This is a genomic window from Solibacillus isronensis (assembly GCF_023715405.1).
GTDB lineage: Bacteria > Bacillota > Bacilli > Bacillales_A > Planococcaceae > Solibacillus > Solibacillus isronensis_B.
Genome location: NZ_JAMBOC010000001.1, coordinates 519,042 through 634,384, shown reverse-complemented (window position 1 = coordinate 634,384; position 115,343 = coordinate 519,042). Strand labels below are relative to the sequence as shown.

At 38.1% G+C, this 115,343-nt stretch carries 134 protein-coding genes, 2 pseudogenes and 1 other annotated feature (2 of these 137 cut by a window edge); of the genes and pseudogenes, 28 read left to right on the top strand and 108 right to left on the bottom strand.

Annotated elements, in window-relative coordinates:
• The 3 genes from M3166_RS03225 to M3166_RS03215 form a co-directional block, all read left to right on the top strand.
• Positions 1–165 carry the end of a MerR family transcriptional regulator gene (locus M3166_RS03225; RefSeq protein ID WP_251687296.1) on the top strand. 573 nt of this gene lie to the left of the window's left edge, so 165 of the gene's 738 nt are visible here — the last part of the coding sequence; its start codon lies beyond the left edge, outside the window; the stop codon is at positions 163–165.
• Between the two features lie 232 nt (positions 166–397).
• Positions 398–607 (top strand) — a binding site (T-box leader).
• 38 nt (positions 608–645) lie between these two features.
• Positions 646–1,551 carry an EamA family transporter gene (locus M3166_RS03220; RefSeq protein WP_251687294.1) on the top strand — a complete coding sequence of 302 codons (906 nt, stop codon included), beginning with the start codon at positions 646–648 and terminating at the stop codon, positions 1,549–1,551.
• 580 nt (positions 1,552–2,131) lie between these two features.
• Positions 2,132–2,689 (top strand): hypothetical protein, encoded by a 558-nt coding sequence (locus tag M3166_RS03215; protein WP_251687292.1) that lies wholly within the window; start codon positions 2,132–2,134, stop codon positions 2,687–2,689.
• Between the two features lie 259 nt (positions 2,690–2,948).
• Here the strand turns inward: M3166_RS03215 and M3166_RS03210 are convergent, their stop codons facing one another.
• Positions 2,949–3,389, bottom strand: a complete 441-nt coding sequence (locus M3166_RS03210) for a hypothetical protein (RefSeq protein ID WP_251687290.1) — start codon at positions 3,387–3,389, stop codon at positions 2,949–2,951.
• Positions 3,390–3,993: 604 nt separating this feature from the next.
• Here M3166_RS03210 and M3166_RS03205 point away from each other — a divergent pair.
• On the top strand, positions 3,994–4,194 hold the full coding sequence (locus M3166_RS03205) for a cold-shock protein (protein ID WP_191703434.1): 201 nt from the start codon (positions 3,994–3,996) through the stop codon (positions 4,192–4,194).
• Between the two features lie 403 nt (positions 4,195–4,597).
• Here the strand turns inward: M3166_RS03205 and M3166_RS03200 are convergent, their stop codons facing one another.
• The 4 genes from M3166_RS03200 to M3166_RS03185 are packed head-to-tail and all read right to left on the bottom strand — an operon-like array spanning position 4,598 to position 7,244.
• Positions 4,598–5,464, bottom strand: a complete 867-nt coding sequence (locus M3166_RS03200; RefSeq protein ID WP_251687288.1) for an ABC transporter permease — start codon at positions 5,462–5,464, stop codon at positions 4,598–4,600.
• A 1-nt stretch (position 5,465) separates the two neighbouring features.
• Positions 5,466–6,386, bottom strand: a complete 921-nt coding sequence (locus M3166_RS03195) for an ABC transporter ATP-binding protein (protein ID WP_251687286.1) — start codon at positions 6,384–6,386, stop codon at positions 5,466–5,468.
• A 1-nt stretch (position 6,387) separates the two neighbouring features.
• Entirely contained in the window at positions 6,388–6,792 is a 405-nt protein-coding gene (locus tag M3166_RS03190) for a DUF3021 domain-containing protein (RefSeq protein WP_251687284.1), read from the bottom strand.
• Entirely contained in the window at positions 6,789–7,244 is a 456-nt protein-coding gene (locus M3166_RS03185; RefSeq protein WP_251687282.1) for a LytTR family DNA-binding domain-containing protein, read from the bottom strand. The genes M3166_RS03190 and M3166_RS03185 overlap by 4 nt, the downstream gene beginning before the upstream one ends.
• Positions 7,245–8,057: 813 nt before the next feature.
• Between M3166_RS03185 and M3166_RS03180 the strand changes: the two genes are divergently transcribed.
• On the top strand, positions 8,058–8,402 hold the full coding sequence (locus tag M3166_RS03180) for a multidrug DMT transporter permease (protein WP_251687280.1): 345 nt from the start codon (positions 8,058–8,060) through the stop codon (positions 8,400–8,402).
• A gap of 137 nt (positions 8,403–8,539) precedes the next feature.
• Here M3166_RS03180 and M3166_RS03175 read toward each other — a convergent pair whose 3' ends face one another.
• On the bottom strand, positions 8,540–9,433 hold the full coding sequence (locus M3166_RS03175; RefSeq protein WP_251687278.1) for an SDR family oxidoreductase: 894 nt from the start codon (positions 9,431–9,433) through the stop codon (positions 8,540–8,542).
• 174 nt (positions 9,434–9,607) lie between these two features.
• Positions 9,608–11,224, bottom strand: a complete 1,617-nt coding sequence (locus M3166_RS03170; RefSeq protein ID WP_251687275.1) for a thiamine pyrophosphate-binding protein — start codon at positions 11,222–11,224, stop codon at positions 9,608–9,610.
• Positions 11,225–11,436: 212 nt separating this feature from the next.
• Here M3166_RS03170 and M3166_RS03165 point away from each other — a divergent pair, with 212 nt between their 5' ends.
• Together M3166_RS03165 and M3166_RS03160 are read left to right on the top strand one after the other, a co-directional pair.
• A complete protein-coding gene (locus M3166_RS03165) occupies positions 11,437–11,988 on the top strand; it encodes a hypothetical protein (RefSeq protein ID WP_251687272.1) in 552 nt (183 codons plus the stop codon).
• Between the two features lie 118 nt (positions 11,989–12,106).
• Positions 12,107–12,532 carry a hypothetical protein gene (locus M3166_RS03160; protein WP_251687270.1) on the top strand — a complete coding sequence of 142 codons (426 nt, stop codon included), beginning with the start codon at positions 12,107–12,109 and terminating at the stop codon, positions 12,530–12,532.
• 100 nt (positions 12,533–12,632) lie between these two features.
• Here M3166_RS03160 and M3166_RS03155 read toward each other — a convergent pair whose 3' ends face one another.
• The 20 genes from M3166_RS03155 to M3166_RS03060 form a co-directional block, all read right to left on the bottom strand.
• The gene (locus M3166_RS03155; RefSeq protein ID WP_251687268.1) at positions 12,633–13,112 is read right to left on the bottom strand and encodes a GNAT family N-acetyltransferase; all 480 of its coding nucleotides are present in this window, start codon (positions 13,110–13,112) and stop codon (positions 12,633–12,635) included.
• Positions 13,113–13,296: 184 nt separating this feature from the next.
• Positions 13,297–13,440, bottom strand: coding sequence for a hypothetical protein (locus tag M3166_RS03150; protein ID WP_251687266.1), 144 nt, complete (start codon positions 13,438–13,440; stop codon positions 13,297–13,299).
• 133 nt (positions 13,441–13,573) lie between these two features.
• Positions 13,574–13,984 (bottom strand): hypothetical protein, encoded by a 411-nt coding sequence (locus M3166_RS03145; RefSeq protein ID WP_251687264.1) that lies wholly within the window; start codon positions 13,982–13,984, stop codon positions 13,574–13,576.
• 79 nt (positions 13,985–14,063) lie between these two features.
• Positions 14,064–14,633 carry a dihydrofolate reductase family protein gene (locus M3166_RS03140; protein WP_251687262.1) on the bottom strand — a complete coding sequence of 190 codons (570 nt, stop codon included), beginning with the start codon at positions 14,631–14,633 and terminating at the stop codon, positions 14,064–14,066.
• A gap of 26 nt (positions 14,634–14,659) precedes the next feature.
• Positions 14,660–15,172 (bottom strand): GNAT family N-acetyltransferase, encoded by a 513-nt coding sequence (locus tag M3166_RS03135; RefSeq protein WP_251687260.1) that lies wholly within the window; start codon positions 15,170–15,172, stop codon positions 14,660–14,662.
• A 132-nt stretch (positions 15,173–15,304) separates the two neighbouring features.
• Positions 15,305–16,960, bottom strand: coding sequence for an alkaline phosphatase (locus tag M3166_RS03130; protein WP_251687258.1), 1,656 nt, complete (start codon positions 16,958–16,960; stop codon positions 15,305–15,307).
• A gap of 162 nt (positions 16,961–17,122) precedes the next feature.
• Entirely contained in the window at positions 17,123–17,908 is a 786-nt protein-coding gene (locus M3166_RS03125) for a sulfite exporter TauE/SafE family protein (RefSeq protein ID WP_251687256.1), read from the bottom strand.
• Between the two features lie 143 nt (positions 17,909–18,051).
• Positions 18,052–18,279 carry a sulfurtransferase TusA family protein gene (locus tag M3166_RS03120; RefSeq protein ID WP_251687253.1) on the bottom strand — a complete coding sequence of 76 codons (228 nt, stop codon included), beginning with the start codon at positions 18,277–18,279 and terminating at the stop codon, positions 18,052–18,054.
• Between the two features lie 125 nt (positions 18,280–18,404).
• The gene (locus M3166_RS03115; protein WP_251687251.1) at positions 18,405–19,532 is read right to left on the bottom strand and encodes an MBL fold metallo-hydrolase; all 1,128 of its coding nucleotides are present in this window, start codon (positions 19,530–19,532) and stop codon (positions 18,405–18,407) included.
• Between the two features lie 44 nt (positions 19,533–19,576).
• Positions 19,577–19,972, bottom strand: coding sequence for a DsrE/DsrF/DrsH-like family protein (locus M3166_RS03110; RefSeq protein ID WP_251687249.1), 396 nt, complete (start codon positions 19,970–19,972; stop codon positions 19,577–19,579).
• A gap of 1 nt (position 19,973) precedes the next feature.
• On the bottom strand, positions 19,974–20,534 hold the full coding sequence (locus M3166_RS03105) for a sulfurtransferase TusA family protein (RefSeq protein ID WP_251687247.1): 561 nt from the start codon (positions 20,532–20,534) through the stop codon (positions 19,974–19,976).
• 49 nt (positions 20,535–20,583) lie between these two features.
• On the bottom strand, positions 20,584–20,880 hold the full coding sequence (locus tag M3166_RS03100; protein WP_079527489.1) for a rhodanese-like domain-containing protein: 297 nt from the start codon (positions 20,878–20,880) through the stop codon (positions 20,584–20,586).
• A gap of 13 nt (positions 20,881–20,893) precedes the next feature.
• Positions 20,894–21,235: a rhodanese-like domain-containing protein gene (locus tag M3166_RS03095; RefSeq protein ID WP_251687245.1), complete on the bottom strand. Its 342-nt coding sequence runs from the start codon at positions 21,233–21,235 to the stop codon at positions 20,894–20,896.
• A 10-nt stretch (positions 21,236–21,245) separates the two neighbouring features.
• Entirely contained in the window at positions 21,246–21,722 is a 477-nt protein-coding gene (locus M3166_RS03090) for a DsrE/DsrF/DrsH-like family protein (protein ID WP_285848706.1), read from the bottom strand.
• Between the two features lie 51 nt (positions 21,723–21,773).
• The gene (locus M3166_RS03085; RefSeq protein WP_008404135.1) at positions 21,774–22,034 is read right to left on the bottom strand and encodes a metal-sensitive transcriptional regulator; all 261 of its coding nucleotides are present in this window, start codon (positions 22,032–22,034) and stop codon (positions 21,774–21,776) included.
• A gap of 474 nt (positions 22,035–22,508) precedes the next feature.
• Positions 22,509–22,700 (bottom strand): hypothetical protein, encoded by a 192-nt coding sequence (locus M3166_RS03080; protein ID WP_251687244.1) that lies wholly within the window; start codon positions 22,698–22,700, stop codon positions 22,509–22,511.
• A gap of 127 nt (positions 22,701–22,827) precedes the next feature.
• Entirely contained in the window at positions 22,828–23,601 is a 774-nt protein-coding gene (locus tag M3166_RS03075) for a GNAT family N-acetyltransferase (protein ID WP_251687242.1), read from the bottom strand.
• A 119-nt stretch (positions 23,602–23,720) separates the two neighbouring features.
• Positions 23,721–24,695: a hypothetical protein gene (locus tag M3166_RS03070; protein ID WP_251687240.1), complete on the bottom strand. Its 975-nt coding sequence runs from the start codon at positions 24,693–24,695 to the stop codon at positions 23,721–23,723.
• Positions 24,696–24,709: 14 nt separating this feature from the next.
• Positions 24,710–25,675 carry a quinone oxidoreductase family protein gene (locus M3166_RS03065; protein ID WP_251687238.1) on the bottom strand — a complete coding sequence of 322 codons (966 nt, stop codon included), beginning with the start codon at positions 25,673–25,675 and terminating at the stop codon, positions 24,710–24,712.
• A gap of 226 nt (positions 25,676–25,901) precedes the next feature.
• Positions 25,902–26,342, bottom strand: a complete 441-nt coding sequence (locus tag M3166_RS03060) for an NUDIX hydrolase (RefSeq protein WP_251687235.1) — start codon at positions 26,340–26,342, stop codon at positions 25,902–25,904.
• 632 nt (positions 26,343–26,974) lie between these two features.
• Here M3166_RS03060 and M3166_RS03055 point away from each other — a divergent pair.
• From M3166_RS03055 to M3166_RS03045, 3 genes are all read left to right on the top strand, one after another.
• Positions 26,975–27,937, top strand: a complete 963-nt coding sequence (locus M3166_RS03055; protein ID WP_251687233.1) for a S8 family peptidase — start codon at positions 26,975–26,977, stop codon at positions 27,935–27,937.
• The gene (locus M3166_RS03050) at positions 27,937–28,146 is read left to right on the top strand and encodes a hypothetical protein (RefSeq protein ID WP_251687231.1); all 210 of its coding nucleotides are present in this window, start codon (positions 27,937–27,939) and stop codon (positions 28,144–28,146) included. The genes M3166_RS03055 and M3166_RS03050 overlap by 1 nt, the downstream gene beginning before the upstream one ends.
• A gap of 247 nt (positions 28,147–28,393) precedes the next feature.
• Entirely contained in the window at positions 28,394–28,891 is a 498-nt protein-coding gene (locus M3166_RS03045) for a hypothetical protein (RefSeq protein ID WP_251687230.1), read from the top strand.
• Between the two features lie 379 nt (positions 28,892–29,270).
• On the opposite strand, the gene M3166_RS03040 is transcribed toward M3166_RS03045, so the two are convergent.
• The 4 genes from M3166_RS03040 to M3166_RS03025 all read right to left on the bottom strand — a co-directional run bounded on the left by M3166_RS03040 (position 29,271) and on the right by M3166_RS03025 (position 32,510).
• Complete coding sequence (locus M3166_RS03040) at positions 29,271–29,879, bottom strand: transglutaminase-like domain-containing protein (RefSeq protein ID WP_251689997.1); 609 nt, start codon at positions 29,877–29,879, stop codon at positions 29,271–29,273.
• A gap of 230 nt (positions 29,880–30,109) precedes the next feature.
• Entirely contained in the window at positions 30,110–31,168 is a 1,059-nt protein-coding gene (locus M3166_RS03035) for an S-layer homology domain-containing protein (protein ID WP_251687227.1), read from the bottom strand.
• A gap of 471 nt (positions 31,169–31,639) precedes the next feature.
• Positions 31,640–32,206 (bottom strand): DUF2812 domain-containing protein, encoded by a 567-nt coding sequence (locus M3166_RS03030; protein WP_251687225.1) that lies wholly within the window; start codon positions 32,204–32,206, stop codon positions 31,640–31,642.
• On the bottom strand, positions 32,193–32,510 hold the full coding sequence (locus tag M3166_RS03025) for a PadR family transcriptional regulator (protein ID WP_251687223.1): 318 nt from the start codon (positions 32,508–32,510) through the stop codon (positions 32,193–32,195). The genes M3166_RS03030 and M3166_RS03025 overlap by 14 nt, the downstream gene beginning before the upstream one ends.
• 394 nt (positions 32,511–32,904) lie before the next feature.
• Between M3166_RS03025 and M3166_RS03020 the strand changes: the two genes are divergently transcribed.
• Positions 32,905–33,435, top strand: coding sequence for a GNAT family N-acetyltransferase (locus M3166_RS03020; RefSeq protein WP_251687221.1), 531 nt, complete (start codon positions 32,905–32,907; stop codon positions 33,433–33,435).
• Positions 33,436–33,635: 200 nt separating this feature from the next.
• On the opposite strand, the gene M3166_RS03015 is transcribed toward M3166_RS03020, so the two are convergent.
• From M3166_RS03015 to M3166_RS02975, 9 genes and pseudogenes are all read right to left on the bottom strand, one after another.
• A complete protein-coding gene (locus tag M3166_RS03015; protein WP_251687219.1) occupies positions 33,636–34,076 on the bottom strand; it encodes a DUF3997 domain-containing protein in 441 nt (146 codons plus the stop codon).
• A gap of 184 nt (positions 34,077–34,260) precedes the next feature.
• Positions 34,261–34,374, bottom strand: a pseudogene (locus tag M3166_RS03010) (integrase); the annotation flags it as partial.
• A 200-nt stretch (positions 34,375–34,574) separates the two neighbouring features.
• Positions 34,575–35,129, bottom strand: a complete 555-nt coding sequence (locus tag M3166_RS03005; RefSeq protein ID WP_251687217.1) for an HPP family protein — start codon at positions 35,127–35,129, stop codon at positions 34,575–34,577.
• 119 nt (positions 35,130–35,248) lie between these two features.
• Positions 35,249–35,833, bottom strand: coding sequence for a CGNR zinc finger domain-containing protein (locus M3166_RS03000; protein ID WP_251687215.1), 585 nt, complete (start codon positions 35,831–35,833; stop codon positions 35,249–35,251).
• 218 nt (positions 35,834–36,051) lie between these two features.
• Positions 36,052–36,480, bottom strand: a complete 429-nt coding sequence (locus M3166_RS02995) for an NUDIX hydrolase (RefSeq protein WP_251687213.1) — start codon at positions 36,478–36,480, stop codon at positions 36,052–36,054.
• Positions 36,481–36,740: 260 nt separating this feature from the next.
• Positions 36,741–37,082, bottom strand: a complete 342-nt coding sequence (locus M3166_RS02990; protein WP_251687211.1) for a DUF3147 family protein — start codon at positions 37,080–37,082, stop codon at positions 36,741–36,743.
• Positions 37,083–37,481: a MarR family winged helix-turn-helix transcriptional regulator gene (locus M3166_RS02985; protein ID WP_251687209.1), complete on the bottom strand. Its 399-nt coding sequence runs from the start codon at positions 37,479–37,481 to the stop codon at positions 37,083–37,085.
• Positions 37,482–37,746: 265 nt separating this feature from the next.
• Positions 37,747–38,796 carry a DUF4030 domain-containing protein gene (locus M3166_RS19475; protein WP_251687207.1) on the bottom strand — a complete coding sequence of 350 codons (1,050 nt, stop codon included), beginning with the start codon at positions 38,794–38,796 and terminating at the stop codon, positions 37,747–37,749.
• Entirely contained in the window at positions 38,780–39,298 is a 519-nt protein-coding gene (locus M3166_RS02975; RefSeq protein WP_251687205.1) for an RNA polymerase sigma factor, read from the bottom strand. Before M3166_RS02975 ends, M3166_RS19475 begins: the two co-directional genes overlap by 17 nt.
• A gap of 315 nt (positions 39,299–39,613) precedes the next feature.
• On the opposite strand from M3166_RS02975, the gene M3166_RS02970 reads away from it, so the two are divergent.
• The 4 genes from M3166_RS02970 (at position 39,614) to M3166_RS02955 (ending at position 41,368) form a co-directional block, all read left to right on the top strand.
• Positions 39,614–40,075, top strand: coding sequence for a hypothetical protein (locus M3166_RS02970; protein WP_251687203.1), 462 nt, complete (start codon positions 39,614–39,616; stop codon positions 40,073–40,075).
• A gap of 55 nt (positions 40,076–40,130) precedes the next feature.
• Entirely contained in the window at positions 40,131–40,346 is a 216-nt protein-coding gene (locus tag M3166_RS02965) for a hypothetical protein (RefSeq protein WP_251687201.1), read from the top strand.
• A gap of 90 nt (positions 40,347–40,436) precedes the next feature.
• Positions 40,437–40,730, top strand: coding sequence for a hypothetical protein (locus M3166_RS02960; protein WP_251687199.1), 294 nt, complete (start codon positions 40,437–40,439; stop codon positions 40,728–40,730).
• Positions 40,731–41,179: 449 nt separating this feature from the next.
• Positions 41,180–41,368: a hypothetical protein gene (locus M3166_RS02955; protein ID WP_251687197.1), complete on the top strand. Its 189-nt coding sequence runs from the start codon at positions 41,180–41,182 to the stop codon at positions 41,366–41,368.
• Between the two features lie 466 nt (positions 41,369–41,834).
• On the opposite strand, the gene M3166_RS19470 is transcribed toward M3166_RS02955, so the two are convergent.
• On the bottom strand, positions 41,835–42,179 hold the full coding sequence (locus M3166_RS19470; protein ID WP_353056550.1) for an alpha/beta fold hydrolase: 345 nt from the start codon (positions 42,177–42,179) through the stop codon (positions 41,835–41,837).
• Positions 42,180–42,572: 393 nt separating this feature from the next.
• Between M3166_RS19470 and M3166_RS02945 the strand changes: the two genes are divergently transcribed.
• The 3 genes from M3166_RS02945 to M3166_RS02935 all read left to right on the top strand — a co-directional run bounded on the left by M3166_RS02945 (position 42,573) and on the right by M3166_RS02935 (position 44,756).
• Positions 42,573–43,049, top strand: a complete 477-nt coding sequence (locus M3166_RS02945; protein WP_251687195.1) for an RNA polymerase sigma factor — start codon at positions 42,573–42,575, stop codon at positions 43,047–43,049.
• The gene (locus M3166_RS02940) at positions 43,042–43,878 is read left to right on the top strand and encodes a zf-HC2 domain-containing protein (protein WP_251687194.1); all 837 of its coding nucleotides are present in this window, start codon (positions 43,042–43,044) and stop codon (positions 43,876–43,878) included. Before M3166_RS02945 ends, M3166_RS02940 begins: the two co-directional genes overlap by 8 nt.
• A 443-nt stretch (positions 43,879–44,321) precedes the next feature.
• The gene (locus M3166_RS02935; RefSeq protein ID WP_251687191.1) at positions 44,322–44,756 is read left to right on the top strand and encodes an NUDIX hydrolase; all 435 of its coding nucleotides are present in this window, start codon (positions 44,322–44,324) and stop codon (positions 44,754–44,756) included.
• A gap of 181 nt (positions 44,757–44,937) precedes the next feature.
• Here the strand turns inward: M3166_RS02935 and M3166_RS02930 are convergent, their stop codons facing one another.
• The 3 genes from M3166_RS02930 to M3166_RS02920 form a co-directional block, all read right to left on the bottom strand.
• Positions 44,938–45,306, bottom strand: coding sequence for a hypothetical protein (locus tag M3166_RS02930; protein WP_251687189.1), 369 nt, complete (start codon positions 45,304–45,306; stop codon positions 44,938–44,940).
• Positions 45,307–45,711: 405 nt separating this feature from the next.
• Positions 45,712–46,548 (bottom strand): hypothetical protein, encoded by an 837-nt coding sequence (locus tag M3166_RS02925; protein ID WP_251687187.1) that lies wholly within the window; start codon positions 46,546–46,548, stop codon positions 45,712–45,714.
• Positions 46,549–46,869: 321 nt separating this feature from the next.
• Positions 46,870–47,043, bottom strand: coding sequence for a Fe3+ hydroxamate ABC transporter substrate-binding protein (locus M3166_RS02920; protein WP_251687185.1), 174 nt, complete (start codon positions 47,041–47,043; stop codon positions 46,870–46,872).
• Between the two features lie 272 nt (positions 47,044–47,315).
• Between M3166_RS02920 and M3166_RS02915 the strand changes: the two genes are divergently transcribed.
• The 3 genes from M3166_RS02915 to M3166_RS02905 all read left to right on the top strand — a co-directional run bounded on the left by M3166_RS02915 (position 47,316) and on the right by M3166_RS02905 (position 49,222).
• A complete protein-coding gene (locus M3166_RS02915; protein WP_251687183.1) occupies positions 47,316–48,002 on the top strand; it encodes an HAD family hydrolase in 687 nt (228 codons plus the stop codon).
• Between the two features lie 474 nt (positions 48,003–48,476).
• Positions 48,477–48,695 carry a metallophosphoesterase family protein gene (locus tag M3166_RS02910; protein WP_251687181.1) on the top strand — a complete coding sequence of 73 codons (219 nt, stop codon included), beginning with the start codon at positions 48,477–48,479 and terminating at the stop codon, positions 48,693–48,695.
• A complete protein-coding gene (locus M3166_RS02905; RefSeq protein ID WP_251687179.1) occupies positions 48,683–49,222 on the top strand; it encodes a metallophosphoesterase family protein in 540 nt (179 codons plus the stop codon). Before M3166_RS02910 ends, M3166_RS02905 begins: the two co-directional genes overlap by 13 nt.
• 148 nt (positions 49,223–49,370) lie before the next feature.
• On the opposite strand, the gene M3166_RS02900 is transcribed toward M3166_RS02905, so the two are convergent.
• Positions 49,371–49,697 carry a nucleoside triphosphate pyrophosphohydrolase gene (locus M3166_RS02900; RefSeq protein WP_251687177.1) on the bottom strand — a complete coding sequence of 109 codons (327 nt, stop codon included), beginning with the start codon at positions 49,695–49,697 and terminating at the stop codon, positions 49,371–49,373.
• 218 nt (positions 49,698–49,915) lie between these two features.
• Complete coding sequence (locus M3166_RS02895; RefSeq protein WP_251687175.1) at positions 49,916–50,431, bottom strand: DNA topology modulation protein FlaR; 516 nt, start codon at positions 50,429–50,431, stop codon at positions 49,916–49,918.
• A gap of 425 nt (positions 50,432–50,856) precedes the next feature.
• Between M3166_RS02895 and M3166_RS02890 the strand changes: the two genes are divergently transcribed.
• Positions 50,857–51,345: a hypothetical protein gene (locus M3166_RS02890; RefSeq protein ID WP_251687173.1), complete on the top strand. Its 489-nt coding sequence runs from the start codon at positions 50,857–50,859 to the stop codon at positions 51,343–51,345.
• 182 nt (positions 51,346–51,527) lie between these two features.
• Here the strand turns inward: M3166_RS02890 and M3166_RS02885 are convergent, their stop codons facing one another.
• The 25 genes and pseudogenes from M3166_RS02885 to M3166_RS02765 all read right to left on the bottom strand — a co-directional run bounded on the left by M3166_RS02885 (position 51,528) and on the right by M3166_RS02765 (position 71,801).
• Positions 51,528–51,818: a hypothetical protein gene (locus M3166_RS02885; protein WP_251687171.1), complete on the bottom strand. Its 291-nt coding sequence runs from the start codon at positions 51,816–51,818 to the stop codon at positions 51,528–51,530.
• Positions 51,815–52,129 (bottom strand): annotated as a pseudogene (locus M3166_RS02880) (tyrosine-type recombinase/integrase); the annotation flags it as partial. The gene M3166_RS02885 and the pseudogene M3166_RS02880, both read right to left, overlap by 4 nt.
• A gap of 67 nt (positions 52,130–52,196) precedes the next feature.
• The gene (locus M3166_RS02875; protein ID WP_251687167.1) at positions 52,197–52,712 is read right to left on the bottom strand and encodes an amino acid oxidase; all 516 of its coding nucleotides are present in this window, start codon (positions 52,710–52,712) and stop codon (positions 52,197–52,199) included.
• Between the two features lie 282 nt (positions 52,713–52,994).
• A complete protein-coding gene (locus M3166_RS02870; protein WP_251687165.1) occupies positions 52,995–53,327 on the bottom strand; it encodes a hypothetical protein in 333 nt (110 codons plus the stop codon).
• Positions 53,328–53,456: 129 nt separating this feature from the next.
• Entirely contained in the window at positions 53,457–53,900 is a 444-nt protein-coding gene (locus tag M3166_RS02865) for an HIT domain-containing protein (RefSeq protein WP_251687162.1), read from the bottom strand.
• A 118-nt stretch (positions 53,901–54,018) separates the two neighbouring features.
• The gene (locus tag M3166_RS02860) at positions 54,019–55,008 is read right to left on the bottom strand and encodes an NADPH:quinone oxidoreductase family protein (protein ID WP_251687160.1); all 990 of its coding nucleotides are present in this window, start codon (positions 55,006–55,008) and stop codon (positions 54,019–54,021) included.
• 142 nt (positions 55,009–55,150) lie between these two features.
• On the bottom strand, positions 55,151–55,972 hold the full coding sequence (locus M3166_RS02855) for a MetQ/NlpA family ABC transporter substrate-binding protein (protein ID WP_251687158.1): 822 nt from the start codon (positions 55,970–55,972) through the stop codon (positions 55,151–55,153).
• 10 nt (positions 55,973–55,982) lie between these two features.
• Entirely contained in the window at positions 55,983–56,645 is a 663-nt protein-coding gene (locus M3166_RS02850; RefSeq protein ID WP_251687156.1) for a methionine ABC transporter permease, read from the bottom strand.
• Positions 56,638–57,384: a methionine ABC transporter ATP-binding protein gene (locus tag M3166_RS02845; RefSeq protein ID WP_251687154.1), complete on the bottom strand. Its 747-nt coding sequence runs from the start codon at positions 57,382–57,384 to the stop codon at positions 56,638–56,640. The genes M3166_RS02850 and M3166_RS02845 overlap by 8 nt, the downstream gene beginning before the upstream one ends.
• Positions 57,385–57,613: 229 nt before the next feature.
• On the bottom strand, positions 57,614–58,147 hold the full coding sequence (locus M3166_RS02840) for a GNAT family N-acetyltransferase (protein WP_353056549.1): 534 nt from the start codon (positions 58,145–58,147) through the stop codon (positions 57,614–57,616).
• Between the two features lie 86 nt (positions 58,148–58,233).
• Entirely contained in the window at positions 58,234–59,388 is a 1,155-nt protein-coding gene (locus M3166_RS02835; RefSeq protein ID WP_251687150.1) for a toxic anion resistance protein, read from the bottom strand.
• Between the two features lie 55 nt (positions 59,389–59,443).
• Complete coding sequence (locus tag M3166_RS02830; protein WP_251687148.1) at positions 59,444–60,247, bottom strand: HAD family hydrolase; 804 nt, start codon at positions 60,245–60,247, stop codon at positions 59,444–59,446.
• Entirely contained in the window at positions 60,248–61,357 is a 1,110-nt protein-coding gene (locus M3166_RS02825) for a cysteine protease StiP family protein (RefSeq protein WP_251687145.1), read from the bottom strand. It abuts the gene before it with no gap.
• Complete coding sequence (locus tag M3166_RS02820; protein WP_251687143.1) at positions 61,335–62,690, bottom strand: phosphoribosyltransferase family protein; 1,356 nt, start codon at positions 62,688–62,690, stop codon at positions 61,335–61,337. The genes M3166_RS02825 and M3166_RS02820 overlap by 23 nt, the downstream gene beginning before the upstream one ends.
• Positions 62,680–63,780 (bottom strand): HpcH/HpaI aldolase/citrate lyase family protein, encoded by a 1,101-nt coding sequence (locus M3166_RS02815; protein ID WP_353056548.1) that lies wholly within the window; start codon positions 63,778–63,780, stop codon positions 62,680–62,682. The genes M3166_RS02820 and M3166_RS02815 overlap by 11 nt, the downstream gene beginning before the upstream one ends.
• 207 nt (positions 63,781–63,987) lie before the next feature.
• A complete protein-coding gene (locus M3166_RS02810; protein ID WP_251687141.1) occupies positions 63,988–64,566 on the bottom strand; it encodes a TerD family protein in 579 nt (192 codons plus the stop codon).
• Between the two features lie 30 nt (positions 64,567–64,596).
• Complete coding sequence (locus tag M3166_RS02805; protein ID WP_251687139.1) at positions 64,597–65,172, bottom strand: TerD family protein; 576 nt, start codon at positions 65,170–65,172, stop codon at positions 64,597–64,599.
• A gap of 36 nt (positions 65,173–65,208) precedes the next feature.
• Positions 65,209–65,826 carry a TerD family protein gene (locus M3166_RS02800; RefSeq protein ID WP_251687137.1) on the bottom strand — a complete coding sequence of 206 codons (618 nt, stop codon included), beginning with the start codon at positions 65,824–65,826 and terminating at the stop codon, positions 65,209–65,211.
• Positions 65,827–65,900: 74 nt separating this feature from the next.
• A complete protein-coding gene (locus M3166_RS02795) occupies positions 65,901–67,535 on the bottom strand; it encodes a YceG family protein (protein WP_251687135.1) in 1,635 nt (544 codons plus the stop codon).
• A gap of 352 nt (positions 67,536–67,887) precedes the next feature.
• Complete coding sequence (locus tag M3166_RS02790; protein WP_251687133.1) at positions 67,888–68,436, bottom strand: GrpB family protein; 549 nt, start codon at positions 68,434–68,436, stop codon at positions 67,888–67,890.
• A gap of 141 nt (positions 68,437–68,577) precedes the next feature.
• On the bottom strand, positions 68,578–69,447 hold the full coding sequence (locus M3166_RS02785; protein WP_251687131.1) for a M23 family metallopeptidase: 870 nt from the start codon (positions 69,445–69,447) through the stop codon (positions 68,578–68,580).
• A 139-nt stretch (positions 69,448–69,586) separates the two neighbouring features.
• Complete coding sequence (locus M3166_RS02780; RefSeq protein ID WP_251687129.1) at positions 69,587–70,462, bottom strand: dehydrogenase; 876 nt, start codon at positions 70,460–70,462, stop codon at positions 69,587–69,589.
• Positions 70,452–70,946 (bottom strand): RNA polymerase sigma factor, encoded by a 495-nt coding sequence (locus tag M3166_RS02775; protein WP_251687127.1) that lies wholly within the window; start codon positions 70,944–70,946, stop codon positions 70,452–70,454. The genes M3166_RS02780 and M3166_RS02775 overlap by 11 nt, the downstream gene beginning before the upstream one ends.
• A gap of 107 nt (positions 70,947–71,053) precedes the next feature.
• Positions 71,054–71,278, bottom strand: coding sequence for a hypothetical protein (locus tag M3166_RS02770; RefSeq protein ID WP_251687125.1), 225 nt, complete (start codon positions 71,276–71,278; stop codon positions 71,054–71,056).
• A gap of 22 nt (positions 71,279–71,300) precedes the next feature.
• The gene (locus M3166_RS02765; protein ID WP_251687122.1) at positions 71,301–71,801 is read right to left on the bottom strand and encodes a DUF1648 domain-containing protein; all 501 of its coding nucleotides are present in this window, start codon (positions 71,799–71,801) and stop codon (positions 71,301–71,303) included.
• 105 nt (positions 71,802–71,906) lie between these two features.
• Here M3166_RS02765 and M3166_RS02760 point away from each other — a divergent pair, with 105 nt between their 5' ends.
• Positions 71,907–72,560 (top strand): DedA family protein, encoded by a 654-nt coding sequence (locus tag M3166_RS02760; protein ID WP_251687120.1) that lies wholly within the window; start codon positions 71,907–71,909, stop codon positions 72,558–72,560.
• A 41-nt stretch (positions 72,561–72,601) separates the two neighbouring features.
• Here M3166_RS02760 and M3166_RS02755 read toward each other — a convergent pair whose 3' ends face one another.
• From M3166_RS02755 to M3166_RS02735, 5 genes are read right to left on the bottom strand one after another with little or no spacing between them, the layout of a single operon-like run.
• Positions 72,602–73,084 (bottom strand): chemotaxis protein CheW, encoded by a 483-nt coding sequence (locus M3166_RS02755; RefSeq protein WP_251687118.1) that lies wholly within the window; start codon positions 73,082–73,084, stop codon positions 72,602–72,604.
• A gap of 11 nt (positions 73,085–73,095) precedes the next feature.
• Positions 73,096–74,205 carry a M20/M25/M40 family metallo-hydrolase gene (locus M3166_RS02750; protein WP_251687116.1) on the bottom strand — a complete coding sequence of 370 codons (1,110 nt, stop codon included), beginning with the start codon at positions 74,203–74,205 and terminating at the stop codon, positions 73,096–73,098.
• Positions 74,206–74,252: 47 nt separating this feature from the next.
• Positions 74,253–75,233, bottom strand: coding sequence for a hypothetical protein (locus M3166_RS02745; protein ID WP_251687114.1), 981 nt, complete (start codon positions 75,231–75,233; stop codon positions 74,253–74,255).
• A 53-nt stretch (positions 75,234–75,286) separates the two neighbouring features.
• Positions 75,287–76,030 (bottom strand): AAA family ATPase, encoded by a 744-nt coding sequence (locus tag M3166_RS02740; RefSeq protein ID WP_251687112.1) that lies wholly within the window; start codon positions 76,028–76,030, stop codon positions 75,287–75,289.
• Between the two features lie 30 nt (positions 76,031–76,060).
• Positions 76,061–76,753: an AIM24 family protein gene (locus tag M3166_RS02735; RefSeq protein WP_251687110.1), complete on the bottom strand. Its 693-nt coding sequence runs from the start codon at positions 76,751–76,753 to the stop codon at positions 76,061–76,063.
• A gap of 148 nt (positions 76,754–76,901) precedes the next feature.
• Between M3166_RS02735 and M3166_RS02730 the strand changes: the two genes are divergently transcribed.
• Positions 76,902–77,288, top strand: coding sequence for a general stress protein (locus tag M3166_RS02730; protein ID WP_251687107.1), 387 nt, complete (start codon positions 76,902–76,904; stop codon positions 77,286–77,288).
• Positions 77,289–77,296: 8 nt separating this feature from the next.
• On the opposite strand, the gene M3166_RS02725 is transcribed toward M3166_RS02730, so the two are convergent.
• The 4 genes from M3166_RS02725 to mce all read right to left on the bottom strand — a co-directional run bounded on the left by M3166_RS02725 (position 77,297) and on the right by mce (position 80,406).
• The gene (locus tag M3166_RS02725; protein ID WP_251687105.1) at positions 77,297–77,647 is read right to left on the bottom strand and encodes a hypothetical protein; all 351 of its coding nucleotides are present in this window, start codon (positions 77,645–77,647) and stop codon (positions 77,297–77,299) included.
• Positions 77,648–77,693: 46 nt separating this feature from the next.
• The gene (locus M3166_RS02720; protein WP_251687103.1) at positions 77,694–78,185 is read right to left on the bottom strand and encodes a tetratricopeptide repeat protein; all 492 of its coding nucleotides are present in this window, start codon (positions 78,183–78,185) and stop codon (positions 77,694–77,696) included.
• Positions 78,186–78,421: 236 nt separating this feature from the next.
• Positions 78,422–79,990 carry an acyl-CoA carboxylase subunit beta gene (locus tag M3166_RS02715; protein WP_251687101.1) on the bottom strand — a complete coding sequence of 523 codons (1,569 nt, stop codon included), beginning with the start codon at positions 79,988–79,990 and terminating at the stop codon, positions 78,422–78,424.
• 2 nt (positions 79,991–79,992) lie between these two features.
• Positions 79,993–80,406 (bottom strand): methylmalonyl-CoA epimerase, encoded by a 414-nt coding sequence (gene mce, locus M3166_RS02710; protein ID WP_251687099.1) that lies wholly within the window; start codon positions 80,404–80,406, stop codon positions 79,993–79,995.
• 203 nt (positions 80,407–80,609) lie between these two features.
• On the opposite strand from mce, the gene prli42 reads away from it, so the two are divergent.
• Positions 80,610–80,705, top strand: coding sequence for a stressosome-associated protein Prli42 (prli42, locus tag M3166_RS02705; protein WP_008404197.1), 96 nt, complete (start codon positions 80,610–80,612; stop codon positions 80,703–80,705).
• A gap of 247 nt (positions 80,706–80,952) precedes the next feature.
• On the opposite strand, the gene M3166_RS02700 is transcribed toward prli42, so the two are convergent.
• From M3166_RS02700 to M3166_RS02655, 10 genes are all read right to left on the bottom strand, one after another.
• Positions 80,953–81,909, bottom strand: a complete 957-nt coding sequence (locus M3166_RS02700) for an aromatic acid exporter family protein (protein WP_251687096.1) — start codon at positions 81,907–81,909, stop codon at positions 80,953–80,955.
• 77 nt (positions 81,910–81,986) lie between these two features.
• Entirely contained in the window at positions 81,987–82,427 is a 441-nt protein-coding gene (locus tag M3166_RS02695) for a BrxA/BrxB family bacilliredoxin (RefSeq protein WP_251687094.1), read from the bottom strand.
• A 78-nt stretch (positions 82,428–82,505) separates the two neighbouring features.
• Positions 82,506–83,594 (bottom strand): methylmalonyl Co-A mutase-associated GTPase MeaB, encoded by a 1,089-nt coding sequence (meaB, locus tag M3166_RS02690; protein ID WP_251689995.1) that lies wholly within the window; start codon positions 83,592–83,594, stop codon positions 82,506–82,508.
• A gap of 2 nt (positions 83,595–83,596) precedes the next feature.
• Positions 83,597–85,747 (bottom strand): methylmalonyl-CoA mutase, encoded by a 2,151-nt coding sequence (gene scpA / locus M3166_RS02685; RefSeq protein WP_251687092.1) that lies wholly within the window; start codon positions 85,745–85,747, stop codon positions 83,597–83,599.
• The gene (locus M3166_RS02680; protein WP_353056547.1) at positions 85,744–87,426 is read right to left on the bottom strand and encodes a methylmalonyl-CoA mutase family protein; all 1,683 of its coding nucleotides are present in this window, start codon (positions 87,424–87,426) and stop codon (positions 85,744–85,746) included. Before M3166_RS02680 ends, scpA begins: the two co-directional genes overlap by 4 nt.
• Before the next feature lie 126 nt (positions 87,427–87,552).
• Positions 87,553–88,911 (bottom strand): dihydrolipoamide acetyltransferase family protein, encoded by a 1,359-nt coding sequence (locus M3166_RS02675; RefSeq protein WP_251687088.1) that lies wholly within the window; start codon positions 88,909–88,911, stop codon positions 87,553–87,555.
• A gap of 369 nt (positions 88,912–89,280) precedes the next feature.
• The gene (locus M3166_RS02670) at positions 89,281–90,264 is read right to left on the bottom strand and encodes an alpha-ketoacid dehydrogenase subunit beta (protein ID WP_251687086.1); all 984 of its coding nucleotides are present in this window, start codon (positions 90,262–90,264) and stop codon (positions 89,281–89,283) included.
• Positions 90,264–91,274, bottom strand: a complete 1,011-nt coding sequence (locus tag M3166_RS02665) for a thiamine pyrophosphate-dependent dehydrogenase E1 component subunit alpha (protein ID WP_079527564.1) — start codon at positions 91,272–91,274, stop codon at positions 90,264–90,266. Before M3166_RS02665 ends, M3166_RS02670 begins: the two co-directional genes overlap by 1 nt.
• A 20-nt stretch (positions 91,275–91,294) precedes the next feature.
• Positions 91,295–92,704, bottom strand: coding sequence for a dihydrolipoyl dehydrogenase (lpdA, locus tag M3166_RS02660; protein WP_251687084.1), 1,410 nt, complete (start codon positions 92,702–92,704; stop codon positions 91,295–91,297).
• A 55-nt stretch (positions 92,705–92,759) separates the two neighbouring features.
• Positions 92,760–93,854 carry a Leu/Phe/Val dehydrogenase gene (locus tag M3166_RS02655; RefSeq protein ID WP_251687082.1) on the bottom strand — a complete coding sequence of 365 codons (1,095 nt, stop codon included), beginning with the start codon at positions 93,852–93,854 and terminating at the stop codon, positions 92,760–92,762.
• Positions 93,855–94,257: 403 nt separating this feature from the next.
• On the opposite strand from M3166_RS02655, the gene M3166_RS02650 reads away from it, so the two are divergent.
• Complete coding sequence (locus M3166_RS02650; RefSeq protein ID WP_251687080.1) at positions 94,258–94,491, top strand: DUF2627 domain-containing protein; 234 nt, start codon at positions 94,258–94,260, stop codon at positions 94,489–94,491.
• Between the two features lie 162 nt (positions 94,492–94,653).
• Here the strand turns inward: M3166_RS02650 and M3166_RS02645 are convergent, their stop codons facing one another.
• The 3 genes from M3166_RS02645 to M3166_RS02635 form a co-directional block, all read right to left on the bottom strand.
• Positions 94,654–95,379 carry a glycerophosphodiester phosphodiesterase gene (locus tag M3166_RS02645; protein ID WP_251687078.1) on the bottom strand — a complete coding sequence of 242 codons (726 nt, stop codon included), beginning with the start codon at positions 95,377–95,379 and terminating at the stop codon, positions 94,654–94,656.
• A complete protein-coding gene (locus tag M3166_RS02640; protein WP_251687076.1) occupies positions 95,379–96,893 on the bottom strand; it encodes a DUF342 domain-containing protein in 1,515 nt (504 codons plus the stop codon). The genes M3166_RS02645 and M3166_RS02640 overlap by 1 nt, the downstream gene beginning before the upstream one ends.
• 206 nt (positions 96,894–97,099) lie before the next feature.
• Positions 97,100–97,534, bottom strand: coding sequence for a hypothetical protein (locus tag M3166_RS02635; protein ID WP_251687074.1), 435 nt, complete (start codon positions 97,532–97,534; stop codon positions 97,100–97,102).
• 363 nt (positions 97,535–97,897) lie between these two features.
• Between M3166_RS02635 and M3166_RS02630 the strand changes: the two genes are divergently transcribed.
• Both M3166_RS02630 and M3166_RS02625 read left to right on the top strand, forming a co-directional pair.
• Complete coding sequence (locus tag M3166_RS02630) at positions 97,898–98,371, top strand: DNA polymerase III subunit alpha (RefSeq protein WP_251687072.1); 474 nt, start codon at positions 97,898–97,900, stop codon at positions 98,369–98,371.
• Between the two features lie 369 nt (positions 98,372–98,740).
• Positions 98,741–98,935 carry a hypothetical protein gene (locus M3166_RS02625; RefSeq protein ID WP_251687070.1) on the top strand — a complete coding sequence of 65 codons (195 nt, stop codon included), beginning with the start codon at positions 98,741–98,743 and terminating at the stop codon, positions 98,933–98,935.
• Between the two features lie 412 nt (positions 98,936–99,347).
• Here M3166_RS02625 and spo0A read toward each other — a convergent pair whose 3' ends face one another.
• The 15 genes from spo0A to M3166_RS02550 form a co-directional block, all read right to left on the bottom strand.
• Positions 99,348–100,139: a sporulation transcription factor Spo0A gene (spo0A, locus tag M3166_RS02620; RefSeq protein WP_251687068.1), complete on the bottom strand. Its 792-nt coding sequence runs from the start codon at positions 100,137–100,139 to the stop codon at positions 99,348–99,350.
• 347 nt (positions 100,140–100,486) lie between these two features.
• Positions 100,487–101,413, bottom strand: coding sequence for a SpoIVB peptidase S55 domain-containing protein (locus M3166_RS02615; protein WP_251687066.1), 927 nt, complete (start codon positions 101,411–101,413; stop codon positions 100,487–100,489).
• A gap of 191 nt (positions 101,414–101,604) precedes the next feature.
• Positions 101,605–103,296, bottom strand: coding sequence for a DNA repair protein RecN (gene recN / locus M3166_RS02610; RefSeq protein ID WP_251687064.1), 1,692 nt, complete (start codon positions 103,294–103,296; stop codon positions 101,605–101,607).
• Between the two features lie 16 nt (positions 103,297–103,312).
• A complete protein-coding gene (ahrC, locus tag M3166_RS02605; RefSeq protein WP_079527588.1) occupies positions 103,313–103,762 on the bottom strand; it encodes a transcriptional regulator AhrC/ArgR in 450 nt (149 codons plus the stop codon).
• 408 nt (positions 103,763–104,170) lie between these two features.
• The gene (locus M3166_RS02600) at positions 104,171–104,989 is read right to left on the bottom strand and encodes a TlyA family RNA methyltransferase (RefSeq protein WP_251687062.1); all 819 of its coding nucleotides are present in this window, start codon (positions 104,987–104,989) and stop codon (positions 104,171–104,173) included.
• Positions 104,990–104,995: 6 nt separating this feature from the next.
• Positions 104,996–106,891, bottom strand: a complete 1,896-nt coding sequence (gene dxs / locus M3166_RS02595; protein WP_251687060.1) for a 1-deoxy-D-xylulose-5-phosphate synthase — start codon at positions 106,889–106,891, stop codon at positions 104,996–104,998.
• Between the two features lie 89 nt (positions 106,892–106,980).
• Complete coding sequence (locus M3166_RS02590) at positions 106,981–107,865, bottom strand: polyprenyl synthetase family protein (protein ID WP_251687058.1); 885 nt, start codon at positions 107,863–107,865, stop codon at positions 106,981–106,983.
• A gap of 3 nt (positions 107,866–107,868) precedes the next feature.
• On the bottom strand, positions 107,869–108,096 hold the full coding sequence (gene xseB, locus M3166_RS02585; protein WP_008404237.1) for an exodeoxyribonuclease VII small subunit: 228 nt from the start codon (positions 108,094–108,096) through the stop codon (positions 107,869–107,871).
• On the bottom strand, positions 108,093–109,451 hold the full coding sequence (gene xseA / locus M3166_RS02580; protein WP_251687056.1) for an exodeoxyribonuclease VII large subunit: 1,359 nt from the start codon (positions 109,449–109,451) through the stop codon (positions 108,093–108,095). The genes xseB and xseA overlap by 4 nt, the downstream gene beginning before the upstream one ends.
• 193 nt (positions 109,452–109,644) lie before the next feature.
• Entirely contained in the window at positions 109,645–110,508 is an 864-nt protein-coding gene (gene folD / locus M3166_RS02575; RefSeq protein ID WP_251687054.1) for a bifunctional methylenetetrahydrofolate dehydrogenase/methenyltetrahydrofolate cyclohydrolase FolD, read from the bottom strand.
• A 142-nt stretch (positions 110,509–110,650) separates the two neighbouring features.
• Positions 110,651–111,037 carry a transcription antitermination factor NusB gene (gene nusB, locus M3166_RS02570; protein ID WP_251687052.1) on the bottom strand — a complete coding sequence of 129 codons (387 nt, stop codon included), beginning with the start codon at positions 111,035–111,037 and terminating at the stop codon, positions 110,651–110,653.
• Positions 111,038–111,383: 346 nt separating this feature from the next.
• A complete protein-coding gene (locus M3166_RS02565; RefSeq protein ID WP_251687050.1) occupies positions 111,384–111,650 on the bottom strand; it encodes an aminopeptidase in 267 nt (88 codons plus the stop codon).
• A gap of 110 nt (positions 111,651–111,760) precedes the next feature.
• Complete coding sequence (glpK, locus tag M3166_RS02560) at positions 111,761–113,251, bottom strand: glycerol kinase GlpK (RefSeq protein ID WP_251687048.1); 1,491 nt, start codon at positions 113,249–113,251, stop codon at positions 111,761–111,763.
• Positions 113,251–114,060: an MIP/aquaporin family protein gene (locus M3166_RS02555; protein WP_079527606.1), complete on the bottom strand. Its 810-nt coding sequence runs from the start codon at positions 114,058–114,060 to the stop codon at positions 113,251–113,253. Before M3166_RS02555 ends, glpK begins: the two co-directional genes overlap by 1 nt.
• A gap of 18 nt (positions 114,061–114,078) precedes the next feature.
• Positions 114,079–115,343, bottom strand: partial view of a glycerol-3-phosphate dehydrogenase/oxidase gene (locus tag M3166_RS02550; RefSeq protein ID WP_251687046.1) — the 3' portion only. Its footprint extends 376 nt past the window's final position; only the last 1,265 of its 1,641 coding nucleotides appear in the window; the start codon falls outside the window, past its right edge — the gene reads right to left on this strand; the stop codon is at positions 114,079–114,081.

Here is a 115,343-nt window from a genome sequence, read left to right as displayed (position 1 = left end):
CAACAACCTAGCCCTGATATTATCGCAATTTTAAATACACCAACGGATGAAGAAGATATCGTGTCAGTTACGGATCAATTAGGTAAATCATTACTAGATGCCATAGCAGATGCTAAAGATACATTAGATTTGCTTCATGAAAAAACCACTTTCCAAAAACGATAACGGAAAGTGGTTTTTTTTATGGGGGTTGTAATTGAAAAAAAGACAAGCCATTATTTGGGCTGTAATCGCTATTGTTATTTGTATTAATTTGGTTTTTTACAAGATAGGTTTATTGAAGTAACGGAAGGCTTTAGTGTAACAACCATTTCGAAATGTGCCCAAAAACCGCTTTGGGAAATTAAAATAGGTCTTTACAATAACAAACAATAAATGTAATATCTGGATAATTATAAAATAAACGTTGATTGGAAGTAGTAAGGAATAATTAGTGTTTAGAGAGCTGTTGGTTGGTGGAAAACAGTCAGTAAATTCCCGAACTCGTCCAGGAGGATTTATGCTGAAATTAAGTAGGGATAAACGGCAGCTACCGTTATAGCTTAAGTGGGTTAATTTAAACATTAACTAATTAGAGTGGTACCGCGAATTGAACTTCGTCTCTTTTTTGAGACGGAGTTTTTTATTTTTTAGGAGGGGAAATCTATGGAATTAAAAATTGATAAATCTATTTACATGATTGGTATTTACGCCTTGCTTGGCTCGGCAATATTAACATCTGTTAGCCAAGTCTTTTATGCAAATCAAGTTCAATCCGTACACCCTTTTATATTTACTGGAATAAGTTTCTTTATTACAGCTCTTTATTTTCAAACATTTGCATTTAAACAAAAAACAAAGGTCAATTGGACAGAAGACAAAAAGCCATTATTAAAATTAAATATAGCTTCTGCTATAACATTTATGGGCTTCTATTTTGCATTAAAGTATGTTGAGCCAGCAATAGTTAGCTCATTAGAAATGGGGATAGCTCCATTATTTATCTTGATTTTAATGATGCTTCAAGGAAAAATAATCTCAATAAAAAAATGGGTTATATCGATTGGAACATTAGCAGCGTGCTTAATTTTGATTTGGGCAGTCATAAGCGGTGAATCAGGAATTTCTTCTCAAATTTCATCTGAAATGTTTATAGGGATTATTGCTAGTATTCTTTGTGGGATAGGAGCTGTTTTTTGTTCGGAATATTCGAAAGAGTTAAGTAATAGAGGGTGGTCAAGTTCCATGATTTTATCTAAGCGATACATCGCGATTATTTTGATTTCATTTATTTTTACATATGATTTAATAATACCCTACTTCATAGATAATATCATTTGGATTCTAATTGTCACAGTAGGCGGTGTTCTCATTCCCAATTATTTATTACAAAGAGGCATTCAATATACAAACACTTTTTTAGTCATGATGTCACTTAGCTTTATACCCGTATTCACGTTTTTGTTTCAACTATTCGACACACGTATTCAATTTTCACTCGTTACATGCATAGGCGTATTTTTTTTATTTATTTGTGGATTTAGTAGTTTAAAAGATGACGGAAAGAACTAATTCAAATTTGCATGCATTATACGTATTCTAAGAAATAACGTTCCCAAATGAAATTTTGGGGTCAACAAAAAAACCGGTAAACGTTGTTGTAGCAACGTTTACCGGTTTTTTATTGGAACATTGTTTAAATGAGCATTTATTCAAGTCAATGAAACTTTACTAAAGCAGATTTTATACTGGTTGGTCCATGATCTTTAATTTGCATAAAAACTTGGATAGCCATTCTTTCATCAATATAAATCTGCATCTTCTCAGGACTCCCCCAAGAAAAAATGTTGCTTCACAATCTGGCCCTATAATTGAATAAATCACGTTCTTATTCAAGAAAAGCGCACGCTGTGGAATAAGCGATTGCTTTTCGTACTTATTTTCCTTTCTTTTTCATGCCCTTTTCTCAAAATTAATCCGAGTGTAGTAAATTTAACAAATAAATGTTTCCCAATAAATTTTTATGTCTTTATGACAAATGGTGACCAAACGATGTTTGATGTATGTTAGAGAATATTACAGCAGCGTTTTACTTAAATAAGAATTGTTATATCTAAACTGGACAAAATAAAACTAAATAAAATTTAGGGTGATGAAGTTGAAAAAAGTTTTCCCTCTTTTCTTATATTTATTAGGTTTCTTAATTTTGGGAATAAATGATGATGGACATGTTTCTGGGAATACAAACGATACTCCTCCACCTTTTGAGGAAATACTTCTTGAAATAGGGTACAAATCGGTAGATGTTGCAGTAGACGATTTTGAACAACATTTTAATCAAGAACTTATATTGCCACTTAGAGTACCACCAATTAGCTTTACGCATTACCTTGGCAGGTTTAATGATCTAGAAGGCGAAGTAAATGATACCCTTGAAGTTAAATTTATAAGTGAACATTCTCTTGATAATCACTTTAAAATTGATGTACGACCTCTTCAACACAAAATTTCATTTGAAAAGTATAAATCTAAAGTCTTTAAACTAAAAAATGGAAATGATGCAATCTATATTGAAAATCAAAGATTTCCTGTTAATTTTTTAGTCTTTGAAACAGTTCATTGGCAATATGCGTTTGGTGTTGATAAAAATATCTCTGATGTAGTAACTCCTGAAATACTCGTTCAGATAGCGGATTCTATTGATTTCTAAAAAAAACCTTAGTTTATAAATCCTACAAAATAAACCTTATAAATGTTCTCAAATGCAAGTTTGGAGTTAATAGAAAAATCGGTAAACTTTGTTATAGCAGCTTTTACCGTTTTTTATTGGAACATTGTTTAAATGAGTTTTTATTCAAGTCAATGAAACTTTACTAAAGCAGCTTTTTTTATAAAAGAAAAACGCGATCTTCTTATTGAGGAATCGCGCCCGATTGTTGAATAAAGAGGGACATACGTTAATATATTTTTTATGCGGATACTGTAACATTCTTATTAAAATAATTTGTTATTCCGAAAACAATTGCATAGAACAATGATAACAATAGTGAATATGACCCGTAATCAAAATTGAATAGTAGATTGCCTCCAAATAAGGGTGTAGTAAAGATTAGGTAAAAAGGATACTGTATTGAAACTATAACATCTAAAATACCATTACCAATCATAGCGGATTTAAAGGTTGAGATTACAAATACAATTACCCCTGATATTACACCGAATACAGAGAAAATCTTTAAAAACTTACTATCTTTTTTAGAGTACATTAGTAAAAATGACATAAACAATATAGTCACACTAATATTGAAAATACCCATATTTATATCTGGATGTTTTAAGGCAGGCATAAAATTTATTGAAAAGGCCAAAAAATATGTTCCTATTAAAATTATTAAGAGTTTATTTTTCATAGTAACTCTCCTCCTTTTTTATGATGAATAATGGTTTAATCATCTCCAAAAGATTGTCTGACTGAAACACTCTCAAAATGACTTAATAGAGTAATTTTGCATCATTTAGTGTAATTATACACTAAAGATTTAATTTGTAAATATATAATAGATACTTCATGGAATTAAGTACCTAATTGAATAAAGCATTTTTTTGATTAAATTAGTTAAATTGAATATATCTTTGGGTAAACGAATTTACACGAAATATGAAAGGCTTGGTTAGCGTATATGCTTCAATCCACGACGAACGTACTCAAATGTAAAACCTTTTTTAATAAAGCTGGGATTGAACCTCTTTCATTAGCAAAATGTTACTGGATTTTTAGAAATTGCTCATAAGAAAAAGCAAGAAACATGATTCACCGTATTTAATGTTTTTGCAGGATTGGACAAATGTAATTTTTTGTTATATACTATATTTAATAAGATGGTTCAAGCAACAATAAATTCACCTATTACAAAATGTATTCGTGTTTTATTTAGTACTTTTTGTAATATGTGAATTTTTTTCTTTATGAAGAATTGTGATCTTATTAAATTTAATTAAATGGAGGTCATTTAAATGACACAAGGTACAGTAAAATGGTTTAACGCAGAAAAAGGTTTTGGCTTTATCGAAGTTGAAGGCGGAAACGACGTATTCGCTCACTTCTCAGCAATCCAAGGTGACGGTTTCAAATCTTTAGACGAAGGTCAAAAAGTTGAATTCGGAATCGAAGACGGTCAACGTGGCCCACAAGCTACAAACATCGTAAAACTTTAATTTTAATGATGTAACCATAAAAAAGAGGTATCCTTTTATTAGGATAGCTCTTTTTTCTTATGTACTGTTAACGCCTAATTAAGTTAGGTAAATGTATGATTCAATTGTTATCTTTGCTCATAAAAAGAAGCAACCATCATTCCACAATAAGCTGCCTTTCCTTCATGTATTTTTATTGAAATCTTATTCTATTTTTCTTTCTCGTATAGAATCTGATTTTGCTTAAGAATTCTAGATTTTTATTCTCCTACAATACTATCATTATCTCTATCAACCATACGTAAGTGTAACCAACAAAACTCGCCATAGTATTGGCGAGTCCTCTTTTACCTCAGATTCGTTTTATTCCAACTTTCATACGTCATGTGGAACCGTTAAATTAACTAGTTCCTATTTCAAGAACTCACTTATGCTTTAGGCGGAATAGAACAGCTGCAAAAATGGCTATACCAACAATCGAACTGCAAATATACAACACACTTGATTGCGTCCCTAAAATACTGCCACCTATTTCGTAAACAACTCCGTAAGTTAACATATAGGAATCCATTGCCTCTTCCGCGTTTCCAAACACCGTTCGCAAAGAATCTTCCATCAAAAGCTGACGTAATAATACAGCGACGTGACTGACAGGAAATAATTGAATGACCGTTTGAATTGCTTTCGGTAGTACCCCCATCGGAACATAGACTGCGCATAAGAAGCCAATTAGTGTACCAACCAGGGAATTTAACGTTGAAAATGCTTTTGCTGATTTCGCCAAAAGTACAATCACTAAATTAATCATTGCACTCAGCAACACGCCAAGCATAATCACACCGATTAGTTGTATGAGCTTCCATACACTCGGCAGCTCTGCACCGAGCGTCAATAAATATATTTCACATACAATAAAAGCGATAGTCGTCATAATGAACCCGATCATGACTGAGCTAATGACATAGCTTAGCTGAATTGAAAACCGGGATGCGGAGGTAACAAGAAAATCAGCTGTACGCCTTGATTCCTGATCACTTACGAATATAGCAAATACTGCTAGTGTAGATGTCATGGCTGTCATTGTTAAAATCCCAGCAATCATCCATTGACTTACAAATATTTCAACTGCTGGCGTCATTTTAATTACCTGACTAATTGCATCTATTTGCAGTTTCTGTAAAAAGACAATAAATAACCCGATTGAAATCAATACAGACAGCACCGAGAAAAAGACGAGCATTCTGTCTCGAAAGAAGATTTTATTATTGCGAACGATTAAGCTCGTCAGCATATTAGTTTTCCTCCCCCGCTTCATTTGTTTCGATAAATACTTGGTCAAGCGATCCTTTAATTACTTCAAATGATGCAATATATGGCTCGAGTTGTGCTAAAACCGGAATCGTAGAAATTGTAGAAGCCACTTCCACCTTCCACCCGTCTTGCTGCTTTTCAGGCGCACCAGGTAAAATGGCTGATACTTCATCAATTGCAACAGTCTGCTTTAATACAAATTGCAAATAGTCCTTCGCATACAGCGCTTTTAACTCATTCGGAGATCCCTGTGCAATAATTTCACCATTTTTCATGATGACAATATCATCTGCATGGGCTGCCTCTTCCATATAATGTGTTGTCAAAAATATGGTCATGCCTATTTCCTTGCGCAACCGCTCAATAGTTGCCCAAACAAATTGACGTGTAAATGGATCGAGTCCGGTCGTCGGCTCATCTAAAAATAACAGCTTGGGCTTATGAATTATTGCCCGCGCAATATCTGCCCGACGACGCTGCCCGCCTGAAAGCGAACCGTATTTTTTATGCTCGATATCTGCAAGCTGTAAATACAGCTGCACAAAATTATAATTTTCCTGTAATATTGGCTTCGGTAAACGATAAAAACGACCGCGATGCAGAATATTTTCCTTCACCGTCAATTGATGATCTAAAACACTTTCCTGAAATACAATACCAATTGTTCGGCGAATCGCCTCATTGCCTTTCAGTGTACCAAGTGCATGCCCATCGATTGAAACCTTTCCGCTCGTTTTCTCCAAAAGCGTACATAACATTTCAATTGTCGTAGATTTACCTGCACCGTTACTCCCAAGAAAAGCAAATAGCGCACCCTTTTGCACTGAAAAGCTGATTCCTTTTACGGCTTCTAATTCTCCGTACCGCTTTGTTAACTGTTGGACATCTATCAATACTTGCATGTTACTCACCTCGATGTTGAAGTTGACTGTTCATTTTTCGAATTGTACGCTTTTCACCGGTATAATAATACAGCCAAACGATGAGATAAATAACCGAAGCGCGAGCGTATAATAAAAAGATGGATTTCCCGTTATCAAGTTCAAACCAGCTGCCATAATACCCTATGATAAAAACTGCGGTTACAGTTATTGCATAATGAATTAAAAGTACAACGAACATTGACCAATCCAATTTATACAGTTGATTTGCTACTGCAATGACAATTCCTAAAATGACTGCATAGAAAAACTGATGTACAATCGTTTCACTCATCCAGTAATCTTTTGGAGACTTTAATGAGATGAGCATGATGATGAAATAGGACGAACATAAACTTATCAAAATGCTTTGTATTAAATTTTTCATTTGCCGTTCCCCCCTAATCCAAACGCCTCTTTTAACGCTTTGAAATAAGTGCGGCTGACTGGAATTGTAACGCCATTTTCTAGCGTAAGCTGCGGATTTCCTAGCACCTTCGACTGAATGGATGCAATCTTATCAAAATGTACAAGTGTCGCTTTATTGACACGTAGCAGCTGTGTTGAAAAACGTGCCTCAAGCTCATACAGCTTTTGTTTCACTTCCAGTTCCTGCTCTTCTGTTTGGATATAAACTTTCCCTTGCTCGCTGTATATACTGTAAACATCCTGCATTTTAATCAAATGAATATCCCCATCAATGTAGCCCGCGATTGTATCATTTTTCGTTGCTTGATTGAGCTTTTTCATCAGCTGCGCCACTTGTTCATCGTATTCCGGCGCATGCACATGAACTTCGATTTCCGAAAGTTGCTGCTCAATATGTAAATGAATTTTCATAAGTCCTCCCTCTTGATTTGTAGTATAGCACCGCTTTTTTTACGGATTTTGTATTTTGCGCTAACACGTATAAAGCTGTATGTATGGTGTAAAATTTGATTTGTAACATGCATTTTTATTATAAGTATTATTTCCCAACAATTGTTAAGGAAATTTTAATTTTCATTTAAAACAATTATCCAAATAAGATAAAAGTAGCAACCTCCCATATGATCAAGAGATTGCTGTTCTTATAAAGATATTAAACTTTGTTCAAACGAAATTTTCCGGAAATTCTTTTATTAAGCTTCTACAGCGCTTTGAAATTCTTCCGTTAATTCCAAGCTTCTATAGTATTCTTGAACCACTAAAGTTCTTCGGAATTCAGCAGTGGAATCCAATTCTTCAACAAGGTTTTGAAGTTCATCAATATTCTGCGAGGAACAGCGCAATTGTAGGAGCGATTGAAGCGTTCCCTTCCGCAGTGATAGAGAATAATAGCAACGACCTATGTTATTCCGTAAGTCGCAAAAGAAAAAACTTCCATCAAAATAAAGAAGGTGTATCGTACTTCTACAAAAACATCAAACAACAACGATATAGTCATTCTACTTTATGATAATATTACTCTGTTTATGGTTAAAAATTATTGAAGCCGTTTCTTACTTTAAGGTAAAAAGTGTTGTTTCAACGAATACAATAAATTACTTAAACGTCTAAAAATTTTGACTCCTAAAAAATTTTTTATATTCTAGGTTCGATTAGAAAATTCCAGATTAGATGAAAAGGGGAAACATACTGAAAACAAAATGGCTTTTAAGTAGTAGTGCAGGGATGATGGGTTTGTTAGGGTTGGCAGGAACTTTTATACCCGAAGAAATTTCAATAATATTAGGAATTGCCCCCACACCCATTACTCTCATTCTTCTGCAGATTATCGGAGGATTATATTTAGGGTTCGCAATGTTGAACTGGTTTACACGTTCTGCTCTGATGGGCGGCATCTATAATAAACCGGTCGTCCTAGGAAATCTGATGCATTGCGTTGTCGTCTTTTTTGCCCTATTGCGGCAGTTGGCTGAGCACTTTCATTTCTTTTTGGCTATTGTGACAATCATTTATCTTGGATATGCCGTGTGGTTTACAAAGGTTATGCGCTCGAATCCTTTAGACAATTAACTATGCTTTCACATGAAATTCCCAACTTGTTATTATGTAATGAATAAAACAGCAACCTCCCATATGATCAGGAGATTGCTGTTCTTATTAAGATAGTTCACTTTGTTCAAACGAAATTTTTCGGATGATTCTTAAGATTACAAGTCAATCGGCTCCCCGCCTGTTACCCCGTAAATCTGTCCGGTAATGTAGCTTCCTTCATCGGATGCTAGAAGGACATATACTGGGGCAAGCTCTACCGGCTGTCCTGCACGACCAAGTGGTGCATTTTGGCCAAATTCAGGGATTTTGCCGTCCGGTTGTCCATTATCCAACTGCAGCGGTGTCCAGATCGGGCCAGGCGCAACTCCGTTCACACGTACACCTTTAGAAGCAAAGTACGCAGAAAGGTTTACTGTAAAGTTGCTAATTGCACCTTTTGTAGAAGCATAGTCCATTAAAAATGTGGATGGATTGTACGATTGAACCGATGTCGTCGTAATAATCGCACTTCCTGGTTCCAAATGCTCTTCTGCTGCTTTAACGGCTTCGAACATGCTGATAATATTTACTTTGAATGTATCTTCAACTTGTTTGATTGTTAAATCACTTAGTGTTGTCTGTGCAATCTGCTGCCCTGCATTCAGGACGAGTGTATCCAATCCGCCAAATGCTTCCACAGCTTTTTTTACCATTTCTGTCGCCGCGCCATCTTCACGCAAGTCAAACGGCAGCAACAATGCTTTTGTTCCGGCTTCTTCAATTAATGCTTTTACTTCATTTGCATCTTCTTCTTCACCAGGGAAGAACTGAATTGCGACATTTGCGCCTTCACGTGCATAGGCAATCGCGGCAGCACGACCAATTCCGGAATCGCCACCGGTAATTAATGCATTTCGCCCTTCCAGACGACTATGCCCTTTATATGATTTTTCTCCACAATCAGGTTTTGGACTCATTTCATTTTGTAGCGCTGGAGTACTCTGTTCTTGATCCGGGAATTTCTCCGTATGAAATTTTTTTCGTGGATCGTTTAAATTTGGGTTTCCCATCAAAAATCATCTCCTATATAGTTAGTACAAAATTGCAAGGATAAATTCTGAAAAGTTTATAACTGCTTAACAGATTTCCCTACACAAAAACTGTTACATTTTTTAAGTACCCTGTCTGATTTACTTTAAACAGGTACAGATTTTATTCTTCGATTAAATCCATTGTGCTCATTTTTATTGTGTTTCCGGGAAAAATACTTGGGCTGTGCTGATATCCACCAGTGTAGGTCCCTTTGTATTAAGTGCTTCTTCCATTATGGACTCCAGCTCGGTATCTGAAGCAGGTCGTAATCCTTTCCAACCGCAAGCTTCTGCCAATTTCACAAAATCAGGGTTCGTTAAATCCACTCCTACTTCTTCCTTTTTCGCAACTTTCAGCTTATCCCTTTCCATTTGCAGACTTTCATTATTTAAGACAACGACTGTAATATCCAGTTCATAGCGGGTTGCTGTCAATAGATCTGCAAGCACCATTTGAAGACCTCCGTCGCCTACAATCGCAACTACTTGTTTTTCTGGCTTGATGAGCTTGGCGGCCATCGCTGCCGGAAGACCGAAGCCCATTGTCCGCCAGTAACCGGAAAATAATACAGATTGATCTTTTTGTTTGAAGTTACGATTCGTCCATACCGTATTATCCCCCGTATCCAGTGCGAGAATAGCATCCGGCGCTACTGTTCGGTCGATGGCGCGGATAATTCGGGAAGGATGAACAGGATAACCTTGAGTATTGCCCTCTTCCTCATTTTGCGCTGCCCATTTTTCTTTTGCTTGCTGTAAATGGGCTACCCAATCCTCAGAGCGGATAAATTCTTGCAGACTCTCCGTTAATATTGGAATAACTTCTTCTGTTTTTCCCATAATTCCAAGTTCTGTAGGAATTTCTTTTACAAACTTATCAAATTGGCGGTCAATCTGAATAATTCGAGCATCCGTTGGCACAAACCCTTCCGGCCACCAAGTCGTGCCCGCAAGAAGTACTACATCTGCCTGTTTAAATACATCAGCAGCATAAGGATTCCCGCCTTCACCAATCCCTTGTAAAACAAGTGGAGAAGACTCATCAAACAAACCTTTTCCGCCTAAACTTGTAAGAATCCCGGCTCCCCATAAATCCGCCAGTTTTTCCAAATCTGCTGAGACAGAAGTGGCACCTAAACCAGCCAGAATCATCGGTCGCTTGGCCGTTCTCATAATGTCTGCTGCGTGTTTCAGACTTTCATTAGTAAAGCTGGAAGTACCTTCTATTACGTCAGGTAATCGACGTGGTTCCCCTTTAGCAGGCATCATTAAAATATCCTTTGGTATCGAGATATGAGTAACAACCCTCTGTCCGAGAGATGTCCGTGCTGCTTTTTGCAGAACTTCAATCGTCGCATCTGGGTGTGCCAGATTTGCAGAATATGCAGCAAAAGGCTTCACAAGCTCCTGCTGGTCAATATATTGCGGATATTCCGTACCGATTTTACTACTTTCGGCCTGACCAGTGATTGCAAGTACAGGCGCTCTGTCTGCATGCGCATCACCAAGTCCATTTATAAGATTTGCTGCACCAGGTCCCATTGTGGCGGTACAAACACCAAGGCCACCAGTGAGTTTAGCTTCTGCTGAAGCCATAAAAGCAGCTGTCGACTCATGTTTGACAGCAACGTACTTAATTTTATCCTGCTTTGCCAGTGCATCGATGAGTCCGAATGTCGCATCACCTACTACCCCATATATCCGTCGTACACCGAACATATACAATTGATCGAGCATTAATTCTGAAACTGTTCGCTCTGTTTTCCCCATGACATATGAACCTCCTTGATAGACCTTCCTAACCTGCCAGTTATAAAGTCTAATTTATATTTTTTGTTCATCTTTTTTAACTTTCCCTAAATCATTCGAGTTAATCTTCCTTTTTTTTAAATACAGGTTATGTACTATCGCGTTGGGAAATTTTATCAAGTAATATATAATGAGTGAACATTTAGAAAAGACATCTTGAGGAGGAAGTAATTGTGGCAAATCATATTATCGAGCAAGCGAAACGTGGCTTGAAAGGTTTTGAAATAGGCTATTATCATACTAGCGGTTGTTATGGCGAGTATGAGGAAGAGTTTTATAAATATTTTGCAGACGAAGATTTTGAAACTAGAAAATATTCGATTACCGCCTTTACTTGTATGCTGGGAACTTGGGAAACAAAATTTTGTCAGGTTTTTATGCCCGTAAAGGAGTGGGAGGAAAATATAAATCAGCGTTACCCTCTAAATAAAAGTCAGTTTTATTACTTTGAAGATTATCTTCAAGCCCTTTTAGAGCATCACGAGCAGATAGAAAAAGAATTTCCTTATATGTTTGAAGAAATAGTAGACTGTTTAATTAAAATTGAACAAGATAGAGGGATTAGTTATGAAGATTGGTTTCCTGAAATCAACTCCACTACTATTAATCGAGTAAGACAAGAAATATTAATTCCTAAAAAACATTTAGCAGGTAAAAATAGCCCTATGAAATACTTATTAAAAGAAATAGGTATTGAACCTTTTTTTGAAACAGATAAATATTAAATACTTATTCCTTAAATAAATACATAGATAAAAACCTTACCTAAACAAACAATAGAAACATTTTTCCTTCGTGATTTTTTAGAGGTTGTGCTATATTCAAATTGTCAGGAGTGATTCGATGAAGAAATTTTTAACTATTACTGTAATTATTCTTATTTTACTTGGAGCAGCCGGTTATGCTGTGTGGCATTTTGGGACAAATATCGCTTCCGAAAAAATCGTCGAACAAGTAGAAGCTAATTTAAATGATGAAGATAAAGAAGAAGTGAAATCCTATATTGCAAAAGATCCGAAGCTTCAGGAAATCGTAAACGAAGCAGCAACTACGAATCCCGATTCTCTTCCCTTCCAAACGAAGGAAGAAGCAACTCGTCTGTTAATCAAAAAAGTTGGCATTAATCGTTTACTAACGATTCAGGAGCAGGCGCAAAACGGTTCAATTAGTATCGATGAAGTAGTTTCTGAAATGGAAGGTACGCTGTCAGAAGATGAAATTTCTGCGCTAAAATATGTTCTATATAAGGAATTGTATAACCAGAATTAGTCAACCTTGTCAGTCTATAGCGACAGCTTCATATCGGTAATGCAAAATAAAACTCGATTTCGAATAAACGGAATCGAGTTCTTTTTTTATTAAATTATCTTTACATTATATTATGTATTTGGAGATTCTTTTGCATAGTTACAGCTGGAATTTCATCACCATTTTTATTAATGATGATTTCTTCCTTCACGATTTTATATCCCATTTTTGAATAAAGCGCGATATTATTCTTTTCACTTTTTCGAACTTTGCATTTTGAAACAAATATATTATTTTGCACAGCGTAGCTTTCTAAATATTTCACCAAGTTAGTTGCTACGCCCTTCCCTTGGTTCTTAGGTAACACAGACAATCTTGAAAAATAAATAAACTCATCATTTAAAATGCATTTCACGAGTGCTATTAATTCATCGTTATCGTATACCCCGAACATTTCCGTCCCTTGTTTTACCTCAGTAATAATGGAATCTGCTGTTTCATTTAAAGCACTGGAAGGTTGAGGATCTGTTTCGTAACGCTTGAACGCTTGATGGATCACTTTCACCGCTTTTGCTGGTTCAATATTCATTTCAACTTTCAAATTAACACCCCCTCTAATAAATATAAATCTATAATTATAATTATACATATATTGTAAAATAAAGTAAATTCAAAAAAGAACACTTTCCATATATCAGAAAAATGTTCTTTCAAGTCATATTTATTTAATCTCAAAATCACTTAGCAGATGCCTTGTATAGTAATGCTTGGTGAATGACGAGAATTCAATTCTTATAAAGAAATTCAGCGATCGAATAAACTATAGAAATAAAGGGTAGCGCAACAAAAAAGAAAAACCAGAAGAAATCCGCATTGTTAATTTTAAGCCTAGGTTTAACTTCTTTTTTTGCTTTTACACCAATCTCCATTACTACACTCCTTTACTACATAATTTTGAAGAAGATTCACTTCTTATTTATCCAAAACTGTAGTAAATCATATACCCTTTCTTTTAGGAAAGCAACCTATTTATCAACATAATTTTAAATGCATTTTTTGGGATTATCTTTCAATATAGATTACATCATCTGAAGGCTCAAGGTACTCTTTATCGCCTAAAGAAAAAGTGGTATGTAAACGTTCAATTTCTGCATACTGAACAGCTTTATCCTCCTTGACAAAAACCAATAGATAAATATCATCTCTTGAACCAATGTTGCTTGGATCAGTGAATTTAACGCCGGTCTGTTCTTCTATACCTGCCTGTGTCGTATATGGCTGAACTAAAAACGCCTTGTCCCATTCAAAATCTTCAAATGTGTTTAGATAGGTTTTGCTGGTACTATTATCGGATACCATAATAATCGATGAATGCAGTCTTTTTTCAATTTCTGTATTTCGTATCATATCGCTATTATTACAACCGGTTATCATTAGTAAAGTCAACAATATAACTGCAATTTGTTTGATCAATAGTAAATCTCCTTTTGGACCATTTCAGAACCTCTTCAGCTTACTGATTCAAGTCTGTCACCTGTAATTTACGATGCGATTAGTTCCCCTCATAATGATAAATGATTTGTACAACACCGGAAGAGAATGTTTTTGTATTCACGACTTTTAAATTTAACCTCTCTTGAATATCGATAAACAGCGGTTTGCCTTCTCCCAGTACGACTGGATGAATGGATAATCTAAATTCGTCAACAAGCCCTAAATTGATAAAAGTTGTAATGAGGCTTGCTCCGCCATATAGCCAAATATCTTTACCAGGTTTGTTCTTTAATTTAATCACTTCTTCACGGATGTTATCATTTATAAATATTGCTTTTTGTTCGGTCCCGTTTTGAGTTCTGGAAAACACATATTTCTCTTTACTATGAACCAAATCCCACATCTCTTTGTCAGTTTCGGAGCCCCCTTCTTCAGGAATAAATTGTCCCCATAAGTCGTAGCTTTTTCTGCCGTAAAAAATTGTATCTACTTGATTCAAAAAATCGTTAAAGTTCATTTCCGGATCCATAATGCACCAATCTATTTCACCGTTCTTTCCTTCAATCAATCCATCTAAAGTAATTGCCAAATCTAAAATTACTTTTCTCTTAGTTGTATGATCTGCCATAATCTTTTCTCCTTTTTTAATGCAGCTTACTTCCACTCTTCACCTAAAATCGCGTAGTAGTATTCATCCCACCACTCATCCCCGTTTGGAATGCATTTTTTGAAATACCCTTCCCTTCTCATGCCGATCTTCTCCATTACACGATACGATGGCGGATTTTGCGGCTGGCAAGTTGCGATCACTCTATGTAGTTTCATTTCTTCAAAGGCATATTGTAACATTGCGTGAGCCGCTTCAGTAGCATATCCTTTATTATAAAATTTCGGGTTGAATACCCAGCCAATTTCGTAAGTATGCTCTCCAAAATATTTACCGAAAAAGATGTGGCCAATTAACATATTTTCACCTTTCAATACGACAGCGAATTTATCCGCCTCACTCCCCATATTTTGTTGAATAAATTGTTGAGCGGCTTCATCTGTAAAAACCCCTTCAGGTATATATTGCATGACATTGGCATCGGATGTAAATTCATATACCGCCTGTAAATCATTCGGTTCAAATTTTCGTATCAGCAATCGTTCTGTTTCAATGCGCATTACGTAACCCCCATAATCATTACTAGTAGCTAGTTTCGACATTGCACGAATGATTCCCTTTATAGGCGCACGATTCCAAAACGTTCAGTAAAAAATCCTCACCACATAAGCTGGCGAGGATTATTTTAGTGTTTATTTCAGTTTATTGATTGTTTCTTTTGAAATATAGAAACCACTTTCATTATATACGCTGATTGTATTTGTCTGTATTTCATTTGTAGTCTCTTTGCCTGATTTATCCGTTGTTTTTTTAATGATAACATCCTTATTTTCAGGGATTTCAAAAGTAGTCGTGCCTTTCTTCACTACAAGTACCGCATTTTCCTTATCCGAAAGGTCGATTGTAGTCGTCATTCCTTTGCCATTCAGTGCTGCTTCTGCGTTAGCGTAAAGATCTTTTGTTAATTTATCTAACTTAATGCCCATGAAATTGGCCATTTCTTTTGCTAAATCAGTATTATCTACTAGTCCGGAAATGCGTTTTGGTCCATAAGAGTACAGGAATACGTCATCGCCTGTATGTCCTCCAGTAGTGTATCCTAAATCCGCACGTTTTGATAAAAGATTGACGAATGTACCGGCAAGCTTCTTCGTTTCTGTTGCATTCAGGGCAGCCGTTTCCTCTGCAGTTAAATGATCCAGTCCATATAGTTTCGCTACTTCCACTAAATTCGAACGATCTGGCTTTAAGTGGCTGAGTGCTCCTTCGACTGTCATCGTTGCCTTCTTCAATGGGTTAATATAATTGGAGATATTAATTTTGTCATATGTAGAATTTGTGTTTTCATTACCAATCGTAATCCCGCTGTTGCCGTGGTCTGTTACAGCTATAACCATCGTATTTTTGTCTTTCTTCGCAAATTTCAGCGCTTCATTTACCGCATCATCGAACGACAAAATATCTGTGACCATTCCAATCGGATCATTCGCATGGGCTGCCCAGTCGATTTTACTGCCTTCGATCATCAGGAAGAACCCGTCTTTGTCTTTGTTCAGCGTATTAATCGCTGTAGACGTCATTTCTGCTAACGAAGGCTCATTTGGATTTGTTTTCGTACGATCTAGTTCATATGCTAAAGAACTACCGGCAAAACTTCCGTAAATTTTATCGGATTTAGTTGTTAATAACTCATCACGTGTCGTAATGAGGTCATATCCTTTCTCTTCAATCACACTAACTAGATTTTCGCCATCTTTCCGGTTTTCTGATTTTAAGTAATCATATCCACCGCCAAGTATCACATCCATATTTTGATACACTTGCTGCTCACCGATATCGTCATAGTTGCTGCGGGACGTTACGTGGGAAGAGAAACTGGCAGGTGTCGCATGCTGAATTTCAGAAGTTGACACGATTCCTGTAGCCTTGCCCAGTTGTTTTGCTCCTTCTAACACATTTGCAACTGGTTTAAATGCATTGTCGGGGTTTCCTTCTACGCCCGGCATATCAACTACGGATGGCAGTACCCCTACATACCCGCTGTTTGATTTGTGACCCGTAGCGAGAGCCGTTCCAGCCGGTGCCGAGTCTGTAATCGCTGATTCGGCCGAGTGTGTTGTCACACCACCTGTTAAAATTTCATCCATTGCGAGACTCTCGCCTTTGTACCAGCGTGCCAGCGATACCGCATTATTGCTGGAACCGTCCATCACAAGCATGATGACATTTGTCGGATCCTTTTTCGCCTGTTTTGCTTCAGCCTCTGAATTGAACTCCATAACAGATACTGATGATACTGCTACTGTCCCTGCAAGTGCATAAGTAAACCATTTTTTCTTGTTCTTCATCAATGAAATATCCTCCTAAGCAACCGCTAATTTGTAATTCGATTTCATTGTAAAGTTCTTTTGTAAATCTGGAATGCTAGATTTGTAAAGATGTATTGAGCCATTGTGAAAATGCAAAAAGAGAGGAGCTTAAACTGACGCTCCCCTCTTTCTAGTCTATTATTATTGTAAAATATCTACCCAAATTTTAATAGCTGTGGCACCGATCATAATCGCAAGGAGCCATTGCAGGATTTTAACATTCATTTTCTGTCCGACCTTTGCCCCAAGCGGGGCCGCGATAATACTTGCAATAATCATGATGAAAGCCGGCCAATATTCTACTTGGCCAGTCATCACTTTGCCGATACTGCCGCCGATTGATGAGATGAACGTAATGGCCAAACTTGTTGCAATCGTGATGCGCGTTGGAATTTTCAGCACCGTCAGCATAATCGGAACGAGTAAAAATCCGCCTGCTGCCCCGACAATTCCGGAACCTACTCCGACAATTAGCGCAAGGGAGCTCGCCAGTACTTTGTTGAATGTAATTTCTGTTTGCTCTTCAACTGTTTTCTTTGGAATCAGCATCATGATAGCCGCAATGGCAGCGAGTAGTCCGTACACAATATTGACGGCATCTTCAGATAAAAATCCGGAACCGTAACTGCCGATAAAGCTGCCGACCAAAATCGCGGCACCCATATACAAAATAAGATCCTTGTTTAGTAACCCGCTTTTCCGGTAAGCCCAAACCCCTGCAATCGAGGCGAATAACACTTGAACGGCGCTGATGCCGGAAACTTCATGTGCGGTAAATGCGACTAAACCGAACATTGGCGGAATGTAAAGCAGCATCGGGTATTTGATGATCGAACCGCCGACACCGAGCATGCCTGAAAGAAACGAGCCGATAAAGCCAAGTCCAAATATGACCGCTATATACATCAATGATAAATCGATTTCCATATGTTTTCCTTCTTTCAAAAAATTCAATTATGCCTAAGCTGAATTTGTTACTTCAACCGGGGCCTATCTTTATTCAACGGGCGTGATCTACACCCGCTGAATAAAGATAAAGCGGATAGAATCAGTCTCTATCCGCTATTTTTTTATGCTTTTTGAATATAGAAGTACAGAACGCCCGCTTCTTCTTTTTGTTCTACTATAGAGTGGCCGCCTGCACCTGCCCATGCTTTGAAATCATTTAAAGCACCTTTATCCGTTACTAATACTTCTAGTACTTCACCAGAGTTAATTTTATCGATTGCCTTTTTCGTTTTTACGATTGGCATTGGACATGCTAAACCTTTTGCATCTAATGTTTGTGTAATATTCATTTGAAATTCCTCTATTCTTAAATTTGTTTGTTGTAAGCGATCTATAAGTTTCCCGTGTAACACGGTTGCGTGCCTCTTGAGCGTGAGACACACATAGGTTTAACATTTCAATTTCCAGCTTTCAATTAGCGTACTGCGCAACGGTTAGGACCGATCTCCATTTCCGTTTGCTCGTCGTTATCAGGTGTAATTTTGCCCATGTTAACGTGGCGAATTTCTTGGTAAGCGTTTGGCTGTGGTGGTAAGTTATCTGTTACCATTGAGCGGAATTCTGCTTCGTCTTCCAAGTTTAAACCGTGGTTTTCAGCAAATAAATCACCAAGGCGTTTTGCTACTGTTCCGTCTTCGTTCAGCTCGTCAATGATCATAAAGTGAGCTGGTAACACGATTAAGTCTTCTGCTAATGTGCGGTAGCGAGAATATAATGTTTCGCGTAAGTCTCCAACCCAGTCTTCAGCAAGTCCTGCTAAGTCTGGACGACCGATTGAATCGATGAATAAGATATCACCTGTTAATAAGTATTTACCGTCGATGACAAATGATGTTGAACCGATTGTGTGACCAGGTGAATAAAGTGCGCCTACTTCGATTTCAGAAGCACCTAATTGTACTTTTAAACCGTCTTCAAGTGGTGCGTAGTCAAATACCACTTCTTCTGCATCTTTAGGTGGTAAGTAGTATGTTGCACCAGTAGCTGCAGCGATGTGACGACCACCAGAAATGTGGTCAGCGTGTAAGTGTGTATCGAAAACGTGTTTAATCTCAACACCTTTTTCTTCAGCGAACTTCGTGAATACTTCTGTGAAACGTACTGCGTCGATAATCGCCGCTTCGCCTTCAGAAATCGCCATGTAAGAAAGACAGCCTTTTCCTAAACGTACGAACTGGTATAGTTCACCGCCGTTTGCTAAATCGCCGACTTTAATTGGCTCAAGGTACATTGACCAAGATTTCATACCGCCTTCAAGGTAAGCTACTTCACGACCTGCTTCAGCTATCATTTCTGCGACCATGATAGAAGAGCCTTCTTTCGCACATACAACCAATACCTCTTTGTCTGTTGGGATTTGTGGTAAAATTTCTTCTACACCGTCTAATAAATCGAAGTAAGGAATGTTTAAGTACTCGAATTTGTGACCGTCAATTTTCCAGTCTTTAAATGCGTCTTCATTACGAACATCTAAAATAAACAATTCTTTGTTTTCAATTACTTTACGCGCCACTTGTGCGGCTGTCCATGCTGTTACTGTCATCTAAATTACCCCCGTAGGTATATTTTTGTTTAAAATTTTTTCTATTAAAACGTTAACGTTGGTGCTGCATCCTTCGCGTATTCAAGGAATGTAACCGCACCGCCTACTTCAATACCATCTACGAAATCTTCTTTTGTCAGACCCATTACGTCCATTGTCATTTGACAAGCGATGAATTTCACACCTAAATCCTGTGCCATTTCTACTAATTGCGGGATTGCCGGTACATTTGCATTGGCAAAACCTTCCGCAAAATGTTCTTTACCTGCAGGCATTTCAAGTGCATGCATACCTTGCTTGTGGATTAAGTTTAAGCCTTCGAATGTGAAGAAAATTTCTACTTCCTTATCAGAAGCTGCTGCTGCCGTTGCGATATTGAATACTTTATATGCATCGAATAAACCGCCGTTTGCTGCGATGATTGCTACTTTGTTTGTCATATTACTCTACCTCTTTCTGTAATTCGCCTTCATAACCTGTCATTCCAGGCAAGACGTTGTATACTTTTGTAAATCCAGCTTCAGCCAGTTGTTTTGCTGCCATATCTGAGCGTGTACCTGTACGGCAAATCACATAAATAGTTTGGTCTTGGTCCAGTTCATTCATACGTTGTGCCAATTCACCCATCGGAATTGATTTTGCCCCGGGAATATGACCGAAAGCGTATTCTGCTGCTTCACGTACATCTAGAATCATGCCTTCTTCTTTTACAGCATCTTCATTTGAAATCGTCTGTTCAAAAGATTTTTCCGCTGCTTCACTGATTTCCGGATTACATTTACGGATATAGTGATAAAACACACCGTTTACTTCATTTGATCCGATATATTGGTGGCCGACTGTTTTCGACCATGCAGCTAAATCTGCTACCGAGCCTTTGTCTGTTGCCTGAATTTCCAATACTTGTCCTTCTGCAACGTCATTCATCGCTTTTTTCGTTTTCACAATCGGCATTGGGCAAGCTAAACCTTTTGCATCAAGTTGTACGTCTGATTTAATCATCTTTCTCCTCCACTCATACCAGTAAGGGTATAATTAATTTTAAATTTTTTTATTTTACTTCGCCGTTCCATTCAAGCATACCGCCTGTCATATTCGTCACATCAAACCCTTGTGACTCCAGAAATGCTGTTGCCTGACCACTGCGGCCACCTGAACGGCAAACCATAATATACGGGATTTTTTTATCCAATTCATGCATGCGGAATTCCAGTAATCCTAATGGAATATGTGTAACGCCTGGAATATGGCCTGCTTCTACTTCCGCCACTTCGCGAACATCGATTAAATGAATTGCTTCGCCGGCTTCTAATTTTGCTTGAACTTGTTCTGGTAAGATTGTTTTCATTACATTTTCCTCCTTAGTATGCACTCATGCCGCCACGTACATTCGTGACTCTTTCATAGCCTAATTTTTTCAGTTGATTACAAGCCTGTTTCGAACGCATCCCGCTCTGGCAAATGACAACAATTTCCTTATCCTTTGGCAGTTTCGAAAAATCGGAGCCAAGCGGGATATTTTTAAACTGCTTCACATTGCGCGCTTTATACTCAGCAGGTGTCCGTACATCGACAAATACTTTATCTTTGTCATTGAGCACTGTTTTAAGCTGTGCCGTTGTCATCGTATGGACGCCTTTTGCCGGCTTTATACGCCAGAACAAAAATGCTGCGATTACGGCGATTAATAAGATTGTTTCCATAAGTCACCCCTTATATGAATAAGTTTACGTTTCCTTCTTCAGCATCCGCCAAATAAGCGGCCACACCAGCATACTCGATATTGTCCAGTAATTCTTCTTTTTCAAGTCCCAGTAAATCCATTGTCATTGTACATGTCACAAGCTTAATGTCCTGTTCCTGCGCCATTTCAATTAACTGTGTCAACGTCAATGCATTATGCTTATTCATAACGTGCTTGATCATTTTAGGACCCATGCCTAGCATTTGCATTTTTGATAAACCTAATTTCTCTGCACCTTGTGGCATCATCTTGGCAAACATTTTTTCAAGGAAACCTTTTTTAACCGCTACCGGTTCTTGTTTTCTTAATGCATTGATACCCCAGAAAGTATGAAAAATTGTTACTTCATGATCATAGGCTGCAGCACCGTTTGCAATAATGTAAGCGGCCATCGCCTTGTCGTAATCACCGCTGAATAATACGATTGTTGTTCTTTTCTTTTCCAATTCAAGTCCCCCTACCCCTATAGGTATAATTTATTTTAAAAATAAAAAGCCTTATCGACTTTTTACTAGTAAATCCACTGCCTGTTTAACCATGGCATTTTTATCCATCGTTTCGGCATCTTCTTTTGAAAGACACTCCACTAAGTTATCCGTTACGATCACACCGATTGTACGGTCAACAGCAGAGCGGACAGCACTTAGTTGTGTAATGACATCTTTACAGTCCTTTTCTTCTTCCATCATGCGTAAAATGCCGCGAAGCTGCCCTTCGACCTTTTTCATACGAGCCAACACTTTTGGATCATATTGCATACGCTCACCTCTTTTGAAATGATTTGTTACTCATACTTTACTACCCCTCGGGGTATATGTCAAACATTTAATTTCGGTAAAATTTCTTCCGAATAGCCATCAGTATGTCGGCTATTCCTGCTCTTATATTATACCCCGTAAGGTATAAAGTCAATGAAAAAGAAATCCTTTTTTTACACAGCTTATAAACACTTAGTAAGTCCTTACTTTAAAATTGGCAGGAAGTACTTTCAACTAAGGTTTTTATATAAAAGTATTATCATTTTCAACTTACGTTACTTCATATATGTTTATATTCCGTGCATAAAAAACTGCCTAGGTAATGTTCTATAAAAAAAGCTATGAATGCTGATTTAACAGTGTTCATAGCTTTTCGGTTTATTCCCAATATTTCATTTAGGAACGTTTATTGGGTTTATTTTGTATACTTTATCAGTGCTTCTTGCTCTTTTATAAATTATTTTTTTATGTCCATTACTGACATCTTTCACAAAATACATTGTTTGCAGTTCTTGCAATTGCATTATCTAATCTTGAGACCAGCATATTTTTTTCAGAAGGCATCGTTATATTAGCTGTAAATCGTTCACCTTCTTCAATTTTTCTACCACAATTAGAACAAATTAATTGCTTAGATGTAAATGAACCTTTTATTTTATCTAACATCTTCTTCAACTCCTAACTTCCATTTCATATAATTGGGGAATTTATTTACCTTCATAATACAGGAAAACGCGATTTTCTTATTGAAGAATCGCGCTAAATTGTTGTAAAGGGAATTAGTTTAATGCTTCTAAACGAAAATTGAATAGTTAACAGGAGTAACAAACCCTAATTTTCCTGCTAATTTTATAGAAGAATCATTTGATACATCACAGTCCCATTTAGGAATGATACTACTTTCCAAACAATACTCTATAAATGCGGTTGCGATTATAGCTGCTAATCCTTTTCCTCTATAATCTTTGTGAGTAATGATATCAATCTCTGCAAATTCTTGAGATGAAAAAATTGCAGAACATTCACTAATAACTTTCTCATTATGTAAAATACAGAATCCAAAACCCTTTTCAATAAAATTTGACGTGGACCCCCAATATTCTTTATAGTAATCTTCATTAAATTCCAAGCTTTTCTTTATTATTTCTTTGTTTATTTTTTCTATAGTATATTCACTGGATAGTGCCATTTTTCTATCTATTTCTTTATCAGTATGTTCAAAAGAAAATCTGCTTAGTTGCTTTATTTCATCCTTTAACTGATTCATTATTGCACAATTCCATTTTTCCGATGTAGAAAATAAACTGAATCGTAATTTATTATTTTTCCTATGCCTATACAGTTCAAAGAGAAATTTATTAAAATCCAAGTTATCTACCTCTCCTCCCACAAAATAAATACCTGAATTTGTTCCAATCAGAACTGACTTAGGAGATTTAGAGTCTGCATAAACTGTTCCTTGTATATAGCCATCCATAATTGAATATACGAAAGTCGGACATGTTATATTGCTTTTGTTTAAAGTACTTTTTAAATTTTCAAAATTATTTTGATTAAGTATTATCACAAGTACACACCTTTATATTTTATTAAATTGTGCCATTTACTCAATTGTTGAATACCAGTAAGTTTTAATTAGCAATTTTGATTTAGTGAATATCGCTTTATATTTTATTTTGATATAACTTATTCCACTTCATTTAATGTCTTTATAAATCCAGTTATCATATCTATATCAATATTTACTGATGGGCGAACATATAATTGATAAGTATATTTTCCAATTTTCCAATGAGCATACCAACCATAATATTGTGTATTTTGTTTATGTAAAAACAATGTAATATCTATATTCCCTATTAAAAGGTTTTTCTTTTTAACATTCCAACTTTGTCTTTTACCAATATTATCACCTTCTTTATAGGAGAGTTTGCCAATCAATTCCTCTGGGGCTAACCATAACCAAATGCCGTCAGTATAATTGATTTTTGATCTATATAGAAAATGCGTTTCTACACCAAAATTATTTTGGTTATGTCCTATTGAATCCAGGAAAAATTCTTGATATTCAATGGCAGGGAGATAAATATTTTGAAATATAGTTCTTTTGCGGATGTCAAAATTATTTTCATGCCACTGCACTCTGGAAATTTCATCTTCATCCCACTTAGCCATTCCATATCTGGCCGTAAAACTCGTTGAGCTAAATGACTTTTTACCCCAATGTTCAATACTAAACGAATCCAGTGGGGTAAATGATTCAATGACTTTAATCAGTTCTTCATCTTCAAATTTTCCTTCTAAAACGGATAATTCTACATTCGTGAACCACTTCGCATAACAAGCCGCACGATTTCCTTTGTAATCGACACCTATAAATCCCACAATCCCGTTAACCACAAAAGATTCACCTGGAGTAACAAGGTTAGTATCCGCATAGACAACAGGAATTCCCCAATCATAATAAAATTGCTTTACTCTTACTACCCTATTTTTACTTATAATCTCAAAACGAATTGACGAACGAGTACAGTTTGATTCTTTTTTTAGAGAAATATTTTGAACAGAACATCCACTAGGTAAATGAGAAGGCCACAAGATTACAAAATTAACATACTGTTGTGCTTGTTTAAATGATGAAATATCAACAATTTGATTCAATCAATTGCCCTCCATTATACTTTCAGTAAAACTTTTCCTTCATAATTACGGCTCTCTATCAATTGATGTGCTGCTGTAGCATCTTCTAAACTAAAAATTTGCGCAATTGGAAGTGAAAGCTGTTTTGAATTAAAAAGGTCAATTACTTTTTCAGCAACAGGTGCCAATCGTAATGGATCATGCTCTCTCGTGGTACCTAAGCTAAACCCTTTAATATTTCGACAGCTGTTATGGACATCACTTGTTTTAAATTGACCAACTTCCCCACTGCTATTCCCAAATTGCACAAGAGTGCCATATAACGCTAAGCAATCTAGGCTCTTGCTTGTTACGTGACCTGCAACTGAATCAAAAATAAGATTTGCCCCTTGATTATTTGTTACCTTTAGGACTTCCTCTGCAAATGTCTCATACGTAAAAACCATGGTAGCTCCAAGTTTCTTAACATACTTTGCTTTTTCTATATTACCTACCGTACCAATGATATGTTGGATGCCTGCGATTTTCGCTAATTGTACAAGCATCGAACCTACGCCGCCAGCCGCACTATGTATGACAATTGTATCTGTTTCTTTTACTTGCCCTATTTCATGTAAAAGCATATAAGACAGGATGGATACAGTCGGCATTGCAGCAGCTTGTTCAAAAGAAAGGGTGTCCGGAATTTTAAAAATCAGTTTTTCATTCGCAAGCACATATTCTTTATAGGAACCACCTTTCGGAAAAGCAATGACACGATCTCCAATAGAAAAATTTGAGTTGGGAGCAGTCTCTACGATTGTCCCGGCAGTATCTAGTCCTAATATTAAAGGGAAATTTCCTTTTCCTTTACTGCCAATCCGTTTTTTTATGTCTGCATAATTCACACTTGTATATGAAACCTTTATTAAACATTCACCTTCTCCAATTTTCGGTATTTCAATATCCTGATATGAAAGGACATTTGCATCTCCAAATTCCCTTTGAATAATAGCTTTCATCTAATTCCCCCATTTCAATTCACATATAGTCCACTAAATCATCCTTGGTGTTATATGTAAAACAGTAAAATAAAAAGGGAAATATTAACATACGACTTTTGGAGGAATCAATTCTCTATACTCCTTATATAGCAGCTCCGTATTTTTATTACTCAACAATTTGGCCCGATTACGTAAAAAGCACAATTCTTTTCAAGAATTGCACCCGATTATGAAATATGTATAACTAATATTTCATCTGCAAATTACCTTGTAGTGTTTTCTCTGCAAGTTTAATGTTTTCTTTTAGAAATAAAGGTAGTTCCGTATGTGCAAGAACCTCAGATGTAGTCATCCAAATAACATCATCCACTTCTTCAGTACTTTTAGCGTAAGGTTCTCCAGATTTATGATGACATAGGAAAACAATATCGATCACATTTATCCCTGATTCTGTCACGAAGGAGGAGCTATTTACATATTTAATGCCTGTAATTTCGCTACCTACTTCTTCAAAAACTTCTCGTTTTAATGTTCTTTCCAGAATATCAGACGAAGCACCTTCAATTTCACACTTTCCTCCTACTAATGAGAGACCTCCACCAGCATGCTCTTCCTTTTCGCTTCTGCGGATTAAAAGCCATTTCTCATCGCGACGAATTGCCCCTTCTACATTTACTACAAACATAAAATACCCCCTGAAATTTATACTTTATCCTTAAACACTTGGCCCATTTCATTTCGTAGACGCTTTTTTTTCTGCAGAATTGCGCCCGGTTATAGAACCTTTAAACAATAACCTATTAATAATATAGCATACCAATTATTACCACCCTAAAAACCTTGTTCGACAATCTGGCCCTATAATGAAAAAACGCGATCTTTTTACTGAAGAATCGCGTTAAATTTATGGAAATATGTATTATTCTATACTTATATGTGTGTTTTCCACAGGATCGTAATTTTTCAAATTTTCGGTAGGAATGGTTTTCCCATCAATTGTATAATACTCGAATTGCCCCTTTAAATCATTAGCTAAGTAATGAAGCAACGCCTAGCCGCTTAATCTGGTATAACAATGGGCCGTGGAAATGAACAATTGCCTATCGTGATGAAGTGCCTCACGACTTCCCAGAACCCCCAAAGCCCCCTTATCATGCGTGATTGACTAATAGATACCAATACTATTTTCACTTTTAAAATTCCGTTAGTTAGATAAAAACACATCTATTGTAACTTTTATTAATTATTCAGAATTGTTAGACTATTATCAACTACCATGAATACACTTAAAACTTAATTCTTTCAGGAGGGATACAAATGGAGAAAAAGTTACACTTATTACCATATCAAGTGGATGAAGTGGTCGAAATGGTCGAAGTGGTGCCAAAAGGTATTGAACTTATTGCAGCACCAGAAATTTGGGAGAATTCTAAAGGGAAGGGAATCACTGTTGCGATATTGGACACAGGCTGCGACATCACCCACCCTGATTTGAGTGAGCGTATTATCGGCGGACGGAATTTCACTCGTGATGATGATGGACAACCTGATGTATACATCGATTATAATGGCCATGGAACCCATGTGGCTGGCACAATTGCTGCAATTCATAACGGCACGGGAGTAGTTGGTGTTGCACCTGAAGCAAGTTTATTGATTTTAAAAGTGCTTGATAAAAGTGGATCAGGGCAATACGACTGGATCATAAATGGTATTAACTATGCAGTTGAACAAAAGGTGGATATCATCTCCATGAGCCTCGGAGGTTCTGTCGATGTACCTGAGTTACACCAGGCTATTCAAAATGCAATCACTAATCAAATTCTAGTAGTTTGTGCCGCTGGTAATGAGGGAGATGGACAGAGTTCTTCAAATGAATTTGCCTTTCCCGCCTGCTACAATGAAGTCATCAGCGTCGGATCCATTAACCTGCAACGCAGTTCTTCTGAATTTTCAAATTCGAATAATGAAGTCGACTTAGTAGCCCCTGGTGAAGGAATCCTTTCAACGTATTTAAACGGAACTTATGCAAAACTAAGCGGAACTTCGATGGCAACACCGCATGTATCCGGTGCACTTGCACTCATAAAAGTGAATGCCAACAGAAACTTTGAACGAAATCTGACAGAGACTGAGCTGTATGCACAATTAATAAAGAGAACCATTCCTTTAGGTAACTCGCCAAAACTCGAAGGCAACGGATTGCTGTACTTAACAACAGAGAAATACTTATCGGAGGTGTTCAACCAAGAATTATCTGCAAAGGCGTTGAAAATATAATGGAAAAACTAAATTTGCTATACTGTGAATGGGAAACGGCCAAGTCAGACTTTTTAATAAGGAAAATCGATCCTTATTATGACGAAAAGAAAGATGAGGAAGTCAGAAATCAATACTATCAGAGCATTTCATTCACAGACGCCAATCTTTTAGATAGCCTTCACACACTGCTTGAAAAAACACATACAAATCGGTTAAACCGTTCGTAAATGAAAGTTTGTTAACATTTCAAACAGCGACAAGCACTGTTAATTCAGTGTTTGTCGCTATTTTTATTAGAAAATAACGCTCTGAGATATCATTTTAAAAAGAACTTCTCAATTCACTCGATTTGAATGGAGGTAACATATAAATAGAATCACATTGAAAAGATACAAAAGGACGCTTTGGTAACTTTTCCAACGAATATTACCTAATAACCAATAGTTTCATGGTAAAATTTCGAAGAGGTGTTTTATGAAAAGAATACTATTATGTTTAATTTCTTTATTTTGTTTAGCTTCACTAGTTGGGTGTATCAAACAGGTTAAGGAGGTGGACGGTGAATTTTTATTAGGGCAATTCGGTACTGATTGGAAAAAAGAAACTTTTTATTTGGTAGCCCCAATTCAATGGACAGGTGAATCCCCGATAACACTAAAATCGATTGAATTCGTTAAAGATTATCCCGACTCGCTTACTACATACGAAGAAGATGGTATAAAGTATGAGATTTTCGGAGCAGAACCATCAATGAAAACTGGTTTATATGATGAATCGTATGGAAGAGAATTAAAAAACATAAACGGTTTAGAAATTAATGGTGAAGGAAAAATTGTTATAAAATTTTCGCTGGGTGATGTAAAAGTAGATAAGGCACGCAGATTAAAAATTAAATTTGATAGTGACGGAAAAGAAGTTGAAAAAATTGTTGTATGGAAAACACTTGAATTATTAACAACGGAGACTCGTTAAAAATTATTTATTTTGTTCTCAGCAATCTTTAAATTGTAGAGATTATAATATATATAAACAAGATCTTAATAACGTTCCTAAATCAAAGTATAGGGTCAAAAAAAATCGGTAAACGTTGTTGTAGCAGCGTTTACCGATTTTTTATTGAAACATTGTTTATACTAGATTTTATGCAAGTCAATTAAACGTACTAAAGCAGCTTTTATACTTTCTGGGCATGATCTTTAATTTGCATAAAACTTGTATAGCCATTCTATTTCCGGTATAAATCTGCATCTTCTCTAACACTCCCCCCAGAAAAAATCTTACTCAACAATATGGCCCTATAACGTAAAAACGCGATCTTCTTATTGAAGAAATGCGCTCTTTAATGGAACATTTATAAACTACTAGGTAAATGATTTTTATACATTTTTAATGCATCAGTATGTTTCGCTAAAACAGCTATCGTTTTGGGGTGCGGGTTAACAAATATGACTGGATAATCTTTTTCATCCAATTCTTCATTAATGGGAAAAGCCAATTTTTCTTCATCTACTGAAAATCGTGAATCAATACCGACTTTATTCCCACGAGCATCTAATCTTATCCATTTATTAAGTGATTCAAAGTAAATGGCATTTAAAGCGTGAATACAATACCCTTTTTCTGGCGTATCAAACAGCATTAATCGCTGATAACAGAAGCCTGTTGGGATTCCTTGTGATCGTAATAAAGATGCTAAGAGGTGTGATTTTGCATAACAAATCCCCTCTTTAAATTCTAATACTTCCGAAGCATTACATGTAACTCGATTAGATTGAATATCCCATGAGTGAGAAATTTCATCTCGAACAAATTCAAAAGCTACCTTTGCTTTCTCAAATTTAGTTTGGGTAGGATTAAAAAGCTCATCCACTTTTGCGCTAATTAAAGGATTAGAAAAATCAACTTCAGTTAGTTCAAGTAAATAATCTGTTAAATTATCGGACTCACAGAACATTTTCATTTTCTCCACTCACTTCCCACTACAATGTATAATATTACAACAATAACAATTATTATACATATGTTAAAGATAAACTTATAGCCAGTAATTAACAATCTGGCCCTTTAGTAAAAGAAGGCGTAATTCCTTTTTCAAGAATTTTAATTTATACTGATAAAAAATCTTTCGAGTCAACCTTATAAATTCAAGCAATAAAAATGGGATGTCAAGCACCCCATTTCAATTGTTACTTATTTCTCTAGTGTTACATCTTTATAAGAAACTTCAAAATTACCCTTTGATCCTGTAACAGTAATTTCTAGAACTTTCTCTTTGCCAGTTCCACCATTGTCAAATCTTGCAAAAGTCTTACCAACTTTTTTAGGCTCAAGAATGGCATATACATTGTTTATTTTTCCTGCACTAGCAGACCCTTTAAGGAATCCTTCTTTTTCATAGTTAGAAATTTCCTTAATAGAGATAATCGAAGAATTATCAATTACAGCTTTATCATCTTTCCATCCTCCACCTGCTCCAATAGAGACACTTCTATTAGTTATGTCAAAGTCTTTGAAGTATAAATATTCAAATTGAGTTCCTTTTTGCATACTGTTAATCATCAATGCTAACTGAGAACGCTTAAGTGCTTCTCCTTGTTTAAAATTTACTACCTCAAAATCATGGTGTTCATCTTTATATCCCGCTTTATATCCCGAAACAAATCCATAATAATTCATCGTTTCAATCACTTGACTGAATTGACCACCAAATTTAAGCCAAACATCACCATTCTCAACGGCACTATTATCGCCACCCCCTGTATAAAATGTAGTGTCACTAAAGAATTTAAATCCTACATCTTGAATACCGATTAATGGAATTTCAAATCCTTTCACTAAAATTGAAGACATTTGCCCACGAGTTAAAGGGTCGTTGATGCCGAATACACCGGTACCCTTTCCTTTAACAAGTCCTGCATTCTCTAAAGCGGCAATATATTTATAGAATTGGTGATCCTTTGGAACGTCCTTAAATTTAGGATTTTTAACATTTTCTATATCAAGTTCTAAAACTTTTGCAATTATACTAGAAGCTTGACCTCGTGTTACGTTCTCGTATGGTCTAAATTTGTCATTAGTTCTACTAATAGCTTTTTGATCTATTAAGCTTTCTACTGCTGAATAGAAGTTGTCTGATGTCTTTACATCTTGGTAATGCACTGAACTAGCGCTTGCATCTGCACCTGTACCCATCATACTTGTGAAAAATAAACCTGTTGCTAACCCTGCTGTAATTAATGTCTTCTTCATTTTCCTTCATCTCCTATAACACTTATTCCATTTTAAGTTTGTTTATATTTCTGTACATCGTCTTATGATTGACATACCTACACATACCTATCCTGCTGTACAACGCTGTACAGACGGAAAAAATGAAAATTAGTTTCAAATTTATTCTAATTTTTTTAGCAAGTCTTTTAAAACTATGGAGGGAGAAGAAGATTAATCACTAATATGCTCCAAATTAACAACGGCCTTAACTCAATTATCATAACAATGAGGGTCACTATGAATTGTACAAACCGTTTACTTGGGGAACTCCTTTACATCTTTAAAGCACTGCTTGGTAACAAAAATGACTGTTCTTCAACAATATGGCCCTATACCGGAAAAACACGATCCTCTTACTGAAGAATCGCGCCCGATTGTGGAAGACACGAGAATAAAAGTAAGATAGACTTTTGCTCAACATGTTATTTAAGACATTATGACCTTTTCGTATTATTGCTCTTTTAATATGGAATGTATTCGATAAGCTTTATAAAAACTGCTACCTAAGAAAATTGTTATGAGAGCGGGACACGACCTTAAAAGGGCAAATGGCGTTTCAAATAAAAAAGCTTTCCAAAATAATGCCCCTTCCATACTCCAAAGACCTTCCGTTAAATATAAGCCCGAATCTTTGTAAATCATATAAGAAATAAAAAATGATACTACAGTTAAACCAGATGTATAATTCATCACTCTTTTATAATAATTACTCTTGGAATGGCGATCTGAATAGAGTTCATTTACAGCATCAGCTTCTTTTTGCCAATACTGTAATCCACGCTGGGAACCCTTTATACAGTTCCATCCAAAATCCTCATACATCCCTTTGTAGTCTTCAAACTTTTCCTTTGGTAAATACTCTTGATAATCCAGTCGCATCACATATCGCTTATCAGTCTTTTCGAATGTATATATGCCTAATCCACTAATATTCTTACATTGAAAGCCATTTTGTAATTGCTTATTCAGCCATTTCTCTTCTTTATCAATATCAAAAAAGCTCTTAATTTTTATCATTCAAATCACTTCCTTCATAAAGGGATAGAATATGGTCCAATCTGTTTTTTTCCATTTCCAAAATTGCAAATCCTTCGGCAGTAATCCTAAACACTTTTCTACGCCCATCTTCACCAACTGGTTCAATCCAACCATGCTTATTCAAGTTTTCAATCGCACCGTATAATGTACCTGCTGCTAAAATTACTGTGCCATTACTCATCTGTTCTATTTTCTGCATTGCGGCATAACCGTGAAGTGGCTCACGTAGCGCTAATAAAATGTAATGCATCGTTTCAGACAATGGCAATAATTTATGTTTCATATTTTTCACCCCATATTCAGTTCAACTATTCAGTTATACTTAGGAATAACATGATACAGTTCAACTGTATAGTCAACTTATTTCCATAATTCGTAAAAAGTTTATTAGTATAAGCGTTAACAGAACACAATAAAAAAACCGCTTTCCTTTCAATATGGATAGCGACTTCTGTTTAATCTTTTTGAATTAAAAGGCCCTTTAACGGAAAAACGCGATCTTCTTATTGAAGAATCGCGCCCCATTGTTGAATAATGAATGTCATTAGTTTTATGTGTTCACAAGGTTATATACAACAAAATTCCCCAACGTTTTATAAACTAATTCCAAAATTTACATAATATTCATTCGTAGTGTATTATATTAATATATCAATATTAAGAAGGGGTGTATTATTATGTTAAAATTAGAGCCATTTTCATCAGCTGATTTTCACCAACTTATTAGATGGATACCTGATTCATCCTTTGCTTTACAATGGGGTGGACCTGCATTTACTTACCCATTAACTGTAGAGCAACTTGAAAATTATCTGAAGGATGCTAATACAGTTAATGCTTCAAAATATCTATTTAAAGCTGTAGACGAATCGACCAATGAAGTGATTGGACATATTTCTCTTGGAAATGTTGACCGAATTAACAAATCTGCAAGAATCGGAAAAGTATTAATTGGACAATCAGAAAGTAGAGGAAATGGCTATGGTAAGCAATTAATGTTAGCTACCTTAACATTTGCATTTGAAAAACTTAACTTACATAAAGTGACACTAGGTGTATTCGACTTCAATACACCTGCCATTAAATGCTATGAAAAAGTGGGTTTCAAAAAAGAAGGTTTACTTAGAGATGCTAGAAAAAATGGCGATGAATATTGGAATCTTATAGAGATGGGAATTCTAGAAAGTGAATGGGAAGCTAAATCTTAAACGAACATCTTCATACATTAATAAAGCTAATAAACGTTCCCCAAATTAAAATTTTGAAGTCTATAAAAATGGCCCTCTAACGCAAAAAAGAGCCTTTCCTTATTCAAGAAAAGCCCCCAGATTGTTGAAGAAGGAAAATACACAAAATGGTTTTTAGGGTCGTTTTTGAAAGGTATCATATTCTCATTAATAATATTTAATTATGGTTCCCTTTTCAACTTATCGATTGGTGTAAATACAATGTTAATTTCTAGTTGGTTCGTGTCATTCTCTAGCTCTTTTAGCGTAAGTGGTCCTTTTACTTCGTTCTTATCTATTTCGATTATCCAATAAGAATAACCATTGTCAGCAGGTGTTTTTGGAGGTTTTTCATATCCTCGTTCATCCGCCCTTAAACTCAATTGTTTTGCAATAATATATTGATCGTCCCACCATACAGCAGTCACTTCAGATGGTACATATAAATGATTAAATGTCGTATCATCTCCATCATTTACCGCTTCATCTCCGTAAATTTGAATTTGATGAGCTGAAAGTCTATCAATGCGATAACCGTTGTCTAATGAAATTGTATAATCTGCTAATCCCGCACATCCTGATAGAATAAAACAAGTAAATATCAATAAAATTAAATGTTTCAACGTTAACCCTCCATTTTAAGCGTATTTAAAAATTAATCACTTTTTATTTTAATACGCTCAGAATGGATATAAGTTCCTTTGGTTTTTACAAATAATAAAAGACTGGTATTCAACATTATGGCCCTATAAAAGAAGGACACGCACCTTTATACATGCGTGTCTAAAAATTGCTTCTAGTTCAATTTCAAAAGTATTTACTGTAATAATCCTGTCTTAGTTTTCCAATTAACTGAGCATAAATTTTTGTTGTCTCACTCTTTTCGTGCCCAAGTAGACTCTGGATGACATCGATTGGCGCATCGTAAAGAGCAATTTTCCTGAAAAAAGGATTGTTGTAAACAGTTTGGAGATACTATGATTTAAAAATTCTTAAGCTAAGACCTGTCGAAGTAGTGTAGGGTACTATCTCGTCCTCTACCACTTGACTAAGTGTATTTCTCGAACAAATCTTAGTTGTTTAAGCACATAATGTTTCATTCGCTTACCCCCATATTACTCTTATATCCAAAACGTTGGGTAATTTCTATTACTACGTAGGTTATTGATTAGCAATGCAAAAATCACGATGACAACGGATCCAATTAAAACCGGAGAAATCAAATAACTCCAACTATATGTTCCCAACATAACAACTAGTGGATCTGCCCCTGCTGGAGGATGTGTTGTTTTAGTTAGCATCATCATAGCTATCGCTAAGCCAACTGCAAAAGCAATTGCCCATGGTTCATTACCAAATAAATGAAATATAAGTAAACCAACGAATGTTGCTACAAGATGCCCACCGATTACATTTCGAGGTTGTGATAATGGAGCATTCCAAACACCAAATACTAACACACAACTTGCACCAAATGGAGCCATTAACCATTCAGTAGAAGTCAAGTTAGTAAAATAAATTAAAGTTAAAATAGTTAGAAACCCTCCAGTTAATCCTGTAAAAGAATCCTTTACATTAATTTGTAATGGACTTCTGCCTTTCCCCTTCATCTTCGTTAAGTACCGAACACTGGCTAAATGATTTTCTTCACAATTGATTTCCATTTTATTACTCATTGTAATCCCCCCTTTTATTTACAAATTATTCTACATTTCCCTATCTAACCTGTAAATATTAAATTTTTGGGTTAGTTATAAAGAACAAAAAAAAGAACCAACTCATTAAAAGTTGACTCTTAGTCACATTCTTCTTTTCGATGTTGAAATCTTGCCACTTTTTTCCGATTTCCACATATTTTCATGGAACACCATTTTCGTCTTCCACTTAAATCTATAAACAAAAGAACACATTCAGAATTAGAGCATCTTTTGAGATAAGTAAGCTTGTTTTCTTCGAGTAAAGTTAATACATCAAAAGCAATCAATGATACAAGTATATCCTCAATCTCGCCAATCGGAAAAGGAATCAAATTTTGCTCTATCAGTTTATATGTAAATGGTGCTTTTTCAATTTTCTTTTCTAAAAAAGAGATAAAATCACTTGAAATGGGATGTTGGTTTGCAATAGCTTCAAATTCTTCCCTTAAAATATTTCGAAATTCTAAAATATTTGATGCTACTTGGCTTGAACGCTTCTTAATTTTATTAAAAAGTTGTTCATTCCAAAACAAATTATCTTTTTTTACTATATAGAGCCAATCCTGTATATCTTCATTATTCGCAAATAAATCATATCTTTGTCCCCATCTTACTACCTCAGTATTTACTAGATCTAATGATATATTTCCAGATAACAGTGGGAATTTATTTGTTGCTTCCATACACCAATCACTCATTTCATTGTTGAATATTAACCCTAAGGTTACATTCTAATTATACTCTATTTCTCAAATGATATTTAATCTTATTATTGATCTTGTTTCCTCTACAATTTAACCCCTTAATTGCAAAAAGAGCCTCTTCTTATTAAAGGGGCCCTATAATGAAAATGCACTAAATGCGGTATTCAGGGGCCGATTACACTTAAACACCTGTTACTTTAATGGCAAACATCTTCAAGGAAGGTAAGTGTCTTTTCAAATAATTTTGGTTGAATCTCTAAATAAGTAAGGTTATTAGGGAGATTATCGAATAATTTCACTTCATCAATTTCTGATATTGGCAATTGGCCCATTTCCTTTACCTTAGTAAAGTATAACCTTCCAAAAATCATACTAACAGAATCATCCATTGAATAGTCGCAAATTGCAACTAAATCAACTTTTTCACATCCTGTCTCTTCAAATAACTCTCTTTTAGCAGTTTCAATAATTGGTTCTCCAGGTTCTTTATGTCCGCCGGGAATTTCCCAGGACTTTCGATCTTTATGTCTTACATATATCCATTGATCCTTATAAATAGCACTTATAACTACAAATTTTAAATCCTCTTCATTTACTGAACCTATATCATAAAATTGAACTTTCATTTTTATCCACCTCATATTTGAGTTTTACAACATTAAATAAATTCTTTATTCTAAGGATTTATCCTTTAATTTTTGCAGCATTCTGTTCCCTTATTCAACTTTATTGTCCTTAATTTACAAACCTTATTATACTTTCTATTAGTAACATTTATAAAGAATGTTATTTCACAAAATGGCCCTAGAACGGAAAAACGCGTACTTCTTATTGAAGAATCGCGCCCGATTGTTGAATAACAATGGCCTTCCCAGTATAGAATTTTTTACGAAATAAATGCTGCCATTATATATTTTTGAGCTACTAAAAATATTCCCCAAGCAACTACTCCTAGTGAAATTGCTAGCGTTAAATGAACAGATTGTTTCAAAGCGAAATAAATCACAAATAACATTACCATTGTTGCTGGAAATCCTGCTAGAACGCCCAGTGTAAATTTGTTGATGTTTTGAGTAGTTTCCCCTTGAACCGTTAACCAAATGATACTTAATATGCTAATTAAAGGTAGGGCAGCTATAATGCCACCATAAATAGGATATCGTCTTGCCAATTCCGTTACGATACCAATAATGGCAGCCGAACTTATAATTTTTATTAGCAAATACATTTATTTTGATACCTCACTTAAAAGTCGAAATGCTTCAACAATCTTTTCTCTTTCATTAGTCGATAATCGGCTAAGTGCGACTTGCAATTTATTTTCATCTAATTCTGTATTCTTTTTTAATATTTCTGAACCTAATTCTGTTAAATGTAAATACACCTTTCGTTGATCTTCATTCGACCTCTCTTTATACAACCACCCATTACTCACTAATTTTTTCACATGTTCTGATGCTGTATTGTGTGAAATTGATAATTGCTCAGCAATGTCACGAATCACGACATATTGCTGTTTCTGAACCATTTGTAAAATGCGGACACTTTGATGCGAAATCACTTCTTCTTGTGCGGGATGTAAATTGAAATAAATGTCAGTAAAGTATTTGTTTATATCTTGAATCACTATAATCACCTCAATTTTAAATCGATCAAAACGATTATATCGTAATATACGATATATTTACAACAATAAAATTGCCTTTCCCTAATGACCAATATTATTAATTAAAGCTTAATTCCATAAATGGTCCCTTACTTCATTAAATGGCCCTTTAACGGAAAAACGCGATTTTCTTATTGAAGAATCGCGCCATTTTTTCAAGATGAAAAGTTGAAAAGAGATTTAAACATTTATCCAAATAATTAAAGACTATGTGTTCCTATTTAATTTAGTTTTTTATTTTAATAAACGATTCCTCTCCATTCTTTAATAGGAATTGAATCGTATATTTGTCACCTTGTATTACCTCTTTCGTATCCGTTAAAGCTAAGTAATCTTGTACAGCTAATTCAATTTTTTCTATTATTCCTTCCGAAGGTGGTTGTTCAAAATCCGTTTTGATTGAAACATAGGAGTGTCCTTTCCTTACCTTATAGGAGAGCCCAGTCACTTGATAAGTGGATTTCCCAGCCATTGCATTATATATATCAGATGAAATATAACCCCAACGGTTATCTTGTTGGCGATGTTTTAAATTAAAAGTACTTACTTTAATATCCTTAATATTTAAATCCTGTGCTTCTATTTCTTTTTCGATATCCTTAACAATTTCATTGGACTCATCGACATGGTCAGGCATATCAATTAAAACAATATTGGAAAACCATGTTTCTTGTAACCCAGCTAATTCATAATCTGCTTCCTTGGCATATCCATAGGCTGAGAATACTTCTTTCACTATCTCACGTACTTTATCGTATGTGTCATCCTCTTCAGACTTTGGAGGAATTTGTGCTTCAGTTCCTTCAGAAATTATTAATTCATACTGGTCATAACCATTTTCATATAGAAAATTTGTTACCTTTGGTTCGAGATTTTCTGTTGCCTGCTTCAATGTAGAATCTTTCAATATAAGCGATATTTCTATCGTATATGGCGATGGCTTGATTCCTACTGAATTAAAAGAGTATCCTTCCCTTTCAACTAATTCTGCAAGTTGGGATGTTAAATCTGGATTATACTGACCATTTGAATAACTTGGAGTAATAGAAATTGGTAATATTCTCTCCGCTACCCTCGCCATTGTGGGTGAATAAAACGGTGAAGTAACGATAAATAGCATACAAACCGCAACAACAATCCAAAAATACCGTTTTCTATTATGCTTTTTACGTTTATTTATATTCTGCAAAATCTTATATTTAAGTTGATTTTTGGATTTCTCCGTTATCTTTAATTCTTCTTCGAGTTCACTAAATTGTTCATCTGTAAATTTCACTGGTAAACCCTCCCTTTATCAACTCATTTTTCAGTTGAACTAACGCTCTTGTTAATGTCATTTTCACTTTACTCTCAGACCAGTTTAAAATAAGAGCTGTTTCTGCAGTTGAAAATTCTTTTAACTTTCGCAAGATGATGACATGCCTGTATGTAGGCTTTAATTGTTGAATCGTTCTGTATAATTGTTCTGTTTGAAAATTCATTGCTGCGATTTGCTCGGGCATTGGCTTGTAATCTTTCTCTTCCATCGTTAAACCGAAAAAGTGCTGCAACGGATGTTTTTTTCGGAAATAGTCCTTGGTGACATTATGTGCGATGCTAAATAGCCATGTTTTCACAGAGGATTTTTGTTCAAATTGATGTTGGTGCTTAAAGGCTTTTATAAATGTTTCCTGTGTTAAATCTTCTGCTTGTTGATAGTCCCTCACGATTAATAGTATGTATGTTAATACCGATTCACCGTATTGTTCAATCCATTTGGTCAACTCCTCTTGTTTCAAAGGTGCTCCCTCCTTTTCTATATACTTAGACGTAAATTAAACTAACTTCGTCACGTTTTTTAAAACTAAAAATTAAAAACATAAAATTAAACTTCATTCCGGAATTTTTATGCAATTTGAAAAGCACTTGCCTTTTAAAAATCGCGCTCAATTGTAAGGACCTTAGTGCTTTTTTAAACGTTGGGGTGCATTCTTTTATAACACTCCCCAAAAGATGTTATTCAACAATATGGCCTGAAGTTTATCAATTAAAAAGGGATAAACTGTAAAACAAATAAATTTTTATGGTAACATTTATAGGTAAGGGGGTTCTAAATGAATAACTTAAATAATGAGAAATTGATTCAAGAAGAAATTAGAGCTGTAAAAAAACAGACACTTAAAGTATTGGGTTTTGGTTTCTTAATTATATTATTTTTTTTAATTTATTGGATCTATTTTGAAGAGAGCTTATTAGTTGAAAGTAAGTCCCCTGATGATGATAAAGAAGTAATTATTAATAAAATCGGTAATTGGATAACAGACTCCGGTACAATTAAAATTTACTTTAAGGAAAATGGAAAGACTAGAAATACTAAAAAAATTGAGCTTGATATTTTTAGAGAATCTAACCATAAGGGAAAATACAATATTGTTTGGAGTGTTGATAACCATGTCTCAATAGCTATGGTATTTGAAAAATTTATCCAGAGTGTGGATTATAACTTTTCCACCAATGACATAGAAATTGAGCAGTTGGATAAAACAGCAGCAATCAGTCTAATTAAGAGAAATTGAATTTTGTCTCGCGGTTCTTGGTTATATTAAATTTATTAGGGAAAGGAGTTTGTGCATGAAATCAAAAATTTTATTTGGGTCTGCTATTGTCGTTATATCTATGGTTACACTCAGTGGGGTCCTTAAATATTCAAGTGACAAAGATGAAGCAACAAATAGAAACATTGTAGAAGCATCTGAATCTCAAATTTATCAAGCTGCAATCGGAGCATGGGTTTCAAAGATGAACGTATTACTTTCCGAACCGATGGACGATCCAAAGTTGAAATAATCGGGTAACGATGAAGGTTTCGAGTATTACTTGAAGTCACTAATAGTCAATACTGATTCCCCAATTCATTTAATTAGAGCAAATAAAGAATTGGAAGAAGATTATATAAATTTGTTTCTTTTAACCAGTTATATATCTAATAAGCAATTTGCCCGTACGGTACATTTAGGTCCTAATGGGGAAGCAGTAGAATCAACAGATTTAGTTGATCAATGGGCACCTACAGATGAAAATACGCATAAAGCATTCGAGTACATGAAGCAAATTATGAATGATTTAGACGTTGCCATTAATCATAAGGGAAAAGGTGAAATATTTGGTGTGACGCATTTATTAAACGGTGATAAGGCTTCGGAAGTTAAAAAATTCGTAACCAGCAGTTGATAGTAAAAATGCCGAAAGTTATTCGTCCCCTTTAGACGGTAGACATGTCGAAGATTTCGATTTTATCTACTGTCTTTTTTATTTAAATAAGAGCCACTTACTTATACAGCAATTTGGCCCTTATCTGAAAAGGGTAGCATCACATCTATAAGCACAAAGATTTCCCAAATACAATTTTAAAAACGTAGTTGATAATACGAACCAATTAAAAAGGGCTGTTTTATTACCATTGTCAAATCAATATTTCCCCATATTTCATAGAGCATATAAGGACAGGATCAGAGAGTCGTAGATTGGAAAAGAAGCTATTTCGTTCACCGAAAACAGCAAGCTCTTACCCAGTAAACGACTAGAATAATCAAAATTCTGAAAATGATACATAAATTTAATATAAAAGTTGCTTTAAATCATTTATACTAAAAATATAGTAATTCTGAGAGGTGAATTTAGTGATTATTAAAGATAATAAATCATCCAATTTAGATGAACACCTAAAGAATAATTCTGAAATTAGTAGTAATGAAGATAAAGAAATGCTTGAAAACATCAAGCTTACAATAGAGGAAAATAAAGAAGTAATAGAGCAAAACCGTAAAATTCTTGAATCAAAGAAACAAGAAGAAGCCACTGAAGAATGATCTCAGTGGTTTTTTGTTCTTATTGCTCTTGGAATTCCTTATAAAATCACTTTAGGGTCTTCCTTTTTTCCAGGAAAGCGCCCGATTGTTGAACAAAAATTACAGATTAATCATATGAAAAATCATTAGTTAAGAAAACATTTTACCGCGGATAAAAATGCTGTTAAATTATCATCATGTACATGATGCCCAGCATTCTCTATTGTTAGCAATTTACAATTCGGGATAAGTTCAGATACTTCATGTAATTTGTATTGCGGAATATGACTGGAGTCACCACTTAAGATAAGAGTCGGCACGGTAATATCTTTAAGACGACTCCACCACTCAGGATTAGGTTCATTAAGTTGCTGAAGAATCGAAGGCACAACCTGCCAATCAAAAGGTAAAGGTTCAGAAGGTCTAAAAGGTATTTCAATGTGCTTCTTCTGATAAGGAGGTGGTGTGTCTTCAACAACCAGTCGTTCTATCCTAGAAGGGTATGATTCGGCGAAAAGATAGGATACAGTCCCCCCATAGAATGACCAATTAGCGTAAACCGTCCCAAATTCAATGCATCGACAAAATAAAGTAAATCATCACACATCAATTCAAAACTATATGTATTAGCTTCTCTACTTCCTCCATGACCTCTTTGATCTAAAGCTAAAACTCTATATTTTTCACCTAAAACAGTGAAAACTTGATCCCATGATTCCGAAGTTTTCCCTAGCGCATGAAGTGCTACAATTGGTGGTGCAGAAGCTTCTCCAATTTCACGGTACATAAAAGTGTGTCCATTCAACTTAATTTGTTTCTCCTGTATTTCCATTTCGAATCATCTCCCATAGGGTAGTGTTATTATCCATTTGTATAAATTTCGATCTCTATTTAGATATTTCCTTCTCATGTTCAACAATCTGGCCCTTTAATGAAAAGTGACGCGATCCTTATTAAAGAATCGCGCCCGATTGTTGCATAAGGGTGGCATCAGATTTATCCATTTACAATGGTAAGCAAAGAGATGTTCGCAAATACGATTTTGGTAACAAAACATTTCACTCACATTGATTTGGCTGTTTGCTTTTGGATGCTTAAAATATTTATGTTTCCAAACGTCATCTTAATATACTAAGATTCTTTTTTATAGTTAATGATAAAATTATTTTAAAAAGCTGTAACGTTCTTCGTTATTTTTAGATATATAAGTGAAAGGAGGAACGGTGTGGGACATTTAACTGAAATATATGAAGAAAATTTTGAACTTGTTTTCAAATATTTGATGACATTATGTAGGGACACTGATATAGCAGAAGAAATAACTCAAGAGACATTTTATAAAGCAATTCACTCTATAGACCGCTTTAACGGTGCTTGTAAAATATCTGTTTGGTTATGTCAAATTGCAAAACATACATATTATCAATACGTTGATAAGCAAGTGAAACAACCAGAATTTTCAGAACTACAAGATGGTCCTTCGATTGAGCAGCTATTAATGGCACAAGAGGACAAAATAGAGCTATATCGCCATATCCATCGACTAAATGAACCGTATCGAGAAATTCTCCATTTACGGTTATTAGGTGGTCTTACCTTCCAAGAGATAGGTGATATTTTAGGTAAAAATGAAAACTGGGCAAGAGTCACATTTTATAGGGCTAAAGTGAAACTACAAGAGGTGTTAAAACAAAATGAATAATTGTGAAATCGTAAAAGACTTATTACCAATGTATATAGATGGCTTATGTAGCGAGACAAGTAATAAATTAGTAGAACAGCATCTTTCAACTTGCACACAATGTAAACAAATTTATGAGCAAATGCTAAATGAATTTGAGGTTGAACAAATCGGGTTAAATACAATAGCTATACAACAAAAACAACCATTTGAAAAATTGAATCACATTTTTAAGTCTTATCGAGGTTTTTCAAAAATGTTAGAATGGCTGACAGTACTTGCTGTTGTTATTATGATTATCCTTATTGGGAAAGGTTTTATAGATACACAAGGCTTGGCAGCTAATATCAAACATCAAGAAAACATCGAACAGGAACAACTAAACATTATGAACGCTGCTTTTGAAAATTTTGCTACTGATGGAGCTTCTGGACTAGAAAAGGTTTCAACTGATTATCAGAATAGGATTAAATACATTGCTGTTTTTAATATTGCCGATGTAGAGCCTCTAGCTAAAGATTATGACAAACCAAAAGCAATTTATCCCCTACCATATGAAAGAGCGAAAGTTATTTATGAAAGTGGACAATTAATAACAGACAATATAACACCTTCTGATTACGATATTGGCACGATGGTTATGGAGAAAGATGGGTATATTGTTCAATTTGAATATGCTAGACATTATTTGCATGAAGTAGAAAGAGCATTTCAAACAAAGCATTACAGTCCAACCACTTTACAATTATGGATTCCTGCACTTATAGCTATGATCGTCTCACTTTGTTCATTCTTCTTATATAGAAAAATAAAAGATACAAATAGAAAAGTTCAAAAATTGATATCCTAATTTTGTACAAACCTATTCAAAATAACGTTCCCTAATGAAAGTTTTGGGACACATAAAAAGGTACGAACGTTGTTAAATCAGCATTTCGTGCCTTTTTAATGTGAGTATTGGTTATGCAGCATGACGCAAACCGTCGATGGGACGGTGTTTGTACTTGTTAGGCTTGTTCTTTAATTTGCATAAAAACTTGTATAGCAAATCTCTTATCGCTATAAATCTGCATCTTGTCTAACACTCCCTAAAAAAATGTTATTCAACAATCTGGCCCTATAACGGAAAAACGCGATCTTCTTATTGAAGAATCGCGCCCAGATTGTTGAAGAACGAATGAAATTAATTTTATGCCTAAACAAAGGTATATACAAAAAAACCAAAAATTACTTTTGGGACGATTATTATGTTATAATAATCTCCTTTAATTCCAATTTTAGGGGGTGTAAATTGTGGAGATTTTTGGTGAACGTAATTATAATTTAAATTATTGGAAAAGAACTGGAGCGTATGCAGTCATTCAAAATGACCTTCAACAATTTTTATGTGTAGAAGATTTAGAAGGAAATTTATTTTTGATTGGTGGAGGTGTTGAAGAAGGAGAATCTCCAGAACTTGCATTATTACGAGAGAGTATTGAGGAGACAGGTCATCAGGTCCAGATTATTGAAGTAATCGGTAAAGCCGAAAGACACTGGGTTTCAGAAAAATATCCTGATGATTCTCAACATAACATCGGCATATTATACGTTTGTGAGCTACTAGAAAAAGTAGCTGAACCGATTGAACAAGAAACAATGCGCTGGGTCGACTTCGATTATTTAGAAAAGCATCTTTTCCACGACCATCATTTATACTTAATAAAACAGTTCTTAAATATTGCATAATTAATATAAAGTTTTATACATAAACCTTCCCGAATTAAGGTTTGGACATACAACACAAAGGCACGAATGTTGTTAAATAACATTTGTGCCTTTTCGCTTGAACGATTTATTATACAGTTTTCTATACATATGGCATAAACGGTTGAAGTAGCAGCGTTACAATAACGAGGCTTTTCTAATTTTACTCACGGGAAGTTTCAATTCTCATGAATAACTTATGTGAAAAGAGTCTTACTATTAATTGTCCTATTAAGAAAACTAGCGAAACAAATATCACTGCGCCGTCTCTCCCTAAAGGTTTAAACCAGCCGCCATCATCTGCAATAAAATATGAAGCCAAAAAAACTGACAATAACGCTGTTATGATATTCAAAAAGAAAATATATCGTAATTTTACACTACCAGCTAAAAAACCAGCTACTAGAACGAACAGAATAGAACTAGTAAGGAGAAATGATGCTTCTTCGCGTTTAATGTATTGCCCATATTCATAATAGTGAAAAAGGAATGCAACAGGTATTAAAGAAATAATTAACCATAAAGTTCTCATGAAAATCCCCCAAGAAATTTTTTCATTTGGTCGTCCTCAGACAACTTCAATTATCAAAAATCATTTATGCAAGTGTAATTTTATACTATTAGTGTTATTAGTCAATACTTTTGAAATATATGCATGTTCAAACACAAAGAAAAAAGCAAGGAATACCCTTGCTCTAATAAGTAAAAAAAACGTTAATAATTTTTAATTTAAAAACAACCCCTTTTTCTAAGTAAACTCTTACAATCACAATTTATGACATACCATGTTATTCCACAATATGGCTCTATAACGAAAAAACGCGATTTTCTTATTGAAGAATCGCGCCCGATAGTTGAACATCGCCTTAGGATATAAAAAAATTACATTTAGCATACATAAATCCAAAGTATATTTAAATTACGCTAGGTAGAACAGTTAGTCTTCGTCAAGTAGATTAATCCAAATACCACCACCGCTTACAGTAACATAATAGTTAATTTCGGTACCGTCAGTATTTTCAAAGTGGATGAAAGTATTACCATCCTGTTTTGCTGTCAAAGTGGCATGGTTGTCATCTGTCATCTCTATCATGACAACGGACTCATCCTCCATCGAGTAAGTCCAACTTCCCTCCTCAAGAAATATTTCCTCCGTCTTATCTGGTCCAGTAAAGAGACCAAAAACAATTAGTAACGCAGCTAAGACCGAAAGAGCCGCAATGCGATGCTTTTTATTATCTAGTAAAACAAAAATAAAGAAAATCGCTAAGCCAAGGGCAAATATAGCGCTGAGGAGATGATTCGGAAAATTTGTCATTGCAGCTCTGTAATAATCGACGCTAGCGTAAGCAAGATAACCTGTTGCCACGGATAAAACTAGAACGCTAAGCCAGTTTTTCTTTTTAAGTTGGAATGCTATCACAGCACCTGGTAAGGTCAGAAGTGTGATTTTAAACCAGTAATCATAGTAGCGGAATATCTCCCACCCTTGCCCGTAAAACGGCACCTCAATTAAATAAATTAAGGGCTGGCTAACAAGGAAGAATACAAAGCATTTAAGTGCTGCTTCCCACCACTTTTCGCAGTTTACAATAATGAATACAGCAAAAAGAATCCACCAGTCAACATAAATAGCGATATCTTGAAATGAGGTATCTTTTAAAAATGACACCTGATTGATAAGTGCAGTATATACCGCTGTAATAACAGCTAAAAGAAATACTCTCGACCAAGTCATATTCAATTGACCGAAGTATTTTTTAAATTTATCCATGATTTCCCCTCTATTCTAAAACCTATTGAAATCCCAAAAGGCTTGTATTTTTTTGGGTTTATTAAACATTAAAAATTTTATTTTGTCCATATTTAGTTAGAAAATTATTAAGGGATTTAGATATTTACATTACACACATTGGGACTCTTTAAGTGAATAAAGGGCTGTTCCTTGTGACAGAATCTGGTCCTATAACGGAAAAACACGATCTTCTTATTGAAGAATCGCGCACAATTGTAGAACAAGACACTTTATGAATAAATATTTAATAGACTGCGCGCTTTCCTTACACAAGGAAAGTGCGCCATAATTCTTTAACATTTAATTAGTTTTTTTATTATAGCAATCCTCACAAATTAGTCTTCCTTCATTTTGTATATAGGCTTTAATTTCAGTCATACCTTTTCGTTCTGGATAACGCATTTTTACAAAAACTACATCGTTTCCTTTAATTTCTTTATCGCATTTAGTACATTTAGGCACAATTTCAAACAATGTATATCTCCGCCTCTCAATTATGTTAATCTTTATTACGTTTAACTCTAAAGAAAAATTTCGTATTCCATTAAATGGCCCTATAACGGAAAAACGCGATCTTCTTATTGAAGAATCGCGCCCGATTGTGGAATAAGCATGGCACTATGATGATATACAACGTTAGTGATAAAATGTTACCAAACGACGCTTTGGGAATCTTTTTACTATTCAGTCTATTAATTTGGTAAGATTAATATTGAGTAAAAATTTGCCTATGGGGGAATTCTAAAATGTTTAAAGCTGTATTATTTGATTTAGATGGAACTTTATTGAATCGTGATAAATCGGTTGAGCTTTTTATAAACCAGCAATACGAAAGATTGTATGAGTTACTTTCCCATATTCCAAAAGAGCAATATATTTCGAGATTTATTGAATTAGACAATCACGGATATGTTTGGAAGGATAAAGTATACCAACAACTAATTGATGAATTTAATATACCTTCCGTAACGTGGGAAGAACTCCTCCAAGATTATGTGGAAGAATTCAAACATCATTGTGAAGGATTTCCTCATATTCATGAAATGTTAGAGGAGCTAAAAAATAATAAAATTACTTTAGGCATGATTACAAATGGGTATGGTCAGTTCCAAATGGATAACATTAAAGCTTTGGACATTGAGAAATATTTTGATGTAATCTTAGTATCCGAATGGGAAGGAATCAAGAAACCTAATCCCCAAATCTTTATGAATGCATTAGAAAAATTAAATGTAGAGCCTTCAGAAAGTGTATTTATTGGTGACCATCCTGAAAATGATGTAAAAGCTGCCCAAAACGTAGGAATGAAGGGGATTTGGAAAAAAGATAATCAATGGACTGATATAGAAGCCGATGCAATAATTGATGATTATTTAGAACTTCCTTTGATTTTAAAGAACCTAGATTTTAGTATACATAGCCATACAAAATAGCGTGCCCAAATGCAAGTTTGGGAATACACTAAAATGCGAGAAACGTTGACTTAATAGCGTTTCTCGCTTTTCTTATGGAACATTGTTTATACGTGATTTTATGCAAGGCAATGAAACGTTGCTAAAGCGGCTTTTATACTTGCTGGGGGCATGATCTTTAATTTGCCTAAAAACTTGTATAGCCATTCTTTTATCGGTATAAATCTGTATCTTCTCTAAGACTCCCCCACGGAAAATTGTTGCTCCACAATCTGGCCCGATTGTTGAAGATCGAATTTAGCTATATCGTCAAGTTACTAACAGAGATACCGGTTTAGGCTACATGTGCAAAATAGCCAGCTAACCGAAAAAATTCAGTTAACTGGCAATTCGTCGTGCGTACCGTGAAGGTGCGCTATTTTTTTATTTCGGGCATAACGATAAAACATGGTATAATTCACCAAATTAGAATGAACAAAGGAGTGTCGATAGTTTATGAAAATTGGAGTGATTGCTGATATTCATGGCAATGCCGTTGCCTTAAAAGCGGTTCTTAATGATTTTGATAAAAGGCGAGATATTGAACATATCTATTGTTTAGGAGATATGATAGGAATAGGACCAAATACAAATGAAGTCTTGAAAATTTTATTTGCAAGAAAAGATGTATCTATGATTACTGGGAATCACGATGAAGCAGTTTGGCACTTCTAAAGGGGGAAGAACATCCATTAAGCCACTCTCACGCTAGGGAACATCACCAATGGATAGCGGATAATATGGACAAAGGTTTCATTCCCAAATTAGAACAGTTACCACGGACAATTGCAGCTACAATTGAAGGTAACTCAGTATTGTTTATCCATTATCACATTGAGCAAGCCAAATTAAATGAGCATATAAGCAAAGACCCATTTAGTAAAATTGTTGAGCCCAGTTTAGATAATTTACTCTCTCTATTTAAAGAAAGCGAAGAAAGTTTAATATGCTTTGGACATCATCATCCAATTCATTTTTTTGAAGATAACGATACTATCTTTTTAAATCCTGGGTCTTTAGGATGCAATTCAAAAGCAACAGCACCATATTCAGTAGTTGATATAGGAAAGGACAAAATTGCAGTTAGGTTCGAAGAAGTCTCCTATGATAACAAAAAATTTTTAGAGTCATATGAATTACTGCAAGTTCCGGAACGTGATTTTCTTATTAAAGTATTTCACGGCAATCAATTAAAACCGTAAAATTAAATTAGAGATTAGTCTCCTTTTTTAGCTGGATTTCACTGTTTTGATAACCTTTCAGAAATAATGTTATTCAACAATCTGGCCCTTTAATTGAATAAAGTACTTTTCTTATTCAAGAAAAGCGCCCGATTGTTGTAGAAACTAATCACTTGTCTTTTACATCTACTAAGTAAATTGCTTTTTCAAAACCACCTCGCCTTACCTTTTTTTGCAACCGTACTTCATCTAGCTCCTCATATGTCACACCTAATGTACTAAGAGCTGTATGTATTAATTCTAATACATCTGCTAATTCTTCCACGCTTTCATTAACAGTTTCTGTTGCTTGAAACTCTTTAGCTTCCTCAATCATTTTCGCCTTAACTTCCTTTAAGAGTTCAGTTGACTCTAGTATTCGAGCATTATAAACTAATCCATCTGATTCGATAATCTCTAAAATCCTATCTCTTACTAATTTATTATATACAGGCATAATCTTAAGCTCCTTTATGTAAATTAAAACCTTACTTCTTAAAATTGAATTCGTGAAGAGTTTAATAACAAATTTTATTAACGCTTGTATATCCCCCTCATATATAACCAGTTTGTTCTTTGTATAAGAATTGCGCTCAATTGTTGAAGATGGGTCCTACATGACAGCTATTACCCTCTCTGTTCTTCGCAGGCCTTCTTATTAGGATATGATAGCTGTTAATTGAAGTGCTTCTTAACACATTTTGTATTATTAATAACTTTTATCTTATCTTTATGTACGCCATAATTATTAAAAAAGTTAATTTTACCAACTTCTTCGAAATAACGATTCCATTTAAACATTTTAAGAAAAATAGCTAGTGTTGGTTTGTAATTTGCTTTCTCTATTAGAAGCTTTTGTTTTAAAAACCTTTTTATAATTCGGTAAGTTCTTATGGAATATTTTGTATCTAAAAAGAAAATCAAATCTGCATTTTGAAAACAATTGCTTACCCAATCTTCATTGTGTATCCCTTCAATTATCCAACTATCTGATTTTAATATACTGTTTAGATACTCTTCCCTTTCTTGTTCAGTTCTCCTAATATCTCCGGATTTATGCCTTATCCAAACTATATTGTCTAATTCGTAATACGGGATATCTAACCATGAAGATATTTCTTTTGCTAAAGTTGTTTTACCACTTCCAACTGACCCAATAATATGTATTCTTTTGTAGATTGGCTTTTTCAACAATATCAACTCCAACTCCGCAGAATTTGTTATATAGACATTTCAATATTAGTATTGGATTTACCTCTAATTATTTAAATACGCACGTTACTAAAGCAGCTTTTATACTGGCTGAGCATGATATTTAATTTGTATAAAACTTGTATAGCTCTTCCTTTATCGTTATAAATCTGTATTTTTTCTAACACTCCAGAGAAAAAATGTTATTCAACAAAATGGCCCGATTGTGGAAGATCCTTTATATTGTCAGATTGAAAACAAATTCCCATTCATTAACTAGAAACAGTTAATAATCCTTTAAGCTCTAGTTTTCTTATATGTATAGGAAATGGTAAAATAAAGGTAGTAAATAGTTACTTATTAAAATAACCCAGTAGTTAATTGTAGAATTTTTAGGATAATATTTTAGGAATGGAGGCAATCATTTGTTTTTGTATCATGTAATTATTCGAAATGATGATCTTGGTGAATATTTTAGCCCCGCAATCGTTTTAAAGGAAGGGTTAAATCGTAAGACGGCTACAAAATGGTATGGCAATAGCGGTAATTTTTTTCCAGATTTAACTATCCGTTTCAGACCCGCAAATTTACCGAAATGGGTTGACTTTAATGTTGCTTTCGGTGCAGGTTTGGAAGAGTATGATATTCCTCACTATCGATTTCCAGTGTTTAGTGATAAAATTTTGGTTTTTAACAGAGATATAGCAAGTGATTTATTTGCTTATATTGAAGATATTTATGATGGTGGCAATGGTCGTATTGTTGAGGGATTACCTTCAAAGGAAGATTTAATGAAAAATTATTGGGCAAGTATGAACACTTTTGAAGAATTTTTAAAAAATAAGCCTTATAATAACCCAGAAATTTATATTTTTGAACAAGTTCCACCAAAGTTTATTGACTATATAGAGTAAATTCTTGTTCTGTTTCTTCCACCTTTCAATAGAGGTGGTTTTTTACTCCCCAAATTCTATAATGGAGAGGAATAAACCTTTCCTTATATACATTAAAATAAGTTTACTAAATTAAATGGCCCTATAACGGGAAACGCGATCTTCTTATTGAAGAATCGCGCCGATTGATGAATATCTTTTACTCACTCAAAGTTCGCACCAAACCAGAAAAAGAAAATCACCACCCCTAAATTTAAGAAAGTAAATATGGCAGCTATACTAGGAATCAATTTCCGTTCGTACTTGGATGTAAATGTTAAAATGCCCAGTAAGACAGACACGACATTCCCTGCCAATATAAGAAAAATTATACCCCCTGTCAGCTTTTCTTTTGTGGCTACTCCAATTGGGTCTAATAAAATCATAAGAACCGTAACTATCACGCTAACAGTTAAAAAAACATAGCTTTTCCAAGAATGATGCTTCGTTTTCAAAAAATCTCCCCCAAAATAGACTCACTAATTGTTATTAAAAAGCGTTTATATCTCAAATTATCAATGCTCATCCGCCTTTTAGGTTTCCTGTTTGTAATAAATAAACAAGGATCTTCATCCTCTCGTTCGTCTAAATATCTTATTAACGAAATGGAGCAGCGAGTATTAAAGTATACTTCTCTTTCTTTATCACCTTTCCCTTGTACAATGACTGAATTTGTTCGAAAATCAAAATCATGACGATCTAATTTTACTACCTCCCCAATACGGCAGCTGGTTGAATACATTAGCGATTTAACACAGCGAATCCTATGCCCTAAACTAGAAGGCTATACAACAATCGCGCCCGAATATTGAATATCGTTTTTCTGAATAGATTTATAACATTTTAACCTTTTCAAAAATCTCTTTGTAAAGGACATCTAATCCTTTTTCATCATTTAAATAGAAATACCAAACATCTTCTCTATTGGCATCTTTATCGGATAAATAAATTGTCGTATGTGAACCGTTTTTCAATGCTTCCCATCGCGCTGTTTCGTATGTATACCCAACTTTTGTAAATGGAAGATCCCTTTTTTCGGAATCAAAAAAGATATAGGGGATTTCAGAGTTATTATAAACTTCAACAAATCGATCATTAGAAGCTTCTTCAAACATCAATGGTGTTATCATAACTGCATCAAAATTTGTTGAAATCTGTACTGTATCTTCGCTAAGTTCATCTAATGAAATTTTTTCAAAACTAATTTTTTTATTATTTAGTTCAGGAATATGACCAATTACAGCGATTTTTAAAGGTTCTCCATCATATTTAACTTCTTCTTTTGAACATGCGCTAAGATTTAGTAGGAATAAAATAGATATAATACTTAAAATCTTATTTAATCTCATTGTAGTGTCCCCCTAAATAATGTATGCCATAATATTACCATTTAAGGGTTATTTTATATAGTTTTTGTTTGAACATGTTATTTTGATAGCTGGTAATATATTAGTTACCTAAGCGTCTTTGGTAGACTATTACTTAAAAGTGTAATTCAATAATATGATCCTATAACGGAAAAACGTTTTCTTATTATTGAAGAAATGCGCCCTTTAATGAAATAACTATGATCTTAACAAATCATTTTACTTGTTCTTTCTTTTTAAAAGGTCAGGATGAACAAATATTTATTACGCGGGCGGAATGGCATTTGTAACTAGCAAAATAAAGAAAATCAATCCGATGCAAAAGTAAACAACGGAAGCGAAAAACACTGCACCTTTTTTAAAAACAAAGGCTTCTCTTTTTTGAATGATTCCTGTTATGCCCGCGTTTCTCGCAGTATAGAAATTCGAAATTGGCCCCCCTCCACTTGTTAACAAAAGAAACAATCCGCTACATATTGCCCCGATAATTCCCATTACTTCAATAAATCGAACAGAGAACGTACTTGCAACAAAATAGGTGATAACCGCCTCGATACATAAAGTTAGGAAAAAAAGAAAACCATTCTTTTTGTTCATTGTTCTACACCTCCGTTTATTTATATTTCTAATTATGAAATAAAATTCTTTGCGGACGAACTGAAAGAGGCTTAGTTAATTGGGATTATTGATAAATCCCTTTATTAAAGTACTGTCTACTTGAATAATTTATAATGATTGTTTTAAAAGAGAATATGTATATTTAAGTGTCTCTGAATTAGCAACTTCTTTATCTGTTGGAAGTTTTAATTCTATTTTTTCATTATGATGTCTCGGTATGATATGGAAATGAGTGTGCATAATATCTTGTTGTGCATTTATCCCATTATCATTGAGTATAGTAAAATCATTACAAATACCAGAAGCAATGAGCAAATTTGATACCTTTATAAGTGCATTCATTAATCCTTTCATAATTTCTTCATCGTTTATAGTATCTAATCTGTCAAAATGTTTATTTGGGATTACTAATATATGTCCCATAGCCACAGGATTAATATCAAGAAATGCAGTAACTATTTCATCTTTAAATATTGTGTAAGAGGATAGTTCTCCCCTTACAATTCCACAAAATATACAATTCTCCATTTTTTCAACCCTTCCATTTTTCAATAAGAAATTAGTCACCTTTGAATAAATCAGCCGCTAAACGGGGTCACTTTGAAACAACGAACGCACTCCCATAAGAAGTGCGTTCATCAGAAAAATTCACCTTGTCAAAGTGCCACTCTCATAGCTTCACGATCGTTCTTCCTTTTGCCTGACCCTTCAACAGCGTTGGCAGAAATTCCGGAAGCTGCTCGAGCGTTATTTCTTGTTGAATTAATTGCTCCAAGTTATCCGGTTTAAAATCTGTCGCTAAACGGTTCCATACGTTCAATCGCGTCTCCATCGGGCAGTATACAGAATCAATTCCTAGTAAGTTGACCCCGCGCAATATAAATGGAAAAACAGTTGACGGAAGTTTTGTCCCTGCTGTTAACCCGCTCACCGCAACGGATCCGCCGTAGTGAATTTGGCTTAGCAATGAAGCTAATGGCTCACCACCGACAGGATCGACCGCAGCTGCCCATTTTTGCTTGCCTAATGCGCGCACTTTCCCGTCATATACTTCTTCACGTGGAATGATTGAAGTCGCACCAAGGCTTTTTAAAAACCCGTGTTCCGATTCTTTCCCAGTGCTCGCTTCTACTTCATAGCCAAACTTTGACAGAATCGAAACGGCAAAGCTGCCAACACCGCCTGTAGAACCGGTTACAAGTACTTTCCCTTTATCAGGCGTTACATTATTATCTTCCAACCGTTGGACTGATAAAGCTGCCGTAAAGCCGGCTGTGCCGATGACCATCGCTTCCTTTAATGAAAGTCCTTCCGGCAGTGGAACAAGCCACTCAGATGGGATGCGGGCATATTCACTATATCCGCCAAAATGAGAAACCCCGATTTCATAGCTTGTCGCAATCACTTTGTCGCCTTCTTTAAATTGCGGATTTCCCGAAGAAATGACCGTTCCTGCCAAGTCAATGCCCGGTACAAATGGATAGCTTTTTACAATGTTACCGTCCGGAATTGCTGCTAAACTATCTTTATAATTAATAGAAGAATACTCGACTTTAAGCAGCACGCCTCCTTCAGGTAAATCATTTAAGGAAAGTTCCTTCACGTTCACTGTAAATTGTTCTTCATTATTTACGACTAATGCTTTAAAGTTATCTGCCATTTTGACCACCCCTTCAATTGTTTACAAATAAAGGGTAACAAAATTAGGCATACCGGTCAAAAAGCTGCTTTGATTCAACGCATTTTTAATATAAAAAGCCGAAACGCATAATGTAAACGCGTCTCGGCATCAATCAAGTTATTTATTCAAAAGCTGGTGTTGCTGTTTCGTCGTAGTTTTCAATCAGGAAATTACGCACTTCTTCACTCGTCATCGCTTCTGCAAGCTTTTTGATTGCATCGTCGTCTTTGTTGTCTTCACGAGCCACTAAAGTAATGGCAAAGTCGTTTTCTACACCTTCTGTCAGCAGCGCATCACTTTTCGGTGTCAGGTTAAGCGGTGCCGCATATGCCGGTGTCATCACAACTGCATCGGCATCATCGTACATACGCGCAAGCATTAACAAATCGACTTCTTTAAACTGAAGATTTTTCGGGTTGTCCTCGACACTTGCCAATGTATAATACACATCCGTCTTTTCCTTCAATGTAATGACACCGTGCTGGGCAAGCAGCATTAATGAACGGTCAACATTTGAAATATCGTTGGCAATTGCAACTGTCGCCCCTTCAGGCAACTCTTCGATTGAATCATAATTTTTAGCATACACACCGTAGTTCGCAAAGTAAATCGGCTGGATCGGCACTAAATTGGCGTCATTGTTACGGTTGAATTCCTCCATATACGGTACATGCTGGAAGAAATTTGCATCGACTTCCTTTGCAGCGAGTGCACTGTTTGGCTGTACATTATCCCCTAAAACGACAATCTCCAAGTCAATGCCCTGCTCTTCCAATTGAGGCTCGACTAGCTCCAGAATATCCGTCATGGGTGAAATTAATGAGGCCACTTTTAATGTTGTCTCTTCCTTTTCCGCTTCTTTATTCGGTTCTGTTTCTTTATTCTGTCCGCAGCCAACTAAAGCTAGCACAGCAGCCACACTTAACATCCATCTTTTTTTCACAATCATTCTCCTATCTTTTGTCCAACCATCTTGCTGCAGTCGTACCAATCATTTGAATAAGCTGCACCAAAATAATCATAATGAAAATCATGTAAAGCATTAGATCTGTCTTGAATTGCTGGTACCCGTAGCGAATTGCAAAGTCACCGATACCGCCGCCCCCGACAACACCCATTATTGTGGAATACGAAATAAAACTGACTATTGAAGTCGTCAGGCCGAGCACTAGTCCTGAACGCGCTTCCACAAAAAGAAAACTGAAAATAATTCGTCGCACCGATGCCCCCATTGAAACCGCAGCCTCGATTACACCTTTTGGCACATCGAGCAGTGACTGTTCGACAAGCCTTGCATAATGCGCTATGGCAATAATCGACAACGGAACCGTTGCCGCCACCGTCCCAATTGCCGTACCGACAAGGAGCCTCGTAAAGGGAATCAAAAATACGACCAGCAGCAGGAACGGAAACGAGCGGATCGTATTCACCACCAGGTTCAATATGTTGTAAACGACACGGTTTTCAAGCAACCTTTCTTTCCCGCAAAGAAATAAATATGTACCGATTGGCAATCCGATTAATACGGCAGCTACAATTGACACACCGACCATGAAAAATGTTTCACTGATCGCCCGCCAAATTTCAGCTTCGTATTGACGCAACACATTAGGCATGTCCGACCCCGCCTTTCACAAGCTGATCGACAAAGCTTTGCGGATGATGGTCCGTTTCAAGTACGCCGCTTGGTATCAAATTAACTGTTTTGTAAATTTGTCCGGCGTCCAGCACCGTAGCGCGATGGCAAATACTTTTCACAACATCAAGCTCATGACTGACAAGCACAATTGTCACACCGAGCTCAACATTGACCTTCTGTAAAACGCGCAATATTTCCGCAGAGGTGTTTGCATCGAGCGCAGAGGTTGGTTCATCACAGAGCAAGACGGCCGTTTCATTCGCAAGTGCTCTGGCAATCGCCACACGCTGCTTTTGTCCGCCGCTCAGCTGGGCAGGATATTGATTGGCTAACTGCTCCAAACCGACAAACTGCAAACATTCCATGACACGTGCTTTCCGCTGCTTTTTCGGAAAGTTTGCCAGGACGAGTGCAATTTCCACATTATCATGGACGGTTTTATTTGCGACAAGGTGAAAATGCTGGAAGATCATCCCGATTGATTTTCTAGCTTCACGGAGTTCCGCATTTTTTAAAGCTGTTAGTTGCTGGCCATTTATGACAACAGTCCCGCTGTCCGGTACTTCCAGCAGATTCATCAGCCGCAGCAACGTCGATTTCCCCGCACCACTTGCCCCGATCAAACCGTGAATTTCCCCTTTCGCAATCGTTAAACTCACATCCTGAACCGCGACAAAGGAACCAAACTTTTTCGTAACGTGCTGTAATTGTATCATCTGTCATACACCCCCACTGCATACCCAATCGATTACTAATTATAGTAGATATTGCACCGGCTACCAAGAGAAATGTTTATTGCAAAAAATTCCATGCTTTAAATTGTTTGCAATAAAGGAAGGAGTGATCTTGTGAACCCTTTCCAAACTTACCTATTCATCATTTTTCCAATAAAAAAGCTGCCGGAAATTAGAATTTATTTCTAACTTCCGGGCAGCCGGTATCGACTTAATAAGGGACTTGATCCAATTTAATCGGTGTGATTTTATTGTCCTTCCAATCATCATAAATAGATGCATACAAGACAGTATCTGAAATTGAACCGTCTTCATTTTCCCATGCCTTGCGTAAATAGCCTTCTTTTACGAAGCCTGACTTGGTAAAGCAGTTTCTCATCGCTAAATTATCTGCTCTCGTATAACCTTCAATTCGAATCTTACACTTTTCACCATACAAGTAGTCTTTTAGCCAATTTAAAGACTTTTGACCAATGCCTTTGCCTCTTGCTTTTGTTGTTAAACGGAGATCAAATAAAGGGATCGTATCTTCAATATCATCGATTATTAAAATTCCTACTTTTTGTTCGTTTTCAATAACCCAAAACGTTTCTCTTCCTTCAGAGTAATAGCCATTCTCGATTGCTCTTTTAATCGCTGCTGGATTTAATTGAACCTTCGCATGGAAAGGCCAATCATTGGTACAAAGTAAATCAATCAGTTCATCATTTTCTGATTTAAATTTTCTTATCTCCAAGGCAATCACTCCCTTTTAATTTGAAGCTGCTTCACAAGTTCTGAAATCAAAATAGGATGGCAACGGATCTGCTGGTGTGCCCAAAAGTCTAACGATTATACCTTTTTCAATTTTTCGTACTGCAATTGCAGTTGTTCGATACGCTTTCGCCCTTCATCGCGGTTACGAACCGTTTCGGCCTGTATTTGCTTCGTTTCCTCAATACCCGCAATAATTGACTGCCATGTTTGTTCCATTGTTTCGACCTTTATGCTTGGATTTCCAGCTTGTCTGGCAATATCGACGGAATTTCTCCGGACATTTTCCGCATTGCGTATTAGCATTTCATTTGTACGCTTATCCAGTTCCGCCATCGAATCTGATACGAGTTTCTGGCGCTGCATCGTTACGGCATGAATAAGCCCCTGTTTAAATATCGGGATTGTCGTAACAAAAGCCGAGTTGATTTTACCAATGAGCTGGTTGTTTCCTTGTTGCATCAGGCGAATTTGTGGAGCTGACTGGAATGAAACCTGCTGTGCCATTTCAAGGTCGTAGCCGCGCTGCTGAAGCAATTCCACGGAACGCTTGATTGTCTCCAGTTCCATAATCGCTTCATGATCCCCTTGTTCTGCCTTTATGTTCAACGTTTGGATTGTCGCGTTCAGTTCTTCAACCTTAAGATCAATCGCAGCGACATATTCACTTAACTGTTTGAAGTAATTCAGGTTTTCATCATACATCTGTTCCAGTTGAACGGTATTTCGCTTCATCTCAATTTCATACTTTTGAATTTCCGTATACACCTTATCCACTTCTTTGTTCATCGTGTCGTACTTTGAGAGTACTTTTTCAAGCTGAACTTTACTTTTCGTAAAAAGTCGTTTAAGAAAACCGCCCTTTTTTTCTTCTTCCTTGAAATCTGCAGGGTCAAAACGGTCCATAATTTTATTTAAACTTGTTAGTAGCTGCGTAGACTTTTCCAGATCGCTTTGCTTAATCGTCGCAAGCATTCGGTCCGAAAATGTCGAAATGCCGCTCGCTGTCTCCTTACCAAATTCCAGTACAGCAATCTGATTTTTCGGATCGATTCTCTCTGCAAGTGTCCTGACTTGCGGTTCCTGCTTCAATGCCAGCTGACGCTGACGAATTTGCGACATTTCCTCAGTCGAAACAAGTGACTGCACAGGCGCTGCTGGGGTTTGCGTCGGCAGCGCATCAGTTGTCGTTGTTCTTTTTTCCAGGTCTTCAAATAGCGGGTTATCTGACATACACTACACCTTCTTCATTTTTATGATAGATTGAAATTTTTAGTTGTTTTCCTTCTTATAAAGCAGCATTTTCCGAGCTTTTGATTAAAATTTGCCGCAGACAATGTTCGGCAAAGTCAGACCCGTTCTTCTGCACGATCTTCAGATTCAGCTGTTGGGCAAACTGCGTAAGCTCCCCGTGCAGCGGCACGAAATACTCGTCGGCAAGTTCAAGCATACTCAGATCCATCAGTGAATCGCCTGCCGCAAAATGCCGGTCGTAGTGCTGGAAACGTTTAATATATTCGACTGCGGCACCTTTCGTTAAGAACTGCGGCATGATGTACAATTTTCTCCCTTGCAAATAGCTTTGCCAGCCGTCCTGCTGCAAAGACTGATTGAATTCTTTCAGCTCCTGAAGATTGACGGTTTGCTGATCGATAATAAAACAGTAAAACAGATTTTCGATGATATGATGGCGAAGGAAATAGCCGGCCGACAGCTCTCGGGCATATTTTATGCCGATTTGCTGAAGTGACAGCGGCAACAATCGAAGATGCTGTTCAATATGCTGCTGCCAGTCGGGATCGATCACTCCATTGCGGAGAATGATACCCCCATTCGCCAAAATGGCTACATCCGGAACGACGGTATGCTGAAACAGTGTAATCCGTTTATACTGTGCCATGGAACGGGTTGTCACCGGAACAAAGTGCATCGTGTCATGAATCTGTTTCAGTAACTGCTCAATCGAGGCATTAATATACGAAATGTCCCGTTCTTCCAGTTGTTCGATGCATAAACAGTTTTCGATCGCTGTATGAATCGTCCGTTGCGAGAAAATAAGCGTCCGGTCCAGATCAGAGGTGAATAACTGCATTTACAATAACTCCTTAATCAGACCGCAGCATGCATAGGTCATATTCTCGTAATACTCAATTTCCACACCGCGCTGCTCTGCCAGAATATAAATATGTTCCAGGTTTTGCTTTGCGTATGAATTGACCAGAATTTTCCAAGGAACTCTGCGTAGGAGCACCCGTGTTGTTTCCCCTACACCTGGTTTAATATGATTGATGTTTTTTATCTGATAATGCTGCTGGATTTCCTCGATACATTGAAGTCCGCTCCATGACGGCTCTTGTTCCACGTCCGCATTGTCAGCTGCCTGTTTTGCCTCAGCCGCTAAATCTGGCGTGAAATGGGATGCTATGGCTTCTATGTATGCCTGTGAAACGTCCTGCTGCTTCAGTTCATCATAAAATTTCGCACCGTGGAAATCGGATTTGTCCATGAAGCGCTCATTGAATACCGTTCTGCTGACAAGACCTGAAACGGTGGAATTCAGGCAGGCTGACGGGATGAGGAAATCTTCCCGCGTCCCGTACAGTTTCGCACAGTTTCCCGGATCCGCCAGTACCGCTAAATCTGCTTTAATCGGCGACTTGCCGGCTGCATTCCATTTGGCAACCGATTGTTCCAGCTCTTTAGTAATCGCACCTTTCCCGGTCCAGCCGTCAACAAATTGAAGATTGGCTTTTGGATGCTGGTGGACGATGTATTGCAATGCGGTTTCATCAATCCCCCGTCCCCGAAGAATGGAGACCGAATAATGCGGAACATCAAGATCATGAAACTGCTGCAAATACCGTTTAATCAATATGCCGATCGGTGTACCGGCACGCGCCAGGCTGACGAGGACAAGCTCGTTTGTGTCCCGCGCTTTGACGATTTTTTCTGCCACTACCGCCACACATAGGCTCACCTTCTGTCCATACGTTTCCAGCATTACTTCATACAGCTTCATATAACGGATGTCCGGCTGATATTCGATCGGAAGCATCTCGGAGTAGTGGGCTTTTCCGGATTGAATTGTTTTTTCCCGCTCTTCCGTATTCTTTTCAATCGACAGATGACTAATATCCCGCATTACAAATGTAACATCTTCATCGCGGTAACTGCCCATTTTATCCGGTAAGTATTTCAGCATTGTCGGCACCTCCCAAAGTTACAACATGAATTGTTCCGGCGTATGGCTTCAGCAATCCGACAAGCTCCATCAATGCTGTATGATCCAGTATTCTTTCATAGACAATGACAATATCTTCATAGTGATCTGCCGGTACATTATAGAGGTAATTCACAACACCCGGATATTCCGCGCTGTTAAATTTAAATTTGTTCGTGATTACAGATTGTTCATCGGCAAAAATGGGGCTGCGTGTTGTCGCATGGTAGGCCACATCTTCACCGAGCTGTGCGGCAATCAGCATCGGGATATACATAAACTCACCCGTACCAAGCACTAGGCACTTCCCATGTGATCTTGCGTTCGAAATTTTCTTTGCTATCAGCTCGACATCTTCATAAAGGATGCGTTGTTCATCCGCAGCCAACGAGAATCTTCCGCTGCCCGTATAATAATTTGCCGTATAGGTATTATTTTCTTCACTAAGCGAGCGTTGCATAACGAGATGCTGCTTCATTTCCTCTTCAAATGAATGGATGTGTACAGGACCGGCCGCTATCTTTTTAATGCACTGTTCGGTATGCGGGAGCGCCCCCCTGTCCTCAATTTGAAAGGCCCCTTTGAATAACGAGACAGTATGGATCTGAATCCCGTACTGATGCGCGAAAGCCAGCAGTTCCTGTTCATGTTCCGCATTTCGCCAGTCCAAAATGGAAATGAGCGTAAATGTTGTTAAGTGCGGATACGTTTCATGCAATTGACGGATAATGTTAACATTCGTTTTGCCCGTTGTCATTTCATCATCGACAAGGACAATTTCCGTTTGATCTGCAAAAAAGGTTGCTTCTGCATAGACATGATGGCTCGTCGCATGCGAGTGTTCTTCCTCAAAGCTGATCACCGGCTGCTGATCAATGATGATCTCTCTTGTTGTATGAATAAACCTTACATTGCCGGAAAAAGCATCAAAAAAAGCATGCCCTAATGCCGTCGCGGTTTCAGCAAAACCGATAATTGTCAGCGGCTGTTTCATGAAAATCTTATTATTCCATGATTCCTTCAATGTATCATGGACATTATCCTGCGTTTTAATGGCTTCGCATATTTTTTCGGCGAATTCATGTTTTTCCTGAAAACGCACTTCCATGAAACGATGTGCCAGCAAGTGGCTTGTCAATATCGGAATTTGCGGGCTGACCGCCAAATGTTTGCCGAGTACCTTACTGACAAACAGAAAACTGCGCTTTTTGTTGATGCGCAGTGCCATGTCAAAAAGCTGGTGCTCGTCAAAATGGTACGGATTGTCGATTTCGTGTACGGTTGCTTCATAAGCATTCAAGACGTTATACTGCATTTTGTACCTTCACTCCCAGCAAATCTGTAAAATATACACCCTTATTGAAAACACCGAATGCTTCCGCGCGCATCATTGTTCGCTGTGCCCAACTATAGTGCGGCTTGATTTCGTTCATTTTGTTACCGTAAGCACTTTTTTCCACACCAATCGAACCGTCTGCCTGCAGCAAAATGCGCTCGGCATCCAAATAGTCCTCATGTGATACGACATACATCGCTTGTACCGTTTTGATATGGGTAGGATGAATAATCGTTTTACCGATAAGTCCGTTTAGTCGATCCAGTTCAATTTCCTTTTCCAGCCCCTTTATAGCAAGATCCTGGTTGAAATATTCCCAAACCGAACCTGAAAGCACAAATTGTGAATCCCGTAAAAAAACATTTAAAATATCCGTTATGCAATCACGGACCGGTTGGATATCGTACACGGTGTGGTGAATCGATCTCCGCACGCCCAACAATCCGCAAAAATCGGTCGACCCGATCCGAACATTCAGTATATATTCTTCAAATTCCTGCAGTAAATCCCGGATTTGAAGAAGTTCCTGCAATCGTTTTTCTTTCAGCAGGATTTCGCCGGATTCCAGAATCGGCATACCATACAGCTGAAAGCCGAGCTGATTTTGCTGTTTGATCAGCTGCAAAAAGTCCCGGCCGTTATCCGATGTAAACTTCGGTAATACGTAGCCTGTCAGGAAATGCTGACGATTGCCAAGCTGCTCCGTCAATTGATGCAGCTGGTCTGCGCTTCGAACACGCACAAATAAAAGCGGAATTTTTTCGACAAAAATTCGGCCGTCTTCCATTGCCTCTTTTAATGTCGTCAATGTTCGTTTTAATTGCTCAATCCCCTCTGATACTTGCAGGTCACCGAGTGCATCTTCCAAATCCAGTACAATGGTAGTGAGTGACGGGTGTTTGTGTGCGATGATTTCCTCTGCAATCACCTCTCTTGTTGCCGGCATATACAGCGCTGCACCAACACAGTAGCGGAGTTGGTTCTTATTCGTATATTTTGAAAATTCACCAGGTATACGATAGAACAAGTCGCGTTGACCATTCATAATTTCTTTTTCAAAAAAGCGCAATGCCGATCCTCCCCTTCATTGTATTTATGTAATGCGAATCATTGTTTTATTTATGTGAATCGCTGGAAACATCTATTTTCCGGTTCACTAAAAGGGAGGCGACAACAGGTTTGTCACCTCCCTTTATCCATCTTCTTAAATTAGTTGTGTCACTGTAGTGTACACATCGTCATTAACTTAATACGGCATTGACTAATTGCGCATAGTTTAGACGCTAAGACCGTAAGATTGAACGAGTGCCAATAAACCACCTTGATAACCCGAACCGACCGCATTGAACTTCCATTCATTTCCATGTCGGTACAATTCACAAAATACTACTGCTGTTTCAATTGAGAAATCTTCTCCTAAATCAAAGCGTAAAATTTCCGTTCCTAAATCTTCGTCAACTAAACGCACAAAGGCATTCATGACCTGACCAAAGTTCTGACGACGGTTCTCTGCATCATGGATTGTAACTGTGAACGCAATGCGGTGCACATCGGAAGGTACTTTATCCAGGTGAACTTTGATTTGCTCGTCATCGCCGTCCCCTTCACCCGTTCGGTTATCGCCTGTATGTTCAACGGATTTATCCGGACTAATCAAATTATTATAGAAAATAAAATCCAGATCATTCCGGCATTTGCCTTGCTCGTTCAATAGAAAAACCGATGCATCCAAATCGATTTCCGCTCCACCATCAAAGTTTTTAACATCCCAGCCTAAACCGACAACAATATTTTTTAATGCCGGATTACCTTTTGTTAAATCGATGCGTTGACCTTTACTCAATTGAATTGCCATAATCGTTTCCCCCTTAGAGATGAATTAAAATTAGCCTACTTGTAAACCGAAATCGTTACATAATGCTGCTAAACCGCCTTGATAGCCGGAGCCAATCGCAGCAAATTTCCATTCACCATTATGGCGGTATAATTCACCTACCACTAATGCTGTTTCAATCGAGAAATCTTCGCCTAAATCATATCGGATTAATTCCGCTGAATCGTTGAATACGCGGATGAAGGCATTTGATACCATCCCGAAGTTCTGACCACGGCTTTCCCCATCATGAATCGTTACGGTAAAAGTGATCTTTTCAATATTAGATGGTACTGACTGAAGGTCGATATGTACGACTTCATCATCACCAGAGCCGTCACCTGTCAAGTTATCGCCTGAGTGGACAACTGATCCGTTCCCGCCTGTTGTATTATTATAGAAAACAAAGCCTTCAGGACCAGCCACTTTGCCGCTAGCTTCCAATAAAAAGATCGATGAGTCAAGGTCAAAATCGTTGCCGCCATCGTATTTATTCGTATCCCAGCCTAATCCTACGCTGATTTTAGTTAATCCCGGATTGGATTTTGTTAAATCTACCTTTTGTCCTTTTGCTAATGAAACTACCATTTTCAACACTCCTTAATTTATGTTGTATAACTTTTTTTATTTGTAGCGATTGATGACTTCACCAAGTGACTTGTCTTGTGTACCTGTACCAAGCGCCGCAAACTTCCATTCATTTTCATGGCGATAAATTTCACCTGTGATCAATGTTGTCTGACCCGAATAGTCGTCTGTCAGGTTATATTTTAATAATTCCTGGTTTGAAGATGCATTGACAATTCGAATAAACGCATTTTGAATCATCCCGAAATGCTGATTACGCTTTTGTGCATCATAAATATTTACGAGAAAGACAAGTCGGTCATATTCCGCAGGGACAGAACTTAATTCGATTGCAATCTGTTCATCATCACCAGCTCCCGCACCTGTTAAGTTATCACCTGAGTGGGCCACAGCGCCATTCGAACTTTTTAAATTCCCGAAATAAATGACATCGCTTTTTGCAGCAACTTTTCCGTCTTTCAGCATCAGTACAGATGCGTCACAATCAACCGGGGCACCTGTAGTAGTACTTCCGCCGAATAAACTTTTAAAAAGTCCGCCGCCACTTGGCTTTGCCTGTACTTCATCCCAGCCTAAACCAACAAAAATCTTGTTTAAACCGGTGTTCCCTTTCGTTAAGTCGATTCGTTGCCCTTTTTGTAAATTAATTGACATTTTTAGTCCTCCCAAAGTAAATTACTATAAAATCTACCATTATTGTATATTTTATAAAATATAATGACAAACTTTTATCTCTTTTTTTTCCCGATTCTTCTGATTACCGATTTGAAATCCAGTTTACGGTTGAGACCATCCAACCCGTTTGAACGGGCCAGCAAATTTTCCAGTGTTTCATCAAAACTGATTTTTTCAAGTCGGTAAGAATTCAGCAATTGCTCCGTAATAAAATGTTCGATGCTCAAAGATGCACCCGGACTGTAGATGAATATATCAAACCCCAGCATGCTGGCAAACAGGAGCATAACAGCATCCTGCCGCTGCATTTGCCCGCTGTTTTCTTCAATAAACAAGAGAATCGTCGGATTTGTATAGCTGTAGTCGAACTGCTGATAGAGGCGAATGATTTCCGTTGGGACAAGCAACATTTGCCCGAACAAATATTGCTCATGCTCTTGCCTAGACTGATTGTTCGCCACTGCTATGAAATCACTTTCAATAAGACGGATCATCGTTTTTGCGATATTTCTTTGCGCACCAACTGGTATATTTTTAAACGGCCAGATGCCAAGCTGCAGCATTTTTTCGACATCGAGCTTGCCATTGGTACTGGCATCACGCATATGAAACTGCATATTGCTTTTCTGTGCCTGCAATAATGGAAATGTGGTCGCAGTATATGTAAGCTCACGGGATTTTAAACGTTGAAGCTTCTGCACATAATCCGATTTATCCAATGAGACACCCTCTATTTTCGCGAAGAGCACCGGTAAATAGACAATTCCTTCTTCATCACTGAACCCTTCCCTTAAATGGAGCTGGGCCTCGGAAAGAATAAATAATTCGTCATATGTTGTATTTAAAATTCGAGTTCTTGTCTCGTGATTCGCATATTTCCATGGGTAGTTGATCGCTGCATTATCATAGAGATGCTGTTGCACATGTTCTGAAGCACGCGATGTAATGGTTTGCACACGAATCGGTTTTTCATGCGGAAAATCAAATGTTTCTGCTTTTTCAGCCAATCGTTCCGTCGGGAAATTTAAGATGCCGTACTCCGTCATAATATCCTGACCATCCGGTTCAAATATGACGACGTCGCAGCCGAATAAATAAAGGAAGTACAGGAAATACACTTCACTTTCTTTTGCAGGTCCGTACCAGACGATGCGCGGGACCGCTAATCCGAAATCACTTTGCTCCAGCCATTCAGGGAAAAAATGATTCGACCACTTCACAAAGTCCAAAAAGATTCGCTGCAGCTGATTACTAATGAGCTTTGGATAGCGGGACTCCAAAATTTCGAGCCAGCTTCGCAAAGTCGTAATAAAATGATCCCGATACTTCGTTTGCATGAGCGGCAGCAACTGTTTTCCGGCAAAAAATGCCATAAAGCGATTCAATGATATCGGATTTTCCTGATGCATCTGCAATATATTCACAATTTCCGTCCGCTTTTTCGGATCAATCAATTTCGGGAGATTATGAAACAATAAGGTCCACGGAATGCCTTTGTTTGTAAGCGCATACAAATACTCTTGCATCTCGTAGGCATTATCGTATACACCCAATATTTGTTTCGCCACCCGGGTATATTGTAATTCACCATCACTTTGCAAAAAAATCGGACGTGAATAAAGACCCGCACTAATTATTTCTTCCCAAGTTTTTGTGCTATCTATGTAATCATGTGGAACTAGCCGCATAAATTGATCACTCCAGTTTCTATCTCTCTACATTTTCCTTACTTACATGTACGGACAAAAGGATAAAAAGGTTTCAAAAAATAAGGATTTATTTTCCCCCGCTGTCGGTAAAAGTGCCGAATTGTTCCGTCAATTACGAATGTTCTTTAACCATTTCCTTATCATTATACTAGCAAAAAAACTTCACAAGGGACAGAAATTAGCTACGGTAAAATACATTGTCCTCCCAAAATTCCCCTCTTTGCAGAAATTAATTTCAAATTAATTTCGCAACTTCCTATTAAACAGTAAAATTATTATGGAAAAAATACTGGATTATTTCATGCGGCCCATTGGGAGAATGCGTATTCTTTTATATGGTATCCCATCGGTATTCTGGTAACTTTCGAAAAATCGACTGCACAAATTGCTCTTTATATTGCGTATATTCGTTAATCCCATGTAAACCTGTATTGAAAAAAGCTTCTTTTAACTCCTCATATTCTTTTTTCGCTTCAATATGGGCATTCAAATAATCTCTAAAAAAACGCATTTGATGCCATTTTTTCTCGTTGAACTGTACGATGTGAATAAAATGTGTTTTCATTTCAAACGTAGCATCTGTAAATTTCGCACAAATAATTTCATTTGGCCTTTCCACTTGCAGGCGGTAAAAACCTGCCTCCCTGAGACCTTTAAATAGCTCTTTATCCGGCGAGTCAAGATTTTCAATGCCAATGACAAGATCGATAACCGGCTTGGCCGCAATACCTTCAATTGATGTGCTGCCGATATGTTCTATTTGATAAGGCTGTAAACTCGTATGCTTTAGTATTTTTTCTTTCGTCTCAGCAAATTCTCTCTTCCAACTAGCTTCATACGGAACGAGGATCACTTCATCCTTTTTTAATCCAAGTTTCATAAAGTTCGCCCCTTTCTCTCCAATTTAAGACATTTCTAGGTTCACTTTTACTTAAAAAACTGCCCAATAATTCGGGGAATCAATAACAGCAGTTCACCCGCCGTAGCTGAGTTCTCAATCTTTCCTAACGTATCAGACTCTTTATTTTCCCCCACTCGGTACTACAATATCGCCCTGAATTGGTTCTTCGCCGCCATGAAACTTTATCCGCAGTGATTTGGCCTTCAGGAAATCCTGTTGATCCATTACTTGAAAATGGATATGTGCTTCTGATGAATTGCCGGAATTTCCGCATAAGCCGAGCAGTTGACCTGCCTTCACGTTATCCCCTGTTTTCACACAAATCGAATCCTTCTTGAAATGGGCAATCATACTGTATTCATTGTGCTCATGTGCAATGATGCAATAGTTTCCTGCTGCATTTTCTTCATCCATTTCGCCCGGAATATTGTCCTTAATTCCATCAATTACCTCGACCACGACACCGTCAGCCGGTGCCACGACTTCAGTTCCAAACGCATAGTAATTTTCATTTTGCAGTGTCGAGTTTTTATAGGTTTCGTTATTAACCATTTGGACTAAATCATATGCATAGCGCTGCTGTTCATACGGATAGTGATAGTTTATAAATTCGTTCGTGCCGCCCCAAAAAACATACCACTCGTCATTAATCGGCATGCTGTATGTACTTTTGGTCCATACTTGATCACTGCTCGGAAACGTTTCAAACGGTTTTAAATAGATTGCTTGGATAATACCCTGCTCGTCAAACGCGATGACAACAGCTTTCGAATAAGTTTCATCAACCCATATATACTGTTCAAGCCCCTGAAATGTATTGGCCACGATACAAGTATAACTGCTCACACCTGAATTATAGTTTAAAGAAAGCTCGCGAAATTGTTCAAACGATACAAGATTCTGAAACGATTTAGCTGTTTTCCCGTAGATTTCCTCAAATTCACCGTTTAAAAAATACCGACCGAACTGTTCTTTAAATTGATTAATCATTCAAATGCCTCCTCTTTTTTGCTCCTTAATTTATACGAATTTTCAGACAAAAAGTTTCAAGTAATTTCCTTTAAGATTTTGATATGCAAAAAAAAATGGCCGCTCCTTTATGAAGGGCCTTGTATGTTCATTTTTATTGTTACGCCATAACTATCCAAATTAGGAACCATAGCACAATAAATAGGATTTTGTACTTTTCCACCTTCAATATGTTCAAGTTTGTAACTTCTTTTTTAATCAGCCACCAAATGCTAAATCCATATCCAAACAATAAAAGTAGAAGCAATGGCTTATAAAGCGGTCCGATCATGAAATAGTACGACCCTATACTCGCCACAACGATCATATAAATTGTTATAACAATTCCTAATCCGCGGATTTTTTTCGGCTGTTCAATTTGGCGGCGACTATAATAGCTGGAGGTCAACATGATCATCACTAAAATGCCCAGACCGATAAATATTGGTGGAAATTGTAATCGATCATGCGAATTTTCCAAGTCAGATAAAATAGCGGACGGATATTGTTCATATCCGGGATAATACGCATCATTCTTCACGTCATACAAATAGTTCCATGCCAATTCGAATTTTCTCTGTTCGCCGTTTTTATACAACACAATAATGTCATAATGCACGTCGCTCTTTGGAGGAGCCATAACAGCAGGAAGCTCAGAAATATTTTCGAATAAGGTGACCATTTCAGCAGTCGTCACATTTTCAACCCCAATGAAAAGTGTCGACGTTCTGCCCCTAAACCCCTTTTCTCCGTTGTTTTCATAGGACGTAATTTTGGCAATCTCACCTGATGCTGCCTGATTTTTAAGATTGTCCGAGGTGAACAGCAAAAACAGACCAATGAAACAAATCGTAGCCATTACGCCTATTTCACGGAATGTTTTCAGTGTATTGCGTTTTCTGACAGGCTTTTTATAAATGTTCTGATAAATGGATTTTTTTAATGCTTCATTTTGAGGGAGTTCATTTAACTGTTTTAAGCGATCATCAAGCTTCATCGATTTCACCTCCTAAAATTTTCTGCAATGCCTGCATCGCACTCCGCTGTGTATTTGCTACCTTCACCGGGGTTAGTCCCATAATGTCACACGTTTCCTGAATCGAAAGCTCCTCGATTTTACGGTATATGATGACTTCGCGTTGCACTGGTTTTAACTTTTGCAGTGCGTCGTATAATCGTTTTCGGTCTTCTTCCTGGATAAGCCATTCATGCGGAACGTGGTGAAAATCCTGCTGCTCCGGGGCATTTGTAAACGGAAGCCACTTAATTAATGCTTTCTTCCGATAAAAGTCATAAACGAGATTCCGAGCGACTTGCCTCGTATACGTCTGGAAATTGGTCACTTTGGTCAAGTCCGTTTTATAAATTCGCACAAACGTATCCTGTGTTAAATCTTCTGCGACTTGTGCGTTCGATACCATGTAACGTATGTACTGATAAGTCTTGCGGAACTCCTGCTCATAAAGCTCATCAAAATCCATGTCCATCACCTCTCTTACTTATATAGACGAATGAAAATTAAAAATATGTAATTTAATTTGAAAGTTTTAAACTGAAAAAAGCATCTCCTTTATGAGATGCTTCCGGTTTACGATGAGGAATTTGCTTTTCTTTTGAAGATTCTACTTTTTCTCATGCTGCGTTCTACTTTTCGACCGGGGTATTCTACTTTTCTCAAGAAACGTTCTACTTTCAGCACGCCATGTTCTAATATTAATCGAAGTTCTACTTTCTTCGTAAAAGATTCTCCTTTTCGATCGGGGTGCTCCACTTTTGCCCCGAAATCTTCTACTTTTCCTACGCCGCGATCCACATTCCCCTCAAAACTTTCTACTTTACTTAATCCTAAAAATCTTAATCATCTTCCAAATCAATACCCCAAACAGCGCTGCCAATATGACGAAAAACGGCCAGCCGATCGTTGTTGCTTCTTCTAAAGCAATCACAATAGTGCGGTACACGATGTAGGCGAATAATATATTTATAATGTTACGCATATAATTTAATGTTTGGCGACTATTTCTGTAAAAGACCTCGGCATTTGATTCATTGATGCGTGCCGGATAATTGTGCGTTTCAGGGAATTTTTCTAAAATTATTAAAAAGAAATGCATTGCAATCCCGATGCCCGGTAAAATTAACAGCTCCCATTTAGAGCCCCAGCGGTCGACATTACCGCTGCCGTCAAAGTGGGCAGGTACTTCATTTGGCAGTTCGCGCCAGTTCATGAACAATACACCGAGCATAATCGCTAACGCTATATAGCCGATAATATCCATCAGCCATTCGGATTTCGATTTAGGAATCTCAATTTTGGGGCGTTTCGTCAAACTCATATCCATCACCTCTTTTAGTTTTATTACTCAGCACTTTTTATAACAATAATTTGCCAACATCCGCTATACTTAAATTTAATCATCCTCTTGATGGGAGAACTACTTATGCTACTTGATATTATTCAGTTTTTACGGGAAATTGACCAAGTCATATTTTATTACATAAAAGAGCTCGGACTGTATATTTATATTCTGTTATTTGCGGTTGTTTTCACGAAAACTGCATTTGTCATTTTAACATTTTTACCCGGGGATAGTACGGTGTTCACAAGCGGTACTTTAGCAGCGATCGATAAGCTTGATTTTCTGACATTGCTGATCATTTTCATCGTTGCGACAACGCTTGCCGACAGCAGCAACTACCTCATCGGAAAATCGATCCGGAAAATTCCGCCGAAGCGCAATCTCTTTAGGCGTTTTTTATCAGAGGAAACTAATGAAAAAGCTCTGAACTTCCTGGAAAACTATGACCGGGTTGCCATTACGTTTTCACGGTTTGTGCCGTTGATGCGGACTATGACACCGTTTATAAGCGGATATTCCGGCTTTTCGTATGCGACATTTTTACGCTATAACTTTATGGGGGCCGTACTTTGGACAGTTGTCTGGCTTGGCGGTGGTTTTATACTCGGAAATATTCCCTGGGTTGAAGAGAATCTTGTTCTGACACTTACGATTATTTCCATCTTTGTATTTAGCTTCACAGGTTATGCGTACGTTAAACAATTCAAAAAAAAGAAAGCGGTTACTGCCGATTGAAAAAATGGAGCCTATCACGTTCAGATGATAAGCTCCGTTTTTTAGTTTGTCTGATTTTCCTGCTGCTTCATTTCATGTAAATATTCGATAATTTCACGGATGCCGTCTAATGAATGCACGAGAATATTCGGATCGATACAAGAAATCATGCGGTCTTCCAAATTGGCAACCGCTGTAAAAAATTTCGTCTTTTCATAATTGACAAGCCCCATCTGTTTTAAAACGCCTTCTTCAAAGTCGATAATTTCTTTCGCATCGGCAACGACCAACCCGTAATTAATCAACTCTGTCTTCAACACAATGATTTTAGCTGTTTGTGTATTTGTCGGGCGATTGTATAAAATGGTCTGAAAATCGATTATTGGTGTAAGTTCCCCTCGAATTCTCGTAAAGCCGAGCAAATAGTTCGGTAAATGAGGAATCGGAGTTACACGCTCCAGCTTTTCAATCGAAACAACCAGCTCAACCGGCACTGCATATTGTTCTGTGCCGCATAAAAATACGACTGCTTTTTCAATGCTCATATTGATACCTCTTATTTCGTTGTTTGAACAACGATTTCTTCCAATAAATCAGCCAGTTTTTCCAGTTCTTCAACCGGCATTCTTTCGTTAGTTGTATGAATTTCCTCATAGCCAACCGATAAGTTTACAGTAGGAATACCGAACCCAGCGATAACATTTGCATCACTACCGCCGCCTGAAATACCGAGCTGTGGTGTACGACCGATTGCTTCAACCGCTGCTTTAGCTACTTTCACAACTTGATCTTCTTCTGTCGCACGGAAACCTGGATACATTAATTTCACTTCAACTTCAGCACGTGCACCCATTTCATGTGCAACACGTTCAAATGTTTCTTTCATATGGTCAGTTTGGGCATTCAGTTTTGTTTCATCAATCGAACGGGCTTCCGCAAGAATTGATACTTCATCACATACGATATTTGTTGCTTGACCGCCTTCAAAACGCCCAATATTCGCTGTTGTTTCTTCATCGAGACGGCCTAATTTCATTTGGGCAACCGCTTTTGCTGCAACGGTAATTGCGGAAATACCCTTTTCAGGTGCAACGCCTGCATGTGCTGTTTTACCGATGATTTTCGTAAATACTTTTGCCTGGAATGGTGCTGCTACTACAATGCCGCCTACTTTGCCGTCACTATCAACCGCAAAACCGTATTTGGCGATGATGTTTGAAGGATCAAGTTCCTTAGCACCGACTAAACCGCTTTCTTCACCTGCTGTAATGATGAACTGGATTGTACCATGAGCGCTGTCTTTTTCTTTTAGACGACGCGCCATTTCGAATAGTGCTGCGATACCTGCTTTATCATCCGCGCCAAGAATCGTTGTGCCGTCAGAATAAATATAACCGTCCTCACGGATTTCCGGTTTAATGCCTTTGCCCGGCACGACTGTATCCATATGTACTGTAAAATAAATTGGCTCGATCCGCTCATCGCCTTTTAATGTTGCGATAATATTGCCTGCACCGTGACCATTGCGTGTATGTGCATCATCCTGAAAAACATCAAAGCCCATTTCTTCTAATTTTTTCACTAAAATGGGTGCAATTACTTCTTCATGTTTTGTTTCAGAATCAATTTGCACTAATTCCAGAAACTCTTCTACTACTCGGTTCATGTTCGATAACTCCTTTAAATAACTAGTTTACGCTTTATTGTACGCCTCTATTTTTGAAAAAACAACGATTGATCATCGGCATTTAAAATGCGTTGTTTTTCTACTTGCAGCGCCTGTTCTTTTTCGATTGTTATGTTCAATTTTTGCTTCAAATCGCGAAGTGTATTCGCCACATCATCCTGTACACGTGAAATTTGATCGATTGCAGTTGTAATTTTGGAATGTACTGACCAATCGGTGAAAATATTATCGAAAAAGTAATCCGTAAACATGATAAAACCGTCTGTATGAACTTCCAGTGTATTTTGGCGCATCTCTTTAATATCGAGCAGTTCATTTTGGAAACGTTGCAGAGCCATCTGCGCTTCATGCAAATAGCTGTTCGTTTCTTCCAGTTTGTCATGCTTTAACGCCGTTGCGATAAAACCCCCACCTAAAAATGTATCCCATGTTGAGTAGGATTTGGCATCCTGCAATTTGGAGCCGGCATCTGTTAATTTATTAAATGCCTGTTTACCCGCATCGATCGCTTCGTGGATCTCGGTTTTCAACTGTTTGCATAAAAGCTCCTGTTCAGTAATCCCCGTTAATTCCTTCGCTGCTGCAGGTGCATTCGCCATAAGCCACACTTGTTTTTCGTTTTCTATTTTTTTCAGGTGCTCACGGATAGTTGAAACATTTATCGTGCTCAATTGTTGAACAAGTCCAATCCGGTCTTCCTGTAAATCATTAAACGTTAACTGCGCTTCAACCAGCTTCAGTTCTGTAACTGCTACCTGGTCCATATTTTGCTCGATCAGCTCATCCTTTTTCCCTGACCAGCCACGGAATAGATTCACAAAAGAAAATTCCTCGAGCTTATTCAATTGTTGACGTGCTTTTTTCAGATCATGTTCATGCTGCTTAACATCCTGTTGGGCATGCTGGATCTGTTGGTCAAGACTTTCAATTTTCTTGTTCAGTTTTTCCGCTTCCAAAAGTTGAATGTGATGCTGTTCTGATTGCTGTTGCAATTGCTGCCATCCCATATTCTTCACTCCTTTATAAATTCCGTGTAGTTATCGACACCCGCAATCGATTGCTAATCCAGTTCATCCTCGTCCTCTTCAAACAGCTTCTGCAGCATTTTTTTACGGTGCTGCAAAAAATACGAGGTTACCTGATAATGCTCAGTTTCTTCATATTTCACCTGCTCGATGCCATGTTCATCAAATTGATAGATGACCGCATCCGGGAATCCGAGTAAAATTGGCGAATGTGTTGCGATAATGAATTGGACATTGCCCTGTTTCACTAAATCATTCATCAATGTTAAAAACGCCAGCTGTCTAGTTGGAGATAATGCGGCTTCCGGCTCATCCAGTAAATAGATTGCCTGCCCTGTGAACCGGTGCTGGAACAACGAGAAAAAGGATTCCCCGTGTGATTGATGGTGAAGTGATTTCCCTCCGTATGCTTTATAGCCGTTTTGATCGATCTGATCCAAATGCGACGCAAACTGATAAAATGTTTCGGCACGCAGAAAAAAGCCGTTCGTTACTTTTGGCCACCAGGAGAGCTTCACATAATCGCCAAGCGCGGATTCGGATTGATCTACTTCATACGCCTTATAGTTTTGCGTGCTTCCCCCTGCCGGATTGAAGCCGATCTGATCTGCAATGGCTTCAAGCAACGTTGATTTGCCAGCACCGTTTTCTCCAACAAAAAACGTGACCCTTGCATCCACATCCAATTCATCCATATGGCGAATAAACGGAATCGAAAACGGGTATTCGCTATAGTCCGTTATTTCTTCTTTTTTAAGTTTGACTGATTTTAAAAACATCTTTTTTCTCCTTACTTTATCCCGCAGCCATTATGATTCCGACGATAAATAAACTTCTTCAAATGGCTGAATGATGACAAATCCTTCACCGGAAAAAGCCATTTGGATCGATTCATTGCTGCCGCGTCCAATAAGTGTTCTAAACGTAATATCCGTTACAAACTCCGGCTTTAAATTACCGGACCACGCAACAGTTGCATTTGGGTCAGTATATACTGTTTCACCAGGCTTAACGATTAATGTTAATGGCTCAAAATGGGTTGTAATCGCCACTTTTCCTTTGCCGTCCAGCATGACGTTAAATAAGCCGCCTGCCATCATACCGGCCATTTTGCGCATAAGTCGAATATCCCAATTGATCGATGGCTCAAATGCAAGCAGGTCATTGCCGTTCACGCACAGGCTTTCGTTCTGCAGATCAAAAATTGTAATCTTTTTTCCTTGGTCCGCTAAATACAACCGGCCTTTCCCTTTCGCTTTCATCAATTGCGTACCTTCGCCGGTCAATGCTTTCTTAAACATTTTCGATACGCCATGCTCCAGCATGCGCTCACGCTCAAATTTAATCGAACCGACATAGGCGATCATCGCGCCCATTTTCGACCATACTTCCCCGTTCAGATTCACTTCGAGTACACGATCGGTTTCCAATTCAAAATAATCATTTTCATTCTGGTCTTGCTGCGTCTTGTTGACAAAATCACGAATGGAATAGTTCCCCATAAGTAAAACCTCCCTTTTCATGTTCTACGTATTAAACACTGTATAAGTTTCGAATTTTCTGCATTTTATAATTGTATTGATGTACGATTGTTTTCAATCACTACCATCTCAATAAAAATTCCATTACAATAAAAAAGAGGTGATTATGATGGAATATCGACGTGAAATCGCTTTAGTGTACAGTGTTGAGGAAGCTATGACAAAGCTGAACATGATTAGAGGGCACGGTTTTTCCGAGCATGAAATTCATGTGTTTTCAAAAGATATCCTCCCTTTACAATCACTGAAAATGTATACCGACATTCAAGTCCATCTAGCCGGCAACTGGCTCGACCAGCTTATCAGCTTTGTCACACGAAAAAATGTGTATGAAGTGAGTTTGCGAATTTTGCACTTAACTCCTGAAGAAACCGCCCATTATGGGCATGGCATAGAACTTGGGGCAATCTTCCTGTTTGCCGAGCACGAACACCCGTATGAAAAAGAACCGAAAAAGCAGCAAGCAGCATTCAATCTGTCTAGAGCGGTGGATTAAGATTAATTTTATAAAAAACTGCCGTCGATAATAATGAATTTAAAAATTAACGCACTAACGACTAAACTGATGATTATAAAATTCAAAATGAGAAGAAATCGCTTAGGAAACGGTATGTTCAATAACGATGCAATGGTCCAGTGAACAACACTGTAAATTAATAGCGCAATAATCGTTCCAAAAGCAATAAAGGCAATGGTCAGCAACCTGCCCGAATTTGAAATATCTCCCGGCGGTGAATCTGCTGCAGTGAACAGCATTGAACCGATAAATAACACAGATAAGAAATAACAGCTGTAGCCGATCAGGCTGACCATCGCCGTATAAATAAAGTAGTTTACAATCTTAAAAAGTTTCATCGTATAAGCTACTAACTCTAATATTTTTCCCCAATGAATTAATCACTCACTCCCACATTTCATTTAATTTATCACTATAAAATAAAATGGCTTTTTTGTATTTCTGAATTTGAGGGTCAGAAGAAGTAGCTGCTAAATTTTTCAATAGAAGCTCCATTGAACGCTCATGTTCTTTCAAGTTAAACAATGTCATCGCATAAAATACTTGAATGGCTAAATTGTGCGGAAACTTCTCCACCCCTTTTTCTAACGTATGTTTTGAATTTTCGTATTCCCCTAGTGTTCTATATGTACTGCCAAGACCTAAATAAGCATTCGCTAAATCTTCATCATTCAAATCACCTTGTATTGCTTTTTCATAGTATGGTACTGCATTCGATTCTTTGCCAAGTACATCGAAGCTCCATGCACACTGGTAATTTATAAGGGCTTCGTTCGGATGTTGTTCAACTAATTTCAATAGTAATTGATTGGATTGTTGTAATTCCCCATCGCTTCTTAAATCAATTGCCCTCTGTAGCTGGTTGATTTCCTTCATACTTTGTCCTCCTATATCGTCTTTCCATTTATCTAGCATAAAGGCTTTTTGAAAATTTCACTATAATAAAATTGGAGGATTTACCATATTACAGGTAAATATTTTTTAGTAACTTTCTAGTATTATTCCTGTATTTTTTCATTTAGGGCTCTATATCAGCAAAAAAACACCTCAAAAATGATTGTATTGTATACAAATCATTTAAGAGATGTTTCTGAGGGTACTTTATTTAAAAATTATAGTGGAATATTCCCGTGCTTTTTGTATGGACGGTCTTCCTGCTTTGTTGAAAGCATATCCAATGCCTGGATCAGCTTAATACGTGTTTCACGTGGATCGATAACATCGTCAACCATACCGCGTGATGCCGCTACATAAGGATTTGCGAATTTTTCTTTGTATTCTTCAATTTTCGCTGCACGTGTTGCTTCCGGATCAGCCGATTTCGCAATTTCACCTGCATGAATAATGTTTGCCGCACCAGCAGCACCCATTACCGCGATTTCCGCATTCGGCCAAGCGAATACTAAGTCCGCTCCAATCGCTTTCGAGTTCAATGCTACGTACGCACCGCCGTATGCTTTACGTAAAATAACTGTAATTTTTGGTACAGTTGCTTCTGAGTAAGCATAAAGAATTTTCGCACCGTGACGGATAATCCCACCGTGCTCTTGTTTAACACCTGGGAAGAAACCAGACACGTCTTCAAATGTAATAACAGGCACGTTGAATGCGTCACATGTACGTACGAAACGAGCTAATTTATCAGATGAATCGATATCTAATCCGCCTGCAAGGAATTTCGGCTGGTTACATACTAAACCAACTGATTCACCCGCGATACGTGCAAAACCAACAACAATGTTTTTCGCGAATTCTTTTTGCACTTCCATGAATGAACCTTCGTCAACTACTTGTTCTACTACTTTACGAACATCATAAGATTTTGTTTGGTCAATTGGCACAACATCAACAAGTTCTGAACGGAAGTTATCGCCTTCTGGAGCAGCTTGTTTCGGTGCTTTTTCTCTGTTGTTCTGTGGTAAGTAAGAAAGTAATTGCTGAATTTGTGCAATGGCAGCTTCTTCGTCTTCAGCACGGAAGTGGGCATTTCCTGAAGTTGCGTTATGCACTTTAGAACCGCCAAGACCTTCAGCTGAAATTTTTTCGCCTGTTACTGTTTCAATTACTTTAGGGCCAGTAATGAACATTTGAGATGTTTTATCAACCATTAAAATAAAGTCTGTAATCGCTGGTGAATAAACAGCACCACCCGCACAAGGTCCCATAATTACTGAGATTTGCGGAATTACACCAGAATAGATTGAGTTACGGTAGAAAATGTGACCGTAGCCGTCAAGTGATAATACACCTTCTTGAATACGCGCACCGCCTGAATCGTTAATGCCGATAAAAGGCGTACCGTTTTTCGCTGCTAAATCCATTACCGCTGCGATTTTTTTCGCGTGCATTTCACCAAGCGCACCGCCGAATACTGTGAAGTCCTGTGCAAATAAATACACATTACGGCCATTGATTTTACCGAAACCAGTAACTACGCCGTCACCAGGGCCTTCCAGTTTATCCATACCGAAATCAACAGTACGGTGTGTGATGAAAGGATTGATTTCAACGAATGACCCGTCATCCAATAACATATCAATACGTTCACGGGCAGTCATTTTCCCTTTTTCATGCTGCTTTTCGATACGCGCATCCCCGCCACCAAGCTGGATCGCTTCTTTACGGTCATATAGCTCATTAATTTTATCAAACATATCTGGAGTTACTGTCATTGTTGTCATCGTTACTTATCCCCTTTTCCGCTTTTATCGCATAATTCATAAAGTACACCATATGAGTCTTTCGGGTGTAAGAATGCTACTTCCGCACCGCCAGCCCCTGGTCCTGGCTCTTCCGATAATAGTCGTACACCTTTTTCACGAAGTTCAGCCATGCGCTCACGAATACCTGTTACGCCAAATGCAACATGGTGAATGCCTTCTCCGCGCTTTTCCAAAAAGCCATGGATTGCGCTTTTTTCACTCATTGGCTCAAGCAGCTCAATTTTTACGTTGCCTGCATCGATAAAAGCAACTTTTACTTGCTGTGATTCTACTTCTTCCATCTTTAATAATTTCAGGCCTAGCGTTTCTGTGTAGTATGTAATACGTTCTTCAATATTACGTACGGCAATGCCGATATGATCCACTTTTTCCACGGTACTGACTCCCTTTTGAATAAAATTATTAATTCCGCCTCATCTGAATCGTGTCCAGACATTTGTTCGAGGCTTTTTTAATGGGTGTTTGCTACTCCCGATAAAGAATTTTTTAAAATTCCGAAAATGTAAAATCTATTGTACTTGAGAATTCCTTCAAATTTGATAAACTAGTACTAGTTCATATTGAAGGAGCGAAAAGAATGAGCAACAAAAAGTTTCAAAAAATAGTCGTTTATTCAATGGTTGTTATCATGTTAATCTCAACTGTTGCAATGGGTGTCGCAGCAATTATGTAATGGATGTTTATGCATCCATTTTTTTTAATTCATCCGGTTTCTGAAGTTGATTTCCATTCCGGGTCGGACGCTTTCCGCGGGCCCGAGGCCAACACGATGTTGGTCACAAAAGCGTTGCCACAGGACGTGGCGTTCTTAGCTTTTCTTCCTATTGCTCTCCCTCGGGCTGTTCCCGCTGGAGTCGCCTCCCCTTCATTCCAATCAATTTGCATTTAAATCAAAAGTTGCCATCCCATCATGTTCCGTTTTATTTCATCCCCTTGAACGATTGCTTGATGACCAGGTATTCATCCATTTCTTCGATGAACTGGTACAACGCAGCCATTGCGAGGAATGTTTCGTGATCATTTGGCAATGGCATTTTGGCGAACTCTTCTTTTACTTTGTCGAGTTTTTCCAAAAAGCGGCTTGCCGTATTTCCTGAATGGACATGTTCGCTCAAGTCTTCCATGAAGGCTGCAATTAATGTAGCCTGCTCTGTCATTACCGGCAGTGTCGTAATTTTCGGCAACACGCGCTCTATAATTTCCAGCTGTCTTTCACGCATATCAAAATACAGATAAAATGTATTTTCTTTACGAGTCACGTGGTTTTCAACATCTTGGAATGCCAGCGCTTTTCCTGCCTCGACCACTTTCGCCATCTCAATCAGTTCGTGACCGTCCCATAATGTATCGCCATCTCTTAGATACCCTGCAATTTCTGCAAGAATTTTCTTCAATAACGACTCCAATTTTTCGCGGTGGTAATACAGGCCCTGCTGGATATCCGGCATGTACATATTTACGACTAAACCAACCCCATAACCGATTGCCATTAAGTAAAATTCATTAATTAGCAGATCGACCGTAAAATTGCCGGTCAAATAAATGTGCATCATAATCACCGAACTTGAGATAAACCCTTCCACAACCTTTAGTGAAACGATTGTCGGAATGAAAAGAATCATAACAACCCCTAAAACAATCGGCGAATAACCGAATATTTCGAAAAATATAAATGCATAAGTAATCCCGATAAATGTTGAAACAATACGGGTGTACACTGCATGGAGAGATTTACGTTTTGTTGGTTGAATGCTTAAAATCGTCAGAATACCAGCTGCCGTGAAAAACTGCAAATCAAAATATTGGGCAATTGCTATCGCAACAGCAGCACCAATGGCTGTTTTTAAAGTACGATAGCCGATTGAAAATTTCTTCATATCGGTTGAACTCCCCCGTTATAGCTGTGCAGCGGGTACGTTCAATACGCACCCGTTACACAATAACTCTAGTAGTATTAGATTTCTTCGCAGTTTTCCTCGAAGTGCCCTTGAAGGTTTGTTACAACACTCATTGGGTCATGTCCTTCGATTTCGAAGCGGCCAACTTCTCCTACAACTTGTCCATCTTTCAATAAAATGAATGATGGTGATGATGGGATGTGATCTTCACCGAAATAATAACGTGCAGCTGCTGTTGCCTCTTTATCTTGACCAGCAAATACTGTTACTAAATGGTCAGGACGTTTATCGTAATGTACAGCATGTGTTGCTGCTGGACGTGCAATACCGCCAGCACAACCACATACAGAATTCACCATAACAAGAGTTGTTCCTTTACGAGCAAACGCTGCTTCCACATCTTCCGGAGTGCGCAGTTGTTCATAACCTGCTGCTTCCATCTCTGCACGTGCAGTCGTTGTAATTTGTTGCATAAATAAATCATAATCCATGTTCATAAGCTTTTTAGCCCCTTTCTATGTTCCTTTTTATCATAGCAAGGTTACGAAAGATGTGCAAAGACTGTTGATTATCATTCATTTATTTTCATCTTTTTCGCCAAATAGTGCATTAACACCTTGTGTAACCGTCAGTTGGCCATGCAATATTTCTTCCTCAAGTGTCCGGACCTGCTTTTTGCGTTCCGGATTTTTATAGAACGAATCTATTAAATGATCGGTAATCATTGTATGGAACCAGTCGCGCGTTTGTTCATGGCGACGTGTCGTCCAATAATTCGATTGCTTAATCGTCTGCTCAAATTCCATCAGCATATCCCATACTTTGTCGAGCCCCGTTTTTTCAAGGGACGATACGGTCAGTGACGTACTGAGCCATCCAGGAGTCGATGGCTGAAGGAAATGAAGGATCTGCTTGTATTCCTGCATTGTCCGGCGTGCAGGGCGCATATTGTCACCGTCCGCTTTATGAACGATAATGCCGTCTGCAAGCTCCATAATGCCCTTCTTCATCCCTTGAAGCTCATCTCCCGCACCTGTTAAGACTAGCAGCAGGAAGAAGTCGACCATGCCGCGCACATACGTTTCACTCTGACCGACACCGACTGTTTCAATCAAAATGACGTCATAGCCTGCCGCTTCACATAACAGCATCGTTTCGCGGGACTTTTTATGGACACCGCCTAATGTACCGGCACTCGGTGATGGACGGACAAAGGCATTTTCCTGGCGTACCAGTTCTTCCATTCGTGTTTTGTCCCCTAAAATACTGCCGCCTGAAAGCGAAGAGCTCGGGTCGATTGCAAGAACCGCAACGCGCTTGCCCATTTTGCACAGCATCGTACCGAATGCTTCGATAAACGAACTTTTCCCCGCACCCGGTACACCGGTGATGCCAATACGGATTGAATTGCCCGTATAAGGCAACAGCTCCTGCAGCAGCTTCTGTGCTTCTTCCTTATGGGCATTGTTCGAGCTTTCAATGAGCGTAATCGCTTTTGCGAGCGAAGTACGGTTACCCGCACGTACTTCGCCAGCCAGCGTCTGTAGATCAAGTGCTTCCTGCTTTTTTTTCCGGAACCTTTTCGGGTTTGAATAGCTCATACCATCATGACCACCCTTCACACCATCCATGACAAATAAAGCGCTTTTCTCGTCTTGTGGCATCACTACTCTGCCACTTCCTCATAACCTAACTTTTTATAAATTTCTTCTATAATGCGGATCGCCGATACTGGAATCACAGTACCTGGCCCGAAGATCGCCGCAGCACCTGCTTCATACAGGAACTCATAGTCTTGAGCCGGGATTACCCCGCCGCAAATGACGATAATGTCCTCGCGACCTAATTTCTTCAATTCAGCTACAAGTTCAGGCACTAATGTTTTATGACCTGCTGCTAAAGAAGATACTCCGATACAGTGTACATCGTTTTCATTTGCCATTTGTGCAGTTTCTTCCGGTGTCATGAACAACGGAGAAATATCGACATCGAAACCTAAGTCCGCATAACCAGTTGCAACAACCTTCGCACCACGGTCATGTCCGTCTTGTCCCATCTTCGCCACTAAAATACGTGGACGGCGACCTTCTGCTTCCAGGAAGTCTTCTGTCATTTGCTTCACTTCAGAAATCATTTCATCATCCGAGAAGTTTGCAGAGTAGACACCAGAAATTGAACGGATAACCGCTTTATGACGGCCAGATACTGCTTCAATCGCATCCGAAATTTCACCTAATGATGCACGTGCTCTTGCTGCATCCACTGCAACAACTAATAAGTTTTCAGAGCCGTCTTCAGCCGCTTTTGTTAAACGTGCTAAATGTTTTTGTACTTCCACTTCATCACGTGTAGCCTTCATTTTTTCAAGACGAGCAATTTGTGATTCGCGTACGATCGCATTGTCGATATCCAAAATGTCGATTGGATCTTCTTCTGCAAGGCGGTATTTGTTTACGCCGACAATCGTCTCTGTTTTTGAATCGATTTTCGCCTGACGTTTAGCCGCTGCTTCCTCAACTTTCATTTTTGGAAGTCCTGTCTCAATCGCTTTCGCCATTCCGCCAAGAGCTTCGATTTCTTCGATTAATGCCCATGCTTTTTCTGTCAGCTCTTCTGTCAGCTTTTCAACATAGTACGAGCCGCCCCATGGATCGATTACTTTAGTCATTCCTGTTTCTTCTTGCAGGAATAGCTGTGTATTACGTGCAATTCGAGCCGAGAAGTCCGTCGGTAAAGCAATTGCTTCGTCCAGTGCGTTCGTATGAAGCGACTGTGTATGGCCCATTGCAGCCGCGTTCGCTTCGATCAATGTACGTGTTACGTTATTGAATGGATCTTGTTCCGTTAAACTCCAGCCTGATGTTTGCGAGTGTGTACGCAATGCAAGAGCCTTCGAGTTTTTCGGTTTGAATGTAGACATCATTTGTGCCCAAATACGGCGAGCTGCACGCATTTTCGCAACTTCCATGTAATAGTTCATGCCAATCGCCCAGAAGAACGATAAACGCGGTGCAAATGCATCAATGTCAATGCCAGCTTTTAAACCAGTCCGTACATATTCAAGACCGTCAGCCAATGTATACGCAAGCTCGATATCATTTGTCGCACCCGCTTCTTGAATATGGTAACCCGAAATAGAAATCGAATTGAATTTCGGCATGAATTTCGCGGTATATTCAAAAATGTCTGCAATAATTTTCATCGACATTGCCGGTGGATAAATATATGTGTTACGTACCATATATTCTTTTAAAATGTCGTTTTGGATCGTACCGGCCAATTTATCAGGCGATACTCCTTGTTCTTCAGCTGCAACGATGTAAAACGCAAGAATCGGTAATACTGCACCGTTCATCGTCATCGATACCGACATTTGATCAAGTGGAATGCCGTCGAATAAAATTTTTGCATCTTCTACTGAATCGATCGCAACGCCGGCTTTTCCGACATCCCCTGTTACACGAGGGTGATCCGAGTCATAACCGCGGTGTGTTGCCAGGTCAAATGCGACTGAAAGCCCTTTTTGACCCATTGCCAAGTTACGACGGTAAAAGGCATTTGATTCTTCCGCAGTCGAGAAACCTGCATATTGACGCACTGTCCATGGACGCGCTACATACATTGTCGGATATGGACCACGTGTATTTGGTGCAATACCAGCCACATCATTCAAATGTTTTGCGTCTTGAATATCTTCTTTATTGTAAACCGAATTCACTTCAATGCCTTCATTTGTCACGTACGAGCCTGTAGAAGTAAGTTGCTCTTGTTTTAATACATCTTCAATGACAACCGTTGCGAAATTTGCTTTACTCATTGTTGTACCCCCTTCACGCTCATTACGACATCCGACAGCTTGCGGGCGATGTTCTGACCTGCATAAATAAAGCCGTTTAAGCCATTTGCAGTCCACGCCGCTTCATCTTCTTTATATTTACCTGCTGCATCCAATACAACCGTTTGTTTTTTGTTTTCTAGTAATGCCGGAACAATGGCTTTTGTATCTTCATCCGTTGCTGCTACGACTACATAGTCATAGTCGGCACTTGCAAGCCAAGTTGTTGCATCTTCAATTGTTTGGAAGCCTGCTGTTTGATATGCTACAACACCCGCTGTCGCAAAGTATCCTTGTACAAAATCTGCACGCGGCTTGTAGTTTTTCAGTTCGCCGAATGTTAAGATTGCTGCCTTGATTCCAGTTTGTGCATAAGTGGCACGTAAGTTTTCAAATGGAATGGCAAGACGTTTTACACCTGCAAATTGAGCATTTTCAGGTGTTGCTACTGTATCTTGCGGGTTTGCATAAATGTTCGTACCGATTAGTGAATGCTTGCGTGTCTCCACTTGCTTCATGCGCGCCTGATACACTTCCTCAATTTGAGCATTGATACCGTATGCTTCCAATCCGCCAGCAATTTCGATTTCCAAAAACAGTGCCCATGCTTCTTTTACATAGTCAGCTGTTAGTGATTCGATAAAGTACGAACCGCCTGATGGATCGATGACATTAGTTACATGTGACTCTTCTTTCGTAACAAGGGAAACATTGCGCGCAATACGGATCGATTGCCCTGATACACCTGTCAATGCATCATGCGGATGTACCGTAATAACATCTGCACCGCCGATTGCCGCTGAGAACGCTTCATTGCCTGCACGTAATAAGTTTACATAAACATCATATTTCGAGAAGCTGCGTACCGAAGTTTCCACTACGACCGGGACAGCGCTTGCTTCATTGCCGAATGCTGAAGCAAACGCTTTCCATAATACTTTGAATGCACGAAGTTTTGCTACTTCTGCAAAGAATTGCGTATCGACAGCGAACTGTACGAAAAACTTCTGTTCAAATGCTTTAAAATCTTCAGCCGTATTCGCAAGTTTAGCTGCTTGCGCAAGCGCAATAGCAAGCTCTTGAACCGCATTAGCGCCATCATTATGGAATGGAATCGTATTTGCACAAAACGTGCGGACGTTTGGATAGTCAGCTAATTCTAATGTTTCAGGTGAAACAATATAGCCTACAACGTCTTTACGTTTAGCTTCGTCAATATATTTGAATACATCCAGCACTGCATCTTCAGCAGAAGCGACGATAAATTTAAATGAATTTTCCGATAAATAAGAAGCGAGTTTTTCGCTGTCTTGTTCAGACCAGTCAAATGCAACCGGGCTGTTGATTGTAATCATTTCATTGCCGCGTGATAAGCTATCCTCGATATTGGCAAAAAAGCTGGCTGCATCATTGCCGGCGATTTGCTGTGCAACAGTGAAGCTCGTCTGTTTTGTTAAAGAACGGATTGTTGATACTTGTTTCTCCAGTTGGTCTCCCAATTTTTCGATTAAGCTTTCTTCTGTATAAAGTGGGTCAAGCGTGATATTTTCAATTGTCTTTGTAAATAAGGATTCAAACGGTTTTCCTTTTAATGCTTTTACCGCTTCTTCCTTCCACTGCTCATAGCTAGCTGTTTGAAATTCGATCTCTTTCATATTCATTGACATGTGGTCGCTAAGTAGCTTCCCCCCTTGTTATATTTCTGTACTATAGTTTACACGAGAATGTTCTGACAATAAAGAGAAAAAAAACGTGAAAGCCTTATTTTACAGGCTTTCACGGCATTTTTAGTAGACTGACATCTTCTGTTTATCGACATTTTCGAGAATTTCTTTCACACGAGATAAGAATTTACCACAAATCATGCCATCTAAAATTCTATGATCTAAAGATAAACATAAATTTACCATAGAGCGTGGAGCAATCATATTACCCTGTACTATTACAGGTCTTTTTACAATACTTTCCACCTGCAAAATTGCTGCCTGTGGATGATTGATAATGCCCATCGACTGAACAGAACCAAATGATCCGGTATTGTTGACTGTAAATGTACCACCTTGCATATGTTCCAATTTCAGTTTTCCGTTGCGTACAAGATGTGCATATTCATGAATTTCCTTCGCGATGCCTTTAATCGATTTTTCATCGACATTTTTGATAACCGGCACGAATAGTGCATCATCAGTAGCTACAGCAATCGATAAATTAATATCTTTCTTTTGAATAATTTTATCTTCCGCCCATACAGAGTTGATGATCGGGAATTCTTTTAGCGCCTGGGAGACCGCTTTTAGGAAAAATGCAAAATACGTCAGGTTGAAGCCTTCTTTTTTCTTGAAATCTTCTTTTATGCTGTCACGGTATTCAACAAGCTCTGTCACATCGACTTCCATCATCATCCATGCATGCGGAATTTCATGTGCGCTACGCAGCATATTTTTCGCAATTGCTTTACGGACTTGCGTAACCGGAATTTCAATATCTCCAGCAGCAACAGGGATTTCCTGTTTCGGCTGAGGCGACGATACCGGTTCTTGTGTAGAGCCTTGTGCTGACTCTTGCGAAGACGATTCTTGTTTTGGCTCCGCGAATGCTGTTGGTTGTTCGTCATTCGAAATATCCTGACTTGTCGGCTTACCCGCAGCAACATAGGCTTCAACATCTTTTCTTGTGATCCGATTGCCGACACCTGTGCCGGTAATTTGGGCCAAGTCGACATCGTGTTCATTGGCCAATGCTAAAACTGCAGGTGAAAAACGACCAGGCTTGCGTTCTGTGCGCACCGGTTTGTCTTCTTTTTTTGCTGCTGGTTTTTCTTCTTCTTTTTTCTGTGGGCCGGCATTTAGAATTGCCGAGCTGACATTCGAGCTTTTTTCTACTGGTGCTGGCGGCATTTCTGAGCCTTCCACTTCAATCGCGCATACAACTGCGCCTACCGGCAATGTTTCGCCTTCGTTTGCGATTAATTCTGTAATTACCCCTGCAAACGAAGAAGGGATTTCGGCATTAACTTTATCTGTTGTTACTTCTGCTAATGGATCATATTTATTTACTTTGTCTCCCACTTGGACAAGCCAGCGTTCAATCTTACCTTCTGTCACACTTTCTCCAAGTTGCGGCATGACGATATTTTGAATTGTCATTAAACAATCCCCCTTTAACTAATAGGCTTAATTTCAAAAAAGTTGCAAGCCAAATATAGATACTTGAATTAAATAAGGGCATCTCAAAATATATGAGTTGATTTCCATTTCAGGGAGGACGCTTTCCGCGGGCCCGGCTCGAGCCTGTAGTCTCTCCCACAGGCTGTTCCCGCAGGAAGCTTGCTTGTGACTGTCGCTTACGCTTTCGTCACAGAGAAAATCTTGTAGCGAAAGGCGCTAGCCGTCAGCTTGTGTTTTAGCAGTGCGAAAGGTGAAACCGTCAGCACGATCACTCGCCTCCCTTCCATTCCAATCAACTCTTTTCTCTACAAAATTGTAGCTTAAATATTCTGTCCCTTATTCTATTAACTAGAATTCAGCGAGTTCGCGAATTGCCTTTTCTACTTTGTCGGGATTAATCATGAAGAACTTTTCCATTGTTGGTGCGTATGGCATTGCAGGTACATCCGGTCCCGCGAGACGCTTGATCGGTGCATCCAGTTCAAATAGGCAATGCTCTCCAATGATGGCCGCCACTTCACTTATAATGCTGCCTTCTTTATTGTCCTCTGTGATAAGAAGGATTTTCCCTGTTTTTCTTGCTGCTTCAATAATGGCTTCTTGATCTAACGGGTAAACGGTACGCAAATCTAAAATGTGCGTTTCGATGCCGTCTTTTGCCAGGCGTTCTGCTGCCTGCAATGCAAAATGTACTGCAAGACCGTACGTAATGACGGTTACATCATCACCTTCGCGCTTCACATCGGCTTTTCCGATCGGCAATGTATAATCATCTGTCGGCACTTCACCTTTAATAAGACGGTATGCACGTTTATGTTCGAAAAACAGTACCGGATCCGGATCGCGAATGGCTGCTTTTAACAGGCCTTTTGCATCATATGGTGTTGACGGAATGACAATCTTCAATCCAGGAGTCCCTGCAAACATCGCTTCAACCGATTGTGAGTGATAAAGGGCACCATGAATTCCCCCACCAAACGGAGCACGCACAACTAAAGGACAGCTCCAGTCATTGTTTGAGCGGTAACGAATTTTTGCCGCTTCCGAAACAATCTGGTTTACAGCAGGCATAATAAAGTCCGCAAACTGCATTTCAGCAATCGGACGCATGCCATACATCGCTGCACCGATTGCAACACCGGCAATCGCACTTTCCGCTAACGGTGTATCCAGTACACGTGCTTCGCCGAATTTGTCATACAGACCTGTTGTCGCTTTGAAAACGCCGCCTTTTAACCCAACATCTTCACCTAATACGAAGACGCGGTCATCTCGCTCCATTTCTTCTTTCATCGCTAAGTTAATCGCATCAATATAAGAAATTACCGGCATTACGCATCTTCTCCTTCCGCATACACAAAACGCAATGCATGTTCTGGCGAGGCATAGGCTGCATTTTCTGCATAATCTGTCGCTTCATTGACAGTATCCATAATTTTTTTGTTCATTTCTTCCAATAGCGCATCATCCGCTATACCGTTGTCTTTTAAGTATGTTTCAAATAAAATAATCGGGTCTTTTGCTTTTCCTTCTGCAATATCCTCAGCTGTACGATATTGACGATCATCATCATCCGAAGAATGGGCTGTCAATCGGAACGAAACCGTTTCGATCAGTGAAGGCCCTTCACCGCGACGTGCACGATCAGCCGCTTCTTTCACCACTTTGTATACTTCCAGCGGATTTTTGCCGTCTACCGTTACACCAGGCATCCCGTAGCCGATTGCACGGTCTGACACTTGTGCACAGCCCAATTGGCGCTCAACCGGTACAGAAATTGCATATTGGTTGTTTTCTACCATGATAATAACCGGCAATTTATGCACACCCGCAAAGTTTGCTCCTTCATGGAAGTCCCCTTGGTTTGACGAACCTTCACCGAGCGTTACAAATGTGATAAAGTCCTTTTGCTGCATTTTTCCTGCAAGTGCAACACCGACCGCGTGCGGTACTTGTGTCGTTACAGGAGAAGAACCCGTAAGTATACGATTTTTCTTTTGCCCGAAGTGCCCCGGCATTTGACGCCCGCCAGAGTTCGGATCTTCCGCTTTCGCAAACGCCGAAAGCATTAAATCTTTAGCCGTCATCCCAAAATGAAGGACAACCCCCATATCACGATAGTACGGCGCAATATAATCCTTTGTATGATCAAGGGCAAAGGCAGCACCTACTTGAGCCGCCTCCTGTCCTTGGCATGAAATAACAAATGGTATTTTGCCTGCACGGTTTAACAGCCACATCCGCTCATCAATACGGCGTGCCATTAACATTGTTTCGTACATTTTCAGTACATCTTCATCCGTTAATCCCAATTGTTCATGTGTAATATTAGTGTCCGTCATAAAATACCCCCTTGTCGCTGTTAAAAATGAATTGCTTTGCCTTCAATCGCCAGTGCGGCTTCCCCAATAATTTCGCTTAGCGAAGGATGCAAATGCACCATCTGTCCAACTTCCCATGGTGAGGCATTTAAAAACAAGCCAAGTGCAGCTTCAGAAATTAAATCCGTTGCATGCGGTCCGATTAAATGGACGCCGACAACATCATTCGAACTTTCATCGGCAACTACTTTCACAAAGCCTGCTGTTTCACCATACACAATCGCTTTACCGATCGCTTTAAACGGGAATGTTGTTGTCACAACTTTATAGCCGTTGTTTTTCGCTTGCTCTTCCGTAAGGCCGACACTTGCGACTTCCGGATTACTGTAGACGCCTCGTGCAATATTTGCATAATGCAGTGGAATCGAATTCTGTCCCGCAATATGCTCGACAGCACGTATTCCTTCATGTGAAGCAACATGTGCCAACTGCATTCCACCGATAACATCTCCTATAGCATATATATGACGTTCTTTCGTCTGGAAATGTTCGTTTACTGAAATATATCCATTGTCCAGTTCGATTTCCGTATTCTCCAAGCCGATGTTTGACGTGTTCGCTATCCTTCCAACTGATAGTAAAAGTGCTTCCGCTGAAATGGTTTCATCATTCACTTGTAGTGATACATTTTCCTTTGTATCAATTGCGGAAGGATCAAGTTTTACATTGAAATGAACATTCACCCCGCGCTTTTTCAAAGATTTCAGCATCTCCGCGGAAATGGCTGCATCTTCAGTCGGCAACAAACGATCACCTAGCTCGATAATCGTGACTTCAACATCGAAATCAGTGAGCATTGACGCCCATTCGACACCAATTACGCCACCACCGATAATAATAGCTGACTTCGGGAGCTTTTCGATTGTCAGGAATTCATCTGATGTGAATACTTTTTTCCCATCAACTTTCAATCCGTCCAATGTTCGAGGGCGAGAACCCGTCGCAATGATGACGTTTTGCGGCACAAGCATTTCATTCTCTGTGCCATCATTCATTTCCACTGAAATCGTACCTGGCATCGGCGAGAAAATAGATGGTCCTAAAATGCGGCCGAAACCATCATATACGTCGATCTTTCCTTTTTTCATCAAGTGCTGGACACCTTTGTAAAGCTTATCTACAACGGTAGCCTTTCTTTGTTGGACACGTTCAAAATCGATTTTGACGTCATTTACTTCCACCCCAAAATCAAGTGCCTTTTTCGATTGCACATATACTTCCGCACTTCGGAGCAATGCTTTAGTTGGAATACAGCCCGCATGCAGGCATGTACCCCCCATTTTATTTTTTTCGACGATTGCCGTTTTCAATCCGAGCTGTGACGCACGAATCGCGGCTACATAACCGCCTGTGCCTCCGCCTAAAATAACGACATCATAATCTTTCGCCATAACCGACACCCCTTTTTCCAGTTACAAAATCAATTTCTTCTTTCGTAATCGCGTATTAGCGACCGTTTAAAATATTTTTTTCGTTTTGAAGGAACTGACTGCGGGATTTTGCTACACGAGCAATACGCTCTTCTGCCAAACGGTTTGCTGCTAAATATGTTGGAATATCTTCTTCTTTTGAAATTGCAAAAATCTTTTCCAAGCTTGTGTAGATCGTTTCTACACGCTTCATTGCACGCTCGCGATTATAGCCGTATAACTCGTCTGCTACGTTAATAACCCCACCTGCATTAATCACATAATCCGGTGCATAAACAATCCCTAAATCATGCAGTACTTTACCATGTCTTGATTCTGCCAGCTGATTGTTTGCAGATCCAGCAATAACCTTCGCTTTGAATGTCGGAATCGTCTGATCATTGACAATTGCGCCAAGAGCACATGGTGAGAAAATATCCACATCTTGTGCGTAAATTTCATCAGGTGCTACAGCTACTGCTCCAAAGTCTGCAACGACACGATCGATTGCTTGCTGATTAATGTCAGTTACGATTAGTTTCGCTCCTTCTTTATGCAAGTATTCACATAATGTGTACGCAACATTCCCAAGACCTTGAACTGCTACTTTACGGCCTGCCAGCGAGTCATCTCCAAATGCTTCTTTCGCTGCTGCCTTCATCCCTAAAAATACACCATACGCTGTAATTGGTGAAGGATTGCCAGAGCTGCCGAATGCCGGAGAAATACCTGTTACATAATTTGTTTCTTCATGAATTAAATCCATATCTGCAACCGTTGTACCGACATCTTCTGCCGTAATATATCGACCATTCAAACCTTGAATGAAACGTCCTAATGCACGGAACATTTCTTCATTTTTATCCTTGAACGGATCTCCAATAATAACTGTTTTACCGCCACCTAAATTTAAGCCTGCCGCCGCATTTTTATAAGTCATACCGCGTGCTAGACGAAGTGCATCTTCAATAGCTGCTTCCTCTGAGGCATATGTCCACATGCGCGAACCCCCAAGAGCTGGTCCCAATGTTGTATCATGAATAGCAATAACCGCTTTTAACCCCGATGCCTCATCTTGGCAAAAGACTACTTGTTCAAAATCATATTTCTGCATGTACTTGAAAATTTCCATAACACTATACCCCTCCACTCAAGAAAGCGCTTACTTTCTCGTATATTATTATTTTCTGTTAATTAAAGATAATAAATACTTAAATTTGTATAATTTTATTATCGTTATTTTTACAATACTTATAAATCTAAAAGGATGCAACTAGAAATCCTTAATTTGATTTAAATTAGAATATTCGGACAATTTTTACGCGAAATCAAATTTGAAAATCACGCAAAATTACTTTCGAAAACACTATTTCAATATAGTAATTTAAGTTTTATTGGACTCATCCCATATTTCCATTCTATGAATCTATACCCGATTATTGACTTTCTCTGCCTGCATTGTAAAATTAAGTGATACTAAAAATAATCTGAGACATTGTTTCATTTACTGTTTTTTGTCTGAAGGAGGTCTGTAAATGGCACGTATGGCTGCATTTATCGTACTAGTCATTCCCGCAATTTTAATGGCTGCCGGGATAAAATTTATGCGAGACACATTATTCGGTATTTTAATTTCACCATTTCCTTGGATTTGGTTACAATTCGTCGTCGGTGCCATATTCTTTGCCGTTTCATTTTTATTTTTTGCAGGGTTTTTACTGTACCGGGATCGCAAGCGTGGTAAAGTATCGGAGCGCTGGCAGAAATAAAGACAAAACAAAAAATCAAATTTCTCTTTATAGGGAAATTTGATTTTTTTCGTATATTCAGTTAATTCTTCAATGAAGAAGAGTAATGTTATTCTGGCATTCCACAAAATTATTAGGGTAAAAGTAAATAGGGAATCACTTCCATATTTCATTTAAATAAAATCAAACTTGTCGATTTTTCTGGGCTTCCTGAACTAAATGCGGAAAATCCGTAATCCACCCTTTTACAATCGAATGGGGAGTTTTTAAGAATGATTCATTTCCCTGGATTGCGTAAAAACGCATGCCGATATTAGCCGTTTTACAGGCCTCTAAATATTGATCTTTATAGTACCGTTTATGTGCATGTATCGCATCGAAAAAATTTTGCTCCGCTAATGTGGCCCAATAGAATTTTCTCGTAATAATATACGCCGTCTCGATGTCCGGGCGAATCTCTTTCACAATCTTTAGCAGAGAATCATGGAATGAAGAGAAATGGCTGTTTTCAGGTAAGCTGATCGTTTGCAGTAATTCCTTCAGAACATGCTCATTCGTTAATAGCGACTCTTTCAGCTCTACATTCAACGCAATATTTTCGGCATTCGCCCATTCCAGTACGTCGGCAAAGGCAATCATCCGGTCACGACGAAACAGCCGTTTAAACCGCGGACCTAATTTATAGTGAATGAGCTCGTCATAAGAACACTGATTGACCATTTTATTAATACCGGCCAGTCTCTTTAAGTCATTGTCATGGAATACCACTAAAATTCCATCATTTGAAACTTGGAGATCCAGTTCAATGCCATCTGCCCCAAGTTCTTTCGCTTTTTTAAAGGCAGCAAACGTATTTTCTAAGTGAAAGCTTGATGCCCCTCGGTGGGCAAAAATGGGTATGTTATTCATTATACATTCAACTCTCCATTTTCTATTAAAAATCGTCCATTTGTTATAGACGTCAAAACAGTGGACTTTTTGCCAATCTGTATATATGTACCAGGATATGCTTCTTTCGTCACATGAATCTCTGCTTTACTAACTTTGCGTAAATCGTTCATTAATTGTTTAATTTCCCGATCTAAATTCTGCGCTGTTTCTTTATTGGAAGCGAGCTTTTGTTTTGTGAGCTCCAATGCCGCCAATTGTCGTGGTGTTAACGTATGTATAACAGGAAGGATGCGTTCTATTTGTGCCTCAAGCTGCACCATATCTTCATGCATTGATTTTAGCAGCGATGCCTTGTATTGAATGACCTCAAGACTTTGTGCTCTGTTTATGCTAATAATGATTAATTCAGTCGGTCTTTCCAGTCGGTTTCCTGTAAACGCCGAAACGATTGTACTTTTTGCGATTGCAGTCCCACCGATGATTTTCCCTTTCCGCTCATCAACCAAAATGGAATGTGCAGTCAAATTTGAACCTAACGAATAAAATCCAATATTCAGATTTTGACCTGCGACTAAATGGGCATCATTTACATGTTTAACGAATATATCTCCGGCAGCTTCTACAAGTGTTTCGCCTAAACCGAATATGCCTCCTCGAATAAAAATATCCCCGTAAAGGGACTTAATCAGTTTTGCGCCGGATACACCTTCTGGATGTTCGATTGAAATATCACCATTTGCAACAACGGAAAAGCCTGGCTGGACAGTTCCTTTAATTGAGACAGATCCATTAAATTCAATATTCCCGGTTTCGATGCCGACATCACCGTCAATTGGTAAATGCTGATTCACACTCACCATTCCTTGATGTTCTTCAACTACCCCGCTTATTTTCGAGCGAAGTACCGTTTTTCCCTCTTCTTCAACTTCATAGGCCGATTTCTTGTCATAATTCAACGGCAAATCTCGCCCCAAAGGAGCAGGAATCGATTCCCCATAAATATTTATTCCCGGAATACCTGATTGTGCATGAATTTTCTCACCAAGCCATGCGCCTTCTTCAATTTCATAAATAAAGTTCAAATCATAATAATCCGCTTTGCCATCTTCTCTTATAACCGGTTTTCGCTCAGGTAATTCTAAATAGGTAATTTGTGAATCTTCACCTTTGACAGGCGGTGTTCCTTGCGCAATCAATGTTGCCTTCGCAGTGACAATCGATTCCAGTTTCACATTTAAAATACCGTACGTTATGTTATCTTCAGCTAAAAGCTTCTGAACCTTTTTTTGTATGGATTGCACATTTTCTTTTATATACTCCGCTGTCTCATATACAAAAAGCGATGCTGACATTTTATCTCGGGAAATTTCGATTACAATCGATGGAAGCCATTTACCGATTTCAACCGGGGTGTCAGTCACTTCATTTAGTCCCTCTTTTAATAATGCAAAATTCGTTAATTTAATACGAGGATTTTGGCGCAAAATCGTTTCGAAGTCTTTTAGCATAAAACCTGGCTGTCGGGTTTGCAAATATATTTTCCCCTCATTTTTTATTATTTCAAAAAAGTGATTTTCATGAATAACCATGCCATTCCACCTCCTCATACATTACAGTATATACATATTTCTGATAATTGTTTAGTTAAAAATTGGATTGTAAGGAGGTTTTTTAGCATGTTCTTCAAATTAGCCGAAAAGTATCTGTCTCATAAGTTATAAACATCTATAATATATTATTATAGTGAACGTTGGAATTGGAGTAAATTATGATACATATCTGACAGGTCTTTTAAATATTTTTCATCCCGTGTTTCAATAGCCCTAAGTGTACGATTGATCATTAAAATATCTAGTTCGATGGAATTGGTTAGGTTTTGATGGTTAATATTATTTTCGATAATCTCGTTTCTTAATGTACCCAGCTCATTTAAATAATTTTCAAGCTCAATTTCCATCGTTTGAAGCTGTGTATTACTTAATGTACCGAGCAGTAATATATCGTTATAGCATATCTCACGTTGAACATGTAATTCTTCTTTATATTTTTTTACAACCTCATCCGGAGAATTGGCCGTTGTCGTAGGAGACGCATCAAAATCTTGCGGAAATCTTACTAGCAGAAAAAACGTCAGCACGCCCAGAAGGATCAATACGAATTTCCATCGTTTCATTTATCATCGCTCCTTATTGTTATCCCCCTATTCTACTGTGAAATTATATTAATAATGTGAAATTAATATTAAAATCCTATGACAACAAAAAAAGTGCCCAGCACCAGCTAGACACAAATAGAACAATACGTTTTCAAACATATTATCCAAAGAAAGGAGGTAAAAACGAAGACGAAGAATTTCTTAGCCTTGCTATCTAATTTTACCCGTTGTTATTTTTTGTTAAACGTTAATTACAAATATTTTTATTCACGTAATACGATTTACGATTTACTCAAATTATAGTTTCACAAAGTCTAAAAAATCTCTTTTTAGGTTAAAATACTCATAAATTACCAATGAATGTAAAAGGATGATTATGAAATGAGTGTAATTGTACTTGATAACAAAAGGCTTTTTCTAAAAAGGATTAAAAATTATGAGTTGAATTCAGAAAAAATCTATTATAGAAATGATAAAGCAGAGGAAAGATTTCTTTTCCTGTTCCTTATGAATGAGGATGAACTTTGGAGTGAATATAAGTTCAAATATTTATATATTCAAATGTTTGATGGAAGTGAATATAAATATTTTTCCGATAAAAAATTATATAGAATTTTAAAGAAAATGGATGAATACTTTAAAGAAGCCGGAATTAGTGAGATAGAAGACTGCTCTTATAATAGTTCGGAAGACTGTTACTATGTTAGTGAAGATTTGAAAGAAATAATGGAAACCGATGAGCATCTAGCGCAAGCTATTGATAGTTATGTAATAATCAAGGATACGTTCATATTCGTTGATGAAGACATTTCAATTATAGCGGATAGGATGGATAATTCCTTTGGAACGTTATAAAGATATCGCATGTCATAATGCCATAAAAAAGCCTTCTTAAACTATCGTAAGGAACTGTTTAAGAAGGCATAATTAATAAAGTAATATTCTCGTAATAAAAATAAGATTTCGTGGCAAAACGCACTCAACTAATGATTAACTTGCTACCAATTCAATACGAATTTTGTCCGATCAATATGATAAATTCTGAGTTAGTCGGTTTTGATTTCATATAGCTTTTGGGACCGCCATTTTATACATGTGATAAATTAAGGCGATTCGAGACGGATAACTATCTGTCTAGCCATATTTTACTGCATATGAATGAGATTTATAGTGTAAATGTATCTTCGGTATGGTAATGTTAACCAAACTAAATGAGGTGCTAACTTGGATGAGCTTGAGAGAAGAAAGTGTTTAGACGATATACGGCTCCATAAAGTACGTACTAAAAAATTACGGATATTAATCAAAAATACCAATAATGTTGACATTAAAAAGCAGCTAACCAAAGGATTGATTTGGCATATCAAGTGTAAACGGGCGTTAAAACTAATGCTAATCGCTGATATTGAGCAGGATTAATCAGTTAGTTTTGAAAAATTGTAGCGAAAATTTATAGAGTATAATAAACAGGATTTTCCGAAATGCTCACCTCGAACGTACCTCTATTTTCCTCAATTGAACGGACACATGCTCCATGTTACTTTCGGAACTTCGCCATATTAAATGAATCCGATAAGTAACGTACAAAAGTTTTAACGACTGATCATACGAACTCATCTTCTATTTTTATAATCCCTTTGCGCTATAGACAATCGAGCATGTAACGATCTATTTTAATTAACGGACTTAATCCCATAGAAAAAACGCCTCCCAAAACAGTCGTAATCAACTGTCCTGGAAGCCGCTATTAATCTCGTTATATCATTATTTATAATAACTTTACCCGTCATTCTCCGATAGCTTGTCCGCTATCAATCCTGGAAAATCACTGTTAGCTTGCTACCATCTCAATGCGGATTTTATCCGCAATCATCGCAATGAACTCCGAGTTAGTCGGTTTTGATTTCATATGGTGCACGGTATAGCCGAACAACTCCGAAATGTTCTCATAGCTGCCTCGGTTCCAGGCTACTTCAATCGCATGGCGAATAGCACGTTCCACACGTGACGGGGTTGTCCCGAATTTCTTCGCGATTTCCGGATATAAAATTTTTGTAACTGAGCTTAGCAACTCAATATCATTGTAAACCATCTGGATCGCTTCACGTAAGTAAGCGTATCCTTTTATATGTGCAGGTACACCAATCTCTTTAATGATGCCTGTAATCGTTGTATCCAATAAGCGTGTGTCCATTTTTGCAGGGGTACTCGTTGATAAAACCGGTACACGTTTTTCCTGTTCGACTTTCTTGCCTGCACAATGCAGAATTTTTTGAACAAGCTGCTCAAATTCAAAAGGCTTTAACATGAAATAAGATGCACCGTAATTCACAGCCTGCTTCATTACATCTTCTTGGCCAAAAGCAGTTAGCATAATGACTTGTGTCTGTGTATGACGCTCATCGTTATACATCTCTTCCAAGACAGCCAATCCATCCAAATGAGGCATAATGATATCCAATAGCAGAACATCGATTTTATGCTCTTCCAACATTTTAATACAGATTTTTCCGTTAGACGCTGTTGCAACAATTTCAATTTGCGGATGATTCGTAAAATACACTTCCATCATTTTAACTAATTCGCGATTATCATCAGCAATCGCAATTTTCACCTTTGACAAACAAAATCCCCCTTTTATAATTCTATTTCTTATATATTCATTACAATAGCAAATTGTATGAGCTTTCTTACAAATGTCCAAACTTCTTGTGTAATACAATTGTAACAAAAATGAGCGACAGTTGTCTTTCGATCTCTCTTATTTTGCATTGTCCTTTAGTGAAGTTTCGACAGAATTACTAAATTTCCTTTTCTTTCATAAAAAATGAGTAACAAGTAGTATCTTTTCTCTGTTTATCGACAAGGAAATATATGGTTCATCATTTGTCGATTTATCATTATGTACTATTGTAATGAAAAAATCAAAAAAAGACTACACTTTAATAAAAAGTATAGTCTAAAGTATTTTTAGTACGGGCTCTTTTTCAGCATTTCAATTACAAGAATACCGGCACCTTTTGTTGGTTCTTCGATAAACATATGCGTTACCGCACCAACGAACTGGTTATTCTGTATTATAGGACTTCCGCTCATCCCTTGAACAATACCGCCCGTTTTCTTTATAAGACGTTTATCGACGACATTGAAAGTAAACGTATTATCCGTTTGTTTGTCAATTTCGATATCAAACAAATTGACTTCTTCCCCGTCGATTGCCGTTAAGATTTGTGCTTTTCCCTTTTTTAACTCATTTGCATGTATAATTTCCATCGGCGGATGCAAACTGTCATGTAATGATTGTTTCCAATTACCAAAAATACCGTATACATCATTGCTTATTACTGAACCGAGTGGCATTTGTGATTTATCTACAACTGAAATTTTGTACCCTGGCTGTCCAGGCGTACTTTTCTTCACTTGTGAGATTGATGCTTCAAAGATTGCACCATCATTGAATTTCGGAGGCTGCTTCATTGTAGAATCTACAATTTGATGTCCAAGCGCTCCGTATTCCATCGTTTCAGGATCGATGTACGTTAACGTCCCTATTCCATCTGTTTCACTTTTTAAAAATGGTTTTAAATGCACCAGTTCATGAGCTGATACGTTGATCTCTCGTTGTTGCTTTCCATTTTCAACGGTCAGTGTAAATGATTCGCCTTTGCCGGCAATGTCTTCTAACTGGCTTACTTTTTCACCATTAAGTTTTAATATATGTTCTCCCTTTTTCAACCACTCACTATTTTCCAATAATACGTCCTGTGCAACCATTACATAAGGCATCTCCAACTGAACGCCAATTGAATGGCCCATTGGAATTAATGATTTCCCCAATACTTCTATTGGTGATAACATAAAAAGCAATGCAACGAGTATCGACCATTTTTTAATCATCCTTCACCTCCTCTATGCGCTTACTATGTGAAAATTTGACGGAGTTATGAACGGAAAAATTTTGTTGATATGAGGAAAAATTAGAATGTATTCGTTGTAATCCCTGCTGCTTCGCGACCTTGAAACTTATACGTTTAAAAAAATAAAAAACCGCCTAAAATTTTTATTAATTTTAGACGGTTTTTGTATATTTAATTCATCATTTCCTTACGTTCATTGGCCATGTGGATTAATTCTGAAGCATGTTGTAATGTCAGGTCTGTAATTTCAGCCCCACTCATCATGCGGCTAATTTCCACAATTCGTTCCTTTTCTTCCATTTCCGTAATCGAAGTAAATGTACGGTTATGCTCAACTTGCTTTTTAATGTAGTAATGATGATCTGCCATTGCGGCAACTTGCGGCAAGTGAGAAATACATAGAACTTGCGAATTAACTGAAATTGCGGCAATTTTTTCGGCAATAGCCTGAGCGACACGTCCGCTTACACCCGTATCAACCTCATCGAAAATAATGGACGTAATGCCATTTGACGAAGAGAAAATGGTTTTAAGCGCAAGCATCATACGTGAAAGTTCCCCGCCGGAAGCGACTTTAGGCAGCGACTTCGGTGGTTCCCCAACATTTGTAGAAATGTAGAATGCGACAAAATCCTTGCCGTTTGCGTCCAGCTGATTCAGTGGCTCGAATTTAACGATAAACTGCGCTTTTTCCATATGAAGCATACGCAACTCATTCATAATGGCATCACTAAGCTTAATCGCATTTTCTTTGCGGATTGTCGTCAATTCTTTTGCAATTTCATTTAGATCTGCTTCCATTTTCGCCAGCAATTGCTCATTTTTCTGCAATGTTTCATCACGGTTCATAAGCTGGCTTAACTCTTCCTCGATTTTTTCATGATACGTTAAAATCTCTTCAACTGTCGTACCATATTTACGTTTCATAGTTTGATATAAAGCAAGCCGCTGCTCGACCTCATTTAAGCGCTCTGCGTCATACTCTAAATCATCGAGCACATTTTTCACCTGATATGCTGCATCCTGCAATGCATAAAAACTCGAAGTGACCGCTTCTGAAGCCTCTTTGAAATTCGAATCGAGCGCTACAATGTCTTCCAGTGCATTCATCGCATTACCGATGAAATCCAGTCCTGTTCCATCATCGGAAATCGCTGAATACGCAATGTTCGCACGTTCAAATATTTTATGGAAATTCATTAAACGAAGTCGCTCTTCATCCAATGCCTCTTCTTCATCAATTTTCAAACCTGCCTGTTCCAGCTCCTGGATTTGGAATTGATATAAATCAATACGCTGCGCCATTCGCTGCTCGTCCATGCTTAGCTCAGCCACTTCTCTTTTTAATTGACGATACGCTTCATACGCTTCATCGTATTTCGCTTTCACCGGCTGAAGCTTATTATGTGCATAATGATCCAGTAAATTGATATGGAATTTTTCATCCATAAGCTCCTGATTTTCATGTTGCCCATGAATGTCGATTAAACTGCCGCCAATATCACGTAAAACAGATAATGGAACAAGTTTGCCGTTCACTCTGCAAACGCTTTTTCCTGAATCATGCAAATCACGTCTTAAAATAATCGTATCTTCTTCTGATTCAATCCCATGTTCTTCGAGTTTCGCAAAAATCGGATGCTGACTATTATTCACATGAAATAATCCGCCAAGTTCCGCCTTTTTTTCTCCGTGGCGGATAAACTCGGTTGAGCCGCGTCCGCCAGCCAATATATTAACCGCATCAATAATGATTGATTTTCCGGCACCTGTTTCACCTGTCAAAACAGTTAAACCCCCGAAAAAACTAACGGTTAAATCATCAATAATAGCAAAATTTCGAATGCTTAATTCTCTTAACAAACCATTCCACCTCGGTTTACAGCATATCTAATAAGCGATTTTTTATTTCTTCACGTTCGTCCTCTGTTCGACACATGATTAAAATCGTATCGTCCCCACAAATCGTACCTAAAATTTCCGACCAGTCCAGATGATCCAATAATGAACCGATTGCATTCGCATTCCCTGGCAACGTTTTCATTACTAAAAAGTGCGACGCTCCATCAATCGAAACGAAAGCATCTGCCAACGAACGATGCAATTTTTGAATTGGGTTGAAACGTTGGTCTGCTGGTAAACTATATTTATAACGACCGTCCTGTAACGGTACTTTAACTAAATGCAGTTCTTTAATATCTCGTGAAACCGTTGCTTGAGTGACGTTGTACCCGGCATTTTTCAGCTGATCGACTAAATCGTCCTGTGTCTCGATTTCGTTATTTGTAATAATATCACGGATGCGTATATGGCGCTGTCCTTTGTTCACAAAAGTCACCTCATTAAAATGTATAGGAATATATGTATATTTACACTACCATTTGCATAAAGGAAAAACAAGAAAAAACCGTACATATGTTCAAAAATCCGTTTTTTCCGACTGTTTTCTACATAAAAAAGTAAGTAATCAGCTACAAATTTCGCATAAAAATTATTCTTTTTTATTTAAACAGACACTTTTATTACGACTTCTTCATGGTCCATTGATTTCCATTTCGGGCGGACGCTTTCCGCGGGCGCGGCTCGAGCCTCTAGTCTCTCCCTCGCGCTTTTCCCGCTGGAGTCTGCCACCCTTCATTCCAATCAATTTCCGTTAATGCCCAACATTTGTACTACCTATAGATTTAATACAAAAAAGCACAAAACAAATCCATAAGAATCTGTTTTGTGCTTTCCATTATTTCAGCTGCATATGCGCTTCTTTTACGACTTGTTCGAAGTTTGTGAAGGCTTCAACTTCCTCACCGTCATGCGAATTATATAAGTGGAATAAAAATTCAATATTCCCTTCCCCGCCCGTTATTGGTGAAAACGAAGCATCCTTTACGACAAATCCGATTTCCGTTGCCATTTTTGCTGTTTCTTCCAAAACAGCTAGATGGACTTTCGGCTCCCGTACAATACCTTTTTTCCCTACATTTTCACGACCTGCTTCGAATTGCGGCTTTACAAGTGCCATAACATCGCCACCTTGCACTAAAACCGTTTTTAATACAGGTAGAATCAACGATAGCGAAATGAATGAAACATCGATTGTCGCGAAACTTGGTAAGCCTTCTACTAAATCTTCCGGCTTTGTGTAACGGAAATTTGTTTTTTCCATAACCGTTACACGCTCATCTGAACGGATTTTCCATGCAAGCTGGTTTGATCCAACATCCAGTGCATAGCAGTGACGCGCACCGTTTTGTAGTGCACAATCCGTAAATCCGCCTGTTGAAGAGCCGATATCAAGCATTAGCTTACCTTCTACAGATAGATCAAAAATTTCAAGTGCCTTTTCCAGCTTCAATCCGCCTCGTGACACATATTTTAACTGTGAACCTTTTACTTGCAGCGGTGCATCGATTTCGATCTTTTCCCCTGCTTTATCAATGCGGATTTCGTTTGAGAACACGAGACCAGCCATAATCGAGCGCTTTGCCTTTTCACGCGTCTCACATAACCCGCGTTCAACAAGCATTACATCTACTCGTTCTTTTTTTTGCTTTGTCATTCTTTATTAAACCCTATCCGATTGTTTATTCGGTACTAGCTGTGTAATACGTTTTACCGCTTCTTCAGCTGTCACGTTTATTTCTTCCAATAATAAATCAACTTCACCATGCTCGATAAATTCATCCGGAATCCCGATACGTTCAATTTGAACATTGCGGTATTTTTTATCAATTGCAAATTCCACCACTGCACTACCAAATCCACCTTGTAGCAATGATTCTTCAATTGTTAAAATCGGCAAGTTTTCCTGCATAATTTCATGCAGCATTACTTCATCCATCGGTTTAATGAAACGTGCATTAACAACACGTACATCAATACCTTGGTATGCCAGCTGTTCCGCTGCCTTCAATGCCATTGGAATCGTTGTACCGAATGTCAGAATAACTGCATCTGAGCCTTCACGTAACACTTCCCATGAACCGATCGGCAGTGCTTTCATTTCCGCATCCATTTCAACACCTAAGCCATTGCCGCGAGGGTAACGAAGCGCGATTGGACCATCATTATAATCAATTGCAGTTTTCACCATATGCTGACCTTCATTTTCATCTTTAGGCATCATCAGGACGATATTCGGGATATGACGTAAAAACGAAACATCAAATACGCCTTGATGTGTTTCGCCGTCCGCGCCAACAAGGCCTGCACGGTCAATACCGATGAAAACATTTAAATTCGGGCGTGCAATATCATGCAGCACCTGGTCATACGCACGCTGTAAAAACGTCGAATAAATTGATAAAAACGGTTTCATTTGCTGTGTTGCAAGACCTGCCGCCATTGTTGTTGCATGCTGTTCGGCAATCCCTACATCAAAGAAGCGATTCGGGAAGTCTTTTTGAATGCCTTCAAGTTTTGAACCGACAGGCATTGCCGGTGTAATCGTAACAATCCGGTTATCTTCCTTCATGCATTTACGAACCGATTCTGCGACTAAGCTGCTCCACGCTGGACCTTTTGTTGAAGATTTTACGAAAGCACCTGTTTCCATTTTATATGGACCCGTACCATGCCAAGTACCGATTGTATCGTCTTCGGCAGGTTTGTAGCCTTTACCTTTTTTCGTCAACACATGGACAAGTACAGGACCTTGTACTTTTTTCGCATATTCCAATGTTTTTTCCAGTGCCTCAAAATCATGCCCATCAATCGGACCTAAATATTTGAATCCTAATTCCTCAAAGAATACACCTGATACAACTAAATACTTTAGGCTGTCTTTCACACGTTCTGCAGTAGCGGCCAGCTTGTCGCCAACCATTGGAATTTTGTGAATTAATGATTCCAAATCTTCTTTTGCACGTGAATATTCCTTTGCCGTACGCAGACGTCCTAAAACGTCATGCAATGCCCCAACGTTCGGTGCAATCGACATTTCGTTATCATTTAAAATAACGATCATATTCGTTTTTTCATGACCAATATGGTTCAATGCTTCCAGTGCCATACCGCCTGTCAGTGCACCATCACCGATAATCGGAACAACAAAGTTTTTGTCCCCTTTAATATCTCTCGCCGCAGCCATACCCATCGCTGCAGATAAAGATGTGGAACTATGCCCTGTTTCCCACATATCGTGTTCACTTTCGACAAGCTTCGGGAAACCGCATAGTCCTTTAAATTGACGCAATGTGTCAAATTGACTTGCCCGGCCTGTTAAAATTTTGTGGACATATGCTTGATGCCCGACATCCCATAAAAATTTATCCTTTGGACTGTTAAAAGCTTTATGCAGTGCAATCGTCAGCTCAACGACACCTAAATTCGGGCCAATATGACCACCCGTAATTGAACATTTTTCGATCAGAAAAGCGCGAATTTCTACAGCCAGCGCTTCTAGTTGCTTTTTATTCAAGTCTTTCAAAAAGGATGGACTAGAAATTTTCGTTAAATCCATCTCATCCACACACCTTTTCATCAGTTTATTCACCGTTGTGATTTTTCTATTATATCAATGTACAACACAAGACAAAAGTTTAACACATTTTAGTTACTACGTCTCACAATATACTGTGCAAATTGTCGAAGCAATATCGTATCAGTGTCGATTTTTTGCAATGCTTCAATCGCCAGTTCATAATGCTGATCCAGCTTTTGCTTTGCACCGTCTAATGTAAGTAAAGCAGGGTATGTACTTTTTTCGCTTGCAACGTCTTTTCCTGCTGTTTTCCCTAGCTGTTCCGAAGTTCCCTCAATATCTAAAATATCATCTTGAATTTGGAAGGCTAAACCGATATGGTGCGCATATTCCACTAATGCTTCACGATCAGAACTACTTGCATTTGCCAGCACGGCACCTGCTTCAATACTAAAACGAAGTAATGCGCCTGTTTTATTTACATGAACCGTTTCAAGCTCCTGTAAATTTAATAGACGTTTTTCTCCGTCCATATCAAGCACTTGTCCGCCGACCATACCTTCAGCACCTGCCGCAATACTTAACAGGTTAACAAGCTCAATGCGTTTTTCTGCAGAAAGATTATTTAGACGTGCGATGACACCAAATGCCAATGTGTTTAATGCATCACCAGCCAAAGTTGCCAATGCTTCCCCATAAACAACATGATTCGTTGGCTTGCCTCGGCGTAATTCATCATCATCCATACTTGGCAGGTCATCATGGATTAACGAATACGTATGGATCATTTCAACAGCAGAGCCTACAGAATAACTTGCCTCAAGAGACTGATTGTACATGTCGCAAACCGCCACAACAAATAACGGACGAATTCGTTTGCCTCCTGCTTTTAATGAATACAGCATCGATTCTTTTAAATGTGCCGGTGCTTGTATTGATTCAACAAGTTTATACATTGTCGTTTCCAGCTGCGGTATATTATGATCAATAAACTGCTTTAACGTGTTTTCCATCTGTTAGTCTTCTCCATTTCCTTGTTGGAAAGCTTTCTTTTCACCATCTTCTCCAACGATTGAAATTAATTGTTGTTCTGCGTTTTGCAGTGTATCATGACAAAGTTTTGATAGTTCCATACCTTTTTTGTAAAGGTCAATGGCTTCTTCCAGTGGAACATCTCCTTGTTCAAGTTTACGTACAACTTCTTCTAATTCTGTCATTGCTGTCGCAAATGTCGGTTTTGTCACTTTGCTTCCCCTTCCTTTTGCACATGCTTTTTCTCAATTTTCGCTTCGGCATATCCATCCTGAAACGTCACTTGAATCACGTCGCCTTTTTCCAGCTCGTGAACTGATTTTACTACGTTTTCCTCTTTATATGCCACGCTGAAGCCTTTGCTCATTAATGCGAGCGGATTTAACGCCTCCAGCATACGCAGCTGATTTGTAAAAGCGACTTTATTTTGTGCAAGCTGTTGCTGCATTCGATTCGTTAATGTTTGCGTACGGTGTGTAAGCTGCTGTTTGGCTGCAGTTAACTGATGTACCGGCGAATACAGCTTCATCTTGCTGTCTATTGTCTGCAATTTTGATTTTTCATTCATCATATAAAGCTTCGTTGCATTTTGCAGTGATAAGTCCACCTGAATTAACCTTTCAATAAAAGGACGATACAATCGCTCAGGTGTTGCAAGCGGATAGGAATTTTGCAGTTTCGTTAAGCGATTGCGTTCAAAATTGAGCTTTGACGTCATCATTTGATGAAGTATCGACTGATGATGAAGTATTTGCAGATACAGCTGCTGCTGATTCGGGACAGCCAGTTCTGCCGCAGCAGTTGGTGTCGGTGCACGCAAATCCGCGACAAAATCTGCAATCGTCGTATCGGTTTCATGTCCGACAGCACTAATAACCGGAATTTGACTTTCAAAAATAGCCCGTGCGACGATCTCTTCATTGAATGCCCATAAATCTTCAATTGATCCGCCACCACGACCAACAATAAGTACATCACACAATCCATGGCGGTTCGCTAAATAAATATTCTCTGTAATGTTTGGAGCCGCACCTGCACCTTGTACGAGCGTCGGATAGATTAAAATTTCAGCCTGCGGATATCGGCGGTTAATCGTTGTGCATATATCGCGAATGGCAGCACCGGTCGTCGCCGTTAAAACACCGATCGTTTTCGGAAATTGCGGAATCGGCTGCTTGAAATTCGGGTTGAATAGACCTTCTTTTTGAAGACGTTCTTTCAATTGATTAAAAGCGACGAATAATCCGCCAATCCCGTCCGGCTCCATCGTCTGTGCATAAAGCTGATACGCGCCGCTTGCTTCATAGACATTCACATCGCCCCGTATAAAAACTTTCATTCCTTCTTCAGGCTTAAAGGAAAGTTTCGAAGCCTGTGAACGGAACATCGTTGCGTTAATACGTGAACTGTCATCTTTCAGCGTAAAATAAATATGACCTGAACTATGTACTTTTACATTTGAAAGCTCTCCCGTTACGTACACATCACGTAAATGCGGATCGGCATCAAATTTTCGTTTAATATATTTAGTTAATGCTTTTACGGATAAATAAGAATTCGATGTCATAAACGTATTGCTCCTTTACGGTAGTTCTTTTTTTGTATAAGTGATTTTTGATGCAACGGCAGAATTGCCGGTTCATCATTAAATAAAGAGGAAAAATAAGCGAAATATTTATCCTTAAGTATTCCTTATTGTACCCTATAAGCTAAAAATCACGATTTTGATCTACATCAAAATCGTGATTTTTGAAGTTAGATTAATTCTCTTGACGTTCTAACTCTTTTTCAGCTGCTTGTACTGTGTTTTCCAGTAACATCGTAATCGTCATTGGACCGACACCGCCTGGAACGGGTGTAATATGTGAAGCAATTCCTAGAACATCTTCAAAATCAACATCACCGCATAAACGGTTGTCTTCATTTCGGTTAATCCCTACATCGATAACAACTGCACCTTCTTTAATATGCTCACTTGTAATAAAGTTCGCACGACCGACAGCAGCGATTAAAATATCCGCCTGTTTCGTAAAGGACGGTAAATCCGGTGTTTTAGAATGTGTATACGTTACTGTTGCGTCTTTTTGCAGCAGTAGTTGTCCCATCGGTTTCCCGACAATATGGCTGCGTCCAACGATGACTGCATGCTTTCCTGCAACATCTATTCCCGCATATTCGAGCATTTTCATAACCCCATAAGGAGTACATGGCAAGTATGTATCCTGTCCAAGCATCATTTTCCCTACACTAATCGGTGAGAATCCATCCACGTCTTTCTCCGGAGAGATCGTTTGGATTACTTTATCCTCGTTGATATGTTTCGGTAATGGAAGCTGAACGAGAATACCGTGAATTGAAGCACGTTCGTTTAATTCACGAATTTTTTCAAGTAAAGCCTGTTCTGAAATATCTTCAGGGAGTTTGACAAGTTCCGAATACATCCCAATCTGCTCACAAGACTTTTGCTTGTTGGCTACGTATGTTTTGGATGCGGGATTGTCTCCTACTAAAATGACAGCTAAACCGGGTGTGATCCCTTTTTCTTTTAGCGCCTTTACACGAGTAGCGACCCCTGTTCGAATTTCTTGACCGATTTCTTTACCATTAATAATTACGCTTGACATGTTGTTGCTCCTTCCAGTGATTACGACAATCGGAAAGGCTGCCTGCTGCTTGTATTTTCAATAAACACTGACGCTTGTTCTGACAACCTACCAGTTAAATCTTGATATATTAATCTTTATAGAATTGAATACATTTGTTGATTTATTGCTCAGTAAATTTCGAAAGTACACCATTGACGAACTTGCTAGATTTCTCGTCACCGAATGTTTTGGAAAGCTCGATTGCTTCGTTCATAATAACTTTGTTTGGCGTTTCTTCTGCGTATAATAATTCATATACAGCTAAACGTAAAATTGTTCTTTCAATTTTTGGCAGACGGTTAATCGTCCATTTTTCTAGGTTTTTTTCTAGCGCTGCATCAATTGCTTCGAGATTTTCAGTTGTCCCACGAACTAATTGCTCCAAAAAGGCATTTGATTTTTGTTCTTCTTCAAGAACATGGCCAATCGCCTCTTCTATTGTTAATTCTGTGCTGTCTAACTGAAACAAAGCTTGTAACGCTTTTTGACGCGCCTCTGTTCGTTTCATAAATAATAGCTCTCCTTCATAAGTAGCATTACTTGTTATCATAGCATATTTTGCAAGGCATCGCACAGTTTGACAGAAAATTTTTGGCTGCAAAAAGAGATTTTTGTATTCTTCCTTAAAATGGTGAAATTTGCGATAAAAAAACGACATGTTTGAGATAAATCAACATGTCGTCTATATTATTTTCGTTAATAAAATACCTGGTTTTTATATTAGGTAGTTGATTTCCATTGCGGGTCGGACGCTTTCCGCAGGCGTCACGCTATTCCTGCTGGAGTCGCCTCCCCTCCATTCCAATCAACTCGTTATAAAACTTACTGAAGGCATCTTATATTATAAGGTGATATTAATTATTCTGTAACGGAATCGTCAGCGTGCCTGTTTCGCGCTTATCGTTTCCTGATTCCGGGAATTCAAATAGGTACGTAATTTGTTCAGCCGTTTCTTTTATTACGTAAAACTGAAAGTGCTCCATATTTTCCAGGAAATAACGGATGTCCTGCATCGCCATCAGCTCTCCTACTTCTTCATAATGTGCCAAGGCTTGCTTAAAGTAAGCGTTAATCAAATTTAAATCTTCTTCATTTGCTATACGAATATAATCTTTGCTCATATCATTTTAACTCCTCAACTAGATAATGACCTATTATAGCATAATTCCAATAGAGAATAGGAAGCTGCTGCCGATCGATTTGAAGGTCAATTATTTTCTAGTAAATTTTATCACTTAAACGCCTGTGCGGCTTTAACAGCTTTGTGCCATCCTGTAAATAATGTTTCGCGCTGCTCTTCATCCATTTCCGGCTCGAATTGGCGATTAAGTTGCCAATGATGTTGCACTTCGTCGAGATTCTCCCAGAACCCGACAGCCAAACCTGCTAAATAGGCTGCGCCAAGTGCCGTTGTTTCATTGATTGAAGGACGTTCAACAGGCACGTTTAAAATATCCGACTGGAATTGCATTAAAAAGTCGTTCATAACAGCACCACCGTCAACGCGTAATTTCATTAATTCGATGCCTGAATCTGATTCCATCGCTGACAATACATCGCGGGTTTGATAGGCAAGTGACTCCAATGTCGCACGGATAAAATGTTCCTTCGATGTGCCGCGTGTTAAACCGAATACTGCACCGCGCACTTCACTTTCCCAATACGGTGTTCCCAATCCGACAAATGCCGGTACAACATACACACCATCCGTATCTTTTACACGTGCTGCATACGCTTCACTTTCAGAAGATTTCCGGAACATACGAAGCCCGTCACGAAGCCACTGAATTGCAGAACCTGCTACAAAGATACTTCCTTCAAGTGCATATGTCACTTTTCCGTCATAGCCCCACGCGATAGTTGTAAGTAGGCCGTGCTCCGATTTTACCGCTTCCTCACCTGTATTCATCAGCATGAAACAACCGGTACCGTAAGTATTTTTTACCATTCCTTGTTCATAGCAAGCTTGACCGAATAATGCTGCCTGCTGGTCTCCGGCGATACCCGCGATTGGTACACGGTGACCAAAGAAGTGATTACCCGCAATTTCCCCGTATATTTCTGAGGACGGTTTTACTTCCGGAAGCATTGATGCAGGAACACCTAAAATGTTCAGCAATTCCTCATCCCACTTTAATTCGTAAATATTATACATTAATGTTCGCGAAGCATTCGAGTAGTCTGTCACATGAACAGCTCCTTCTGTAAGCTTCCAAATAATCCATGTATCAATTGTTCCGAATAAAAGGTCACCCGCTTCCGCTTTTTCTCGTGTTCCTTTTACATTGTCCAGTATCCATTTTACTTTCGTGCCAGAAAAATAAGCATCGATGAGCAAACCGGTTTTATTACGGAACAGCTCATTATGCCCTGCTTCCTTTAAAGAATCACAAATTTCCGCAGTTTGGCGTGATTGCCATACGATGGCATTATATACCGGTTCACCCGTATTTTTATCCCACACAACAGTCGTTTCGCGCTGGTTTGTAATCCCGACTCCTTCGATTTGTGACGCCTGAATATTATTTTCCGATAATACTTTCGCGATTACCGATAAAATCGAACTCCAAATTTCCTTTGCATTATGCTCAACCCAACCCGATTTCGGGAAATATTGTTTAAATTCCTGTTGTGCTGTATGAACGATATCCCCTTTTTTATTGAATAAAATGGCACGTGAACTCGTCGTACCCTGATCTAACGCCATAATATACTTGTCCATTATACGATCTCCTTTTTAGCGGATTTAGATTGTGTGATAAATGCAATGACACAAATGACAACAAATAATGTTGTAAACAACCAAAATGCCACTGAATTTTCATTTAAAAAGAATTGTTTGTAAAACAGTGCGCCTGTAACGCCACCTATAATCGGCCCGACAATTGGCACAAAGGCATAAGACCAGTCCGAATCTCGCTTACCTGGTATCGGTAAGAAGAAATGCGCGATGCGGGGTCCTAAATCACGGGCAGGGTTGATAGCATAGCCTGTAGGTCCGCCTAAACTCATACCTATGGCGATCACAATAATACCAACAAGCAACGGATTAATACCATCCGCCAATGAATTACCACCTAATGCCAAAATTCCTAATAATAATATAAAAGTCCCTATCATTTCTGTTACCATGTTTGCCAAAGGATGACGAATGGCAGGAATTGTAGCAAAAACGGCTAATTTTGCATCTTGATCTTTCGTTTGTGACCAGTGTGGCAAATAGGCAATATATACGATAATTGCGCCGATAATGGCTCCTAATATTTGTGCAATAATATACATCGGAACATCCGCCCATGGGAAGTCACCAATTGTTGCAAATGCTATTGTCAATGCAGGGTTTAAGTGGGCACCACTTATTCCGCCTACAGTATATGCCGCGATTGCCACGGCAAAACCCCAGGCGATCGTAATTACGACCCAGCCGCTATTTTCCGCTTTGGAAAATTTCAGCAAGGAACCAGCAACAACCCCGCCTCCTAAAATAATTAAGATCATCGTTCCTACTAATTCTGCTAAAAATGTTGACATTCCCTTCGCCTCTTTTCACTAATTCATTGTTACGTCTAATAGTTCCTGTTCTAGTTGGTCTGTATGCTGCTGCTTTTCTTCTGCTGTCCAGTTTAGGTAGTCGCTCATTTCATCAATAACAAGCTGTTTATATTGTTTCACTAGGTGGATATTAAATAGTAGTGCACCGGTACGACGTACGAAAAAGTCGGACGGAGTACATGCACTTTCCTCGTTTATCGCATAGTACAGCTGACCGTAAACGATCGGCGGTAAGTTCCCTTTTGCCTGTTTAATATAATCGAATACTTTGTCAACATTAGTACCGTAGAATTTTGCTAAATAACGGCTCTTCTCTTCCGTTAACCCAAGGTCCTGGCCTTTCTCCGTCCGTTTTTCAACAAACGATTCAAAAAATTTCGAGCCGCTCGTTTCCCCGCCCGAAATAGGAAGATTTTTTGTAATGGATTTGCCGTATATCATCTGATATTCGTCGTTTAATTGTTTTACGACAAGATCGACAATTTTTTCCGCCATTTTACGATAGCCTGTCAGCTTTCCTCCTGCAATCGTTATCAGTCCACTTTCCGATTGCCAAATTTCATCTTTACGTGAAATTTCCGACGGTCCCTTACCTTCTTCGTGGATAAGCGGTCTTACCCCTGCCCATGCCGATTCGATTTTATCTTCTGTCAGCTGCAGTTGAGGGAACATATAATGAATCGCATCCATAATATATTGTCGATCCTCTTTTGTTACTTTTAGGTCTGCAGGATCCCCTTCATAAAATGTATCTGTTGTTCCTACATATGCTTTGCCATCCCGCGGAATCGCAAAAATCATACGTCCATCTTTTTCGGTATCAAAATAGATCGCCTGCTGCAGCGGGAAATCATCCTCGTCGAAAACGAGATGCACACCTTTTGATAAAATAAGATGTTTATTATTAAGTTCCCCATCTAATTTTCGTACATCATCAACCCATGGTCCTGCCGCATTGACGACTTTCTTTGCTCGAATTTCATATTGTTCGCCAGTGAGTTGATCTTCCACTGTCACTTTAGAAAAGGCCACGTTATTTGCTTCAATACCGACAACTTTCAAGTGATTCATTGCGATTGCCCCGTTGGCAACAGCTGCCTTCATTACTTCAATTGTCAGTCGCGCATCGTCTGTACGATATTCGACATAAACGCCGCCACCGAGTAGACCGTCCTTTTTAATAAGTGGTTCACGGGCAATCGTTTCATCTGCAGAAAGCATAAAACGTCGTTCATCCTTTTTGACATTCGCTAAAATGTCGT

Bases quoted from the DNA above. Each gene is read 5' to 3' on its own strand.
- M3166_RS03080 (WP_251687244.1), bottom strand. From the start codon at position 22,700: ATGTTAGATAAAATAAAAGGTTCATTTACATCTAAGCAATTAATTTGT.
- M3166_RS02715 (WP_251687101.1), bottom strand. From the start codon at position 79,990: ATGACAACAATGACAGTAACTCCAGATATGTTTGATAAAATTAATGAG.
- M3166_RS03110 (WP_251687249.1), bottom strand. From the start codon at position 19,972: ATGACAAACAAAGTAGCAATCATCGCAGCAAACGGCGGTTTATTCGAT.
- M3166_RS03150 (WP_251687266.1), bottom strand. From the start codon at position 13,440: ATGGAGATTGGTGTAAAAGCAAAAAAAGAAGTTAAACCTAGGCTTAAA.
- M3166_RS02900 (WP_251687177.1), bottom strand. From the start codon at position 49,697: ATGCCTGTATATAATAAATTAGTAAGAGATAGGATTTTAGAGATTATC.
- M3166_RS03055 (WP_251687233.1), top strand. From the start codon at position 26,975: ATGGAGAAAAAGTTACACTTATTACCATATCAAGTGGATGAAGTGGTC.
- M3166_RS02990 (WP_251687211.1), bottom strand. From the start codon at position 37,082: ATGTATTTGCTAATAAAAATTATAAGTTCGGCTGCCATTATTGGTATC.
- folD (WP_251687054.1), bottom strand. From the start codon at position 110,508: ATGTCAAGCGTAATTATTAATGGTAAAGAAATCGGTCAAGAAATTCGA.
- M3166_RS03180 (WP_251687280.1), top strand. From the start codon at position 8,058: ATGATGGGTTTGTTAGGGTTGGCAGGAACTTTTATACCCGAAGAAATT.
- M3166_RS02720 (WP_251687103.1), bottom strand. From the start codon at position 78,185: ATGAAGGAAATCAACCAGCTACAGAGGGCAATTGATTTAAGAAGCGAT.
- M3166_RS03200 (WP_251687288.1), bottom strand. From the start codon at position 5,464: ATGCTGACGAGCTTAATCGTTCGCAATAATAAAATCTTCTTTCGAGAC.
- lpdA (WP_251687084.1), bottom strand. From the start codon at position 92,704: ATGGCGAAAGATTATGATGTCGTTATTTTAGGCGGAGGCACAGGCGGT.
- M3166_RS03005 (WP_251687217.1), bottom strand. From the start codon at position 35,129: ATGAGTAATAAAATGGAAATCAATTGTGAAGAAAATCATTTAGCCAGT.
- M3166_RS02835 (WP_251687150.1), bottom strand. From the start codon at position 59,388: ATGTCAGATAACCCGCTATTTGAAGACCTGGAAAAAAGAACAACGACA.
- M3166_RS03210 (WP_251687290.1), bottom strand. From the start codon at position 3,389: ATGAAAAATAAACTCTTAATAATTTTAATAGGAACATATTTTTTGGCC.
- M3166_RS02650 (WP_251687080.1), top strand. From the start codon at position 94,258: ATGGCACGTATGGCTGCATTTATCGTACTAGTCATTCCCGCAATTTTA.
- M3166_RS03030 (WP_251687225.1), bottom strand. From the start codon at position 32,206: ATGATAAAAATTAAGAGCTTTTTTGATATTGATAAAGAAGAGAAATGG.
- M3166_RS03205 (WP_191703434.1), top strand. From the start codon at position 3,994: ATGACACAAGGTACAGTAAAATGGTTTAACGCAGAAAAAGGTTTTGGC.
- M3166_RS02725 (WP_251687105.1), bottom strand. From the start codon at position 77,647: ATGAAACTTTTTAAGATTGTAAACTACTTTATTTATACGGCGATGGTC.
- M3166_RS02780 (WP_251687129.1), bottom strand. From the start codon at position 70,462: ATGAAGCTTGATGATCGCTTAAAACAGTTAAATGAACTCCCTCAAAAT.
- M3166_RS02675 (WP_251687088.1), bottom strand. From the start codon at position 88,911: ATGACAATTCAAAATATCGTCATGCCGCAACTTGGAGAAAGTGTGACA.
- M3166_RS03130 (WP_251687258.1), bottom strand. From the start codon at position 16,960: ATGAAGAACAAGAAAAAATGGTTTACTTATGCACTTGCAGGGACAGTA.
- M3166_RS03065 (WP_251687238.1), bottom strand. From the start codon at position 25,675: ATGAAAGCTATTATTCAAAGGGAATTTGGAGATGCAAATGTCCTTTCA.
- M3166_RS03115 (WP_251687251.1), bottom strand. From the start codon at position 19,532: ATGACAGTAACAGCATGGACAGCCGCACAAGTGGCGCGTAAAGTAATT.
- M3166_RS02565 (WP_251687050.1), bottom strand. From the start codon at position 111,650: ATGAGCAAAGATTATATTCGTATAGCAAATGAAGAAGATTTAAATTTG.
- M3166_RS02740 (WP_251687112.1), bottom strand. From the start codon at position 76,030: ATGTTTTTAAAATCAGTCAAACTTAAAAAAGAAGAAATAACGGACTAT.
- M3166_RS19470 (WP_353056550.1), bottom strand. From the start codon at position 42,179: ATGGAAATACAGGAGAAACAAATTAAGTTGAATGGACACACTTTTATG.
- M3166_RS02745 (WP_251687114.1), bottom strand. From the start codon at position 75,233: ATGGGATGGCAGCAATTGCAACAGCAATCAGAACAGCATCACATTCAA.
- M3166_RS02860 (WP_251687160.1), bottom strand. From the start codon at position 55,008: ATGGCAGATAACTTTAAAGCATTAGTCGTAAATAATGAAGAACAATTT.
- M3166_RS03050 (WP_251687231.1), top strand. From the start codon at position 27,937: ATGGAAAAACTAAATTTGCTATACTGTGAATGGGAAACGGCCAAGTCA.
- M3166_RS02635 (WP_251687074.1), bottom strand. From the start codon at position 97,534: ATGAAACGATGGAAATTCGTATTGATCCTTCTGGGCGTGCTGACGTTT.
- M3166_RS03185 (WP_251687282.1), bottom strand. From the start codon at position 7,244: ATGAAAATTCATTTACATATTGAGCAGCAACTTTCGGAAATCGAAGTT.
- M3166_RS02655 (WP_251687082.1), bottom strand. From the start codon at position 93,854: ATGGAAATTTTCAAGTACATGCAGAAATATGATTTTGAACAAGTAGTC.
- M3166_RS02940 (WP_251687194.1), top strand. From the start codon at position 43,042: ATGAATAATTGTGAAATCGTAAAAGACTTATTACCAATGTATATAGAT.
- M3166_RS03175 (WP_251687278.1), bottom strand. From the start codon at position 9,433: ATGGGAAACCCAAATTTAAACGATCCACGAAAAAAATTTCATACGGAG.
- M3166_RS02995 (WP_251687213.1), bottom strand. From the start codon at position 36,480: ATGAAAGTTCAATTTTATGATATAGGTTCAGTAAATGAAGAGGATTTA.
- M3166_RS03095 (WP_251687245.1), bottom strand. From the start codon at position 21,235: ATGGAAACAATCTTATTAATCGCCGTAATCGCAGCATTTTTGTTCTGG.
- M3166_RS03040 (WP_251689997.1), bottom strand. From the start codon at position 29,879: ATGAAAATGTTCTGTGAGTCCGATAATTTAACAGATTATTTACTTGAA.
- M3166_RS02765 (WP_251687122.1), bottom strand. From the start codon at position 71,801: ATGAGTTTGACGAAACGCCCCAAAATTGAGATTCCTAAATCGAAATCC.
- M3166_RS02925 (WP_251687187.1), bottom strand. From the start codon at position 46,548: ATGGATAAATTTAAAAAATACTTCGGTCAATTGAATATGACTTGGTCG.
- M3166_RS03195 (WP_251687286.1), bottom strand. From the start codon at position 6,386: ATGCAAGTATTGATAGATGTCCAACAGTTAACAAAGCGGTACGGAGAA.
- M3166_RS02735 (WP_251687110.1), bottom strand. From the start codon at position 76,753: ATGGGGAACTATTCCATTCGTGATTTTGTCAACAAGACGCAGCAAGAC.
- M3166_RS02790 (WP_251687133.1), bottom strand. From the start codon at position 68,436: ATGAAACTTGGATTAAAAAAGGATGAAGTGATCCTCGTTCCGTATGAA.
- M3166_RS02810 (WP_251687141.1), bottom strand. From the start codon at position 64,566: ATGGCAATTCAATTGAGTAAAGGTCAACGCATCGATTTAACAAAAGGT.
- M3166_RS03020 (WP_251687221.1), top strand. From the start codon at position 32,905: ATGTTAAAATTAGAGCCATTTTCATCAGCTGATTTTCACCAACTTATT.
- M3166_RS03215 (WP_251687292.1), top strand. From the start codon at position 2,132: ATGAAGTTGAAAAAAGTTTTCCCTCTTTTCTTATATTTATTAGGTTTC.
- M3166_RS02665 (WP_079527564.1), bottom strand. From the start codon at position 91,274: ATGACGGACACTAATATTACACATGAACAATTGGGATTAACGGATGAA.
- M3166_RS02760 (WP_251687120.1), top strand. From the start codon at position 71,907: ATGCTACTTGATATTATTCAGTTTTTACGGGAAATTGACCAAGTCATA.
- M3166_RS03025 (WP_251687223.1), bottom strand. From the start codon at position 32,510: ATGAAACATAAATTATTGCCATTGTCTGAAACGATGCATTACATTTTA.
- M3166_RS02630 (WP_251687072.1), top strand. From the start codon at position 97,898: ATGAGTGTAATTGTACTTGATAACAAAAGGCTTTTTCTAAAAAGGATT.
- M3166_RS02615 (WP_251687066.1), bottom strand. From the start codon at position 101,413: ATGATTAAAAAATGGTCGATACTCGTTGCATTGCTTTTTATGTTATCA.
- meaB (WP_251689995.1), bottom strand. From the start codon at position 83,594: ATGCCACAAGACGAGAAAAGCGCTTTATTTGTCATGGATGGTGTGAAG.
- M3166_RS02750 (WP_251687116.1), bottom strand. From the start codon at position 74,205: ATGAACCGAGTAGTAGAAGAGTTTCTGGAATTAGTGCAAATTGATTCT.
- M3166_RS03085 (WP_008404135.1), bottom strand. From the start codon at position 22,034: ATGCAATATGATCCAAAAGTGTTGGCTCGTATGAAAAAGGTCGAAGGG.
- M3166_RS03140 (WP_251687262.1), bottom strand. From the start codon at position 14,633: ATGGCAGATCATACAACTAAGAGAAAAGTAATTTTAGATTTGGCAATT.
- M3166_RS02785 (WP_251687131.1), bottom strand. From the start codon at position 69,447: ATGATTAATCAATTTAAAGAACAGTTCGGTCGGTATTTTTTAAACGGT.
- M3166_RS03000 (WP_251687215.1), bottom strand. From the start codon at position 35,833: ATGGAAGCAACAAATAAATTCCCACTGTTATCTGGAAATATATCATTA.
- M3166_RS02915 (WP_251687183.1), top strand. From the start codon at position 47,316: ATGTTTAAAGCTGTATTATTTGATTTAGATGGAACTTTATTGAATCGT.
- M3166_RS03190 (WP_251687284.1), bottom strand. From the start codon at position 6,792: ATGAAAAATTTAATACAAAGCATTTTGATAAGTTTATGTTCGTCCTAT.
- M3166_RS02800 (WP_251687137.1), bottom strand. From the start codon at position 65,826: ATGTCAATTAATTTACAAAAAGGGCAACGAATCGACTTAACGAAAGGG.
- M3166_RS03135 (WP_251687260.1), bottom strand. From the start codon at position 15,172: ATGCGCATTGAAACAGAACGATTGCTGATACGAAAATTTGAACCGAAT.
- M3166_RS02825 (WP_251687145.1), bottom strand. From the start codon at position 61,357: ATGCTGAAATACTTACCGGATAAAATGGGCAGTTACCGCGATGAAGAT.
- M3166_RS02910 (WP_251687181.1), top strand. From the start codon at position 48,477: ATGAAAATTGGAGTGATTGCTGATATTCATGGCAATGCCGTTGCCTTA.
- prli42 (WP_008404197.1), top strand. From the start codon at position 80,610: ATGAGCAACAAAAAGTTTCAAAAAATAGTCGTTTATTCAATGGTTGTT.
- M3166_RS02680 (WP_353056547.1), bottom strand. From the start codon at position 87,426: ATGAATATGAAAGAGATCGAATTTCAAACAGCTAGCTATGAGCAGTGG.
- M3166_RS03045 (WP_251687230.1), top strand. From the start codon at position 28,394: ATGAAAAGAATACTATTATGTTTAATTTCTTTATTTTGTTTAGCTTCA.
- M3166_RS03120 (WP_251687253.1), bottom strand. From the start codon at position 18,279: ATGAATATTACACAAACATTAGATGCAAAAGGTTTAGCATGTCCAATG.
- M3166_RS02875 (WP_251687167.1), bottom strand. From the start codon at position 52,712: ATGAGATTAAATAAGATTTTAAGTATTATATCTATTTTATTCCTACTA.
- M3166_RS02930 (WP_251687189.1), bottom strand. From the start codon at position 45,306: ATGAGAACTTTATGGTTAATTATTTCTTTAATACCTGTTGCATTCCTT.
- M3166_RS02805 (WP_251687139.1), bottom strand. From the start codon at position 65,172: ATGGTAGTTTCATTAGCAAAAGGACAAAAGGTAGATTTAACAAAATCC.
- M3166_RS03105 (WP_251687247.1), bottom strand. From the start codon at position 20,534: ATGATTAAATCAGACGTACAACTTGATGCAAAAGGTTTAGCTTGCCCA.
- M3166_RS02970 (WP_251687203.1), top strand. From the start codon at position 39,614: ATGAATAACTTAAATAATGAGAAATTGATTCAAGAAGAAATTAGAGCT.
- M3166_RS02795 (WP_251687135.1), bottom strand. From the start codon at position 67,535: ATGCGGCTAGTTCCACATGATTACATAGATAGCACAAAAACTTGGGAA.
- M3166_RS02730 (WP_251687107.1), top strand. From the start codon at position 76,902: ATGGAATATCGACGTGAAATCGCTTTAGTGTACAGTGTTGAGGAAGCT.
- M3166_RS03170 (WP_251687275.1), bottom strand. From the start codon at position 11,224: ATGGGGAAAACAGAGCGAACAGTTTCAGAATTAATGCTCGATCAATTG.
- M3166_RS02700 (WP_251687096.1), bottom strand. From the start codon at position 81,909: ATGAAGAAATTTTCAATCGGCTATCGTACTTTAAAAACAGCCATTGGT.
- M3166_RS02965 (WP_251687201.1), top strand. From the start codon at position 40,131: ATGAAATCAAAAATTTTATTTGGGTCTGCTATTGTCGTTATATCTATG.
- xseA (WP_251687056.1), bottom strand. From the start codon at position 109,451: ATGACATCGAATTCTTATTTATCCGTAAAAGCATTAACTAAATATATT.
- M3166_RS03035 (WP_251687227.1), bottom strand. From the start codon at position 31,168: ATGAAGAAGACATTAATTACAGCAGGGTTAGCAACAGGTTTATTTTTC.
- M3166_RS03220 (WP_251687294.1), top strand. From the start codon at position 646: ATGGAATTAAAAATTGATAAATCTATTTACATGATTGGTATTTACGCC.
- glpK (WP_251687048.1), bottom strand. From the start codon at position 113,251: ATGGACAAGTATATTATGGCGTTAGATCAGGGTACGACGAGTTCACGT.
- M3166_RS02830 (WP_251687148.1), bottom strand. From the start codon at position 60,247: ATGCAGTTATTCACCTCTGATCTGGACCGGACGCTTATTTTCTCGCAA.
- M3166_RS02820 (WP_251687143.1), bottom strand. From the start codon at position 62,690: ATGCAGTATAACGTCTTGAATGCTTATGAAGCAACCGTACACGAAATC.
- M3166_RS02590 (WP_251687058.1), bottom strand. From the start codon at position 107,865: ATGGAAAACACGTTAAAGCAGTTTATTGATCATAATATACCGCAGCTG.
- M3166_RS02775 (WP_251687127.1), bottom strand. From the start codon at position 70,946: ATGGATTTTGATGAGCTTTATGAGCAGGAGTTCCGCAAGACTTATCAG.
- nusB (WP_251687052.1), bottom strand. From the start codon at position 111,037: ATGAAACGAACAGAGGCGCGTCAAAAAGCGTTACAAGCTTTGTTTCAG.
- M3166_RS02645 (WP_251687078.1), bottom strand. From the start codon at position 95,379: ATGAATAACATACCCATTTTTGCCCACCGAGGGGCATCAAGCTTTCAC.
- M3166_RS02845 (WP_251687154.1), bottom strand. From the start codon at position 57,384: ATGATACAATTACAGCACGTTACGAAAAAGTTTGGTTCCTTTGTCGCG.
- M3166_RS02600 (WP_251687062.1), bottom strand. From the start codon at position 104,989: ATGACAAAGCAAAAAAAAGAACGAGTAGATGTAATGCTTGTTGAACGC.
- M3166_RS02695 (WP_251687094.1), bottom strand. From the start codon at position 82,427: ATGAACATGGATTATGATTTATTTATGCAACAAATTACAACGACTGCA.
- dxs (WP_251687060.1), bottom strand. From the start codon at position 106,891: ATGGATTTAACGAAAATTTCTAGTCCATCCTTTTTGAAAGACTTGAAT.
- M3166_RS03160 (WP_251687270.1), top strand. From the start codon at position 12,107: ATGAAGAAATTTTTAACTATTACTGTAATTATTCTTATTTTACTTGGA.
- M3166_RS02755 (WP_251687118.1), bottom strand. From the start codon at position 73,084: ATGAGCATTGAAAAAGCAGTCGTATTTTTATGCGGCACAGAACAATAT.
- M3166_RS02555 (WP_079527606.1), bottom strand. From the start codon at position 114,060: ATGTCAACATTTTTAGCAGAATTAGTAGGAACGATGATCTTAATTATT.
- M3166_RS02870 (WP_251687165.1), bottom strand. From the start codon at position 53,327: ATGAACAAAAAGAATGGTTTTCTTTTTTTCCTAACTTTATGTATCGAG.
- M3166_RS02850 (WP_251687156.1), bottom strand. From the start codon at position 56,645: ATGCCTAATGTGTTGCGTCAATACGAAGCTGAAATTTGGCGGGCGATC.
- M3166_RS03060 (WP_251687235.1), bottom strand. From the start codon at position 26,342: ATGTTTGTAGTAAATGTAGAAGGGGCAATTCGTCGCGATGAGAAATGG.
- M3166_RS03125 (WP_251687256.1), bottom strand. From the start codon at position 17,908: ATGGAAATCGATTTATCATTGATGTATATAGCGGTCATATTTGGACTT.
- M3166_RS02670 (WP_251687086.1), bottom strand. From the start codon at position 90,264: ATGCCGGTAATTTCTTATATTGATGCGATTAACTTAGCGATGAAAGAA.
- M3166_RS03100 (WP_079527489.1), bottom strand. From the start codon at position 20,880: ATGAAAACAATCTTACCAGAACAAGTTCAAGCAAAATTAGAAGCCGGC.
- scpA (WP_251687092.1), bottom strand. From the start codon at position 85,747: ATGAGTAAAGCAAATTTCGCAACGGTTGTCATTGAAGATGTATTAAAA.